This window comes from Streptomyces sp. NPDC028314 (assembly GCF_055565795.1).
Genome location: NZ_JBVHTP010000001.1, coordinates 334,290 through 447,034, shown reverse-complemented (window position 1 = coordinate 447,034; position 112,745 = coordinate 334,290). Strand labels below are relative to the sequence as shown.

The 112,745-nt window shown below is 72.0% G+C and carries 99 protein-coding genes and 1 pseudogene (2 of these 100 cut by a window edge); 44 read left to right on the top strand and 56 right to left on the bottom strand.

Features of this window, described 5'->3' with window-relative positions:
* The 3 genes from blsF to ACZ4TG_RS02050 form a co-directional block, all read right to left on the bottom strand.
* Positions 1-168: the beginning of a CGA synthase-related protein gene (gene blsF / locus ACZ4TG_RS02060; protein WP_468159378.1), read on the bottom strand. Its footprint begins 768 nt before the window's first position; the window shows 168 of its 936 coding nt (coding positions 1-168); its start codon is at positions 166-168; its stop codon lies beyond the left edge, outside the window.
* A complete protein-coding gene (blsE, locus tag ACZ4TG_RS02055; protein ID WP_468159377.1) occupies positions 156-1,145 on the bottom strand; it encodes a cytosylglucuronate decarboxylase in 990 nt (329 codons plus the stop codon). The genes blsF and blsE overlap by 13 nt, the downstream gene beginning before the upstream one ends.
* A 105-nt stretch (positions 1,146-1,250) precedes the next feature.
* Positions 1,251-2,507 carry a hydroxymethylcytosylglucuronate/cytosylglucuronate synthase gene (locus ACZ4TG_RS02050; protein ID WP_468159376.1) on the bottom strand — a complete coding sequence of 419 codons (1,257 nt, stop codon included), beginning with the start codon at positions 2,505-2,507 and terminating at the stop codon, positions 1,251-1,253.
* Between the two features lie 337 nt (positions 2,508-2,844).
* On the opposite strand from ACZ4TG_RS02050, the gene ACZ4TG_RS02045 reads away from it, so the two are divergent.
* Positions 2,845-4,485: an ABC-F family ATP-binding cassette domain-containing protein gene (locus tag ACZ4TG_RS02045; protein ID WP_468159375.1), complete on the top strand. Its 1,641-nt coding sequence runs from the start codon at positions 2,845-2,847 to the stop codon at positions 4,483-4,485.
* A gap of 86 nt (positions 4,486-4,571) precedes the next feature.
* On the opposite strand, the gene ACZ4TG_RS02040 is transcribed toward ACZ4TG_RS02045, so the two are convergent.
* Positions 4,572-4,985: a hypothetical protein gene (locus ACZ4TG_RS02040; RefSeq protein ID WP_468159374.1), complete on the bottom strand. Its 414-nt coding sequence runs from the start codon at positions 4,983-4,985 to the stop codon at positions 4,572-4,574.
* Positions 4,986-5,315: 330 nt separating this feature from the next.
* On the opposite strand from ACZ4TG_RS02040, the gene ACZ4TG_RS02035 reads away from it, so the two are divergent.
* The gene (locus tag ACZ4TG_RS02035; RefSeq protein WP_468159373.1) at positions 5,316-6,596 is read left to right on the top strand and encodes a preATP grasp domain-containing protein; all 1,281 of its coding nucleotides are present in this window, start codon (positions 5,316-5,318) and stop codon (positions 6,594-6,596) included.
* 98 nt (positions 6,597-6,694) lie between these two features.
* Here the strand turns inward: ACZ4TG_RS02035 and ACZ4TG_RS02030 are convergent, their stop codons facing one another.
* The 4 genes from ACZ4TG_RS02030 to ACZ4TG_RS02015 form a co-directional block, all read right to left on the bottom strand.
* Positions 6,695-7,063: a PRC-barrel domain-containing protein gene (locus tag ACZ4TG_RS02030; protein WP_037896291.1), complete on the bottom strand. Its 369-nt coding sequence runs from the start codon at positions 7,061-7,063 to the stop codon at positions 6,695-6,697.
* Positions 7,064-7,289: 226 nt separating this feature from the next.
* Complete coding sequence (locus ACZ4TG_RS02025; protein WP_468159771.1) at positions 7,290-7,475, bottom strand: hydrophobic protein; 186 nt, start codon at positions 7,473-7,475, stop codon at positions 7,290-7,292.
* Between the two features lie 124 nt (positions 7,476-7,599).
* Positions 7,600-7,806, bottom strand: a complete 207-nt coding sequence (locus tag ACZ4TG_RS02020; RefSeq protein ID WP_468159372.1) for a DUF6479 family protein — start codon at positions 7,804-7,806, stop codon at positions 7,600-7,602.
* Positions 7,807-7,902: 96 nt separating this feature from the next.
* Positions 7,903-10,137: a catalase gene (locus ACZ4TG_RS02015; RefSeq protein ID WP_468159371.1), complete on the bottom strand. Its 2,235-nt coding sequence runs from the start codon at positions 10,135-10,137 to the stop codon at positions 7,903-7,905.
* 536 nt (positions 10,138-10,673) lie between these two features.
* Here ACZ4TG_RS02015 and ACZ4TG_RS02010 point away from each other — a divergent pair.
* On the top strand, positions 10,674-11,063 hold the full coding sequence (locus ACZ4TG_RS02010; RefSeq protein ID WP_468159370.1) for a hypothetical protein: 390 nt from the start codon (positions 10,674-10,676) through the stop codon (positions 11,061-11,063).
* A 48-nt stretch (positions 11,064-11,111) separates the two neighbouring features.
* Here ACZ4TG_RS02010 and ACZ4TG_RS02005 read toward each other — a convergent pair whose 3' ends face one another.
* The gene (locus tag ACZ4TG_RS02005) at positions 11,112-12,947 is read right to left on the bottom strand and encodes a glycoside hydrolase family 15 protein (RefSeq protein ID WP_468159369.1); all 1,836 of its coding nucleotides are present in this window, start codon (positions 12,945-12,947) and stop codon (positions 11,112-11,114) included.
* Between the two features lie 322 nt (positions 12,948-13,269).
* On the opposite strand from ACZ4TG_RS02005, the gene ACZ4TG_RS02000 reads away from it, so the two are divergent.
* From ACZ4TG_RS02000 to ACZ4TG_RS01985, 4 genes are all read left to right on the top strand, one after another.
* Positions 13,270-13,695 carry a nuclear transport factor 2 family protein gene (locus ACZ4TG_RS02000; RefSeq protein WP_468159368.1) on the top strand — a complete coding sequence of 142 codons (426 nt, stop codon included), beginning with the start codon at positions 13,270-13,272 and terminating at the stop codon, positions 13,693-13,695.
* Entirely contained in the window at positions 13,692-14,540 is an 849-nt protein-coding gene (locus ACZ4TG_RS01995; protein ID WP_468159367.1) for an NmrA family NAD(P)-binding protein, read from the top strand. The genes ACZ4TG_RS02000 and ACZ4TG_RS01995 overlap by 4 nt, the downstream gene beginning before the upstream one ends.
* Positions 14,541-14,658: 118 nt before the next feature.
* Entirely contained in the window at positions 14,659-15,234 is a 576-nt protein-coding gene (locus tag ACZ4TG_RS01990; RefSeq protein ID WP_468159366.1) for a TetR/AcrR family transcriptional regulator, read from the top strand.
* Between the two features lie 137 nt (positions 15,235-15,371).
* Entirely contained in the window at positions 15,372-16,712 is a 1,341-nt protein-coding gene (locus tag ACZ4TG_RS01985; protein WP_468159365.1) for an alpha/beta fold hydrolase, read from the top strand.
* A gap of 85 nt (positions 16,713-16,797) precedes the next feature.
* Here ACZ4TG_RS01985 and ACZ4TG_RS01980 read toward each other — a convergent pair whose 3' ends face one another.
* The gene (locus ACZ4TG_RS01980) at positions 16,798-17,757 is read right to left on the bottom strand and encodes an alpha/beta hydrolase family protein (protein WP_468159364.1); all 960 of its coding nucleotides are present in this window, start codon (positions 17,755-17,757) and stop codon (positions 16,798-16,800) included.
* A 162-nt stretch (positions 17,758-17,919) separates the two neighbouring features.
* Between ACZ4TG_RS01980 and ACZ4TG_RS01975 the strand changes: the two genes are divergently transcribed.
* A complete protein-coding gene (locus tag ACZ4TG_RS01975; protein WP_468159363.1) occupies positions 17,920-18,507 on the top strand; it encodes a TetR/AcrR family transcriptional regulator in 588 nt (195 codons plus the stop codon).
* Positions 18,508-18,582: 75 nt separating this feature from the next.
* Here the strand turns inward: ACZ4TG_RS01975 and ACZ4TG_RS01970 are convergent, their stop codons facing one another.
* From ACZ4TG_RS01970 to ACZ4TG_RS01910, 13 genes and pseudogenes are all read right to left on the bottom strand, one after another.
* Positions 18,583-19,035: a hypothetical protein gene (locus tag ACZ4TG_RS01970; RefSeq protein WP_468159362.1), complete on the bottom strand. Its 453-nt coding sequence runs from the start codon at positions 19,033-19,035 to the stop codon at positions 18,583-18,585.
* A 71-nt stretch (positions 19,036-19,106) separates the two neighbouring features.
* A complete protein-coding gene (locus ACZ4TG_RS01965; RefSeq protein WP_468159361.1) occupies positions 19,107-23,093 on the bottom strand; it encodes an SGNH/GDSL hydrolase family protein in 3,987 nt (1,328 codons plus the stop codon).
* Between the two features lie 126 nt (positions 23,094-23,219).
* Positions 23,220-23,375, bottom strand: coding sequence for a hypothetical protein (locus ACZ4TG_RS01960; RefSeq protein ID WP_468159360.1), 156 nt, complete (start codon positions 23,373-23,375; stop codon positions 23,220-23,222).
* Between the two features lie 502 nt (positions 23,376-23,877).
* Positions 23,878-24,093, bottom strand: a pseudogene (locus ACZ4TG_RS01955) (LysE family transporter); the annotation flags it as partial.
* Between the two features lie 28 nt (positions 24,094-24,121).
* On the bottom strand, positions 24,122-25,333 hold the full coding sequence (locus ACZ4TG_RS01950) for a nitric oxide synthase oxygenase (protein ID WP_468159359.1): 1,212 nt from the start codon (positions 25,331-25,333) through the stop codon (positions 24,122-24,124).
* 46 nt (positions 25,334-25,379) lie between these two features.
* Positions 25,380-26,600, bottom strand: coding sequence for a 4-nitrotryptophan synthase (gene txtE / locus ACZ4TG_RS01945; RefSeq protein ID WP_468159358.1), 1,221 nt, complete (start codon positions 26,598-26,600; stop codon positions 25,380-25,382).
* Entirely contained in the window at positions 26,597-27,130 is a 534-nt protein-coding gene (locus tag ACZ4TG_RS01940) for a quercetin 2,3-dioxygenase (protein ID WP_468159357.1), read from the bottom strand. The genes txtE and ACZ4TG_RS01940 overlap by 4 nt, the downstream gene beginning before the upstream one ends.
* Before the next feature lie 11 nt (positions 27,131-27,141).
* Complete coding sequence (locus ACZ4TG_RS01935) at positions 27,142-28,668, bottom strand: cytochrome P450 (protein ID WP_468159356.1); 1,527 nt, start codon at positions 28,666-28,668, stop codon at positions 27,142-27,144.
* A gap of 309 nt (positions 28,669-28,977) precedes the next feature.
* Positions 28,978-29,694 (bottom strand): potassium-transporting ATPase subunit C, encoded by a 717-nt coding sequence (locus ACZ4TG_RS01930; RefSeq protein ID WP_468159355.1) that lies wholly within the window; start codon positions 29,692-29,694, stop codon positions 28,978-28,980.
* 6 nt (positions 29,695-29,700) lie between these two features.
* Positions 29,701-31,800, bottom strand: a complete 2,100-nt coding sequence (gene kdpB, locus ACZ4TG_RS01925; RefSeq protein WP_468159354.1) for a potassium-transporting ATPase subunit KdpB — start codon at positions 31,798-31,800, stop codon at positions 29,701-29,703.
* Positions 31,797-33,461 carry a potassium-transporting ATPase subunit KdpA gene (gene kdpA / locus ACZ4TG_RS01920; protein WP_468159353.1) on the bottom strand — a complete coding sequence of 555 codons (1,665 nt, stop codon included), beginning with the start codon at positions 33,459-33,461 and terminating at the stop codon, positions 31,797-31,799. The genes kdpB and kdpA overlap by 4 nt, the downstream gene beginning before the upstream one ends.
* Before the next feature lie 8 nt (positions 33,462-33,469).
* Entirely contained in the window at positions 33,470-33,559 is a 90-nt protein-coding gene (kdpF, locus tag ACZ4TG_RS01915; RefSeq protein ID WP_037860493.1) for a K(+)-transporting ATPase subunit F, read from the bottom strand.
* Positions 33,560-33,798: 239 nt separating this feature from the next.
* Positions 33,799-34,563 (bottom strand): DUF4118 domain-containing protein, encoded by a 765-nt coding sequence (locus tag ACZ4TG_RS01910; protein WP_468159352.1) that lies wholly within the window; start codon positions 34,561-34,563, stop codon positions 33,799-33,801.
* 291 nt (positions 34,564-34,854) lie between these two features.
* Between ACZ4TG_RS01910 and ACZ4TG_RS01905 the strand changes: the two genes are divergently transcribed.
* The 3 genes from ACZ4TG_RS01905 to ACZ4TG_RS01895 all read left to right on the top strand — a co-directional run bounded on the left by ACZ4TG_RS01905 (position 34,855) and on the right by ACZ4TG_RS01895 (position 39,422).
* Entirely contained in the window at positions 34,855-36,810 is a 1,956-nt protein-coding gene (locus ACZ4TG_RS01905; protein WP_468159351.1) for an APC family permease, read from the top strand.
* A gap of 109 nt (positions 36,811-36,919) precedes the next feature.
* Positions 36,920-37,273: a VOC family protein gene (locus ACZ4TG_RS01900; RefSeq protein ID WP_468159350.1), complete on the top strand. Its 354-nt coding sequence runs from the start codon at positions 36,920-36,922 to the stop codon at positions 37,271-37,273.
* A 211-nt stretch (positions 37,274-37,484) separates the two neighbouring features.
* Complete coding sequence (locus ACZ4TG_RS01895; RefSeq protein WP_468159349.1) at positions 37,485-39,422, top strand: APC family permease; 1,938 nt, start codon at positions 37,485-37,487, stop codon at positions 39,420-39,422.
* A gap of 25 nt (positions 39,423-39,447) precedes the next feature.
* On the opposite strand, the gene ACZ4TG_RS01890 is transcribed toward ACZ4TG_RS01895, so the two are convergent.
* Together ACZ4TG_RS01890 and ACZ4TG_RS01885 are read right to left on the bottom strand one after the other, a co-directional pair.
* Positions 39,448-40,320 (bottom strand): metallophosphoesterase, encoded by an 873-nt coding sequence (locus tag ACZ4TG_RS01890; protein WP_468159348.1) that lies wholly within the window; start codon positions 40,318-40,320, stop codon positions 39,448-39,450.
* Between the two features lie 254 nt (positions 40,321-40,574).
* Positions 40,575-41,201 carry an AAA family ATPase gene (locus ACZ4TG_RS01885; RefSeq protein WP_468159347.1) on the bottom strand — a complete coding sequence of 209 codons (627 nt, stop codon included), beginning with the start codon at positions 41,199-41,201 and terminating at the stop codon, positions 40,575-40,577.
* A 300-nt stretch (positions 41,202-41,501) separates the two neighbouring features.
* Here ACZ4TG_RS01885 and ACZ4TG_RS01880 point away from each other — a divergent pair, with 300 nt between their 5' ends.
* A complete protein-coding gene (locus ACZ4TG_RS01880; protein ID WP_468159346.1) occupies positions 41,502-42,350 on the top strand; it encodes a helix-turn-helix domain-containing protein in 849 nt (282 codons plus the stop codon).
* 113 nt (positions 42,351-42,463) lie between these two features.
* Positions 42,464-42,586 (top strand): hypothetical protein, encoded by a 123-nt coding sequence (locus ACZ4TG_RS01875; RefSeq protein ID WP_468159345.1) that lies wholly within the window; start codon positions 42,464-42,466, stop codon positions 42,584-42,586.
* Between the two features lie 50 nt (positions 42,587-42,636).
* On the opposite strand, the gene ACZ4TG_RS01870 is transcribed toward ACZ4TG_RS01875, so the two are convergent.
* Both ACZ4TG_RS01870 and ACZ4TG_RS01865 read right to left on the bottom strand, forming a co-directional pair.
* Entirely contained in the window at positions 42,637-45,000 is a 2,364-nt protein-coding gene (locus tag ACZ4TG_RS01870) for an Orn/Lys/Arg family decarboxylase (protein ID WP_468159344.1), read from the bottom strand.
* Positions 45,001-45,465: 465 nt separating this feature from the next.
* Positions 45,466-45,933, bottom strand: a complete 468-nt coding sequence (locus ACZ4TG_RS01865) for a DUF6194 family protein (protein WP_468159770.1) — start codon at positions 45,931-45,933, stop codon at positions 45,466-45,468.
* A gap of 75 nt (positions 45,934-46,008) precedes the next feature.
* Here ACZ4TG_RS01865 and ACZ4TG_RS01860 point away from each other — a divergent pair, with 75 nt between their 5' ends.
* Entirely contained in the window at positions 46,009-46,818 is an 810-nt protein-coding gene (locus ACZ4TG_RS01860; RefSeq protein ID WP_468159343.1) for a MerR family transcriptional regulator, read from the top strand.
* Positions 46,819-46,872: 54 nt separating this feature from the next.
* Here the strand turns inward: ACZ4TG_RS01860 and ACZ4TG_RS01855 are convergent, their stop codons facing one another.
* Together ACZ4TG_RS01855 and ACZ4TG_RS01850 are read right to left on the bottom strand one after the other, a co-directional pair.
* Positions 46,873-49,071, bottom strand: coding sequence for a hypothetical protein (locus ACZ4TG_RS01855; protein ID WP_468159342.1), 2,199 nt, complete (start codon positions 49,069-49,071; stop codon positions 46,873-46,875).
* A gap of 82 nt (positions 49,072-49,153) precedes the next feature.
* Positions 49,154-49,705 (bottom strand): hypothetical protein, encoded by a 552-nt coding sequence (locus ACZ4TG_RS01850; RefSeq protein ID WP_468159341.1) that lies wholly within the window; start codon positions 49,703-49,705, stop codon positions 49,154-49,156.
* Between the two features lie 298 nt (positions 49,706-50,003).
* Here ACZ4TG_RS01850 and ACZ4TG_RS01845 point away from each other — a divergent pair, with 298 nt between their 5' ends.
* Together ACZ4TG_RS01845 and ACZ4TG_RS01840 are read left to right on the top strand one after the other, a co-directional pair.
* Positions 50,004-52,118, top strand: a complete 2,115-nt coding sequence (locus ACZ4TG_RS01845) for a prolyl oligopeptidase family serine peptidase (protein ID WP_468159340.1) — start codon at positions 50,004-50,006, stop codon at positions 52,116-52,118.
* Between the two features lie 88 nt (positions 52,119-52,206).
* Positions 52,207-53,142: a TIGR04222 domain-containing membrane protein gene (locus tag ACZ4TG_RS01840; protein ID WP_468159339.1), complete on the top strand. Its 936-nt coding sequence runs from the start codon at positions 52,207-52,209 to the stop codon at positions 53,140-53,142.
* A gap of 23 nt (positions 53,143-53,165) precedes the next feature.
* On the opposite strand, the gene ACZ4TG_RS01835 is transcribed toward ACZ4TG_RS01840, so the two are convergent.
* The 5 genes from ACZ4TG_RS01835 to ACZ4TG_RS01815 all read right to left on the bottom strand — a co-directional run bounded on the left by ACZ4TG_RS01835 (position 53,166) and on the right by ACZ4TG_RS01815 (position 57,959).
* Positions 53,166-53,906: an alpha/beta fold hydrolase gene (locus ACZ4TG_RS01835; protein WP_468159338.1), complete on the bottom strand. Its 741-nt coding sequence runs from the start codon at positions 53,904-53,906 to the stop codon at positions 53,166-53,168.
* Positions 53,907-53,943: 37 nt separating this feature from the next.
* Entirely contained in the window at positions 53,944-54,795 is an 852-nt protein-coding gene (locus tag ACZ4TG_RS01830; protein WP_468159337.1) for a class I SAM-dependent methyltransferase, read from the bottom strand.
* A gap of 172 nt (positions 54,796-54,967) precedes the next feature.
* On the bottom strand, positions 54,968-56,314 hold the full coding sequence (locus ACZ4TG_RS01825; protein ID WP_468159769.1) for a cytochrome P450: 1,347 nt from the start codon (positions 56,312-56,314) through the stop codon (positions 54,968-54,970).
* A gap of 146 nt (positions 56,315-56,460) precedes the next feature.
* Positions 56,461-56,913, bottom strand: a complete 453-nt coding sequence (locus ACZ4TG_RS01820; protein ID WP_468159336.1) for a hypothetical protein — start codon at positions 56,911-56,913, stop codon at positions 56,461-56,463.
* Between the two features lie 98 nt (positions 56,914-57,011).
* Positions 57,012-57,959, bottom strand: coding sequence for an AraC family transcriptional regulator (locus ACZ4TG_RS01815; RefSeq protein WP_468159335.1), 948 nt, complete (start codon positions 57,957-57,959; stop codon positions 57,012-57,014).
* Positions 57,960-58,119: 160 nt separating this feature from the next.
* Between ACZ4TG_RS01815 and ACZ4TG_RS01810 the strand changes: the two genes are divergently transcribed.
* Positions 58,120-59,034: an MBL fold metallo-hydrolase gene (locus ACZ4TG_RS01810; RefSeq protein WP_468159768.1), complete on the top strand. Its 915-nt coding sequence runs from the start codon at positions 58,120-58,122 to the stop codon at positions 59,032-59,034.
* Between the two features lie 12 nt (positions 59,035-59,046).
* Here the strand turns inward: ACZ4TG_RS01810 and ACZ4TG_RS01805 are convergent, their stop codons facing one another.
* Positions 59,047-59,688 carry a MerR family transcriptional regulator gene (locus ACZ4TG_RS01805; protein WP_468159334.1) on the bottom strand — a complete coding sequence of 214 codons (642 nt, stop codon included), beginning with the start codon at positions 59,686-59,688 and terminating at the stop codon, positions 59,047-59,049.
* Positions 59,689-59,788: 100 nt separating this feature from the next.
* Here ACZ4TG_RS01805 and ACZ4TG_RS01800 point away from each other — a divergent pair, with 100 nt between their 5' ends.
* From ACZ4TG_RS01800 to ACZ4TG_RS01790, 3 genes are read left to right on the top strand one after another with little or no spacing between them, the layout of a single operon-like run.
* On the top strand, positions 59,789-60,325 hold the full coding sequence (locus ACZ4TG_RS01800) for a DUF4188 domain-containing protein (RefSeq protein ID WP_468159333.1): 537 nt from the start codon (positions 59,789-59,791) through the stop codon (positions 60,323-60,325).
* A 54-nt stretch (positions 60,326-60,379) separates the two neighbouring features.
* A complete protein-coding gene (locus ACZ4TG_RS01795) occupies positions 60,380-60,727 on the top strand; it encodes a GntR family transcriptional regulator (protein ID WP_468159332.1) in 348 nt (115 codons plus the stop codon).
* Entirely contained in the window at positions 60,724-61,695 is a 972-nt protein-coding gene (locus tag ACZ4TG_RS01790) for a DUF1648 domain-containing protein (protein ID WP_468159331.1), read from the top strand. Before ACZ4TG_RS01795 ends, ACZ4TG_RS01790 begins: the two co-directional genes overlap by 4 nt.
* A gap of 122 nt (positions 61,696-61,817) precedes the next feature.
* On the opposite strand, the gene ACZ4TG_RS01785 is transcribed toward ACZ4TG_RS01790, so the two are convergent.
* Complete coding sequence (locus ACZ4TG_RS01785) at positions 61,818-62,783, bottom strand: thiopeptide-type bacteriocin biosynthesis protein (protein WP_468159330.1); 966 nt, start codon at positions 62,781-62,783, stop codon at positions 61,818-61,820.
* A 452-nt stretch (positions 62,784-63,235) separates the two neighbouring features.
* On the opposite strand from ACZ4TG_RS01785, the gene ACZ4TG_RS01780 reads away from it, so the two are divergent.
* Positions 63,236-64,429: a cytochrome P450 family protein gene (locus ACZ4TG_RS01780; protein ID WP_468159329.1), complete on the top strand. Its 1,194-nt coding sequence runs from the start codon at positions 63,236-63,238 to the stop codon at positions 64,427-64,429.
* An 18-nt stretch (positions 64,430-64,447) separates the two neighbouring features.
* Here ACZ4TG_RS01780 and ACZ4TG_RS01775 read toward each other — a convergent pair whose 3' ends face one another.
* Positions 64,448-64,837, bottom strand: a complete 390-nt coding sequence (locus ACZ4TG_RS01775; protein ID WP_468159328.1) for a hypothetical protein — start codon at positions 64,835-64,837, stop codon at positions 64,448-64,450.
* A gap of 316 nt (positions 64,838-65,153) precedes the next feature.
* Positions 65,154-66,071, bottom strand: coding sequence for a MurR/RpiR family transcriptional regulator (locus tag ACZ4TG_RS01770; protein WP_468159327.1), 918 nt, complete (start codon positions 66,069-66,071; stop codon positions 65,154-65,156).
* 274 nt (positions 66,072-66,345) lie between these two features.
* Here ACZ4TG_RS01770 and ACZ4TG_RS01765 point away from each other — a divergent pair, with 274 nt between their 5' ends.
* Positions 66,346-67,983, top strand: a complete 1,638-nt coding sequence (locus ACZ4TG_RS01765; RefSeq protein WP_468159326.1) for an AMP-binding protein — start codon at positions 66,346-66,348, stop codon at positions 67,981-67,983.
* Here ACZ4TG_RS01765 and ACZ4TG_RS01760 read toward each other — a convergent pair.
* Both ACZ4TG_RS01760 and ACZ4TG_RS01755 read right to left on the bottom strand, forming a co-directional pair.
* Positions 67,980-68,795 carry an SGNH/GDSL hydrolase family protein gene (locus ACZ4TG_RS01760; protein WP_468159767.1) on the bottom strand — a complete coding sequence of 272 codons (816 nt, stop codon included), beginning with the start codon at positions 68,793-68,795 and terminating at the stop codon, positions 67,980-67,982. The genes ACZ4TG_RS01765 and ACZ4TG_RS01760 overlap by 4 nt on opposite strands.
* Entirely contained in the window at positions 68,782-69,351 is a 570-nt protein-coding gene (locus ACZ4TG_RS01755) for a PadR family transcriptional regulator (protein WP_468159325.1), read from the bottom strand. The genes ACZ4TG_RS01760 and ACZ4TG_RS01755 overlap by 14 nt, the downstream gene beginning before the upstream one ends.
* Positions 69,352-69,444: 93 nt before the next feature.
* Here ACZ4TG_RS01755 and ACZ4TG_RS01750 point away from each other — a divergent pair, with 93 nt between their 5' ends.
* Both ACZ4TG_RS01750 and ACZ4TG_RS01745 read left to right on the top strand, forming a co-directional pair.
* On the top strand, positions 69,445-69,876 hold the full coding sequence (locus tag ACZ4TG_RS01750; RefSeq protein WP_468159324.1) for a nuclear transport factor 2 family protein: 432 nt from the start codon (positions 69,445-69,447) through the stop codon (positions 69,874-69,876).
* Positions 69,877-69,956: 80 nt separating this feature from the next.
* Complete coding sequence (locus ACZ4TG_RS01745) at positions 69,957-71,762, top strand: hypothetical protein (protein ID WP_468159323.1); 1,806 nt, start codon at positions 69,957-69,959, stop codon at positions 71,760-71,762.
* Positions 71,763-71,785: 23 nt separating this feature from the next.
* Here ACZ4TG_RS01745 and ACZ4TG_RS01740 read toward each other — a convergent pair whose 3' ends face one another.
* The 4 genes from ACZ4TG_RS01740 to ACZ4TG_RS01725 all read right to left on the bottom strand — a co-directional run bounded on the left by ACZ4TG_RS01740 (position 71,786) and on the right by ACZ4TG_RS01725 (position 77,730).
* Positions 71,786-72,406 (bottom strand): L-threonylcarbamoyladenylate synthase, encoded by a 621-nt coding sequence (locus tag ACZ4TG_RS01740; RefSeq protein ID WP_468159322.1) that lies wholly within the window; start codon positions 72,404-72,406, stop codon positions 71,786-71,788.
* A 90-nt stretch (positions 72,407-72,496) separates the two neighbouring features.
* Positions 72,497-74,728: a bifunctional serine/threonine-protein kinase/ABC transporter substrate-binding protein gene (locus ACZ4TG_RS01735; protein WP_468159321.1), complete on the bottom strand. Its 2,232-nt coding sequence runs from the start codon at positions 74,726-74,728 to the stop codon at positions 72,497-72,499.
* A 6-nt stretch (positions 74,729-74,734) separates the two neighbouring features.
* Complete coding sequence (locus ACZ4TG_RS01730; protein WP_468159320.1) at positions 74,735-76,885, bottom strand: bifunctional serine/threonine-protein kinase/ABC transporter substrate-binding protein; 2,151 nt, start codon at positions 76,883-76,885, stop codon at positions 74,735-74,737.
* Entirely contained in the window at positions 76,885-77,730 is an 846-nt protein-coding gene (locus ACZ4TG_RS01725) for a hypothetical protein (protein WP_468159319.1), read from the bottom strand. Before ACZ4TG_RS01725 ends, ACZ4TG_RS01730 begins: the two co-directional genes overlap by 1 nt.
* Positions 77,731-77,957: 227 nt before the next feature.
* Between ACZ4TG_RS01725 and ACZ4TG_RS01720 the strand changes: the two genes are divergently transcribed.
* The 4 genes from ACZ4TG_RS01720 (at position 77,958) to ACZ4TG_RS01705 (ending at position 81,743) form a co-directional block, all read left to right on the top strand.
* The gene (locus ACZ4TG_RS01720; RefSeq protein ID WP_468159318.1) at positions 77,958-79,172 is read left to right on the top strand and encodes a sensor histidine kinase; all 1,215 of its coding nucleotides are present in this window, start codon (positions 77,958-77,960) and stop codon (positions 79,170-79,172) included.
* Complete coding sequence (locus ACZ4TG_RS01715) at positions 79,169-79,843, top strand: response regulator (protein ID WP_468159317.1); 675 nt, start codon at positions 79,169-79,171, stop codon at positions 79,841-79,843. Before ACZ4TG_RS01720 ends, ACZ4TG_RS01715 begins: the two co-directional genes overlap by 4 nt.
* 214 nt (positions 79,844-80,057) lie before the next feature.
* Positions 80,058-80,360 carry an SHOCT domain-containing protein gene (locus ACZ4TG_RS01710; RefSeq protein ID WP_468159316.1) on the top strand — a complete coding sequence of 101 codons (303 nt, stop codon included), beginning with the start codon at positions 80,058-80,060 and terminating at the stop codon, positions 80,358-80,360.
* A 222-nt stretch (positions 80,361-80,582) separates the two neighbouring features.
* The gene (locus ACZ4TG_RS01705; protein WP_468159315.1) at positions 80,583-81,743 is read left to right on the top strand and encodes an aminotransferase class V-fold PLP-dependent enzyme; all 1,161 of its coding nucleotides are present in this window, start codon (positions 80,583-80,585) and stop codon (positions 81,741-81,743) included.
* A gap of 29 nt (positions 81,744-81,772) precedes the next feature.
* On the opposite strand, the gene ACZ4TG_RS01700 is transcribed toward ACZ4TG_RS01705, so the two are convergent.
* Positions 81,773-82,339, bottom strand: a complete 567-nt coding sequence (locus tag ACZ4TG_RS01700) for a helix-turn-helix domain-containing protein (protein ID WP_468159314.1) — start codon at positions 82,337-82,339, stop codon at positions 81,773-81,775.
* 145 nt (positions 82,340-82,484) lie between these two features.
* On the opposite strand from ACZ4TG_RS01700, the gene ACZ4TG_RS01695 reads away from it, so the two are divergent.
* Positions 82,485-83,642: an aryl-sulfate sulfotransferase gene (locus tag ACZ4TG_RS01695; RefSeq protein WP_468159313.1), complete on the top strand. Its 1,158-nt coding sequence runs from the start codon at positions 82,485-82,487 to the stop codon at positions 83,640-83,642.
* Positions 83,639-85,015, top strand: a complete 1,377-nt coding sequence (locus tag ACZ4TG_RS01690; protein WP_468159312.1) for a uracil-xanthine permease family protein — start codon at positions 83,639-83,641, stop codon at positions 85,013-85,015. The genes ACZ4TG_RS01695 and ACZ4TG_RS01690 overlap by 4 nt, the downstream gene beginning before the upstream one ends.
* Positions 85,016-85,031: 16 nt before the next feature.
* Here the strand turns inward: ACZ4TG_RS01690 and ACZ4TG_RS01685 are convergent, their stop codons facing one another.
* Positions 85,032-85,682, bottom strand: coding sequence for a class I SAM-dependent methyltransferase (locus tag ACZ4TG_RS01685; protein ID WP_468159311.1), 651 nt, complete (start codon positions 85,680-85,682; stop codon positions 85,032-85,034).
* Positions 85,683-85,841: 159 nt separating this feature from the next.
* On the opposite strand from ACZ4TG_RS01685, the gene ACZ4TG_RS01680 reads away from it, so the two are divergent.
* The gene (locus ACZ4TG_RS01680; RefSeq protein ID WP_468159310.1) at positions 85,842-86,603 is read left to right on the top strand and encodes an SDR family NAD(P)-dependent oxidoreductase; all 762 of its coding nucleotides are present in this window, start codon (positions 85,842-85,844) and stop codon (positions 86,601-86,603) included.
* 17 nt (positions 86,604-86,620) lie between these two features.
* Here ACZ4TG_RS01680 and ACZ4TG_RS01675 read toward each other — a convergent pair whose 3' ends face one another.
* The gene (locus ACZ4TG_RS01675; protein ID WP_468159309.1) at positions 86,621-87,289 is read right to left on the bottom strand and encodes an alpha/beta fold hydrolase; all 669 of its coding nucleotides are present in this window, start codon (positions 87,287-87,289) and stop codon (positions 86,621-86,623) included.
* On the bottom strand, positions 87,286-88,269 hold the full coding sequence (locus ACZ4TG_RS01670) for an NADP-dependent oxidoreductase (RefSeq protein ID WP_468159766.1): 984 nt from the start codon (positions 88,267-88,269) through the stop codon (positions 87,286-87,288). The genes ACZ4TG_RS01675 and ACZ4TG_RS01670 overlap by 4 nt, the downstream gene beginning before the upstream one ends.
* 137 nt (positions 88,270-88,406) lie before the next feature.
* Here ACZ4TG_RS01670 and ACZ4TG_RS01665 point away from each other — a divergent pair, with 137 nt between their 5' ends.
* From ACZ4TG_RS01665 to ACZ4TG_RS01655, 3 genes are all read left to right on the top strand, one after another.
* Complete coding sequence (locus tag ACZ4TG_RS01665; protein ID WP_468159308.1) at positions 88,407-89,402, top strand: GlxA family transcriptional regulator; 996 nt, start codon at positions 88,407-88,409, stop codon at positions 89,400-89,402.
* 99 nt (positions 89,403-89,501) lie between these two features.
* Complete coding sequence (locus ACZ4TG_RS01660) at positions 89,502-90,215, top strand: ribonuclease H family protein (protein WP_468159307.1); 714 nt, start codon at positions 89,502-89,504, stop codon at positions 90,213-90,215.
* 67 nt (positions 90,216-90,282) lie between these two features.
* Complete coding sequence (locus ACZ4TG_RS01655) at positions 90,283-90,720, top strand: DUF6234 family protein (RefSeq protein ID WP_468159306.1); 438 nt, start codon at positions 90,283-90,285, stop codon at positions 90,718-90,720.
* A gap of 40 nt (positions 90,721-90,760) precedes the next feature.
* Here ACZ4TG_RS01655 and ACZ4TG_RS01650 read toward each other — a convergent pair whose 3' ends face one another.
* A complete protein-coding gene (locus ACZ4TG_RS01650; protein ID WP_468159305.1) occupies positions 90,761-92,107 on the bottom strand; it encodes a cytochrome P450 in 1,347 nt (448 codons plus the stop codon).
* Positions 92,108-92,428: 321 nt separating this feature from the next.
* Here ACZ4TG_RS01650 and ACZ4TG_RS01645 point away from each other — a divergent pair, with 321 nt between their 5' ends.
* Together ACZ4TG_RS01645 and ACZ4TG_RS01640 are read left to right on the top strand one after the other, a co-directional pair.
* Complete coding sequence (locus ACZ4TG_RS01645) at positions 92,429-94,483, top strand: SpoIIE family protein phosphatase (RefSeq protein ID WP_468159304.1); 2,055 nt, start codon at positions 92,429-92,431, stop codon at positions 94,481-94,483.
* A gap of 195 nt (positions 94,484-94,678) precedes the next feature.
* The gene (locus ACZ4TG_RS01640; RefSeq protein WP_468159303.1) at positions 94,679-95,401 is read left to right on the top strand and encodes a helix-turn-helix transcriptional regulator; all 723 of its coding nucleotides are present in this window, start codon (positions 94,679-94,681) and stop codon (positions 95,399-95,401) included.
* Between the two features lie 51 nt (positions 95,402-95,452).
* Here ACZ4TG_RS01640 and ACZ4TG_RS01635 read toward each other — a convergent pair whose 3' ends face one another.
* A complete protein-coding gene (locus ACZ4TG_RS01635; protein ID WP_468159302.1) occupies positions 95,453-96,871 on the bottom strand; it encodes a nucleobase:cation symporter-2 family protein in 1,419 nt (472 codons plus the stop codon).
* 601 nt (positions 96,872-97,472) lie between these two features.
* On the opposite strand from ACZ4TG_RS01635, the gene ACZ4TG_RS01630 reads away from it, so the two are divergent.
* Positions 97,473-98,123, top strand: a complete 651-nt coding sequence (locus ACZ4TG_RS01630; protein WP_468159301.1) for a DUF4360 domain-containing protein — start codon at positions 97,473-97,475, stop codon at positions 98,121-98,123.
* Positions 98,124-98,356: 233 nt separating this feature from the next.
* Positions 98,357-99,607 carry a glycosyltransferase family 39 protein gene (locus ACZ4TG_RS01625; RefSeq protein WP_468159300.1) on the top strand — a complete coding sequence of 417 codons (1,251 nt, stop codon included), beginning with the start codon at positions 98,357-98,359 and terminating at the stop codon, positions 99,605-99,607.
* 56 nt (positions 99,608-99,663) lie between these two features.
* Here ACZ4TG_RS01625 and ACZ4TG_RS01620 read toward each other — a convergent pair whose 3' ends face one another.
* Positions 99,664-100,899: a cytochrome P450 family protein gene (locus ACZ4TG_RS01620; RefSeq protein ID WP_468159299.1), complete on the bottom strand. Its 1,236-nt coding sequence runs from the start codon at positions 100,897-100,899 to the stop codon at positions 99,664-99,666.
* A gap of 72 nt (positions 100,900-100,971) precedes the next feature.
* Positions 100,972-104,157 (bottom strand): amidohydrolase family protein, encoded by a 3,186-nt coding sequence (locus tag ACZ4TG_RS01615; RefSeq protein ID WP_468159298.1) that lies wholly within the window; start codon positions 104,155-104,157, stop codon positions 100,972-100,974.
* 273 nt (positions 104,158-104,430) lie between these two features.
* On the opposite strand from ACZ4TG_RS01615, the gene ACZ4TG_RS01610 reads away from it, so the two are divergent.
* The 3 genes from ACZ4TG_RS01610 (at position 104,431) to ACZ4TG_RS01600 (ending at position 106,401) form a co-directional block, all read left to right on the top strand.
* Positions 104,431-104,880, top strand: a complete 450-nt coding sequence (locus ACZ4TG_RS01610) for an SRPBCC family protein (RefSeq protein WP_468159297.1) — start codon at positions 104,431-104,433, stop codon at positions 104,878-104,880.
* Between the two features lie 20 nt (positions 104,881-104,900).
* Entirely contained in the window at positions 104,901-105,710 is an 810-nt protein-coding gene (locus ACZ4TG_RS01605) for a DUF1206 domain-containing protein (RefSeq protein WP_468159296.1), read from the top strand.
* A gap of 163 nt (positions 105,711-105,873) precedes the next feature.
* The gene (locus ACZ4TG_RS01600; protein ID WP_468159295.1) at positions 105,874-106,401 is read left to right on the top strand and encodes a hypothetical protein; all 528 of its coding nucleotides are present in this window, start codon (positions 105,874-105,876) and stop codon (positions 106,399-106,401) included.
* A gap of 126 nt (positions 106,402-106,527) precedes the next feature.
* Here the strand turns inward: ACZ4TG_RS01600 and ACZ4TG_RS01595 are convergent, their stop codons facing one another.
* On the bottom strand, positions 106,528-107,346 hold the full coding sequence (locus tag ACZ4TG_RS01595) for an SCO4651 family lipoprotein (protein WP_468159294.1): 819 nt from the start codon (positions 107,344-107,346) through the stop codon (positions 106,528-106,530).
* Between the two features lie 205 nt (positions 107,347-107,551).
* Between ACZ4TG_RS01595 and ACZ4TG_RS01590 the strand changes: the two genes are divergently transcribed.
* Both ACZ4TG_RS01590 and ACZ4TG_RS01585 read left to right on the top strand, forming a co-directional pair.
* Positions 107,552-107,833, top strand: coding sequence for a trypsin-like serine protease (locus tag ACZ4TG_RS01590; protein WP_468159293.1), 282 nt, complete (start codon positions 107,552-107,554; stop codon positions 107,831-107,833).
* Positions 107,830-107,940 (top strand): hypothetical protein, encoded by a 111-nt coding sequence (locus ACZ4TG_RS01585; protein ID WP_468159292.1) that lies wholly within the window; start codon positions 107,830-107,832, stop codon positions 107,938-107,940. The genes ACZ4TG_RS01590 and ACZ4TG_RS01585 overlap by 4 nt, the downstream gene beginning before the upstream one ends.
* On the opposite strand, the gene ACZ4TG_RS01580 is transcribed toward ACZ4TG_RS01585, so the two are convergent.
* Entirely contained in the window at positions 107,900-110,503 is a 2,604-nt protein-coding gene (locus tag ACZ4TG_RS01580; RefSeq protein ID WP_468159291.1) for a YfhO family protein, read from the bottom strand. The genes ACZ4TG_RS01585 and ACZ4TG_RS01580 overlap by 41 nt on opposite strands.
* A gap of 247 nt (positions 110,504-110,750) precedes the next feature.
* On the opposite strand from ACZ4TG_RS01580, the gene ACZ4TG_RS01575 reads away from it, so the two are divergent.
* Positions 110,751-111,539: an SDR family NAD(P)-dependent oxidoreductase gene (locus ACZ4TG_RS01575; protein WP_468159765.1), complete on the top strand. Its 789-nt coding sequence runs from the start codon at positions 110,751-110,753 to the stop codon at positions 111,537-111,539.
* Between the two features lie 50 nt (positions 111,540-111,589).
* Here the strand turns inward: ACZ4TG_RS01575 and ACZ4TG_RS01570 are convergent, their stop codons facing one another.
* Both ACZ4TG_RS01570 and fusA read right to left on the bottom strand, forming a co-directional pair.
* Positions 111,590-112,399 (bottom strand): class I SAM-dependent methyltransferase, encoded by an 810-nt coding sequence (locus ACZ4TG_RS01570; protein WP_468159290.1) that lies wholly within the window; start codon positions 112,397-112,399, stop codon positions 111,590-111,592.
* A gap of 253 nt (positions 112,400-112,652) precedes the next feature.
* Positions 112,653-112,745 carry the final stretch of an elongation factor G gene (fusA, locus tag ACZ4TG_RS01565; RefSeq protein WP_468159289.1) on the bottom strand. 1,992 nt of this gene lie beyond the right edge of the window, so the window shows 93 of its 2,085 coding nt (coding positions 1,993-2,085); its start codon lies beyond the right edge, outside the window; its stop codon occupies positions 112,653-112,655.

The window sequence follows — 112,745 nt, the reverse complement described above, 5'->3', positions numbered from 1 at the left end:
CTCGGACCAGCCGGTCCGGCGGAGGTCGCCGAGGTGGGCGGCCACCCGGCCGAGGGCGAGGGTCGAGTCCAGCCGGTCCTCGCGGGCGCTCAGCAGCACCCGCGGGCCGGGCGCGGCACTGCGGTCCGGTGCGGCCCGAGCCGTCCCGGTCGGGTTCAGTAGTGCCATGGTCCCACCGCCCCGAGCCGGGCCACGTCGTCGCTGTATCCGGCGGCGGTGGTGGAGCACCCGCTGCACACCTCGGGGCCGCGTTCGCGGAAGTAGTCGGCGTGCGCCCGGAACACCGGGGTGTCCAGCCGGATCACCCCCCGCTCCCGCAGGGGTGCGCCACCGGGCCCGTCGTCGCCCTCCCGGTGGGGGATGCAGCTGCACGCGTACATCCGCCCGTACTTGCCGTCCACGTAGATGACGTCGTCGGCGACGTGGCAGAGCGGTTCGGCGGCGCGCGGCGTGACGGACCCGGTGAAGTACCGCTCCTGTTCCTGCGGCGTGTCCCCGTAGAACCGCTTGCCCATCGGGACCAGCAGGGCGGCCGGGTCGGCATCGTAGATCGGATCGCAGACGCTGCGGACGTGGTCGGTGTCGGGGTAGGTGATCGTGCGGTCGAGCTTGAGCGCCGACAGCTCCCACTGGCGCACCCCCGCCTCCGTCAGGACCTCCTGGAGCCGTGGCATCTCGGTGTAATTGTGCGGGCCCACCACGGTGTTGACCCTCGGGAGGACCCCGAGCGCGGCCGCGTCCCGCAGGCCCCGCAGCCCGCTGTCGAACATGCCGGGGGAACGCCGGTAGACGTCGTGGGTGGCGCCCGAGGCTCCGTCCAGGCTGACGATCACCTGGGCCAGGCCGGCCGCGGCCAGGGGGGCGGCCATCCGGGGCAGCAGAGAGCCGTTGGTGATGAGGGACATCTTCATCCCGCCGGCCGTGCCCGCACGCACCAGCTCCACCACTTCGGGGTGCATCAGCGGTTCGCCCCCGGTGAACCGGACGTAGCCCACGCCGGCGTCCCGGGCCTTGGGCAGCAGGTCGTCGAAGTCCTCCCGGGAGAAGCGGAACGTGTCGCGGGAGAGGGCGAACTCGCACATGAAGCAGTCGGCGTTGCAGGCTTCGAGGATCCTGATGAAGAGGTAGCGATCGCGTGTACGCACGGGGTGGAGACCTTCCAGGCGACTCACGGGACGGGTGGGACGGAACGGTGCGGGTGCAGCGGCGCCGGCGGTTACCGGGTCGACCGGAACGCGCGGCTGGGGCGGTCAGGAGAACGGACCGGCCGCGCCCAGGACTTCGAGCAGCGCGTCGGCCACCTGGGCCGCGCCATCGGTGCCCACCGCGGTGGTGAGCGCGTCCCACTCGTCGACCTCGGCCGAGCGGCGCAGCGCGTCCAGAACGCCGTCGCGCAGGGCGCGGCTGACGTCCTGCCGGTCATCGCCCCGGGCGGCCTCCCCGATCGCGCCGTAGATCCGCTCCAGAGCGTGGTCCTCGCCTTCCGAACGGAGCGCGAGCGCCTCGTCCTCGACGAGCACGTCCTTGGGCCAGAGCACCCGCAGCCGGCTCCCGAGCGCTTGGCTGTGGTAGCGGCCGTTGAAGATCTGGCTGAGGTTCTGCGGGGGCAGGCAGACGGTGGGGACGTTCAGCCCGCCCGCTTCGAGCAGCGTGGTCAGACCGGGCGAGGTGAGCAGGACGTCACAGGCGTCCAACCGTTCCAGGAAGGCGCTGTGCCCGAGCGGGCCGGCGGTCGTTCGCGGCGGGGCGACGGACGAGTCGACGAGGCGGCCCGCCAGGTCGCCGGGCAGGTTGCCGGCGATGTGGACCTCCTCGATCCCGTAGGCGGCGAGGGCCTCCAGGACGGCCGGCACGACCAGGCGCGGGTAGTGCTCCGGATCGACGAGACTCGGCGCCCGCAGACCGCCCAGGCTGACCAGCGCCTTGCGGTACGGGCGACGGCCCGCCCCCCGCCGGGCGCCCAGTTCCGGCTCCGAGGCGGGGGGTCGGGCGATGACGGCCTCGACCCAGCGCAGCCCCCGGGCGTCGGCCAGGACGGCCCGGCACTCGGGCGGCAGCTCGACGCTCTTCTGGGCGCAGTACACCGTCGCGTCCAGCGGCAGCGCGGCCCGGTCGCCCTCGGACCAGAGGAAGGGCAGGCTGTCGACGAAAACGGTGGGCACGCCGATGGCCAGCAGCGCCGTCGCGGCCGCGCCGTCCAGGACGACCACGGCGGCCCGCACTCCCTGTGACCGCACGAACTCCCGGACCGCGGGGGCCAGCCGGCCGGGATCGTCCGGCAGGTCGTACCAGCCGTCCACCGCGTGCTCGGCGAGCAGGGGCCGGCCCAGTCCCGACGCCAATCCGACGAACCGCAGGGGAGGTGTCGACCGGTCCCGCAGCGCGGAGAGCACCGCGCTCAGCTTTCCCGAGCTTCCCCATCCGAATTCCGCCCCCACGAGTGCGACGGTGACGGGCTCCCACCGCGCGGCAGGGGCCTCGGAGTGCGTGGCGGCAATGGACGGCATCGGCTGACTCTCGCATTTCCATGGAGGGGTGGCACGCCTGGAACGAAGGACGAATTACACCGCGCACGCATCCGCATACACGCAGGCGCAAGGTCGCCCCGGGTGAGAGCGCATGGTCCCTCCCCGAAGCTTCTTTCGAGCACAACCCTCCCGTACGGCCGGTGCATGATGCAAGGAATCGGCGCCGTATGGAAACCGGCGGGTGAATAGCCCGATCAGGCGAATAAGTATCAGTCGAAGAAAAAGAATTGAAGACTCGTCATAAGATCGGAAATCCATCGGGCGGGCCGCCGGAACTGAATCGCCTCCCGAGTGCTCGGCCGCTAGCATCTGCTCCATGGGCTACCTCGAAGCCGTCTCCCTCGGTCACGTTCTCCCCGATGGTCGCGAACTGTTCCGTGACGTCTCATTCCGGGTACCGGCAGGTCAAACGGTCGCGCTCATCGGCGACAACGGTGCGGGCAAGACCACTCTCCTGCGCACGCTCACGGGCGAAATCCCGGCGCAGCAGGGATCGTTCCGAAGCCAGGGCGCCGTCGCGGTCATGCCGCAGTTCATCGGCAGCCTGCGCGACGACCGCACCGTCCGGGACCTCCTGCTCACCGTCGCGCCGCCGCCCCTGCGGAGAGCGGCCGCCGCCCTCGACGCGGCCGAGCTGGCCATGATGGAGGCCGACGACGAGCGCACCCAGCTCCGCTACGCCCAGGCCCTGGTGGACTGGGGCGAGGCGGGAGGGTACGACCACGAGGTGCTCTGGGACACGGTGACGGTGGCCGCGCTCGGCGTCCCCTTCCAGGCCGCGCAGTTCCGGGAGGTGACGACGCTGTCCGGCGGCGAGCAGAAGCGGCTCGTCCTGGAGGCCCTGCTGCGGGGACCGGCCGAACTGCTCCTGCTGGACGAACCGGACAACTATCTGGATGTTCCGGGAAAGCGCTGGCTCGAGGAGCAGCTCACCCAGTCCCGGCAGGGCGTGCTGTTGATCACCCACGACCGTGAGGTGCTGAGCCGCACGGCAGGCCAGGTCGTGACGCTGGAGGGCGGAACGGCCTGGACCCACGGCGGCGGATTCGCCACTTGGGGTGAGGCCCGTGAGGCTCGCTGGCAGCGTGCGGCGGAGCTGCGGCAGCGCTGGAGCGAGAAGCACGAGCAGCTCAAGGAGCTGGTCCGGACCTTGCGCCAACAGTCTTCCATCAGTGACGAGATGGCTTCCCGCTACCACGCGGCCCAGACGAGACTGGCGAAGTTCGAGGCAGTCGGGCCGCCGCCCGCGCCGCCGCGCCGACAGCGGGTGGCACCGGACCTGCGCGGCGGTCGGACCGGCATCCGTGCGATCACCTGCCGAAACCTCGAACTCACCGGCCTGATGAGGCCGTTCGACCTGGAGGTGTTCTTCGGCGACCGGGTCTGCGTGCTCGGTTCGAACGGATCCGGCAAGAGCCACTTCCTGCGCCTGCTGGACGAGGTCTCCGTGGACGCGGACACGAGCGTGGCGCACACCGGGGAGTGCAGGCTGGGCGCTCGTGTCCGGCCCGGGCTGTTCGCCCAGACGCACCGGCATCCGGAATGGGCCGGCCGGACGCCGGCCGACATCCTCGGCGCCGGCGAGGGCGACCGCCCCGGACTGGACCTTCAGGGCGCCATGTCGGCCCTGAGCCGCTACGGCCTGGCGGGCGCCGGCCGTCAGAACTTCGAGACCCTGTCGGGTGGTCAGCAGGCACGTTTTCAAGTCCTGCTGCTGGAACTCGCGGGCGCGACACTGCTGTTGCTGGACGAACCGACCGACAACCTCGACCTGATCTCGGCCGAGGCCTTGGAACAGGCCCTGGCCGGCTTCACCGGAACGGTGGTGGCGGTGACCCATGACCGCTGGTTCGCCAGGGTGTTCAGCCGGTTCCTGGTCTTCCGGGAGGACGGCCGGGTGGTGGAGGCGGACGAACCGGTGTGGGACGAGGGCCGGGTCAACCGCGTCCGCAGCTGACCACGGACCCGCGCGCGTCCGGGCCCCGGCGGCGCCGCCTACCGCCCCTCCGGATCCGGCTGGAGGGGCTCGTGCGGGCCCCCGCCTCACAGGATGGTGACCACCCCGCTCGCCGGGGCGGGCCGGACCGCCGGTGTTCCGCCGGCGTCGTAGAGGACCTTGCCGGTGACGGTGTTCACCGTGGCCGCGAACAGCTGCTCGCGACCGCCGACCGCCGCTCTGACGAAGTACGCTCCGCCGGCGTCGCGCTCCAGCGCGATGAACTCGATGTCGGCGCCTGCGGACACCTCGATCACGTCGTCGGGGCCGAAAGCGCCTTCGGTGTCGGGGTCGGCGGAGCCGGATTCGGTGGGCGCGCCGACCTCGTACACGGCCACGATCCGCCCCGAGGGATCGACGACGTCGAGCCGGGCGGGAATCGAGGTCCCGCCCAATGCCACGAGCACGGGTCCCTCGTCGCGGTAGTACAGAGCCAGCGTCGCCACGCTTGTGTCGGACACAGCTACACCCCTCGGCGGTCGAGCGTTCACGGGACTTGGGCAAACCTGTCACGGAATCGGAATCGGCTGGGACTCGCACTGGGCGGTGCGGGGCGAAACCCCGCACCCCCTGTGCGGGTCGTCCGATCCGGGCCCGCCGCACGCTGCTGCCCACGACCTCGAAGTTCAACCCGCTTTCGAGGAATTGCACTGCATCGGAACGCGGTGAGAGTCGGAGCGGCTGACGAGGTGAGCTCCGGTGTACAACGGTCGACGGGACGACTGGCAGCCTGGTGCCCGGATGATGGGGCGGGGCCGTGGGCGGCCGCGAGGCGGAGCGGAGGAGCAGGGGTGACTGGAACGGGCCCGTTCGTTGTGTTCGCGAACTTTCTCTCGGACCTGGCGGTGGACCTCAACGAGGGGCAGATCCTGACCCGATGGGCCCAGCAGGCGCCGCGGAAGGCGTGGCTGCTGCGGCCCGGGGACGTACTGGTCACGCCCGTGCCCCTGAGCAGAGAGTTCTTGCGCTACGTGTACGACCTGACGGGGGTGCCCCCGGAAACGGTGGCGGTCGTCGAGGTGCCCCCCGCCGGAGCCGTCCCGTTGGCGCGGGCGGTGCGCGAGGCCGGACTCGTCGAGCGTGTCAGGGAACTCGCCGGAGACCGGGGTGCCGCGCTGCTGCCGACGGCGCTGGACGCGTCAGCGATCGCGTTCGCCCGGGACGTCGGCCTCGCGGTCCATCCCTACCCCACGGTCGAGGCTGCCGAGGCCGCCTTGAAGATGACCATGCTGCTCAACACGAAGACCGGCTTCCGCGAGACGGCCGGGCAACTGGGCATGCGGCTGCCGACGGGACGCGTGTGCAGGCGCCCGGAGGTCGAAGCCGTGGCCCGTGAGCTCCTGCGGGACCACGAGCGCGTCGTGGTGAAGCCCGACCGTTCGGCGGGAGGGCACGGGATGCGCTTCGTGTCCCGTGAGGACCTGGGGGGCGGGGCGACCCTGGCGCTCGACACCGTCGGGGGACCCGAGGGCATGTGGGTGGTGGAGGAGTGCCTTGACGTGGCCGAATCGGTCAGCATCCAGCTGGAGGTCACCACCTCGGGGACGAACGCGCTCTTCAGCGGTGCGATGCGTACGGCTCAGGGCTCCTTCACGGGATACGTCTCCCCGCTGCCGGCGTCCTGCGCGCGCGTGGCCGACGAGCTGGAGGAGTGGGGGACGGCCCTGGGCCGTCACCTGGCCGACCACGGCTACGTCGGCCCCTTCGGGCTCGACGCGCTGGTGGACGCGGACGGCGTCGCGTACGCGAGTGAGAGCAACATCCGCCGTACGGCCACCACCACCCCCCACGCCATGGTCACCCGGCTGACCGCGGAATCGGCCAACGCGCACCCGGCATGGTCGGTGTCGAAGGGCTGGACACGCAGCCCCATGGGCTTCGAAGGAGCCCTTGCCCGGCTGCGTACATCGCGCCTCGCGTTCGATCCGGAGCGCGGCGAGGGCGTGGTCCTCTACGCGGACACGCCGCCCGACGGCCGATCCTGGCGGTACGCGCTGATCGCCCGGAGTACCGGGGACGTGGAGGAGCAGGAAGCCGCGTTGGCCGAGGTCTTCGGATTCGAGGCCGGCTGACCCTGATCGGGCCGCGGGTTTCCCGCGCCGGCCACGACGAAGCCGGTCCCGGCACCCAGTGAGGGTGCCGGGACCGGCTTCGTCGTGCGGGAGCGCTATCAGGCGGGGCGGCCGCCGAAGGGGGCGCCGGTGCCGTAGTACGTGCCCAGCTCCTCCCGGTAGCCGGCGTCGCCGAGGTGCTTGTCCCGGTGGAACTCGGGGGCGTCCTTGATCTGTTCCTTGGTGCGGTCGACGAAGACCTTCTTGTCCTCCGGGTCGATCCTGACGACCGTGCTCGCCGGCAGCAGGACCTCCTTGCCGAAGATCCAGACACCGGTGTCCACGACCAGGTAGGCGTCACCGACCTCGTCGGAGTGCTTGTCGACCTTGCCGATGCTCCCGTCGGTCGCCTCGACCTTGTAGCCGGTCAGGTCCGTACCGGCCAGGTGGCCCGAGGTCGGCTGGTAACTCCACACATGTTCAGTCACGCGAAAAACAACTCCTCCGGTCAATGGGGGAGGCAGAGAAAGGAATTCTCCACCGATCCTCCGTGTTCCGTACGTCGTGCGCGGCGGGTCATGCGTTCCGCCTTGGCTTCGCATGCCCCGAATTCACCGCTTCATACGCCCGAACCTTCATACGCCCGAATCGAATCCGGGACCAGGACGGTCGGCGACGGCCGCGCAGCGCCTCAACTGCGCTCTTGCCGCACCGCTACCAGCGGTACCAGCGGCCGCTACCGCCCTTCGGGCGGGCGACGAAACCGATCAGCCACAGGATCAGGACTGCGATAGCCACCCACCAGAGAATCTTCACCGCGAAACCCGCGCCGAAGAGGATCAGGGCCAGCAGAAGAACGAGAAGCAGGGGAACCATAGTTATCAACCTCCGAGGCATCATCTGCCCTACCGCATCCGGGACATGCATTCGATTCTTATTCGTTTTTTAGCCGGACGGCTGGGCAGAAGAGTTCGCCGGTATCCCGCGGTTGGGGAGACTGCCTTACGCCGCCTGGCCCGACCGGTCACTCGGAGGAGCGGTCTTCCGGGGTCTGCCAGGAGTCCTCGCGGCGCTGTGCGGCAGGGTTCTGCTCGGCTGGGGGTGCCTCCCGGCGCCTGCGCCGGCTCCCGTACCAGAAGGCACCGATCAGAAGGACGACCAGGACCACTCCGGCCGAGATGAGGAAGAGCGAGGCCTGGCCTTCGGCCGCGAGTGTTTCGATAGCAGTCATGCGCGGCGCATACCCGCGATTCACGGACCTATCAGACGCCGAACGGGTTATATCGGTTGGTGTGCGTGCGCGGTTCGGCGCCCCCGGCGGTCGGCCTCAGAGGTCGGCGGGGAAGCGGTCCCATGCGCGGTGCTCGCCCAGCGCCTGCGTCAGCTCCCGGACGATCGCCGTGCTGCTGTCGCCCGTGGCGATGCCCGGCTCAGTCGCTCCGATGCCGCACGTTTCGAGGAGGTGCTCGGCGCCGTTCCAGCCGCCGATGGCCTTCCCGTGGCGGTACGCCTCGGTGAGGAGCAGCAGGACGCGCGGGTCGGGGGCTTGCGGGGGCTGAGCGGTTCCGGCCTTGGCGTCGCGGGCGCCGTAGGCGTCTGCGCCCGCTTGGGGCTCCCCTGCCAGGAGGAGAGCGTCGAACTCGACGGACCGGGCGGTGGCGTAGGTCCGCTGGATGGCGATCGGGTCGCCGTCGGGGTCGAGGGCGCCGCCGGTCGGGGCGATGACGAGGGGCACCATGCCGGCGTCGAGGACGGCCTGCCGGGCGGTCCGTACGCCGTCCAGGTCGCAGGCGGCGTCGGCGATGACGCCGATGACGCGGCCGTCGGTCGGCCAGGTACCGCCCATCTGGGAGAGGGCGGGGCTGGGGTCGGCCGCGACGAGCGGCACGGTGGCCGCGGGGACCGGCAGCCCGAGGCCTGCGGCGACCTGCTCGCAGAGCTGCGGATCGATGTTGGCCAGCACCTTGAGGGTGCGTTCCTTGATGGCCTGCTCGTAGCACTTGTTCAGTTCGAAGGTGTAGGCGGCGATGATGTGTTCGCGTTCGGGCGGGGTCATGCTGAGCCAGAAGAGGCGCGGCTGGGTGAAGTGGTCCGAGAACGAGGCGGGCACCTCACGTACCTTGCTCGCCTCGGGGACGGTGACGGGCGTCTCGATGAAGGCGGCCGTATCGGCTCCGGCGAGGAAGGGGCAGCCTCCGTCGAGGCTGTTGGGCCGATAGGGGGCGACGCCCGTGTGGACGGCGCTCTGGTGCATGCCGTCCCGGAGCATGTCATTGACGGGTGCGTGCGGCCGGTTGACCGGGATCTGCCCGAAGTTCGGGCCGCCGAGCCGGCTGATCTGTGTGTCGAGGTAGGAGAAGAGCCGCCCCGCGAGCAGCGGGTCGTCGGTGACGTCGATGCCGGGCACCAGGTGGCCGGGGTGGAAGGCGACCTGCTCCGTCTCGGCGAAGTAGTTCTTCGTGTTCGCGTTCAAGGTCATCAGCCCGATGGGCTGGACCGGCGCGAGCTCCTCCGGGACGATCTTCGTCGGGTCGAGGAGGTCGATGCCCTCGAAGGTCTGCTCCGGGACGTCGGGGAAGACCTGGATGCCCAGCTCCCACTGGGGGAAGGCGCCGGATTCGATGGCGTCGAAGAGGTCGCGGCGGTGGAAGTCGGGGTCCATTCCGTTGATCAGCTGCGCTTCCTCCCAGACCAGGGAGTGCACGCCGAGTCTCGGCTTCCAGTGGAACTTCACCAGCACGCTCTCGTCGGCCGTGTTCACCAGCCGGAAGGTGTGGACTCCGAAGCCCTCCATCATCCGGAACGACCGGGGGATACCGCGGTCGGACATGTTCCAGAGGGTGTGGTGGGTGGCCTCGGTGTGCAGGGACACGAAGTCCCAGAACGTGTCGTGCGCGCTCTGCGCCTGCGGGATCTCCCGGTCCGGATGCGGCTTCGCGGCATGGATCACGTCGGGGAATTTGATCGCGTCCTGGATGAAGAACACCGGGATGTTGTTGCCGACCAGGTCGAAGGTGCCCTCTTCGGTGTAGAACTTCGTCGCGAAACCGCGGGTGTCGCGCACGGTGTCGGCCGAACCGCGCGAGCCGAGGACGGTGGAGAACCTGACGAACACGGGCGTCTCCACGTCCTTGGCGAGGAACGCCGCCTTGGACACCTCGCCCGCCGTGCCGTACCCCTGGAAGACGCCGTGGGCTGCGGCGCCCCGTGCGTGAACCACTCGCTCCGGGATCCGCTCGTGGTCGAAGTGTGTGATCTTCTCGCGCAGGTGGTGGTCCTGGAGGAGTACCGGCCCGCGCGCTCCGGCCTTGAGCGAATGATCGGTGTCCGGCAGACGCGTGCCCTGGGCGGTGGTCAGGTACGCGCCGCTCTGCGCCACGCGGGCCTGGTCCGCCCCGGTGGGCTGCCCGGTGGGGCTCACCGTCTCGGGGCCGTCCTGGTCCGGTTTCGGGGGCAGCGGTTCCCCCGGCTGCGTGGGCTCTGCCACGGGCGGGGGTACCGGGCCCGGCCGGCCCGGCAGCTCGTTCCTGGCGGCGTCTTCTGCCGGCTGCTGCTTCGTCATGGTCGTTCTCCTTATGGGCGCCGACGCGGTGATGGAGGCAGGTGGTGGAGGCTATGGCGATGCCTCGATGAGGCCCGCGGGCGTGCTCTCCTGACCGCGGATGGGGCCCGCGGGGAAGCGGGGGTTCATGTGTCCAGCTACCCGCGCACTCGCCTTTGATGACGTAATAGGGCCCCATTCATCCCATTTGGCCCAGTCGGCCGGCGTGTGTGTGGAGCGCGCTGTCGTCTCTGCGCCGCTATGGCCGATCAGTCCGGGCAGGATCTGCCTGTCCTCCTCGATCAGCGAAACGAAGGCCACTGGCGCGCTGAGGCTCTCGATGCAAGCCGGGCGAACCGGTCCATCCTGGTATCGGAGGCGGCCGTAAGGCCGGGCCCGAGCAATGCCCGCTGCTGGGGGCTGATCGGGTCCGCTTCGGATTCCCGGCGCTGGAGCCGACGCGACCGCTTCGGCGGACGGTGGGACGATGAGAAGACCAACGGCAGACGCGCCGGTACTGGTGCGCGTCCCTCCCAAGACAGACAGCAGGCCAGGCCATGACGAAGCAGCCGAAGCCGTCCCAGCCGAAGCACGGCAAGGGTCCGAGTCCCCACGAGGGCACCAAGCAGCACGGCTGGTCGCCGGATGTGGACGAGACCCGTCAGCAGGACAACCCGAGCGCCCACCGTTCCTTCCACCCGGACGAGTACGCCCCGGCCAAGGGCCCCGGCCGGACGGTTTCCAAAGAAGAGGCCGGAAACCCCCACGGCAAGCCGGTCAAGAGCCACGGCAGACGAGGCGAGGACCAGAGCAAGGGCTCCGGGGAGAAGGGCATGCACGACCTGGGCCCCCGCGGCCGCTCCCAACGGCCCAGCGGAACGAAGGACGCCTCCGCCACGACGGGAGTGGACCCTCAGGACCCGCCCGGCAAGCGCAGCGCAGGGTAGCGGCGTTTTACCCACCCCCGGCGGTGATGCCCCCGCGGTGATGCCGCGTCAGCCCAGCGCGCGGTCGAGGTTGAAGGCGGCGCTGATCAGCGAGAGGTGGGTGAAGGCCTGGGGGAAGTTGCCCAGCTGTTCACCGGTCGGGCCGATCTCCTCCGCGAAGAGGCCGAGGTGGTTCGCGTAGGTGAGCATCTTCTCGAAAGCCAGCCTGGCCTCCTCCAGCCGGCCGGCGCGGGCCAGCGCCTCCACGTACCAGAACGAGCAGATCGAGAAGGTGCCCTCGGGACCGTGCAGGCCGTCCGGGCTGGCGATCGGGTCGTAGCGGTACACCAGCGAGTCGGAGACCAGGTCCGCGGTGAGGGCGTCCAGGGTGGAGAGCCACTTGGGGTCGGTGGGCGAGATGAACTTGGCCATCGGCATCATCAGCAGCGAGGCGTCCAGCACGTGGTCGTCCAGCCCCTGGACGAACGCCCCCCGCTCGGCCGACCAGCCGCGCCGCATGATCTGCCGGTAGATCGCGTCCCGGGACTCCCGCCAGCGGGGCAGGTCCGCCGGCAGGCCGCGGTGGTTCGCCAAGCGCATCGCGCGCTCCAGCGCCACCCAGCACATCAGCCGCGAGTACACGAAGTTCCGCCGGCCCGCCCTCGTCTCCCACACCCCCTCGTCGGGCTGGTCCCAGTGCTCGCACAGCCAGTCCACCACGGCACCGACCTCGTCCCAGCGGTCACTGCTGATCGGCTGCCCCCACTTGTCGTAGAGGTAGATCGAGTCGATCAGCGCGCCGTAGATGTCCAGCTGGAGCTGGCCGGTGGCGGCGTTGCCCACCCGGACCGGCGCGGAGCCGAGGTATCCCTCCAGGTGCGGAAGCTGATATTCGGGCAGCTCGGTACGCCCGTCGATGCCGTACATGATCTGCAACGGACCGGTCTCCCCCATGCCCCGCAGGATGCCCCGCTCGGAGATGAACCCCATGAACGCCTCGGCCTCCGAGGTGAACCCCAGGCGCAGCATCGCGTACACGCAGAAGGCGGCGTCGCGGACCCAGACATAGCGGTAGTCCCAGTTGCGTTCGCCGCCGATCTGCTCGGGCAGGCTGGTGGTGGGTGCGGCGACGATCGCACCGGTCGGCGCGTAGGTGAGCAGCTTCAGCACCAGCGCGGAGCGGTTCACCATCTCCCGCCACCGCCCGTGGTAGCGCGAGCCGGCCAGCCAGTGGCGCCAGAACCGGACGGTCGCGTCGGCCTGTTCCTGCGCCTCGGCACGCGGGCACGACCGGGGCGGCACGCCGTCGCCGATCTGGTCGAGGGCGAACACGTGGGACTCGCCCTCAAGGAGCTTGAAGTGCGACCACACGTCCGGGCCGTCGGCTTCCAGGGGCGCGGTGGCGGTCAGCGCGAGCGTCAGTGACGGGGAGCGGAACACCGCCGTGTGGCCTTCGAGGTGCGTGGTGTGCGCTTCGGCGCCGTAGCCGAAGCGGGGAGCGATCCGCGCCTTGAAGGGGAGGGTTCCGCGGACGCAGATCACCCGCCGGATCAGCCGGTGCCGCGACGCCTCGCGCGACTCGTCGACCACGGGCATGAAGTCCTGGATCTCCGCCACCCCGTCCGCGGCGAAGAACCGTGTGATCAGCACGTTCGTGTCGGGGAAGTAGAACTGCCTGGTGCGGGTCGGGACCTCGGCGGCCAACTCGAACGACCCGCCCCGGTCGGCGTCGAGGATGGACCCGAAGACGCTGGGCGCGTCGAAGCGCGGGCAGCAGTACCAGTCGATGGTGCCGTTCGTGCCGACCAGGGCGGTCGTACGAAGATCGCCGATCAGGCCGTGATCGGAGATCGGGATGTAGCGGCGGCCGTCCGCCTGCTCGAAACCAGTCGCGTCGAACGCCATACCGGCCTCCTGCCGCTGCGGCCCGGGCCTGGAGATGAAGCCTCGCTCTCATGCTAGACCGCTATGTGAGGCGAGGCTCTGACGGAGCCGCGCGGACAGGACTCGGCGGACTGAGGGCGAGCAGCACCCGGCGGATCCTGCCTCGCGGCGTCGGGCTTGCAAAGCGGACTGATGGTCCGTATGTTCAGGGATACGGACCGACGGTCCGTTTGTTGGGCGGGTGCCCGTCGCGAGGCGCCGCGCCGCCCACTTCGCGTGACGGCGTGCCGCAATCCGGCGGGCCGGAACCGCTGCACCTTCGAGCAGGACGGAAACCCTGACCATGACGATCCCCACTCCGGCCGCGGAGCTCTACCGCCACGGCCTGCGGCTGCTGCTGGAGAAGGACATACCCGCCTGGGTGGACCTGTGGGACGAGAGCGGCGTCCTGGAGTTCCCCTTCGCTCCTCCGGGGTGGCCCGAGCGGCTGGAGGGTCGCCAGGCCATCGCCGACTACATGTGCCACTACCCCGACCACATCGACCTCCACGACTTCCCCGACGTGAAGATCCATCAGACGGCCGCCCCGGAGACGATCGTGGTCGAGATGCGGGGGACCGGTCGCCTGGTGGAGACCGACGCCCCCTTCGACATGACGTACATCGCCGTGGTCACGGTCAAGGACGGGCACATCGCCTCCTACCGCGACTACTGGAACCCCCTCGCCGTTCAGCAGCCCGGCGCCGACTTCGCAGGAGCGGGCCGATGAGTGACCCGAGTGCACTCGACGCCACCCTGGTCATCGGGGCCACCGGCACCACCGGCCGCCGTGTCGCCGCCGGGCTGATCGCCGAGGGACACCACGTCAAGGCGGCCGGCCGGAGCGCCTCCCCGGTGGATGGTGCGCAGGCGGTCCGCTTCGACTGGCACGAGCCCGCGACCTGGGGCGGTGCCCTGGTCGGCGTCGAGAGCATCTACCTCGTCCCGCCCGTCGGCTCGTCGGACCCGGCCGCGGTCATGCTGCCCTTCCTCCGCGAGGCCCGTGCGGCGGGCGCGCGCCGGGCGGTGCTGCTCAGCTCATCGGCGATACCCGCGGGCGGTCCCGCGGTGGGACAGGTGCATCAAGCCCTGCCCGGTCTGTTCGAGCAGTGGGCGGTTCTGCGGCCCTCCTGGTTCATGCAGAACTTCACCGGAGCCGCCCCGCACGCGCGCACCATCCGTGAGGACGGCGCCATCCGGACGGCCGCGGGAGACGGCCGCGTCGGGTTCGTAGACGCCGAGGACATCGCCGCCGTCGCCGTACGCGCACTGATCGACGCGCAGGCCCCCGATACCGACCTGATCCTGACCGGGCCGCGGGCGCTGAGCTATGACGAGGTCGCCGCGATCATCACCGAGGGCACCGGCCGGTCCGTCGTGCACCGGCGTCTGACCTTCGAGCAGCTGCGCGACCGCTGGGCGGCCGAGATACCGCTGGAGTTCGCCACCATGCTGGCCGGTATGGACCGGGCCATCGCCGACGGCGCCGAGGACCGCACCTCGGACACCGTCGAGCGCCTCACCGGTCGCCCCGCGGGCACCTTCCGCGGCTTCGTCGAAAGGGAGATGGCGTAAGACGGCTGGCGTCCCGGCTCGCGGTAGCGCGTATCTTCGACTGACCGACGATGCGAAGTCTCCGGACACCACAAGCCGTTCCGGGGCCCCCGAACGGGCCGGAGACCAAGGAGGACCCGTGGCCCCGCGCACAGAGCGCGCAGATGCCCTGCGCAACCGAGAAGCCGTACTGGCTGCCGCCGACGCCCTCTTCGCCGCGAGCAGCAGCCCCCAGGGCGTGTCGATGGACGAGATCGCCGCGGCCGCGGGGGTGGGCAAGGGAACCCTCTTCCGGCGCTTCGGTGACCGAGCCGGCCTGATCGGCGCCGTGATCGCCTCCCGGCTGGAACCCCTGCAGCAAGCCGTGCGGGAGGCGCAGGAGGCACCCGGATCATCCCCCCGGCAGCGGGTGCTGGACCTCCTCGACGCGTCACTGCGCTTCAAGATCGACAACCGGAACCTGATGTCGGCGGCGGAGGACGCGGGGCTCAGCAGCCCCTACCAGGCCGAGCACTACGGCTGGTGGCACGACATCCTGCGCGCGGCACTGGAGCAGGTCCCCGGCGTCCTCGACGCGGCTTTCATCGCGCACGCCCTGCTGGCCGCCATCCGCGCCGACCTCGTGGCGCACCTGATCGACGATCAGAAGATGACGCCCGAGGGTCTGCGGTCCTCGCTCGCGGCCTACGTCGACCACGTCCTCGGCACCGCGTGATGGTCGCCCCGGGCACGATGAGCCTCATGCGGCAGATGTCGCCCACATGACGCACGGCACACCCGGACGGTCGAACTTCCGCTCCGTCCCCGCATCTTGTCGGTGTCAACGATCCACCTTCACGATCGGGAGCACTGATGGTGCCACCTTCTTACGCGGGGGACAGCGCGGTGTTCGACTCCGGCGAACCGCTGGTCGGGCGTACGGCGGACCTGGACCGGATCGACGTCTTCCAATCGGCGTTCGCCTCCCGCATCACCGGTCTGCCCGCCGCCACGCGGTACCTGCTGCTGCTCGCCGCGTTGGACGGCACCGGCGACCTCCAAGTGCTGCGGCGCGCCACCGCCGGGCGGTGCAGTCTCAAACACCTGGGGTCGGCCGAGCGTGCCCAGCTGGCCCGCGTCGACGAACCGAACGGGGTGCGGTCCCGGCATCCGCTGACGCGGGCCGCCGTGGTGGAGCTGTCGACCAGCGATCAGCGCCGCAGCGCCCACCGTGCGCTGGCCCGCGCCTGGCAGGAGATCCCGGAGCGCCAGGCGTGGCATGCGGCTCAGGCCGCGGAAGCCCCGGACGAACAGGTCGCCCGGCTGCTGGAACGGGCCGCCGCGGTGATCGGCCGCCGCGGCGACGGGCCGGCCGCGGTGGCCGCACTGCTGCGCGCCGCCGAACTGACCCCGCCGGGTCCGCAACGGGCCCGGAGGCTCGCCGAGGCGGCCTACACCGGCGCGAACATCACCGGTGACCTGCGGGACGTACCGCACCTGCTGGACGACGCGCGCCGCACGGCCCCCGGCGAGGGGTCACTGGCCATGGCGGTGGCCGGGGCTGCGTACCTGCTGAACGGCTCCGGCTGGCAGGGGGTCTACGACGCCCTCAAGGCCGACGGCTACGACGTGGCCATCGTGCAGAACCCCACGCTCTCGCTGGAAGGCGACGTGGCCGCCACTCAGCAGGTGATCGACGGGATGCCGGGACCGGTGACCCTGGTCGGCCACTCCTACGGCGGAGTCGTGATCACCGAGGCCGGCAACCACCCCAAGGTGACCTCGCTCGTGTACATCGCCGCGTTCGCCCCCGACAAGGGCGAGTCGGTGAGCACCCTGATCGCCGACCCCCCGCCGGGAGCCCCGGTACCGCCGATCCTGCCTCCGAACCAGGGGTTCCTGTTCCTGGACCGCGAGGAGTTCGCCGACGCCTTCGCCGGCGACCTGCCCCCCGCCCAGGCCCGGTTCATGGCGGACTCGCAGGTTCCCTGGGGCGTTGACGCCCTGGGCGGCGCGGTGTCCCAGCCCGCCTGGCGGACCAAGCGGGCCTGGTACCTGATCGCCACCGACGACCGCATGATCCCGCCCCCGGCCCAGCACGCGATGTCCGAGCGGATCGGAGCCCAGACCGTCGAAGTGGCGGGCAGCCACTCCGTGTACGTCTCCCAGCCCGACGCCGTCGCCGACCTGATCAGGCAGGCAGCCCGCGCCTGACCGCGGCGACACGCCCCTCGGCGTGCCCGCCGATCGACCCGCAACCCCCGGTCGGCGGCCGCCGAGTCCGGCCTTCCTCTTCGGCCTACTTGGATTCGACCCGGCCGAGCGGGTCGGGTCCGGCCGTCAGCGCGTCACTCACCGCCTGCCAGGCGCCGTCTCCGGGGTAGAGCTCGGTGCGGAGGTAGGCCCAGGTCAGCCGCTGGACCGCGGACACCCGCCCGGGGCTCTCGTCCGTGGTCTCGGCGACGTCATAACCGGAGATCCCGCCGAGTCCGTGCTCTGCGTCGAACAGGGTGAGCAGGGACTTGGGGCCCGGCGAGAGGACGTACGGATCGGTGTGCCAGTCCGGCCCCCGGACCGTCAGGTGGGCCGAGGCGTCCTTGTCGCCGGCGACCACGAGCGTGGGCGTCGTCATCCCGGAGAAGTCCGTGGCCGAGAAGAAGGGGTAGTTCTCCGCCACGAACTCGGTGAGCGCGTCGCCACCCCTGCCGGGCGCGGCAAGGAGTACACCCGCTTTGATCCGGGGTTCGGTCAGGTCCACTTCCGTTCCGTCGTACGGATCGGTGAGGCGTGCGCCGAGGAGCAGGCTGGCGGTGTGCCCGCCCATCGAGTGCCCGGCTACGGCGACCTTGCTCCGGTCCAGGCGTCCTGGAAGCTGTGGGACGCAGGCCTCGATCACGTCGAGCTGGTCGAGGATGCGCACCATGTCCTCCACCCGCGATCGCCAGTACAGAGGGGCTCCGGGGGTGTCGGGATCCAGGCGCAGTGTCGTCGAGCTCAGATGGGTGGGCTGGATCACGACGAACCCGTGCGCCGCCCAGAAGTTGGCGAGTGGTGCGTAGCCGTTCAGCGAGGAGAGGTGGTTCGAGTATCCCTGGCCGTGCGACAGGAGGATGACCGGCAGCTCGCTCCCGGTCACGGGCGCGGAGACGCGCACCTCAAGGTCCACGGCTCGGCCGGGAGCCGGAAGTACCACCGGGCTGACCGAGAGGACGGGGGTGGGCGAGCTGAGCGCTGCGGCTGTGCGAGTCGGTTCACTCATGATGCGTTTTCCCTTCCATGGCCTCTGCCACCGGTCTCGTTCGATGGGTGGGACGAGGCGGCAAGGCGCGTCGCGCTTCGGCTAGACTGAAAGCGGAGCGTTGTTCCGTTTAATATACGGAGCGCTGTTCCGTTTCGTCAACGGCGTCGGGAGGAGAGCGTGGTGCCCACTGCACATCAGGCCGGGGAGGAGCCGGCCCGGAGCAAACGGGCCGACGCGCGCCGCAACCAGCAGGTGCTGCTCGACGCCGCCGCCGCTGTGTTCGTCACGTCGGGCGTCGACGCGCCGATCCGTGAGATCGCGGCCAGGGCAGGCGTCGGGATGGGGACGATCTACCGGCACTTCCCGACGAGGGCGGATCTCGTCGTCGCCGTCTACCGCCACCAGGTCGAGGCGTGCGCCGAGGCCGGCCCGAGCCTGCTGGCCGGCGCCGACTCCCCGTTCGCAGCCCTCCGTCAGTGGGTCGACCTCTTCGTCGACTTCCTGGTCACGAAGCACGGACTCGCCAACGCGCTGCAATCGGACAGCAGCGGCTTCGACGCGCTGCACGCCTACTTCCTCGACCGCCTGGTGCCCGTCTGCGCGCAGTTGCTCGACGCCGCGGCCGGCGCCGGCGAAATCAGGCCCGGTACGCAGGCCTACGAGCTGATGCGCGGCATCGGCAACCTCTGCATCGGGCGTGACGGCGATCCCCGCTACGACCCGCGCCGCTTGGTCGAACTGCTGCTGCGGGGATTGGGGTCCCGGTAGTCAGGAACGGCGCGCGCTGGGTGACGGCAGCGCTGCCGAACTCCTCGTACCCGGCCACCACATCACCCGGATCGGTCAGCGGTACAGCACGACGAGGGAGGCGAGGAGGAGCGCAGCCGAGGCTGCGAGTCCCGGGATCCGGTAGCGGTCCCACGCGGCCAGCGCGAGGGAGCATGACCACGCTCCACCCGCGATGGTGGCGGCCCACCAGCCGGCGGTCGTCTGCGCGGCGACGAGGGGAAGCGGCGCCAGCACGATCGTCGGCAGGATGACCGCGATCCGGGGCTCGATGTCCAGGCGCTTGTAGACGGTCATCAGGATGATCAGGGCGGTCGTCAGGGCGAGGGGGATGGCCGCCCAGTCCCACCAGGTCCAGCAGAGTCCGTCCGTCTTCTCGCAGGCCTGGTCGCTGCGATGCTTGACCCAGGAGAAGAAGAGCACGGCGCCGAAGGCCAGAACCGCACCGGTGGCAGCCGCTCCGACCGCTCTCGGTACGACGGGCCGTGGCTCTGCGTGTGGGGTGTTCATGGCTGCAGTCTTCCCTCATGGATGGCCGGGGGCCTGAGTACATGTACTCAGGCCCCCGGGTCAGTTACCCGTCACTTTCCCTGAAGCGTCTGTTCCAGGGTGTCCGCGTAGATACGAGCCCCTGCGGGCTTGGGGTGGAAGGATTGCATGGACGGGTTCGGAAGGTCGGCGTCCGCCTGTTCCCGACCGGACACCACGATGCCGTGAATGGTCTCGGGGTTACCGCAGATGGCCTTGGTGTCGAAGTTCTTCCGCGGGTCGGAGAAGACCGCCCACGCTCCGGAGTCCTGAGCGGCCCCCTTCATCTCGGTCGCGAGACCGTCGGCCACCGTGCGGATCCATTCGGCCTCACCGTCCTCGTAGGCACCGGGAAGACAGCCGTGATCCTTCTCCACCAGCCGCGGGTAGCCCATGAGGACGACCTTCGCGTTCGGCGCCTTGGCGTGGATGGCGTTCAGTGTCTTGACGATCTGCGGCCGTACCGAGTCGTGCAGCCACTTCGGCGCCCAGTCCCTCAAGGCACCCGTCGAACCGCCTGTCTTGGCACCGGTGGCGGGATCGATGTTCTCCAGCTCCGCGGCCGGGCACGTGGACAGAGCCGGGATCGGGATGTCGATGCACTTCTTCATGATGTCGGTGAAGCGCGCGTCGTTGCCGCCGACGCTGAGTGTCACCAGGCTGGTGTTCTGGTCCAGGTAACCGGCGTTGATCTGTGCGACCTCGCTGGACTGGCCGTTGGAGAGGATGTTGTAGGTGCGCGCTCCGGAGCACGCCACGAAGTGGTAGTCCATCTGCGCGTCGAGGCTGTCGGCCATGGCTCCGATCGAGCTGGAGGCGCCCGGAAGCTTCGCCTGCCGCGACCACGCCAGCTTGGAACGGTGGCACTTGTCGGTGCCCTTGTCGTTCAGCTTGTCGAAGCGGTCGGTCTCCGGGAACAGGTCCGCGCCGCCCGGCGCTGTGGCTCCTTCACCCGAGGAGTAGGAGTCGCCCATCGCGGTGACGGAGTTGGCCGGCTTGCCCGCGAGGGGCTGGAAGGCGACCGCACCCCAGGCGATGTCCTCGTCGGCCCTGCCGTCCGACGTCGTGTTCGACAGCTGGACCTGCGGAGTGCCGGTGAAGTGGAACACGCCGAGGCTGACCCAGCCGCCGGCCCGCTGGAGCACGACCCGCTGCTTGCTGGTGCTGTCCGAGCCCTGGACGGTGTAGGTGGCCTGCCGGGTCTGGGCGCCGGTGTCGGGGAGATGGACCAGGACGCGGGCCCAGTTGAGGTTCTGGCCGAGGGTCCATGTGCCGTTGATGGTCATGTATCCGCCGGCGCCGCCGAAGTGTTCCTCGTCGCGGGTATGGGTGTACCAGTAGTGCCCGCCGTAGCCGCCGCCCACCTGGTGCAGGTCCGCCTTCGCCTGGTAGCGGCCCTCCGTGCCGGGGTTGAAGCCGAACTGGAAGCTGCCCGCCGAGGAGACCGGGCCGCAGTCACTCCATGTTTCGGTGCCGCTGGGGACGGAGGCGACGACCTTCGATCCGGACGGTGCCCCGCTGCAGACCGGTGTGCCGGTCTTCAGGCGCGTCCCGCGTCCCGGCTCCGAAACCAGCGTCTGGTACTTGATGGACTCGTGGCCGCAGGAGGTGGCGCAGTTCGCCTTCCACGTGGTGTTGGGCTGGTTCCACCAGTACTGCGCGTAGCACTCCGCATCCGGGCAGTTGGGCGGGGTGTTGGGGTTGCAGTTGTTCTTGCTGTTGCAGAAGGTGTCGAGAGGCGGGGAGACGGACGCGCGGTCGGCGATCGTGGTCCACCACGCGGGCCGGAATCCGGCCGAGGAGAACCCGGACTCGCCGGGCCAGTCCTGACGGCCCGAGGTGGCGTAGGAGAAGCCGGTGTCGACGGACCACGCGGCCCAGCCCATCACCTTCGCCTCGTACGGCCAGTCCTGCGGGTGCGCCGCGTCCTTGTTCGCCTCCGCACCGTCCACGTCCGTGTTCATGAACGGGTGGCCCCAGCTCTTCTTGTAGAGCGGGTTGGCCGGGTTGTTGTACCAGCCGAGGCCCCAGTGTCCGCCGTGCTTCGATGCCTCCGACGGCGGGTTGAAGCCGAGGTTGTAGTTCCACACGGCGGTGAACCAGTTCTCCACCAGGGAGGGGTCGTCGTTGTTGACGGTGACCTTCTGGCCCTCCTTGTGAACCTCGTTCCACTTGTCGGCGAGGATCTTCATGGAGGCGGCGATGTTCGACGCGTAGTCGACCGCGACGAGCTTCTGCAGGGCCGGGGACAGGCTGGTCTCGTTGTCCTTCTCGTGGCCGGCCATGCGCATGCCGTCCGTGACCTGGCCGACGCCGTAGCCGCAGTCGGACTTGTCCCAGTTGATCTGCCAGTAGGCGGCAGGGTTATTGGGGTCGGCCTTGTGGCCGTAGTAGCCGTCCACGGCGGCCAGCGGGCTGCCCATCTGGCCGGGGATCGCACCCGACTCGGCCTGCCACAGGTTCGACTCCTGGGCCATGATGCCCAGGAGCACGTTGGCGGGGATCTTGCCCCCGCCGTTCAGCGCCGGCGGGGGGAACAGGCCCTGCGGGTCGACGGTGACCAGGCCCGCCTGGTTGCGGTAGCCGCCCTGCCGGATGTAGTTGGAGCGCAGGTTGCCGCGTACGGCCATGTCGACGGCCCACTCGACCTGGTTCGAGGTCGGCTGCAGCGCCTGCACCTTGACGTCGTTGCGGGAGACGGCGCACCAACGGTCGCCGTCCGTCGGATCGTTCGACAACGCGGCCGGGGCCGCGGCGGCACTGCGCTTGGCCTGGGGCTGCGTCTCGGAGGCGGCACCGAGGGTCGGAGACGTCTTGCTCCCCGAGCCGTCGGCGGCTTCCTGCTGCACGCTCTGCTTGAGCTTCGTCCCGGTGGCCGTGGCGGTGCTCGTGACCGTCACCGGCTCGTTGCCGGCGGTGGCCGCGGCGGCCTGCGGAGCGGGCTCCTCGGTCTTGGTGAAGTCCTTGCCCGCGTTCTTGACGCGGTTCAGGCCGGCACGGACGCCGGGGGTCAGGACCGGCTCGACGGCCAGCCGGCCGTGGGAGGACACGTCGGTGTCGGCCGGGGCGTTGACGTGGGTGACACCGGTTCCCGCCGTGGCAGGGGTATTCGTGGGGTGGCCGGTGAGGAAGACCCTGCCCGCCTCGCCCTGCATGAGGTCGAGGTCGCCGAGCTTGCCCGAGGCGATGGGGGCCGGGTTGCCGTTCCCGGTGAACAGCTTGGCGTTCACCGTGGAGTCGCCCTTGCGGTCGACGAAGGCGATCTTCCCGTCGGCGGCGGGCCGGATGTCGAACGGGACGCTGTCCGCGTCGGCGAGGTTCTTCACCGTGCCGGAGCCGTCGAGGTGGACCAGGCGGCTGCCGAGTGCGGCGACCGTGCCGCCGTCCTGCACCGGGACCGCGCTGGTGATCTCACCCTTCGCCGCGGCCGTGCTCGTGGTCTTCCCCGCGGTGTCCACGGTGAGCACGCGCGTATGCGTCAACTCCGGGTCGTTCATGTCCCGGAAGGCGGTGAACGCGGCCGTGTGCGTCGTCGTGTTGCAGGACGGGTCGAAGTAGGCCAGCGACGCGGTGAACGGCAGCTTCGTCACCTGCCCCGTCGCCAGGTTGACGATGGCGGTGAACGCACCGCCCTGCATCAGGTCCGGCTTGTTCGTGAAGCTGCGGGGCGCGTAGACGACGGCGGCGTGCTCGCGGTCCATCACGCACTGGTTGCCGATCCACGAGTCCGCGGGCAGTGCCGGTTCGGACAGGGTGGCCACGGTCTTCCACGCGTACGCCTGGCTGCTGTCGGCGACGAGGATGCGCAGGCCGTCGGCGTCGGCGGCGGCGGTCACCGCGCGGTCGGGGCTGGTGTTCCAGTCGTTGCCGAGCTTCTTGCCCGGATCCTCGACCAGGGCAGGAGCCGCCGGTGGTGCGCTGGGTCCGGGGATCGGGGCCGGCGCGGCGATGGCGGGTGTGGCCTGGAGCAGTCCGCCGGTCAGGGCGGCGCAGACCACAACGGCGGCCAGGGGTATGCGTGTTCGTCTTCTGACTATCAAGAGAGAGTTTCCCCGATTTTCGTTGAGTCGTTTTCCCGTGCCCGGTTGGGGCACGGCTCGGCCCGCCCACCCCGGTCGGAAGAACCCGACGGCGGGCGGGAGTCGGTGGGAGTCAGCCGGTGGGAGTCAGCCGCTGGCGTCGAGAACCGCGCGGACCACGGCCCCGGTGGTCTCCGGTCCGTGCGCGTGCTCAGGGGCGGTGGCGGCGATGCCCGCGAAGGAACATGCGGTGGTACCGGACAGAGCCGGGGATCTGGTGCCTTCGCGGGCGCTGCGGAGCATCAGCTCACGCGACCGGGCCGCTGCGCTCCGAGGAAGGGAGCGCGATGGGCGAAGCGGAGTTCGTCCGCCTGTCAAGCTTCACTAAACTGCCCTTTCGGGCGCATTCGGTGGAAGCGGAAGTCGTGATGGACGAAGGGGAATTGACGCAACACCGAAACTGAAGCAGACATCAGACGCGTCCCGCCGACGCCGCCTGAACGGCATGGCGAAACACGTCACCCCCAAGTCATCGGACCGAGGTCCGAACTCCCCCTGAACGCGCAATCTCTGTTGCTGCCCCCCGTGCTGACGGTCAATCAGCAGAAGCGATTTCGCTTCATGGCAACAAGATCATTAAAGCACCCTTAATTTTTGACAAATGGGATATTTTCCCTGTTATCGGATGGTCAAGATTTGTTATAGAGGTGGCCCTGCCTTCGTGGGTCGCCAGGTTGGGTCTCTATGCGACGGTCACCCGTTGAGGGGATGTTCGAGGCTGCCTCACCCCGGCGGGTGATCGGATTCACCGGAGAAACGATTGCGCCCTGCCCAGGGCGCCGGATCGTACGGAACGCCAGGTGACGATCCCCAGCCAGACGAGGTGGACCGCGCCGAGGATCTTCACCACGGTCAAGGCCTCGGTCGAGGCCATGACCAGGGCCGAGAGGCCGACCGCCGCGAAGGCCGCGGGCACCGGCAGACCGCAGATGGTGCCGAAGGCGACCAGCACGCCGTCGCGCCGCGAACCGGTGAGCCGTGCAGCAGAGTCAGGTCAGGCCCGGGGGAGCGTGGGGGCATCCGCCCTGCCCGGGGCCGTCGTCGCCGTCGCGGTGGCCGCGGTCGTCCAGGTAGAAGTTGGGGCGCTGGTCGGTGTCTTCGTAGGAGCGGTGGAAGACGGGCGTGATGCCGCCGGACAGCGGGGGGACGATCCAGCTCCAGTCGGCGGGCACGGTGCGGCCCTGCTGTTGCTCCCTGGCCACGTGCGCGAGGAAGCGGCGGGATTCGGTGTGGTGGTCGCTGATCCGGACGCCCGCGGCGCGGAAGGAGTGCAGGACGGCGACGTTGAGCTCGACCAGTGCCCGGTCGCGCCACAGCGTGCCCTCCCTGCTGGTGTCCAGTCCCAGGCAGGCGGCGACGGCGGGCAGCAGGTTGTAGCGGCTTTCGTCGACGAGGTTGCGGGCGCCGATCTCGGTGCCCATGTACCAGCCGTTGAAGGGGGCGAGGGGATAGTCGATGCCGCCGATGCGCAGGCGCATGTTGGAGATGGCCGGTACGGCGTGCCAGCGCAGGCCCAGATCGGCGATCCCGGGACAGTTGGGATGGGTGATCGCGACCTCCAGGACCAGATCCTGCGGCAGGTCGAAGAGCTGGGGCTTGTCGTTGGCGGTTTCGACGACGAGGGGCAGGATGTCGAAGGGCCCCTCGGGGCCCTGCCAGCCGAGTCGGCGTACCTGTTCGGTGAAATCCGCGTAGGCCGGGTCGCCCAGTGTCGTGCCGTCGTCCCGGCGCAGTCCGGCGTAGCGGATCAGCTGGTCGTTCCAGACCCGGGGAGCCGGCCGGGCGGGTGCGTCGGGCGCGAAGACGGAGATCACGGGGCGGATGCGGCCGAGGTTGGTCGCCTGGCGCAGGTGCGTGCACAGGTGCTGGTGGATCTCCTCGGGGGTCGTGGTGTCGCGGCGGTCCAGGACGCGCAGGCTGCTCCAGTACAGGCGGCCGATGCAGCGTCCGGAGTTGCGCCATGCGACGCGGGCGCCGAAGACGAGTTCGCCGGGGGTGTGGCGGTAGGTGCCCGCGGCGTCGATGGCGGCGCGGACCTGGTGCAGACGCCGGCCGAGCGGGACGGGCTGGCCGGGATGTTCGGCATGGAACTGGCGCAGGAACTCCTCTGCCTCGTTCCGGTCGGCCACAGCACATGTCTGCGGTCCCCCGGAGGCGGCACGGCGGGCAGGGACCGGGGGCGGGAGGGCTTCGGAGTTCACGGTTTCCTCGCAGGAGGCGGGGGTGCCGGGTGGGCGGCTTCGGCGGTCAGCTGAGCCTGAGCGGCAGTGACCGCAGGGACCGGAATTCGAGGTTCGGGTTCCAGGCGGGCTCGCCGGCCGGCCGGATGCCCGGGAAGCGGGCGAACAGTGCCACGAAGAACCACTTGAGCTGCAGGTTGGCGATCTGCCTGCCGAGGCAGGAGTGGAGCCCGAGGCCGAACGACAGGTGCTTGCCGCTGTTGGGTCGGGTGAGATCGAAGTCGTCCGGCCGCTCGAACACGTCCGGGTCCCGGTTGGCCGCGCCCAGGAAGAGGGCGACGCTCTGCCCCGCCCCGATCCGCACCCCGCCCATGTCGATCTCCGTCGTCGCGACGCGCCAGGTGAACTGGTTGGAGGCGTTGTAGCGGACCACCTCGTTCGCCGTGTTGTCGACGCACGCCGGGTCCGCCAGCAGGCGCGCGATCTGAGCCGGGTTCCGTGCGAACGCGAGCATGCCACTGCTGAGGGAGCCCGGTGTGGTGGGGGCGAACAAGGCGATGAAGAGCAGGACGAGCTGGTGCACCGTCTGTTCCGGTGTCGTCTCCGTCAGGTCGTCCTGGGCGCTCGCGAGGCGGGCGATGACCGTGTCCGGGAGGACTTTCCCCCGCTTCCCCCGGACGAGCTCCAGTGCGTAGGTGTGCAGGTCGGTGAGGTGTTCGAGGAGACGGTCGAGCTCGACGGGCTGTGCCCGCGGACCGGACCAGTACGTCATCAGCGTCTCCACGCACGGTATGACGAAGGCCAGGTCGTCCTCGGGAACCCCGAAGGCGTGCACGGCCGAACGCACGGGGAGCTCGGCGGCCAGGGCGGCGACGGCGTCGATCTCCTTCGTCCCCTCGGGGACCGAGGCGACCAGGTCTGCCGCGACGCGCTCGATGACCTGGCTGTAGTGCTCGTGGGCGGCGCGGGTGAAGCCGGGCTGTGTGGACCTGCGCAGCGCGTCGTGGAGCGGCGGGTCGGTGTACATCATGACGTTTCTGGTGAACCGGTGGTAGATGTTGTCGGGCGCCAGCGGCCGGCCCGGGAACTTCACGTCCAGCACCTCTTCCATCCGCTCGGCCTTGAGCCGGGGGTCCTTCAGCGCGGCGGCGCAGTCGGCGTACTTCATGACCGCCCAGGCGTTCAGGCCCTGCGACCAGTGGACCGGTTCGCGCCGCGCGAGGTCGGCGTAGACGGGGTAGGGATCGGGAACGATGCCGGGGTCCGAGAGCGGGGACGGCGTGGTCACCAGGTCTCCTTGTCGTGTCCGAACGCGGGGGATCCGGTCGGGATGCCGGGGGGCCCGAGCACCTCGATTCCGTACTCGGCGGCGATCGCCGGCAGCCGTTCCAGGTCGAGCGGGGCGATCTCGTCCGACGGAATCTCCAGGGAGAGGGCGGGCCTGCCGAGAGAACGCGTGAAGCCGTCGAATCCTCCGGGCTCGGTGACATGGAGGAACCGGGCCTCGGGGGAGGTGACGAGGAAGGTGTGCGGCACATGGCGGGGGCCGTAGACGAAAGATCCGGCCGCTGCCGAAATGGTCTCGCCGGCCACCCAGAACGTCATCTCCCCGTCCAGGACGTACCACCATTCGTCGTCGTGGTGGTGAACGTGGAGCGGCGATCCGGAACCTCGTCGGCCGAGGTGTTCGATGACCGATGCCGCCCCGTTCATCTCCGCCGAGGAACCCTTGATCGTCGCCAGGAAATCAAGGAACCACAGTGCTTCGCCTTCGCCTTTGCGCAACACGATCGGCGCGGTCCTGCGGTCCTGCGGCATGTCTGCTCCTTTCATCGTGCGACGAGCCTGACGGGCACGGCCGACGGCACCACGGAGATCGTCGAGTGGAATTCCACGTTGATGTGCTCGACGGGAATGATCTGGAAGTTCTTGAGGATCTCGGTCAGCATGACGACGCACTGCTGCTCGGCGAGCCGGTTTCCGACGCAGTGGCGCGGGCCGGCGCCGAAGGGCAGGAAGCTGTTGACGGTGTCGTTCTCCCCGCCGTCCGTCGAGAACCGGTCGGGGTTGAAGCGGTCCGCCTCGCGGAAGACGTCCGGATTCTTCCCCACGGCGTTCTTCATCCACATGACGACCGTGCCCGGCGGGATCTTCTCGCCCCTTTCCTCCAGCACCCGGTCGTTCGTGAACTTCGCGCTGAAGGGGACCGGCGGGAACAGGCGCAGCGTCTCGTAGACGATGTTCCTGACGTAGGGGTCCTGGATCAGGCCGCCGTCGTCCGGCGCGGCCGCCTCGATCGACTTCCGCGCCCTTTCCTGCACGTGGACATCCAGGGACAGCATGACCAGGGCCTGCGACAGTACGTAGGACATCGGATCGGCGCCGCCGAGGATCAGGGACATCATCTCCTCGACACGGTCCTCGGAGGACCACGGCGCCCGCGTCACCCGGTCGAGCAGGTCGTCCGGCCGCTGGTGCGCCGGGCAGGAAGCGGGGATCCGCTGCTCGCGCCGGTCCAGCACCGCACCGAGGACGGCAGCGACCCGGCGGTACGCGGCGCGGACCCGCAACCGCCGCCGGGGGAAGATCCACCTGACGAAGAACGGGTGGAAGGCCCGGAAGCTGACCTCCTCCTCGATGGCGCCGAGAGCCCGGTGGTACCGGTGCAGATCCGCCCGCCGATCCCAGTCGTCACCGAAGAGGAACGCGCTGAGGCAGTTCACGCTCCAGTCGCGCAGGTCGGACTGCAGGCCGTCGTACGCCTCGTCGACATGCTTCCACCTGTCCACATACAGGGCGCAGACGTCCTTCAGCACGTCCGCCCGCTCCGCGACGCTGCGATGCGTCAAGGCCGGTGACATCACCTGCCGGTGGCTCCGGTGGAGCTCGCCGCCCTCCACGCCCATGAGGCTCCGGGCCAGAACGGTCCGGTCGGCCCGGCGGTGCGAGTCGAGCTCCTTCTTGTGGAGATTGGGGGACACGTACGACAGCGATACGAACGGCGAGCTCCCCCAGGCCGAATGGAGTCGCACGATCGGTCCGAACTCGTCATGCAGTGCCTGGAGCGTTTCGTGCCGCCCGCCGTGACCGTCGGCCAGCAGGTCGCCCATGTTCCCCAGAAAGAACGAGGGCTTCGGCCCCGGCAGGTGCCGCAGTGAGCGAAATCCGGTAAGACGCCTGCTCACGAGCAGAATCAGGAGCGCGGCGAGGACCACCGCGACGAGAATCGCGGTCCAGTTCGGCCGGCTGAGACCCAACCATAATCCGAGCGCCGCCGCCAGGAGAATGCCGGCGACTGCCGCCGTGTAGACGGCTCGATAGAGCGAGAGTAAAGGGCGTGCGCTGTCCGTGCTCATGGGAAATCCCCTCCACGACGTGCGCGAGCCTTCCCGCCAGCTCTTGCGACTGGTGCGGGGTGTGACCAAAAGGGACCCTGGATGTACCACCAATCTATGGAACCGCTTCCCGGCGCTGCAATAGGGCACCGACGGGATGGCCGGTTCCCCACTGGGGCATTCGATCCGCGGAACACTCACGGAAGTCCTGAGGCGTTCCCCTTTTTCCCGTGGGTACGGGTGGAGCCGGCGGGACGCAGGGGCGCCTCCCAGCGGTGGCTGGGGGAGCGCCTGCGACCCGCCGGCTCCAGACCCTTGTCAGGGCGAACATCAGCCCTTGGTCAGTGCCTTGAGCGCGGTGTTGAGCTCAAGGACGTTCACGCGGGGTTCGCCCATGAAACCGAGCGTGCGGCCGGTGGTGTGGTCGGCGACGAGCTTCTCGACCTGCTTGGCGTCGAGCCCGTTCCGTTCGGCGACCCGGTGGATCTGGAGCTTGGCGTAAGCGGGGGAGATGTCCGGATCGAGGCCGGAGCCGGAGGAGGTGACGGCGTCGGCCGGCACGTCCCCGGGCTCGACCTTGTAGGAGGCCGTGGAATTGTCCGCGATGACCGCGTCCTTGGCGGCGACGACCTGGGCGCAGAGGGTGCCTTCCTCCGCGCCCGCCGTGCAGAGACCGTTCACCGCGCCGTTGTCGGCGGACCGGTTGGTGGCGCCGGAGAGGATCAGCGAGTACCGGGTGTTGACGCTGTTGCTTCCCAGGCCGTTGGAGGGGCGCGGCTGGAACCACTTCAGGTCCGGCTCGGCGGCCTCCTCCGCGTCGTCAGGGTTCCGCTTGGGCAGGTGGTAGCTCTGCCCGATGAGGGAGGAGCCGACGACCTGGCCGCTCTCGTCCTTGATCTCGGAGCCGTTGGCCTTGCCGTTGAAGAGGGCCTGGGCGATCCCGGTGACAGCGAGCGGGTAGATGACGCCGCAGATGACCGTCAGGACCAGCAGGGCCCGCAGACCCGCCCCGATCAACCGCGCCGTGTTGCCTACAGAGTTGTTCATCGCAGATCAGCCGATTCCGGGGATGAGGGAGATGAGGAGGTCGATGGCCTTGATGCCGATGAACGGGGCGATCAGACCGCCCACGCCGTACAGGCCGAGGTTGCGGCGGAGCATCTTGTCGGCGCTGGTCGGCCGGTACTGCACGCCCTTCAGGGCGAGCGGTACCAGCGCGATGATGATCAGCGCGTTGAAGACGACGGCCGAGAGGATGGCCGACTCGGGCGACGACAGGCCCATGATGTTGAGCTTGTCGAGGCCCGGGTAGACCACCGCGAACATCGCGGGAATGATCGCGAAGTACTTCGCCACGTCGTTGGCGATCGAGAAGGTGGTCAGGGCTCCCCGGGTGATCAGGAGCTGCTTGCCGATCTCGACGATCTCGATGAGTTTGGTGGGGTTGGAGTCCAGGTCCACCATGTTCCCGGCCTCCTTGGCGGCCGAGGTGCCCGTGTTCATGGCCACGCCCACGTCCGCCTGCGCGAGGGCGGGCGCGTCGTTGGTGCCGTCGCCGGTCATCGCGACGAGCTTGCCGCCCGCCTGCTCGCGCTTGATGAGGGCCATCTTGTCCTCGGGCGTCGCTTCCGCGAGGAAGTCGTCGACACCCGCCTCTTCGGCGATGGCCTTCGCGGTGAGCGGGTTGTCACCGGTGATCATGACGGTCTTGATGCCCATGCGGCGCAGCTCGTCGAACCGCTCCCGCATGCCTTCCTTGACCACGTCCTTGAGGTGGATGACACCGAGAACACGGGCCCCGTGCTCGTCCTCGACGGCGACGAGGAGCGGCGTACCACCGGCCTCCGAGATGCGGTTGGCGAGGAGGTCGGCGTCTTCGGAGACCGGACCGCCCCGCTCCTTGACCCAGGTGATGACCGAACCGGCCGCCCCCTTACGGGTCTTCCTGCCGTCCACGTCCACACCGGACATCCGCGTCTGGGCGGTGAAGGCGATCCACTCGGCGCCGGCGAGCTCGCCCTGGTGGCGTTCGCGCAGTCCGTACCTCTCCTTCGCGAGCACCACGACGGAGCGGCCCTCGGGGGTCTCGTCGGCCAGCGAGGACAGCTGGGCGGCGTCCGCGAGCTCGGCCTCCGTCGTGCCCTCGACCGGCACGAACTCGGAGGCCTGGCGGTTGCCGAGGGTGATCGTGCCCGTCTTGTCGAGCAGCAGCGTCGAGACATCGCCCGCCGCCTCCACCGCACGGCCCGACATCGCCAGGACGTTGCGCTGGACGAGGCGGTCCATGCCCGCGATGCCGATCGCGGAGAGCAGGGCGCCGATGGTGGTGGGGATCAGGCAGACCAGCAGGGCGGTGAGCACGATCATCGACTGCTCGGCGCCGGCGTGGATCGCGAAGGGCTGGAGGGTGACGACGGCCAGCAGGAAGACGATGGTGAGGGACGCGAGGAGGATGTTCAGCGCGATCTCGTTGGGGGTCTTCTGCCGGGCAGCTCCTTCGACGAGAGCGATCATGCGGTCGATGAACGTCTCGCCGGGCTTCGTGGTGATCTTGACGACGATCCGGTCCGAGAGGACCTTCGTACCGCCGGTGACCGCGCTGCGGTCGCCGCCGGACTCCCGGATGACGGGGGCGGATTCACCCGTGATCGCGGATTCGTCGACGGAGGCGACGCCCTCGACGACGTCACCGTCGCCCGGGATGATGTCGCCGGCCTCGCAGACGACCAGGTCGCCGATACGCAGCTGAGTGCCGGGGACCTGCTCCTCCACCGAGCCGTTGAGCCGGCGGGCGACCGTGTCCGTCTTGGCCTTGCGGAGCGTGTCGGCCTGGGCCTTGCCGCGGCCCTCGGCCACCGCTTCCGCGAGGTTGGCGAAGACCGTGGTCAGCCACAGCCAGGCGGTGATGGCCCAACCGAACCAGTCCGTCGGGTCCTTCAGCGCCAGCACGGTCGTGACGACCGAGCCGATCAGGACCACGAACATGACGGGGGACTTGACCATGACGCGCGGGTCGAGCTTGCGCACCGCGTCCGGGAAGGACTTCAGCAGCGCCTTGGGATCGAAGAGCCCACCGCCGACGCGGCCGGCCGCCGGCTCGTGCCCGGTGGGAACGTCCTCGTGCGGAGCACGGGTAGGGGTGATGGTGCTCATGATGCGAGCCCTTCGGCGAGCGGACCCAGCGCGAGTGCGGGGAAGTAGGTCAGACCGGTGATGATGACGATCGTGCCGACGAGCAGGCCCGCGTAGAGCGGCTTGTCGGTACGCAGCGTGCCCGCCGTCTCGGGTACGGGCTTCTGCTCGGCCAGCGAGCCGGCCAGCGCGAGGACGAACACCATGGGCAGGAAGCGGCCCAGCAGCATGGCGATGCCGATGGTGCTGTTGAACCACTGGGTGTCGGCGTTCAGGCCGGCGAAGGCGGAGCCGTTGTTGTTGGCGCCGGAGGTGTAGGCGTAGAGGATCTCCGAGAAGCCGTGCGCCCCGCTGTTCGTCATCGAGTTCACCGGCGTGGGCAGGGCCATCGCGGCCGCCGTGAAGCACAGCACCAGGGCCGGGGTGATCAGGATGTAACAGGCCGCGAGCTTGATCTCGCGGATGCCGATCTTCTTGCCCAGGTATTCGGGGGTGCGGCCGACCATCAGGCCCGCGATGAACACGGCGATGATCGCCATGATCAGCATCCCGTAGAGGCCGGAGCCGACGCCGCCGGGCGCGATCTCGCCGAGCTGCATGCCCAGCATGGTGATGCCGCCGCCGAAGCCGGTGTAGGAGGAGTGGAAGGAGTTGACCGCGCCGGTGGAGGTGAGCGTGGTGGCCACGGCGAAGATCGACGAGCCGCCGATCCCGAAGCGGGTCTCCTTGCCCTCCATGGCGCCGCCGGCGACGTCGAGCGCCGGGCCGTGGTGGGCGAACTCGGTCCACATCATCAGCGCCGTGAAGCCGAGCCAGATGATGCCCATCGTCGCGAGGATCGCGTAGCCCTGGCGCAGGTTGCCGACCATGCGGCCGAAGGTGCGGGTGAGCGCGAACGGGATGACCAGGATCAGGAAGATCTCGAACAGGTTCGAGAGCGGGCTGGGGTTCTCGAAGGGGTGCGCGGAGTTGGCGTTGAAGTAGCCGCCGCCGTTGGTGCCGAGCTCCTTGATGGCCTCCTGCGAGGCGACCGCCCCGCCGTTCCACTGCTGGCTGCCGCCCATGAACTGGCCGACTTCGTGAATGCCGGCGAAGTTCTGGATGACACCGCACGCGACGAGAACGACCGCGCCGATCACCGAGATCGGGAGCAGGACGCGGACGGTGCCGCGGACCAGGTCGGACCAGAAGTTGCCGAGCTCGCCGGTGCGGGAGCGCGCGAAGCCCCGTACGAGCGCCACGGCGACGGCCATGCCGACGGCGGCGGAGACGAAGTTCTGCACGGCCAGGCCGCCGGTCTGCACGACGTGGCCCATGGCCTGCTCGCCGTAGTACGACTGCCAGTTGGTGTTGGCCACGAAGGACGCGGCGGTGTTGAAAGCCTGGTCGGGGTCGATCGACACGAAGCCGAGCGAGCCGGGCAGCGCCCCCTGGAGCCGCTGGAGGCCGTAGAGGAACAGGACGCTCACCGCGGAGAAGGCGAGGACGCCGCGCAGGTAGGCGGGCCAGCGCATCTCGGCCGACGGGTTGGCGCCGATGGCCTGGTAGATCCACTTCTCCGGCTTGTAGTGCTTCTCGGAGGAGTAGACGCGGGCCATGTAGTCGCCGAGGGGGCGGTAGGCCAGCGCGAGCGCGGCGATCAGCGCGAGCAGCTGGAGCACACCAGCGCTTACGGGGCTCATATCAGTGCTCAGAACCTCTCCGGATACACAAGGGCGAGGACGAGGTAACCGAGCAGGGAGACGGCGACGACGAGGCCGACAACGTTCTCGACAGTCACAGCTTGGTCACCCCCCGGGCGATGAGAGCCACCAGCGCGAAGACCGCGACCGTGGTGACGACGAAGGCCAGATCGGCCATCGTGAGCTCCTGAGTGAAGTGGGAAGAAATGAATCAGCCAGCTGGCCGATGACGAGACAACCGCGTCTTCACCTGGGTGTTAAGACGTTTTGACGGGGTCCATACGGCCGCCCGGGAAGCCTTAACGCCACCCTGACGGGAAGGCCGCCGGCGACCGGATCAGCCCTGGTGGGACAGGCCGGCCGTGTCCAGCGCGGCACCGGCCTGTGCGGCCAGCGCGACGGCCACCAGACGGGCCTCCTCGGAGGGCAGGGGGCGGCCCGGGGGCGGTTCGAGCAGGAAGCGGCCGTAGTAGTGCCCGCCGCCGACGACCCGCAGCTCGCTCTCGCCGTCCGGCCAGTCGGCGTACTGCGTGATCCGGCCGGGGCGGCGCAGCCACAGGCCGCCGCCGTGCTCCAGACGCGGCAGGTTCCCCATCAGCGACCCGTACTCGAAGCGGCAGCCGCGCAGTCCCAGCAGGCCGACGAGCTCCCGGCGCACGTACTCGACCACCGCCTGCGGCGAACCGCCGTCCTCGGCCAGCCGGGCGGTTCCCCGCAGGCTCGACAGGTGCGCGGCGTCGGTCACCACGACCGCCTGGAGCCGGCGTGCACGTACCGCCAGCTGGGACACGATCAGCCCCACGACGAGCAGCAGGACGGCCGTCTCGACGTCGTCGCGGTTCTCGATGGTGAACCGCTGGTAGGGCCTGGTGAGGAAGAAGTCGAACCATCCGGCCGCCGAGAGGGCGGCGAGCGCTCCGGCCGTCCGGCTGCCCAGGGCCGCGACCGCGACCACGACGACGACCAGGACCAGCGCCGCGTTGGTCGCCGAAAGGACCGTACGGAAGGGCACGAGCGCGAGCGCGAGCGCCACGAGGAAGGGGGCCATGAGCCCGGCGACCAGTGCGAGGGGGTCGCGGAGACGGAACCAGTACCCGGACATGTGAGGCCTCCCGTCCGGCCGAGCCGATCGTGATGCGGAGCGCCGCCCGGAACGTGTCGGGCTCCTCTTCCCGTGATCGGGCGCTCTCCCCAGATCAAGCCTGCCCCTGCGCGGCGCCGGGGCAGCGCGCGACGGCACCTCTTGACGGACCCCGTACGCCGACGCCGCCGACGCGTCAGGAACACGTGAAGAGCGGCCGGTCGGGCGTATGGAACGCGCCAAGAGTGCTGGTGGCGCCCTCGTACGGCTTCGACGCTGTCCTGACTTCGCTCATTCGGAGGGACCGGCGACATGGCCACACACATCGGAAGACCGACCACGGCCGCCCAGGGGCCCGGCCAGGAGGAGCCCCCTGATACCGGCACGACCGGGGCGGGCGGCGGGCCCGAGCTGGACCGGCACAAGCCGGACGGGCCCGAGCTGGACCGGCACAAGCTGACCGCCCTCCAAGGCCTCGCCGCGCTGTCGCTCGACGCGATGGCGTCCGTCGCGTACGGGCCGGAATCGATCGTCCTCGTCCTGGCCGCCGCCGGCGCCCACGGCATGGGCTTCACCCTCCCGGTCACGCTGGCCATCGCCGCCCTGCTGGCGGTCCTGGTGGCCTCGTACCGGCAGGTCATCGCCGCGTTCCCCGACGGTGGCGGCTCGTACGCCGTCGCCAAGCGGCATCTGGGCCGGCGCACGAGCCTGGTCGCCGCGGCCTCGCTCATCCTCGACTACGTCCTGAACGTGGCCGTCTCCGTCACCGCCGGCGTGGCCGCCCTGACATCGGCCTTCCCCGGCCTGCACGGCCAGCGGGTGTGGATCTGTCTCGCGGTCCTGCTCCTGGTCACGGCCGTGAACCTGCGCGGGGTCGTCGACTCCGCCAAGGCCTTCCTCGTACCGACCGCGCTCTTCGTCGGCTCGATCCTCGCGATGATCACCGTCGGACTCCTCCGCGACGGCCCGGTCAGCACCGCCTCCGCCGCCGGCCACGCCTCCGCGCTCGACGAGGGCGCCACCACCGTCGGCGCGCTCCTGCTGCTGAAGGCCTTCGCCGCGGGCTGCTCGGCGCTGACCGGCGTCGAGGCCGTGGCCAACGCCGTGCCCTCCTTCCGCGCCCCGGCCGCCCGCCGCGCCCAGCGCACCGAGGTCGCCCTCGGCGCCCTGCTCGGCGTCATGCTGATCGGCCTGTCGGTCCTGATCGGCCGCTTCCACCTCCAGCCGGTCGAAGGCGTCACCGTACTGGCCCAGCTCGCGGACGCCTCGTTCGGACACAACGCGGCCTTCTACGTCGTCCAGTTCGCCACGATGGTGCTGCTGGCGCTCGCCGCGAACACCTCCTTCGGCGGGCTTCCCGTGCTGATGAGCCTGTTGGCCCGGGACAACCACCTGCCGCACTTCTTCGCCCTCAAGGCCGACCGCCAGGTCCACCGCCACGGGGTGGTCTGGCTGGCGCTCGTCTCGGCCCTGCTGCTCGTCGTCTCCGGCGGAGACACCAACACCCTCGTCCCGCTCTTCGCCATCGGAGTCTTCGTCGGCTTCACCGTCTGCCAGATCGGGATGGTCCGGCACTGGTACGCCCGGCGGCCCAGGGGCTGGCGGCCCAAGGCCGCCCTCAACGGCTCCGGCGCGCTCCTGACCGGGGTCTGCGCGGTCGTCGTCACCGCCACCAAGTTCACCGAAGGTGCCTGGCTGATCGTGCTCGCGCTGCCGCTGATCGTCCTGGGCTTCGAGAAGATCCACCGCACCTATGCCGAGATCGGCGAGCGCCTCGAACTCGGCCGCGTCCCACGGCCGCCGCACCGGGCCCACTCGCTCGTCGTGGTCCCCGTATCCGGGCTGTCCCGCCTGACCTGCCAGGCCCTCACCGCCGCCCGCTCCCTCGGCGACGAAGTCCTCGCCGTCACCGTCACCCACCCCGGGGCCGAGGACCGGCAGGCCGCCGAAGCCCTGCGCCGGGACTGGGAGCTGTGGAATCCCGGCGTGGCACTCATCGAGCTCCCCTCGCGGACGCGCTCCCTCGGCCGCCCGCTCTCCGGCTACGTGCGGAAGCTGGCACAGACACATCCGGACGCACAGATCACCGTGCTCATCCCGGAGACCGAACCCGCCCACCTGTGGCAGCGGATGCTCCAGAACCAGCGCGGCGCCGTCGTCGCCCACGCCGTACGCCGCGACACCGACGCCGCCATCTGCCGCCTGCGCTTCCGGCTCGGCGCGCGGACCGAACCGAAGGACCCGGACGCGTCCTTCACGGAGTCCTGACGGGATGCGCGGTACCGCCGCGCCGGTCGGGACGGCGCGGACAGGGGTGTGAGGGCGGGCGATGGTGTGGTGCGACCGCGCCCGGTCGCCGTCCTGGCAAGATGGCGGCATGGAACGTGTGCTTGGCATCGGTGGATACTTCCTGCGGGCAGCCGACCCGGTAGCCCTGGGCGCGTGGTACCGCGATTTCCTGGGCCTGGACGCCGATGAGAACGGCCTGTGGCGTCAGGGAGCCGGCCCGACGGTGTTCGCGACGTTCGAGTCCGAGACCGACTACTTCGGCGCCCGCGCCCAGCAGACCATGCTGAACTTCCGGGTCCGCGACCTGGATGCCATGCTCGCGCAATTGCGCGCCAAGGGAGCGGACGTGGCCGAAGAGACGCAGGACATGGAGGGTGTCGGCCGGTTCGGCTGGGTCACCGATCCCGAAGGCAATCGGATCGAGCTCTGGCAGTCCGCCTGACCACGTCGCCCGGCGGCGCGCGCCGCATTCTCCGGGGTCTCACCCGAGGCGTCCTGCGACGGGGGTACCGCCACTACGCCACCAGGAGGGTGAGCGTTAAGGACGCGTCAGGATTGGCTCAACTGCGCGCATGAGTGATCAGGCTGCGTACGCTTGCTCAGCCGTCGACGCCGATGGCTGATTCTTTGCCGTACGACAGGAGCTCCCCACGATGGCCACCCCTGCCCGCACGCCGCGCCTGCGCGCGTGGCTGCTGGAAGGCTTGACCGCGCAGAACAGTTCGCCCGCCGCCAAGGAGGCGGCCGCCCAGCCCCACGGGCGCCCGTGGTGGCGGGTCATGTGCCTGACGGGTCTGGACTACTTCTCCACCCTCGGCTACCAGCCCGGCATCGCGGCGCTCGCGGCCGGGCTGCTGTCGCCGCTGGCGACCATCGTGCTGGTGCTGCTGACCCTCTTCGGAGCGCTGCCCGTCTACCGGCGGGTGGCCGAGGAGAGCCCCCACGGCGAGGGCTCCATCGCCATGCTGGAGCGGCTGCTGACGTTCTGGAAGGGAAAGCTGTTCGTCCTGACCCTGCTCGGGTTCGCGGCGACCGACTTCCTCATCACCATCACCCTCTCCGCCGCGGACGCCACCGCGCACCTGGTGGAGAACCCGCACCTCACCAGCACCCTGCACGGGCACGAAGTGCTGATCACCCTCATCATGATCGCGCTCCTCGGAGCCGTCTTCCTCAAGGGGTTCAGCGAGGCCATCGGCGTCGCCGTGGTGCTGGTGGCCACCTACCTCGGCCTGAACGTCGTCGTCGTGGCCGTCGGCCTGTGGAACGTGATCGCCGAACCGCACGTCATCACCGACTGGACGACCGCGCTGACCACCGAGCACGGCAACCCCTTCATGATGATCGCCATCGCCCTCATCGTGTTCCCGAAGCTCGCGCTCGGCCTCTCCGGCTTCGAGACCGGTGTCGCGGTCATGCCGCACGTCAAGGGCGACCCCGAGGACACCGAAGCCAGGCCCGCCGGCCGGATCCGCGGCGCGAAGAAGCTGCTGACGACCGCCGCCATCATCATGAGCGTCTTCCTGATCTGCTCCAGCTTCATCACCACCCTGCTGATCCCGGCCGACGAGTTCCAGCCGGGCGGCGAGGCCAACGGGCGCGCCCTCGCCTACCTGGCGCACGAGTACCTGGGCTCCGCCTTCGGCACGGTCTACGACGTCTCGACGATCCTGATCCTGTGGTTCGCCGGCTCCTCCGCGATGGCGGGCCTGCTCAACCTGATGCCGCGCTACCTGCCCCGCTACGGAATGGCCCCGCACTGGGCCCGAGCCCTGCGTCCCATGGTCATCGTCTTCACCCTGATCGCCTTCCTGGTGACCTGGATCTTCGACGCCGACGTCGACGCGCAGGGCGGCGCGTACGCCACCGGTGTCCTCGTCCTGATCACCTCGGCGGCCGTCGCCGTGACCATCGCCGCCCGCCGGGCGGGGGAGCGCGGCTGGACGATCGGCTTCGCCGTCATCTCGGCCGTCTTCATCTACACCACCGGCGTCAACGTCGTCGAACGCCCCGACGGCGTGAAGATCGGCGCCTGCTTCATCGCCGGCATCATGGCGCTCTCGCTGCTGTCCCGCCTCGCCCGGGTCTTCGAGCTGCGCGTCACCGACGTCGAGCTGGACGACATGGCGCAGCGGTTCATCCGCGACACCGCCAACCGCACGATCCGCTTCATCGCCAACGAGCCGGACAACCGGGACAAGGCCGAGTACAGCGAGAAGGTCGAGCAGATCCGCAGGGACAACGACATCCCGGCCGGCGACGACGTCATGTTCGTCGAGGTCACCGTCCTGGACCCGTCCGAGTTCGAATCCGGCCTGCGCGTACGCGGTGAGGTGCTCCACGACCGCTACCGCGTCCTGACCCTGGAGAGCTCCACGGTCCCCAACGCGCTGGCCGCGCTCCTGCTCCACGTACGGGACGAGACCGGCCAGCGGCCGCACATCTACTTCGAGTGGACCGAGGGCAACCCGATGGCCAACTTCCTCCGCTTCTTCCTCTTCGGCCAGGGCGAGGTCGCCCCCGTCACCCGCGAGGTCATCCGGGAGGCCGAACCGGACCGCGCCCGCCGCCCGCACGTGCACGCCGGCTGACGGCGAGCGGCCGGGTTCTCACGGATCAGCCGTACCGACGTGCGGCGCGCGGGAAGTCCACGTCCCGCAGGGTGAACTGGTTCTTGGCGTCGGTCAGGTTCCTGTTCAGGTACGGCGAATACGTCTGGACGCTCACGGTCTTGGCCGTCGGGTTGAACTCGAGGAGGCGCAAGTAGCTGTTCGGATCGAGCGAACCGACGTTCTGGTAGTCGGCCTGGATCTGGTGGACGGTGTTGCCGTTCACGCCCTTCTCCACGATCACGCCCTGGTTGACGTAGTGGCCGGAGAAGACCATCGACACGTTGCGGTGCCGGCTGACCAGCTTGCTCCAGAGTTTCTGTCCGACAGAGTCCTTCGCCGTACCGTTCTGGTACGCGTGGGTCACGATCATGACCTGACGGTCAGGGTGGTCCGCGATCACCTTGTTCCCCCAGGCGATCTCGTCGTCGGTCGGCGCGTACTTGAGCGCGAGGATCAGCCAGTTCGTGCCGCCGGCCGAGAACACGTGGAAGCTGTTGTCGTTCTGCCCGGCCGGGTAGGTGCCGCCGAAGGACGGCAGATGCGAGAAGCCGCTGCGCGGAAAGTTGCGGTTGAAGGCGGTGGCGTCGCGCACCACGGCGGGGTTCTGGCCCTTGGGCATGGCGTCCATGTCGTGGTTGCCGACGCCCAGGATGTACGGGGTCGCGCCGTTCAGCTGACCCAGCGCGCCGGTCGCGTTGCCCCACTGGTACGACTGGTCGGAGTCGTCGACTATGTCGCCTTCGTGGATGGCGTACTTGATGTTGCGGGTGACCGTGTTGTCCTTGATCCATTTTCCCTGGGCGTTGAACGCCTGCGGGAAGCGCTCCGCCGAGTACTGGGTGTCGGGGAAGACCACGATGGAGAAGTTCTCCAACACCCTTGCAGGTGGAGCGGAGTGGCCGGCGGCCGTTGCCGGAAGCGCGACGAGGCTGACCGATAAGGCAGCCGCCGCAACGCCGAGTATCCGGACCCTGAAACGCGTCATCACCATCTCCATCGACGTCGAACGGGCGGTCGCTTCACGGTGGCAAGCGTGTGCGGACGACCGGAGTCGACGGGGAAGTCGGAAATGAACGGTGCGCGACGAATCGGCGCGATGGAGGCCCAGCCCGCAACTCGCGGTTCCTCACGTCACATGGGGCCGAACCGCACCAAGGCAACACGGTCCCGCAGGCCGCGGTCGAGCAGGACCATGGAGCTGATGCCCGCGGCCGGGGGCAGCCCGTCGCGCTCGATGCGCGACAGCAGCCTCGAAAGCCCCCGCTGGTGGACTCCGAACACCCGCCGCGACGCAAGCCGCCGCCGGGCGTGCTGGCCCGACAGCGCTTCCTGGGCGCCGACATCGAGCACCACCATGTGCAGGGGGCGCTCGGCTCGGTGCGCCGTCGTGGCAAGCCACCGGCGCATCCACGTCCTGCTGCCGCAGTCGTGTATGAGCAGGGGATGACGCCGGCGCATCTCCGAACGTATCCCACGCATGTGGATCAGCCGTGCCCACGGCCGGTACACCCCGTAGGGAAGCCAGTCGGGCATCCGCGCCTCGTAGGCGGTGCGGGTGGCGCGGGGATCGACGACGGTGGCGGCAGTGGACCACGCGCGCAGCAGTGTGCTCTTCCCGCTGCCGGGAAGTCCGGCGACGATGACCGCCGCGTTGGGCGGGTAGGACAGCTCGATGTCGCCGCCGGCCCGGCCTCGCAGGTCGACGACCCCCCGGGGAGCCATGTGGCGGCCGGGGTACGGGTGGCCGGGCTGTTTCACGACTGCCCCGGGGTCCTGTGGCCGTTCCGTCGGGTACTCGGTGCTGGTGGGTGTGCTCACAGGTGGCAGGCCGTCCGGATGAGGGGTCGTGGAAAGACCCTGAGGCTACGTGACCCACCGGTCGGCGACCGAGTCCGGATCCCGGACCGGGAGAGGCGATCTCGGATCGCGCGGGGCAGCAGACCGGGGCCTTCGCCGCTGCCCGCGAGTAGCATGCCCGCACGGCCAAGAGCAGGGTTCACCGCCGGTCGAAGAAGATCCGGGAGGGAGAGGGACATGCCGGTGGTCGCAGGTCCAGCCATGGCCGGTAGCGGAGTCGAGGTGACCCGGGTGGGTGGCCGGTGGCGGGTGACCCGGCCGTGGCCCGCCCAGTTGCGCCCGATCGTGCACAGCTACGCCGGCTACTGGGAAGCCGCGGCCTCGCCCTACCGGGTGCGGCTGGTCCCCACGGGCCGGGCGGTCGTGGTCATCAGCCTGGGCGAGCCGTTCGCCCACATCCACCGACTGGGGGACGCGAGCCCGAACAGCCGGGTGACCGGCTCGCTGGCCGCGGGTCTGGAGGACGGGCCCCGGGTGTGCGACCACCCTGGCGGCCAGGAGGCGATTCGGCTCGAATTGACCCCGCTGGGCGCCTATCGGCTGTTCGCCGTACCGATGGGCGAGTTGACCAACCGGGTGGTCGAGCTGCGCGACGTCCTCGGCCCCGAGGCCGGAGTGCTGGTGGAGCAACTGGCGGCCACCAGCGACTGGGGCGCCCGGTTCGACCTGCTGGACCTCGCGCTGTCGGCCCGGCTGGAGCGTGGCCCGCGTCCCGCGCCCGAGGTGAGCCACGCCTGGCGACTGCTGTCCCGCGCCGGCGGGGCGATGCCGGTCGGCCGGATCGCTGCCGAAGTGGGCTGGAGCCAGGGCCACCTGGTCCGCCGGTTCACCGAACAGGTCGGCCTGACGCCCAAGATGTCCGCCCGGGTCCTGCGCTTCCACCGGGCCGTGAGGCTGCTCACCCGCGAGGGCGTGAATCTCACCGAGGCGACCGCTGCCTGCGGCTTCTACGACCAGGCCCACCTGAGCCGCGAGTTCCGTGCCCTGGCCGGGACGACTCCCGGCCAGATGGCAGCCGCCCGCGTGGCGGAGGGGGCACTCGCCCTGTGAAGGGCGAGGTCAAATTTGTCCAAGCCAGGCCGTCCGCACGTCGATAGTGTCCCCGTTCGTAGGCGATCAGGCACCCCAGCACATGGAACGCCTGGCTCAGAGGGGAGTACTCGATGGAAGACCTGCTGCGCATCCTCGTGGCCGGAGCGCTCACAGGCGGCTTGATCGGTCTGGCGGGGGCCCTCGGCCGACGCAACCGCAGGCGCCGGGAGGGCGGCGACGGGAGCGGCCGCTGACGTTCCAGGGTGTGGTCTCGGGGGACCGGTACGCGTCCGAGCGCACGAGGTCACCGAACGGCTGACCCCGGCGCCCCGAAGCGGTCGGTGCGGACGCATTCGATCAGGTAGTCGCCGTTCTCGGGATCCACGGTCACCCCGTGGGCCTCGCTGTGGAAGCCGGGGAAGGCGCGGTCGAAGGCCTCCAGGGCGCGCAGGTACCGCAGCAGCGGTCCGTCCGGAGCGCCGGTGGACTCCCCGGGCATCAGTACGGGGATCCCCGGCGGGGTCACGGTCACCATCGCCGCGGCGACCCGACCGGCCGCCTCGGCCAGCCGCACGCGCTCGGTACCGCCGCGGACCAGCAGCTGGTAGCAGTGGCGTGGCGGAGCCACCGGCTCCGGGAGTTCCTGGAAGGCCGCGTCGAGGGCGTCGATCAGCTCGGCCCGGGTGAGGTGCTCGTGCATCTGCCGGCACAGGCCGCCCAGGGTGGTACGGCCGTAGCGGCGCGGGAACCGCTCGACCAGGTCCGGCAGCACCCGGTCCAGCGGGGCGTCCGAGTCGTACAGGGCCTTGAAGTCCATGAGGGCGTCCATCAGGGTGCCCCACTTGCCCTTGGTGATGCCCATCGAGAACAGGATCAGCGTGGTGTAGCTGTCGGTCTTCTCCACGACGATCCCGCGCGCCGCCAGGTAGGCGGTGAGGATCCGCGCCGGGATGCCCCAGTCGCCGGTCTCACCCGTGGCCGTCACCCCGGGGCAGGTCAGGGTGACCTTGACCGGGTCCAGCAGGCAGTAGCCCTCGTCCAGCCCGGCGAAGCCGTGCCAGTCGGCGCCCGGTTCCAGGTGCCAGCAGGACGGCTCGCGGCTCAGCAGGGACGGCGGTGCGTCCGCGAACGCGAGGCGTGCGCCCGTCGCCGGATCGGTGACCGATTCGGGCTGCCACACCCCGAAGAACCAGTCGGGCCGGTCCCCGGCGGCGGCGATGCGCCGCCCGGTACGGACCACGGCCTGACGGAACCGGATCGCCTCGGTCACCGCCTCGTCGATCAGCCACTGGCCCTGCGGGCCGTCCATCATGGCGGTCGCCACGTCCAGCGAGGCGATCGCCGGATACAGCGGCGAGGTGGTGCCGTGCATCATGAACGCCTCGTTGAACCGCTCGTGTTCGACCGGGGCCCGCGGCGCCGACCGGACGTGGACCATCGCGCACTGGGAGAGGGCGGCCAGCAGCTTGTGCGTGGACTGGGTCGCGAAGACCGTGGGCCTGCCCGGTCCCCCGTCGTCGGGGAAGGTGTCCGGTCCGACGGCCATGCCGTAGCGGCCCTCGTACAGCGGATGGAAGCGGGCGTACGCGAACCAGGCCTCGTCGAAGTGCAGGCGCGGCGTGCTCGGCGCGAATGCGCGTGCCGCCGCGACGGTGTCGTAACACAGGCCGTCGTACGTGGAGTTGGTCACCACCGCGTACTGGGCCGCGGGGGAGATCGCCCCGGCCGTGAGCGGGTTCGCGGCGATCCTCCCGGCCACCGCCGCCGGGTCGGTCACGGCGGGCGGCAGGGGACCGGCGAGCCCGTAGCCGTTGCGGGTCGGCACCAGGTACACGGGGCGCGCCCCGGAGATCACGAGCCCGTGCAGCACCGACTTGTGGCAGTTGCGGTCCACGAGCGCGATCTCGTCGCTCGTCACGCTGTAGTGGCCGACCATCCGGTCCGCGGTGGAGTCGCCGTGCAGGACGAAATAGGTGCGGTCGGAGCCGAAGACCCGGGCGGCGTTGCGTTCGGCCTCGCCGATCGGACCACTGTGTTCGAACAGCGACCCGAGTTCCCCGACCGAGATCGACAGGTCGGTGCGGAACAGCCGCTCCCCGTAGTAGTCGAAGAACGCCCGCCCGGCGGGGGACTTGAGGAAGGCGACCCCACCGGAGTGGGCGGGCGTGTGCCAGGAGTACTCGTGGGAGTCCTCGAACCGGCGCAGGGCCTTGAAGAACGGCGGCAGGATGTCCCGGTGGTAGCCGCGGGACGCCGTCGCGACGCGGCCGGCGATGAAGGACGGCGTGTCCTCCAGCGGCCAGATGTAGCCGACCACCGTCTCCGACACCCACAGCGGCAGCCGCTCCAGGTCCTGGTCGGAGTCGTCCGCCATGACCAGGAAGACCGGCAGGTCCTTGAAGCGCTGCCCGATGTGCCGCAGGACCTCCCCGCCGCCGCCCTCCTCGACCGCGCCCCCCGCCGTACGCGGCAGGTCCCAGGCGACCACGGCCGCCGCGAGGCCGGCCTCGGTCTGCAGGGCGGCCCGCGCGTCGCGCGCACTCGGCGCCCAGCGCAGCTCCAGACCCCTGTTCTCCAGCTCCTTGCCGATGCGCCGCAGCTGCTCGGAGCTGACACCGCCGCCCATCGGGTTCTCCCGCAGTGCCAGCAGGACCGTGCCGCTCGCCATCACTTCCGCTCCCCGCGCTCAGGGGTACGGCCGCCCGTACCGGGCCACAGTCTCCCGGTCCTGCGGGCGTTCCCGCCGATCTTCGGCGGGGCTTCACCCGCAGGTGGGCGTGGCGGCGTGCTGTGGCGACGCGCCGCCCGCCGGACCACCGGACCATGCGAACTAGGCCAGGGGCAGGGACTTGACGCCCGACAGCAGGGGGATCAGCCTGTAGCCTTCGGCGCCCGGCTCACATGACGGCCCGGTGTCGACGGTGTCGGAAACCCCGGCCCACGGCGGAAGCCGGGCCTGCCGTGAGGGTGAGGGCGGCGAGCCACCTCCTGGCACGTCCGGTAGAGCGCACGGCTGTCCCCTTTCAGATGCTGCGACGCCGAGGGGCGCAGGGATAGCGGAGCATGCTCAACGACCGCAGGATGGACGTAATCCGCGTATTTCGCCCCAAGGTGTACAGCGCTCGCGCAAGGCCTACGTCGTGTCGTCGCAGCGGCGCCGGTCGAAGCGGGCGCGAGCCGCCTCGTGGGCGTCGCGCAGGAGCCGCAGCACCGTCCCGGTCGTCCGCTCCCCGGGGTTGACGACGCAGACCCAGCCGAGCGTCCCGTACACCGGGTGTGGGAGCAGCGTGTCCGCCGCCGCGTGGTCGCGGGCCCGCCCGAGGCCGCGCGGTTCCTCCCCGGTGAGTTCCCGGAAGGCCGAGCGGTCGACTTGGATGTTGACGCGCCAGCGCCCCGGAGGGCCGAGGCCGGAGGCGGTGTCGTCCGGGTAGTCCTTGGTGACGATGGTCGCGTAGGGCTGGACGTTCCGGGGCGGCCGGCAGTCCGGGGCGTAGAAGAAGAAGGCGTCCCCCCACACGAGCTCGGGGAGTTCTCCTTCCGGCCCGGGGACGACCACGTGCGCGCCTTCGAAGCCCCGCACGGTCTCGATGATCCGTTGCATACTCATGCCTTCAAGCATCACCTTCAAGTGCCTGTGTGGGGTTTGCTCGATGTGGGGTCCGCCGTGGAAGAGCCGTTGAGGAGCGAAGGGCGGGTACCGCTGCGGACCGTCGACATCGCCCGGGAGTCGGGGTACTCGGTACAGCAGGTACGGGACCTCGAACGCCTCGGCGTCCTCCCCCCGGCGCCCCGGTCGGGCAACGGCTACCGCTGCTACACGACGCTCCACGTACGCGCCCTCGGCGCCTACCGGGGGCTCGCCGCCGCCGCAGGGCCCGTCGAGGCCCGGGAACTCCTCGCCCGGCTGCGGACCGGCACGCTCACACAGGCGGCCGCAGCGGTCAACGCCGTCCACGCCCGGCTCGCGCGGGAACACGAGGAGGCGCTGAGTGCCCGGCGGGCCCTGGAGGCGGTCCGGGACGAAGCCCACATCGCGGGGGCCGGCCGGGCGGGCGACTCCATGACGATCACGGAGCTGGCCGAAGCGCTCGGCGTGCGCCCCTCGACCCTGCGGTTCTGGGAGCAGGAAGGCCTCGTGGCCCCGGAGCGCGTGACATCGCTGCGCGCACGCCGCTACGGGATCGAGGCCGTCCGGGCCGCCCGCATCGTCGCCGCCCTGCGCTCCGCCGGCTACGGCATCGCGGCGGTGCGTGAGGTGATGGGCTCCCTGCACCGGCTGGACGGCCCGGACGAGGGCCTGCGCATCCTGAGCCGGCGCCTCGACCGGATCGCCGCGCGGACGGTGGCACTCCTGTGTGCGGGCACGGACCTGGCGGCCGTGATCACGGCCGCCCACGAGGCGCCCCGACACCGGACCCCCGACCTTGCCGACGCAGGCCCTTCCGGTCCGCCCCGGCAGGACGGGGTGCGTGACGGGGGTGCGTGACGAGGGGGCTCGATGCCCGGGCTCCGCCCTCGCCGGCGGGGAGCTCCGTCCGCCTCAGGCCGTGGTCCCCGGGCGCCTGCGGCGGACCAGGGTCCATCCGGCCGCGGTGAGGGCGACCGCCGCTCCGGCGACGGTGGCCACCGCGGTGCCGGTGGAGGCGAGCGTGCCGCCGGTGGTGGTGGCGCCGGTACCGCCGACCGTGCCGGCCGAGCCCGCGACGCCGCCCGCGCCGGACGGGTCGGAGGTGCCGCCTGTGCTGGACGTGCTGCCCGTGCCGGACGTGCCGGACGTGCCCCCGCCCGGGGTGCCGCCGGTCGCGCCGTCGCCGCCGGAACCGCCGGTGCCACCCGTACCGCCGGTCGTGGCCCCGTCGGTGGAAACGCCGCCCGTGGTGGTCCCGGCTGCGGTCACCGTGAGCGTGACCGGGGTGGTGCGACTGGTGCCCGCGGCGTTGCGGAACTCCGCCCGGTAGCGGTGCCCGTTGTGGGGGGCCTGCGCCGTGAAGGAGTACGAGGTCCCGTCCGCCCCCGCCACAGACCTCCACGTCCGGCCCGCGTCGGTGCTGAACTGCCAGGCCACGGACGGTTTCGGGGTCCCTTCCGCGTGTGCGGTCAGTACGGCCATGGTGCCCGCCGTGACGGTCTGGTCCGTGGGGCCCTGCGTGACCTTCGGGGACACGGACCGCTCCAGCCGGGTGATGCGCCCCTCGGCCGGATGGGACACGAAGACCGCCCCGCCGCCGGGTTCGACCACGAGGGAGGCGGAGCCCAACTGGCCGTGGTTGCCGGGCAGTACGACCGGCTTCGCCGCTTCCTGGAGATCGGCGGTGCGGTACACGGTGAGCGCACCGTTGTTGTCGCTGCCGGGCTGCGAGGTGTCCCCGGCGTCCTGCCAGACGACGAACGCCTCGTGCGTGACGGCGTCGAACTGCACCGCCCGCGGCAGGTCGGTGCCCTTCAGGACACGCACCCGCTTTCCCGAGGCGTCGTGCACGACGACCGAGTCGTCGAGGCCCACCCACACCGCCCCGGTCTCGGGATCCACCTCGGTGAAGCCCGCGTAGCCCTCGCCCGCCGGGAGTTCGACGGTGGCGCCGACCTGGAAGGTGGTGGCGTCGATCCGGTACATCCGGCGGTTGCCGGCGTCGGTGAACCACACCGTCTTGCGGACCGGGTCGACCGCGAACCCGTCGCCCCCGTCCAGGGTGAGGGAGCGCTTCACCGCGGCGGTGGCGACCTCGACCTCGGACAGTACGGAGCCCTGGGCGACCAGCACCGTCCCGGGCGTGACCCCCGGCGCGGCATCCGTGACGGCGCCGCCCGGCACCCACGCGCCCGCGGCGGCCGCGTCCCCGTCCTTGGCCGTGCCGATGCCGCGCAGCGGGTAGGAGAAGACCACCCCGTCGCCCGGCAGTGGGGCGATGATCTGGCGGACGGCCCGCCGGCCCAACGCACCCGTGGACCCGGGCGCCTGCGTGATGCTGCTGCGCACCTTGCCGTCGGCCGGGTCGAGGACGTGCAGCCCGCTCTCGTTGACGTCGGCCGTGTCCGGCAGGTCGTCCGAACCGACGTACAGCTTCCGGGAGTCGGGGTGCAGCAGCAGGTCGCGCGGTTTGCCCGCGGTGGCGAACTCCGCCACCGCCCGGTAGGCGACGGTGCCCTGCGGTACGTCGACGCCCTCGCCCCCGGGGCCGACCGGATCCTGGCCCCGGAAGGCGACGGGTACCCCTACGTCCTGTGTGCGGTCACCGGCGCCCCGGTGGTCGACCCGGGTGACGACGGAGCAGGCCACCTGGGTGCAGTCCAGCCCGTCGGACTTCGCCGTCAGTTTCAACTCCACGTCGAAGCGCCCTGCTTCGCCGTACGGAGTTCCCAACTCCCCGGCGTGCGCGTCACCCTTGGGCACGATCCACTGCGAGACCTTGGAACCGCCGGTCATGTCGGCGCCACCCGCGCAGGGAGCGGGAACCCGGTTGTCGCCGTTGTCCTTGCAGAAGGCGACGTAGATCCCCTTCGCCTGGTCGTATCCCGCGCCCGTGACGCGTACGGTCTGGCCGAGCGGGTCCAGACCGGACGAGGCGGACACGGTCAACTGCTGTCCGCCCGGCCCCAGTACGGTGCGGGGCGGGCCGGACGCGTCGGCCGGTCCTGCGGCGTTCACCGGGGCGGCCGAGGCCACCGAGGCAAGTACGAGCGCGAGCGCCGCCGAGGCCGCGCCCGCACGGGCGGGAGTGATGGGGTGCTGGGGTGACATGACATCCTCGTGACGTGACCCGGGGGGTCGGGCAGGATCCTCAGGCCTGGGCGACGGCCTGGATGACGACCTGGTCGACGGCCTAGTTGAAGGTCACGGGGACGTGGACGTCGTACTTGCGGTTGCTTGAGTTGAAGTGGTCGGCGCGCGTGACGACGGCGCACTCGACCGTCTCGCCGCAGATCTGGCCGTTGCCGAGGTCGGCCTTGACGTGGATGGTGACGTTGAAGGTGCCGCCGGGGCCGAAGGCGGAGGTGTTGGGCAGGGTGCCGCCGAAGGTGTTGTTGACCCAGTGCGAGGCGCCCGTGGTGCCCGCCTGGTCCGAACCGCCCAGGCAGGGGGTGGGCTTGGACGCGCCGGGTGCTCCGCTGACCGCACACAGGCCCACGTATATGCCCTTGGCGGAGTTGAACCCGCTGCCGGTGACCGTGACGTTCTGGCCGGCCGCGGCGGCGGTTCCGGGCGCGGTGACGCTGAGGTTGTACGTGGCCGCGCCGTCGGTCACCGTACGGGTCGAGGTCGCGGCGGAGGCGGAACCCGCCACACCGAGGGCGAGGGCCACGGCGGCGGTGGCGGCGAAGGCAGCGCGGGCGGCGAGCCGCACGGTCTTACGGGGCAGGAGGGCAGCACGCATGACAGGACGCCTTTCCGAGAAGGAAGTCGAGATACTTAGGTGAGGCTAACCTAAGTATCTCGATCTTGGGCGTCCTGATGACCCTCCGGCCGAATTCCGTTCCTCTGGCCGGTTCTGGTCCTGGGTCGGCAAGGCCACCGCCACCCATCGCTTCAAGGTGCTGCCCGAGGCGGGCCTGATCCACTCGACGCCCTCACGGCGCAACGCCACGCGCTGCCTTGACGCGCACGGGTGCGCCGGACCCACCCCGGCGGGGGAGGGCGCCGGGATGGTCCCGGCCGCTCGTGGGACCGGGACAATGGTGCTCGTGACCGATGAGGATGCCTACGTCTGGCTGGAAGACGTCGAAGGTGCGGCCGCCCTGGAATGGGTGGCGGAGCGCAATGCCGAGACGAGTGCCGCGCTGACCGCGGGCCAGGGGTTCGCCGAGCTGAAGGAGCGCCTGCGCGAGGTCCTCGACGCGGCGGACCGCATTCCGTACACGACCCGGCGGGGGCAGCACCTCTACAGCTTCTGGCGGGACGCCGAGCACGTCCGGGGCATCTGGCGGCGTACGAGCCTGGAGGAGTACCGCAAGGAGTCCCCCGATTGGGAAGTCCTCCTCGACGTCGACGCACTGGCCGCGGGGGAGGGGCAGAAGTGGGTGTGGGCCGGCGCGACGGTGCGCTACCCCGGCCACGATCGGGCTCTGGTGCGGCTGTCCCGCGACGGCGGGGACGCGGTCGTGGTGCGCGAGTTCGACCTCGGTACCCGCGCGTTCGTCGAGGAAGGCTTCCAGGTGCCGGAGGCGAAGACCGACATCGATTGGATCGACGCCGACACCGTCTTCATCGGCACCGACACGGGGCCCGGCTCGCTCACGGACTCCGGCTACCCGCGCACGGTCCGCCGCTGGCGCCGCGGCACCGCACTCCAGGACGCCGACCTCGTGTTCGAGGGGGAGCCGGGCGACGTGTCCGCGGTGGGCTGGCACGACGCGACACCGGGCTTCGAGCGGAGCTTCGTGGCCCGGTCGCTGGACTTCTTCCGCACCGAACGCCACCTCCTCGTGGAGGGTGGCTCGGAGGGCGACCGGCTGGTGCGGATCGACGTACCGGAAGACTCCCGTGCCTACGTCCACCGCGACCACCTCGTGGTCACCCCCAAGTCCGACTGGCTCGGCCACCGGGCGGGCTCCCTGCTGGTGTTCCCCTTCGAGGCGTTCCTCGACGGCGACCGTACGGCCCAGGTGCTGTTCACACCGGACGAGCACACGGCGCTGGCCGGGCACTCCTGGACCCGCCACCACCTGCTGCTCCAGACGATGCACGACGTCTCCACCCGGATCGACGTCCTCACCCCCGGTACGGACGGTGGCGACTGGACCCGCACACCGCTCGCGGCCGTCCCCCGCCTTTCCTCCGCCACGATCGTGGACACCGACCCCGACGTGAGCGACGAGTACTTCCTGGACGTCTCCGGCTTCCTCCAGCCGTCCACCCTCCACCGCGGCGAGATCGGCGGTGACACCGAGGTCCTCAAGCAGGCACCGGCCCGCTTCGACACCGCCGCTCTCTCCGTCAGGCAGTACTTCGCGACCTCCGCCGACGGCACACGGGTGCCGTACTTCGTGACCGGCCCCGACCACACCCGTACGGGACCCACCCCCACCCTCCTGTACGGATACGGGGGCTTCGAGATCTCCCTGACCCCCGCCTACGGGGCCGTCACGGGCCGGGCCTGGCTGGAGCGGGGCGGCACCTACGTCATCGCCAACATCCGCGGCGGCGGCGAGTACGGGCCCGCCTGGCACCAGGCCGCATCCGGCGCCGACCGGCCCCGGGCGTACGAGGACTTCGCGGCCGTCGCCGCCGACCTCGTCGCCCGCGGCATCACCACCGCGCCCATGCTCGGCGCCTCGGGCGGCAGCAACGGCGGCCTGCTCATGGGCGCCATGCTGACCCGCTACCCCCACCTCTTCGCCGCGATCGCCGCCGAAGTCCCCCTCCTGGACATGCTCCGCTACCACCGCCTGCTCGCGGGCGCCTCGTGGGTCGCCGAGTACGGCAGCCCCGACAGCGAGGCCGACCGGCACCACCTGCACGCCATCTCGCCCTACCACCAGCTCACCGCTGCCGCGGACTACCCGCCACTGCTGCTGATCACCTCCACCCGCGACGACCGCGTCCACCCCGGCCACGCCCGCAAGATGGCCGCCCGCATGCGCGAACTCGGCCATCAGGTCCTGCTCCGGGAGAACACCGGCGGGGGCCACACCGGCGCCGGCGACAACGAACAGACCGCCGCCAACAAGGCGCTCCTGTACACCTTCCTCTGGCAGCACCTCACGCGGACGGTCCCCGCCGCCCGGTCGGGCGCCGCTCCGCTGCCACCGGAGCATGCCGTCCCGGCGGGGGCCGCGGGAGAGGGGTAGCCGCGCGGCCGCTCCCGCGGACGGCGGCTGAGCCGATGCCCCGGTGGGCACATACGGGTCAGGGACCTGTCTGCTGCCGGGGGGCGTCATGGGCGTTGTGGGGGCCGTGCGGGGAGAAGCGTGGGGCTGGGCCGCGGTCGCGGTGTCGCTGGTGTGCCTCGTCGCGGCCGGCTGGAGGACGTCCCGCGTACAGCGGGCCGTGGCCGCCGGGACCGGCCCGCCACGCCCGGCGGACGCGCGCCTGAGCCTGTACGAACTCGCCTACCTGCACGACGGAGCAGCCAGGTTGACGGGTGTGGTGCTGCTGCGCATGCAGGCCGGCGGGCGGCTGCGCGTGAAGTCGTCGACGGAGCACGGGGTGAGGGCCGAAATCCTGGACCCGGCGCCCCGCGACGACATGGAAGCAGCGCTCATCGACGCCGTCGGGAACGGGAGTCCGGGCGACTACGCCAGGGTGCCCGGGGGCCCACAGGTGACGACGCTGCGCGAAGGGCTGGTGAGGGACCGTCTGCTCAAGGAGTGGCAGGGACCGGAAGGCGTCCTCGTCGACAGCCCGCTCGCTGCGGAGTGGAACCGGGCCCGCTTCCTGCTCCAGCTGAACCTGGCCGGCATGGCCGTGCTCGCCGCCGGAGGCATCGCGTGGGCCGTCCTCCAGGACGCGTACCTTCCGCTGGCCGGCCACCTGGTGCTGCTGACGGTCGCCCTCACCCACCGGCGGAGGAACCTGAGGCTGAGCTCAGGCGCCTACGTGACCGCCCGCGCACGGGCCGCGATGGCCGCCGCGGACCTACCCGGCTGGCTCACGGTGGACGACACCCAGATCCTCCGCCAGGTGGCGGTGAAGGGGCTTCGGAGCCTGCCGAGGAAGCACCCCCTGTTCCCGAAGCGCCCGCGCCCGCCCAAGAGCCCGTCCCGGAGCAGCGGCCCGCCCGGTGCTTCCGAGCCGCGCGTCGTGATCAACGACCCTCCGGCCCTGGGCGGCCTGGGCGGCGGATGCGGGGCCGGCTGCGGGGGCGGGCTCTGAACGGATTCGGCCCGGCGGACCGTTCAGACGGCGCAGCCGCCCGGCGGCAGCTGCTGCGCGAAGCGGCGGACGGCGCCGGTGAAGGCCTGCGGGTCGTCGAAGTTCGCGAGGTGCCTCGCCCGCGGGATCAGCTCGATCCGCGCCTGGGGATGGGCGCGGGCGAACTCCCTTTCACCGGACCGGAAGACGGTGTCCTTCTCGCCGTTGAGGATGAGGACCGGAGCCGCCACGTGCCGCATGGCACCTGCGTCGAACCGGCCCAGCACCTCACCCCACGCGGCCGGCACGGTGTGGAAGGCGTATCCGGAGCGAATGGTCGCCTCGACCACCTCGGGCGGATAGAGGCGGCGCAGCAGACGGTCGTTCCAACGGGCCAGCCGGTCCGCCGGAATGCGTGGGGCGAGTCCGGCCGCCCACCGGTACGGCACGGCCCACCGGCCTCGGGTGGAGGCGCTGGCGCCCGCGAGGACCAGGCCGCGCAGCTTGTCCGGGCAGCGCCGCGCGAACTCCAGTGAGGCGTATCCGCCGAGCGAGTGCCCGACGACCAGGGCCGGCCCGCGGTCGAGCGAATCCACTGCCGCGGCGATGATCTCCGTGGCCGCGTCAAGGCTCCACGGCTGGGTGGAGCGGGCGCCGTGACCGGGGAGGTCGACGGCGGTGACGGGGAAGCTCTCGCGGAGGGCGGCGAGCTGCGGACTCCACTGCGCCGCGCTGAAGCGCGTCCCGTGCACGAAGACGATCGGCGGTACATCCGCTGCCCACATGAAATCCCCCCGGATCGGTTGTCTGCCCGGCTCGACCCTATCGGGTGTCAGGGGTGGGCGGAGCGGTGCGGTGCGCCGTCAGCAGGAGGTACTCCCACTCCATCACACCGTCCCGGGTGTTCTCCTCGGCCAGCGCGTCCAGTGCCCGGTCCAGTGCCGCGGCCCGGTCGGGGTCGTCCCCGATGGCGCGGTAGACCGCGACGGTCGGTCCGTAGCAGGTCTTGAAGAAGGTGCGGAACTCCCCGGGCCGGGGGAAGGTGTCCACCCGGACGGTCAGGCGCCGGGCGTCCACGTCCGTGACGCGGTCGCCGAGGAGCTCGTACACGTGCTCCTCCTCTCCCCACAGGGGCGGCGGCTGGGATCCGGGCGGGGGAGGCGGCGCGTACGGCTTCATCGTCGCGAACATCCGGCCGACGAAGCCCTGGGGGGTCCAGTTCGCCAGGCCCACCGTCCCGCCCGGGCGGCAGACGCGGACCAGCTCGTCGGCGGCGGCCTGGTGGTGCGGGGTGAACATCACGCCGAAGCAGGACATCACCACGTCGAACTCCCCGTCGGCGAAAGGAAGATGCTCCGCGTCGGCCTCGCGCCACTCCAGCCGCGCGCCCCGTACCCCGGCCATGTGCCGCCCGACCTCGAGGAGTTCGGGGGTCAGGTCGCTCGCCACGACGTCCGCCCCCGCCAGGGCGGCCGGGATGGCGGCGTTGCCCGCGCCCGCGGCCACGTCCAGTACGCGATCCCCCTGCCGCACGCCGCATTCCGCGACGAGTTCGGCTCCGGTCTCCGGGATGACGTGGGAGGCCACGGACGCGTAGTCGCCCATGGCCCACATGGCGCGGTGGCGGGCCTTCAGCGCGTGGTCGGCCGCGACCGGGTCGGTCGCCTCGGACATGACTGCCTCCAGGGCTCGGGCCGGCCCCTTCTACGAGCGTAGGCGCCTTCCCCCGGAGCCGCAGTCCGGCCCTCCCCGGCAGCGCTGCGGCCGAAGCGGCGCCGGGACCGGCCGGAACCGGGCTACGGCCGAACGCGGCTACGGCCGGAACGGGGGCACGGCCGGATCGGCGCTACCGCCGGATCGGCCGCAGGGTCGCCAGGACCGACTCCGCGGGCTGCAGGGTGAGCCCCGGGAAGACCTTCGCCCGCACGGCCCCGGTGTCCAGATGGAACCGCTGCCCCAGTACGGCCAGTACCAGCGCCGCCTCCACGAGGGCGAACCGCGCTCCCAGGCAGGCCCGCGGACCCCCGCCGAACGGGAACCACGCGTGCTCCGGCACCGGATGCGGGGCGTCCGCGTCCCACCGCTCCGGGCGGAACGCCTCCGGCTCCGGGAACCACCGCTCGTCCCGGTGCACCGACCACGGGCTGGTCCACACCGAGGTCCCGGCCGGGACCGCCCGGCCGCCGATCGACGCGCCCTCGCCGGCGACCGCCGAGATCAGCCAGATCGGCGGGTAGATGCGCAGGGCCTCCTTGACCACCTGCTGCGTCCACGGGAGCCGCGCGTAGTCCTCGTAGGAGGGGAGTCGCCCGCCCAGCACCCGGTCGAGCTCCTCCGTCAGCCGTTCCCGCGCCCGCGGCGCCCCCGACAGGAGCTGCCAGGCCCAGGTCAGGGTGGTCGAGGTGGTCTCGTGGCCGCCGATGTAGAGCGTGATCGACTCGTCCCGCAGCTCCGTACGGGACAGCGGCAGCCCCTGCTCGTCGCGGGCCGCGAGCAGCCGGCTGAGCAGGTCGTCCCGCTCCCCGCCCGCCGCCGAGGCCGCCTCGTGCTCACGTATGACGTGCTCGATCTCCCGGTCGAGGACCCCCACCGCCGCCCGCATCCGGCGCCTCCCCGGCGTCCGCACCCAGGGCGGCAGGAACAGCGTCACCCCGCGGAACTCCATGCCCAGCTCGTGCTGCGCCGTCGCCATCGCCGCGCTGATCGGGCCCTCCCGCCCGGCCGCGTCGCTCCCGAAGAGGGTGCGCACCGCGATCCGCTGGGTCAGCCCGGCCATCTCCCTGTGCACGTCGATCCGGGCGCCCTCCGCCCAGCTCCGCGCCAGCGCGTCCGCGCACTCCACCATCGTGGCGGCGTACGTACGCACCTGCCGCGGCCGTACGGCGGGCTGCACCAGCGCCCGCTTGCGCCGCCAGTCGTCCCCGGTGGCGACGACCACCCCGTTGCCCAGCAGCTTCCGGAAGGCCCAGCCCAGCTCGGTCGGCCGGAAGGTACCCTCGACGGCGCCGAGCAGCTCGCCGGCGTGCTCGGGCCGGGACACCAGTACGTTGCGCTGCGGCCCCAGCGCCCACGGCACCCAGTCGCCGTACTCGTCGCGCAGGGACTCGAAGAAGGCCAGCGGATCGCGGGCGAAGGCCGGAAGGTTCCCGAGCAGGGGCCACCGGCGCGGTCCGCGCTCGGCGCCCGCGGGCATCGGCAGGGTGGCGGTCACGCAGGCATGGTGACAGCGCGCCCGCCAGGCCGCCAGACCCGCCGCCGAACTCCGGCCCGGCCAGAGCCACTTCGCGGCCGCACGGCACGAGTCGGCCCCGCCCACGCGTCGGCTCGGGCGACAGGGGGTCAGCTGCGCGCGATGCGGGCGAGCCAGGGGGTGAGGCCGATGCCGACCGGCTCCCGGTACGTCTCGTCACCGGCCAGCGGGACGACGAGCCAGTGGCCCGGAGGGAAGAACCGCCCCTTCACCCAGGCCAGTCCGCCGTACACCGAGCGCAGGAACCCCGGGACGGAGTCCCGCGGGACGTCGAGGAACTCGATCCCGTCGACGGTGATGTGCGCGTCGTCCTCGGCGAAGAGGTGGACGCTCACCGACGGTACGCCGCCCAGCTCCACGTACGCCTCGTGCGGCAGCGACCCGTCGGGGTCCAGGACCGTGAACAGGGCGGCCGACGTGCGACGCGACGCCAGGTCCGCACCGATGTCCTCGGTGACCGTCATCGTCAGCCCGTACTCGGCCGCGATCTCGCGTACGGCGGTGACGGCGGCCTCGGTGGTGGGGAGGGGCGGACGGTTCATGATTCCTTGCCTGTGGGGCGGTGACAGCGGACTTCGGGACGCTGGTGATCAACTCTAGGCCCGTCTCCACGCCCCCGCCGGGCCGACGGCGCGTCGCTTCAGCGCGGCGCGGTACCGGGATCCTGCCCGGACCCGGCCGCGGCCCCCTCCCGGTACCTCCCGGGCGTCGTCCCGAACTCCCGGTTGAAGGCGTGGGAGAAGGCGTACGGGGTGCCGTACCCCACCCGGCGGGCGATGGCCGCCAGGGAGTCCGGGGTGTCGCGGAGCTGGGCCGCGGCGAAGCTCAGCCGCCACCACGTCAGGTACGCCATCGGCGGGCGCCCCACCAGGGCGGTGAACCGGCGGGCGAGCGTGGGGCGGGACACCCCCGCCTCGGCGGCGAGGCTCTCGTTGGTCCAGGGGGCGGCGGGGTTCGAATGGAGCGCCCGCAGGGCGGTGGCCGTCACCGGATCGCCCAGTACCGCCGGCCACGCCCCGGTCTTCCCCTCGGCCATCCAGGACCGGATCATGTAGACGAGCAGCAGGTCGAGCAGGCTGGGCATCGCGATGCAGGAGCCCGGCTGCTGTTCGCCCAGCTCCCGGCCCAACAGGTCGAGCGCGGCGCGCAGTTCGGGATGGCTGCCCACCCGGTTGGGCAGGTGGACCACCTTCGGCAGCTCCAGCAGGAGCGGGTGTACCCGGCTGCGGTCCAGTCGGTACTTGCCGCACAGCATCTCCACCTCGGTGCCGTCGGCCACGGGGTCGCGCGGCCACTTCCCGTCGCGCCAGTCCTCGAAGGGCGCGGCCCGCTCCAGCACCGCCGCATCGGCGCGGGCGTCGGCGATGAGGTGCCCGGTGCCGTGCGGCAGCAGCACGGTGTCGCCCGTCCCGAGCAGCACCGGCTCTCCCTCGTCGGGTATCAGCCGGCAACTGCCCTCTAGCACGACATGGAAGCCGGCGCCCGCGTACGGCGCCAGGCGTGTCGCCCAACTCCCGCCGACCCGGACCCGGTTGGAGGAGGGCAGCCCGATGCGGACGGTAGAGATCGCGTCGCTCACCACATCCATGGAGTCAGAGTAGCCCCCGCGCCAACGGTGAGCTTTCCGCGTATCCGGATGAGTGGGAAGAGCATTGAGAGGCTCAATGGATCTTCCTAGGATCGAGGGCATGAAGACCGAGGACGTGAAGGGCGAGGGCGTGAAGAGCGAGGACGTGAAGAGCGGGGACATGAAGAGCGACGGCAGGCAGAGCATCGTCCTGGGCGACGTAGAGGTCATCCGGGTGGTCGAGTGGCAGGGGCCCTTCGTCCCCGCCCTCGACTTCGTCCCGGACTCCGGCCTCGAGGTGTGGAAGGAGAACGAGGACTGGCTGGCGCCGGACCACTGGGACCCGCGGGCCGACCGGACGTCGGTCACGGTGCAGACCTGGGTCCTGCGCAGCGCGGGACGGACCGTCCTGGTCGACACCGGGGTGGGCTACATGCGCGAGCGGCCCGAATCGCAGCTGTTCCACCACTGGCAGGGCGACCTCCTCGGCGGCCTCGCCCGCGCCGGAATCCGGCCGCAGGACGTGGACGTCGTCGTCAACACCCACGTCCACGCCGACCACGTCGGCGGGAACACCGTCGACGCCGCGGGGGAGTGGGCGCCCGCCTTCCCCAACGCCCAGTACCTCATACCGGCCGCGGACGACTTCTACTTCGGGCCCGGCAACGCGCACGCACCGGGCAGGAGGAACGACGACCGGCTGCTCTACGAGGACAGCATCGCGCCCCTCCACCGGGCGGGGCAGGCCGTCCTGTGGGACGGCGCCCACCGCATCGACGAGAACCTCGTCCTGGAGTCCGCGCCCGGACACACCCCCGGCTCCTCCGTCCTGCGGCTCGACTCCGGCCGGGACCGGGCGGTGTTCGTGGGCGACCTCCTGCACAGCCCGGTGCAGATCCTGCGGCCCTCCTGCAACAGCTGCTTCTGCCTGGACGCGGAACAGGCGGCGGCCACCCGCCTGCGCGTCCTCGAACGGGCCGCAGCGGAACGAGAGCTGGTGGTGCCCGCGCACTTCGCGGGCGGCGGAGCCGTGGAAGTCCGCCGGCAGGACGGCCGGTTCACCCTCGGGGCGTGGGCGGAGTTCGCGGCCGAGTAGCCCCGGGGGTCTCTACAGCCCGTACCGCCGCGCGGATTCCTCCTCCTGGGCCAGCCGGTGCAAGGCCTTCAGTACCGGCTGGAACAGGATGGCCGCGGCGACCGCCGTCTCGGCCTTCTCCGCCTCGGAGGGGTGTTGCTCCACGAAGTCCAGGTCGCGCATGGCCGCCTGGTGCATCAGCCGGGCGTACGGTGCCATCAGGTCCGCGTCCCACGGATAGCCGAGCCGGATGAGCGTGGACACGGCCACCACCAGCGACCGGTGGACCGGGGAGAGCGCGCCCAGTTCGCGGGAGGTGGACCAGCCCAGCATCTCCAGGAGCCGGTCCACCTCCTGACGGGCCGTCATCACCGCGGGGTCCGCCTCGTCCGGTTCGGGCCCGTGCGGCAGCGACCACAGCGCCGCGCCCAGCCGGATGGTCCGGTCCAGGGAATCGTCGTCGACGTGCCCGAGCACCTCCTTGGCCGTGGCCACCGGGAGCCGCCCCACCTCGATCATCGCGCGCACCAGCCGCAGCCGGCGCAGGTGCTCCTCGCCGTAGTCGGACGTGGTCGCGCCGACCCTCCGTCCCGGCGCCAACAGCCCTTCGCGCAGGTAGTACTTGATCGTTGCCGTGGAGACGCCGCTGCGCTCACTCAACTCCGCCAGTCGCATCTCTTGTGCCCTTTCTTGGAGAGTGTCACTATCCAACATTGCGGGCGTGCGACAGCCCGCGCGGACAGCGCCGTCATCCAACCAGCGATCTGGAGGCAGAGTGTCTGCCACACCGATACCGGGCCGCACCACCGCATCCGCCGAAGGGGACGTAGTGGTCCTCCTGATCGGGATGCGCATCAACCACTTCTGGGCGGTGCACCAATGGCTGCCGGTCGCCCTGGCCATGCCGCGCATGCTGCGCGAGCTGGCCCGGGACAAGAGCCGCGGCCTGCTCGGCCACGTGCTGCTCACCGCCTCGCCCCGTACGTACTACGTGGTCCAGTACTGGGAGTCGAAGGAGAAGCTGTACGCCTACGCCGCGGCCCCCGACATGTTCCACCACGCGGCATGGGCGCGGATCAACCGCAAGGAACGCGCGGGCAAGACGCGCGGGCACGTGGGGCTGTGGCACGAGGCGTACGTCACGCCCGAGGGCTCGTACGAGTCGATCTACTTCGACATGCCGCCCTTCGGGCTGGCCGCCGCCACCGGCGTGCTCCCCGTCGAGCGCCGCGGCCGCCGCGCGGCCGACCGGTTCGCGCACCGTTCCCCGTCGCCGATGCCGACGGAAACGGCGCCGGCGCCGCGCGACTGAGCGCGGCGCGACCCCTCAACATATGAACAACATGGTGCTAGTGTCATTAGCACCATGTTGCTGAGGCTGAACATCTCCGACAGCCGTCCCCTGCACGAGCAGGTGGCCGGTGCGATCCGGCGGGCCGTCGCCGAGGGCGAGTGCGCCCCCGGCGACCGGCTTCCGTCGGCGCGTGACCTCTCGCAGGCCCTGGGCGTCAATGCCAACACCGTCCTGCGCGGTCTGCGCGCCCTGCGCGACGAAGGGGTGCTGGAGTTCCGGCGCGGCCGCGGAGTGACCGTGAGCGCAGGGGCGGACCAGCGTTCCGCGCTGCTGGAGCGGGTGCGCGAACTCGTCGCCGACGGGGCCCGCCTCGGGTACGGCAAGGCCGATCTCATAGAGATGATCAAGGAGGTTCCGTGACCGACGGTACCGGTGGCAAGAACGCCACCCCGTGGGGTGTAGTCGCCTGGGCGGCGGGGGTGACGGCCGTGCTCGTGGCCCTGCCGCTGGTCGCGAGCGGGCGGCTGCCGGACCGGCTCGCCACGCACTGGGGCAGCACCTCGGGAGCCCCCGACGGCTCCATGCCACTGTGGGCGGCGGCCACCCTGCCGGCGCTGATCTGGGCCTTGATGGCCGCGGGCGGCACGTTCGCGTATCGCCGGGGAGGGGCGCCGCGCGGCTGGGCGGACGCGGGCCTGCTCTCGGGAGGCGTGGCCCTGACCGGAGCTCAGGCGGCGATCGTACGGGCGAACCTGGACCGCGACGACTGGCGCCAGGCGGATTCCCCGACGGCCTGGCTCGGCATCGTGATGGCGGCGGCGCTCCTGGCCGGCGCGGCCGCGGTCCTGGCGGGCCGCCGCCGTCGGCAGAGCGCCGCGCCCGAACCCGAGGCCCCTGGCGGACCCGGCCTGGACATCCCGGACGGCGAGCGCTTCGTGTGGCTCTCCCGGGTCTCGAGCCCCTGGCTCCAACTGCTCGCCGCCGTCGTCGGTCTCGTGGCGGCCGCCGCCGTGCTCGCCGCGCTGGGCGGCCTGATGGACCTCCCGTGGGCCCTGGCCGTACCGTTCGCGCTCACCTCGGTCCTCGCGGTCGCCTGCTCGTCGGTACGGGCCCGGGTCAGCGAGCGGGGCATGGAGGTCGCCTTCGGCCCGCTGGGGTGGCCGACGCGGCGCTGGGCACCCGCCGACATCGAGTCCGTCCGCGTCGAGCGGCGCACACCCGCCCAGGTCGGCGGCTGGGGGTACCGGCTCAGCGGACTCGGCACGACCGTGATGCTGCGCAGCGGTGACTGCCTCGTCATCCGGTCCCGGGGGAAGGACTTCGCGGTCAGCGTGGACGACGCCGAACGCGGCGCCGCCCTCCTGGACACGCTGAACGCACGCCGTTGAACGCAGGCCCGTTGAGCGCACGCCGTTGAACACAGCCCCGTTGAGCGCACGCCATTGAGCGCAGCCCGTTGAACGTACGCCGTTGAGCGCACGTCAAGCCGGCCCGAACCACGCCCCAGCGGCTACCGGTCGGGGGCGAGACGGCCGTCGGGGACGTACGACGCCGACTCCCCGGAGTCGAGCAGCGCCCGGGCGGCGAGCCGGCACACGGCCCGCTCCTCGTCCGGCGCCACCCCGAGCCGGTTGAACAGCATGTGCAGGTGGGACGCCCACACGGAGGTGCGTACGGAGGCCCGCACCGAAGCCCGGCCGGCGGCCCGGACGGCCGACCGGCCCTCACCGTCGGCCCCGGCCCCGGCGTCGGCCGGGCCGGCGGCGTCCCCGAGCCGGGCGTCCGCCTCCCGCACCCCCGCCGCCCAGCGTGCCACCGGCCCGCCCCCGAGGCCGTCCGCCACATCCCGCCGGACGGCCTCGGCACGCCGGGCCAGCTCCTCGCGCGCGGGGGCGGAGTCGACCTGCGCGTGCACCGCCGGGGCGGGAACCAGCAGGATGTCCTCGGCCCAGCGCCACCCGGCGGCCTGCCACCGCAGCCACCGCCCCGCCTCGTACGGGTCCATCCCGAGGGCCGCCGCCGTCGCCTGGGCCAGATCGCCCGCCAGCGCCAGGCGTTCGCCGCCGCGCGCGGTCCGTGCGATCCCGTCCAGGGCGACCCGGCTGGACAACGCGAAGACGTCCTCCGCCACCGGCAGGGCCGCGGGCCCCCCGTACCTCTCGGTCTCGGGCACGTACGGCACCTCGCGGAGCTCCGCGCACGCACCGGCCCGCTCCCTCGCGAGCCGGGCCGCCGCGATGCGCAGCCCGACGGCCGCGGCGGGGTCGAGGCCGCGCAGCCGGATCCGGAGGTGGGGTCCGCCCTCGTCGACGTGGCGGAGGAAGAACCAGGCGGCCGCCCTGCGTTCGGACACCAGTCCGTCCAGCAGCGGAGCGAGTTCCTCCACCAGGAAGGAGTCGGTGTCCTCACCCGTGGCTCGCAGGAAGAGGTGCAGGCCGAACCAGCTCCTGCCGCTCGCGTCGATGGCCTCGGTCACTTCGGCTCCTCAGAGGAAGGGGTGGGGGTGGAGCGGGAGTTCGTCACGGCGCGGCGGGCGTCCGGCGCGGTCGGCGTCGGCGTCATGCGGCCCGGGTCCCGCTCGGCCTGGTGCGGGACCAGGGACGGTTCGGCCCGGCGCCCGATGTGGGGGATCGGGGCGGTGGAGCGGGGCGGGAATCGTCGGATCGCGTCCGGCCGGGCCGGCGGCTGCCGGCTGCCGCCGCCGGTGACGGAGCAGCCCGAGGCGGACGTCGGCGCCGCGAAAGCGGATTCGCCGAGCCAACCGTAGCTTCGGGAAGGGCCCGGGCCGAGGGGCTGCCGTCCGGAAGCGGGTCAGACTCCAGCCGGAGTCGAGGAGTTGCCGAGGCTTGCGCCGCCCGGGGGATACCGGCCACGTCGGCGGCCGGAAATCGCCAGTCCCCGGGTGTATGTACCACGTACTGTGGGGCGATGCCAGTAGTGGACATCAACGCCAGCGCCGAGGACTTCAATGCCGACCCCTACCCGCTCTACGCGAAACTGCGCGCGGCCGGGCCGGTGCACCAAGTCGCCATCTCCGACGACGGATACGAGCCGGGCTGGTGGATCGTCGGACACGACGAGGCCCGCCAGGCGCTGACCCACCCGTTGCTGCGGAAGGACTGGCGCACCTCCGGCAGGTTCGCCGACGTCCAGGCCAGTGCGACGAACGCGAACATGCTGGAGTCCGACCCGCCGCACCACACCCGGCTGCGCCGCCTGGTCGCCCGCGAGTTCACCGCACGCCGCGTGCAGACGATGCGCCCCCGCGTCCGGCAGATCACCGACGAACTGCTCGACGCGATGGCCGCCCGCCCCGAGCGCGGCGCCGATCTGATCGAGGCGATCGCGTTCCCGCTGCCGATGACGGTCATCTGTGAGCTGCTCGGCGTCCCCGACCTCGACCGGGACCGGTTCCGCCACTGGTCCAACGAGATCGTGGCCCCCACCACCGGAACGGGGAACGCCGACGCGAACGAGAAGCTCGGGGCCTATCTCGCGGATCTCGTGGAGGCGAAGGCCAAGGCCCCCGGAGAAGACCTGCTCAGTGCGCTGATCCGCACGCGCGACGAGGACGGCGACTCGCTCTCGCCCGACGAGCTGATCGGGATGGCCTTCCTCCTGCTGATCGCCGGCCACGAGACCACCGTCAACCTCATCTCCAACGGCATCCGCGCCCTGCTCGCCCACCCCGCCCAACTGGCAGCCCTGCGGGCCGACTTGGACGGGCTGCTCGACGGGGCGGTGGAGGAGATGCTGCGCTACGACGGCCCGGTGCAGAACGCCACCTACCGTTACGCGGCCGAGGACGTGGAGATCGGTGGCATGGTCATCCCGGCCGGGGCCATCGTCCTCGTCGCCCTCGCCTCGGCGGACCGGGACCCCGCCCGCTTCGCGGAGCCGGACACCTTCGACATCCGCCGCGCCCCGCAGGGGCACCTCGCCTTCGGGCACGGGCTGCACTTCTGCATCGGCGCCCCGCTGGCCCGGATGGAGGGCCGCATCGCGATCAGGGGCCTGCTGGAGCGCTTCCCGGACCTGGCCGAGGACCCTGCCGCCGGCCCGCCGAACTGGCTCTCGGGCAGCCTCATGCGGGGGGTCAGCCGGCTGCCGGTCCGCTGGTAGCCGCTGGAGACCCCCTGGCTAGCGCCTGCGCGGTCCCGCGCCGCCGCTCATGACCAGGGCGTCGCTGATGAGCCGTACGCCTCGGGCGAGGCGGCCCAGCTGTTCCAGTTCGACGGCGTACATCCGTATCGTGTTCTCGATGACGGACTCCGCCACACCCATCGCGGGAAGCTCGGCCCGGCTCGTCTCGAGGGCCACCCGTACGGCGCGCATCTCGTGCTGGAGCTGGAGCTGCGCGTGCCGGGTCAACAGCACCGGATGCCGGGTGAGGGTCGAGTAGCCGGCGTACCGGGCCGGCAGCAGGTCGCGCAGCCAGCGCGTGGCGGTGCGCTCCCAGTCGTGGCTACCGGGGGCCTTGACCTGACAGGGCCAGTCCGGGCTGAGGGCGGTGGAGGCCAGTTGAGGCATTCTCGTCGCTTCCGAGTGGTGTCGAACTCTGATCGAGAGGGTGCTGGGCGGCCTCGACCCAGGGGTTGATCGAGGCCGCCACGGCGGTCTGCGGGATCCGAAAGCCCGGATTGAGCACTCCGAAGCGGACTGAGGAGGCAGCGCGCGCGGCTGAGTGCTCGTTCTGGGATGGCGTGGGGACGCCCTCCTTGGCATCTGATGGATCCCGGCCGCGCCTCAGTAAACATATATACCGTTGAGTAAGCAAGTGTATGAAAAATTTCATGCATGGCCTGGGTGTGAATGGACCCCGAATGAAATCGGCGGGAAGTCGGCCCTACAGGAAGAAGCCGTGCAGGTCGGCGACCTGCTCGTAGCCCTCCAGCCGGGCCTGCGTCCGCTCGGGATCCGCGTCGGCCATCGCCTGGAGGAGGGCGGCGGACAGCACTCCCGGCGCCGCGTACGAGTCGAACACGAGGCGCGACCCGGTACCGGCGGTCAGCGCCACATCGGCCTCGTCCACCAGCGGCCCCAGCGTGGGATCGGTGATCAGCGCGATACGAAGCCCCGCGCTCCTGGCCGCCCGCAGCGCCGCCAGGGTCTCCTTGGCGTGCCGGGGCATGGCGAAGGCCAGCACCCAGGTCCCCCCGGCGGCCCGGGACTGCAGCAGCGCGTCGTAGGCGACGCTGCCGCCGCCCGTCACGAGGCGTACGTCGGGGTGGATGCGCCGGGCCGCGTAGGCGAAGTACTCCGCCAGGGACACCGAGATCCGCAGGCCGAGCACGGTCAGCGGGACCGACAGGGCCAGGTCCCGGCCGATGGTCAGCACCTGATCGGTGTCGGCGAGGAGGCGCCGTACGTTCTCCAGGTTCTCGATCTCGGCGTCGACGGCCGCCTGCAGCTCGTTGTGCCGCATCTGCTCGCGGCTCTCCGGATATCCCGCGACAGCGCTCAGGGCGATCGGCTGCAGTACGTCCCGGAGCGCCGGATAGCCGCTGTACCCGAGGGAGGTGGCGAACCGGGTCACGGACGGCTGGCTGACACCGACCCGCTCCGCCAGCTCGGTGATCGACAGGAACGCGGCCTCGGTGAGGTGGTCGATCAGGTACTGCGCGATCCGCCGCTGGCCCGGGGAGAGCCGGCGCCCGTCGAAGAGCGCGCGGATCCGCTCCGCCGGAGCGCGCTCGTGGTCCGACGGCTGCCCGCTCGGCGTGATCGCGGCCGCCTGTGCGCGTGCCTGCTGCCCCGATGACACCGGCGAGCCTCCTTCTCCTGTCACTCTTGATCAAACATAGCTCACGCATGGTGGCCGACCGGCGGCGAGTCCCGCCGCCCGGCGCCCGCGCTGTGGACCGTACCCGGCGGGGCACGTCATACGGGCACTATGCGCGGACCGCGGCCCCCACGGCGACCGGAACGCCTCGTTTCCGGGCGTGCCGGGGGGTGGCCCCCGGCCGGGGCGGCGGGGATCATGAGATGGCGCCGGCCCGCCGGGTCCCCGCGCCCGCCACCGAGTCCAGGGGGTACGTGTGTCTGCCGCGTCGAGCTATGCGTCCGGGGTCAGCGAAGTGCCGCTGCTCGGTGACACCATCGGGGAGAACCTGGACCGCACCGTGCGGAGGTACCCCGGGCGGGACGCCCTGGTCGACATGGCCGCCGGGCGCCGCTGGACGTACGCGGAACTGGCCGCCGACGTGGACGCCCTCGCGCTCGGGCTGCTCGCTCTCGGCATCGCCAAGGGCGACCGGGTCGGGATCTGGGCCGCGAACCGGGCCGAGTGGACCCTGGTGCAGTACGCCACCGCGAAGATCGGGGCGATCCTCGTCACCGTCAACCCGGCGTACCGCTCGCACGAGCTGGAGTACGTGCTCCAGCAGTCCGGGATCAGGCTGCTGGTCGCGGCGGACCGCTTCAAGACCTCCGACTACGCGGGCATGATCGACCAAGTGCGGCCGCAGTGCCCGGAGCTGGAGTTCGTGGTCCTGCTCGACGGTCCGCTGTGGACCTCCCTGCTGGAGGACGGCCGGCGCGGCGACCCGGCCGAACTCGCCCGGGCGCAGGCCGCGCTGAGCCCGGACGACCCGGTCAACATCCAGTACACCTCGGGGACCACCGGCTTCCCCAAGGGCGCGACGCTGTCGCACCACAACATCCTCAACAACGGTTTCTTCGTCGGCGAGTTGTGTCACTACACCGAGCAGGACCGGGTCTGCATCCCGGTGCCGTTCTACCACTGCTTCGGCATGGTCATGGGCAACCTGGCCTGCACCAGCCACGGCGCCGCGATGATCATCCCGGCCCCGTCCTTCGAACCGGAAGCCACCCTGGCCGCCGTCGAGGCGGAGTCGTGCACCTCCCTCTACGGCGTCCCCACCATGTTCATCGCGGAACTGGCCCACCCCGCCTTCGACACGTACGACCTCTCCAGCCTGCGGACCGGGATCATGGCGGGCTCCCCCTGCCCGGTCGAGGTGATGAAGGAGGTCATCGACCGGATGGGCATGACCGAGGTGTCCATCTGCTACGGGATGACGGAGACCTCGCCGGTCTCCACGCAGACGCGGGCGGACGACTCCGTCGAACGCCGGGTGTCCACCGTGGGCCGGGTCGGACCGCACCTGGAGGTGAAGGTCGTCGACCCGGGCACCGGCCGGACCGTGCCGCGCGGCGAACCGGGCGAACTCTGCACCCGCGGCTACTCGGTGATGCTCGGCTACTGGGCCCAGCCGGACCGGACCGCCGAGGTCGTCGACGCGGCCCGCTGGATGCACACCGGCGACCTTGCGGTCATGGACGAGGACGGCTACCTGAGCATCACCGGCCGCATCAAGGACATGGTGATCCGCGGCGGGGAGAACCTCTACCCGCGCGAGATCGAGGAGTTCCTGCACGCCCACCCGGACGTCCTCGACGTCCAGGTCATCGGCGTACCCGACCCCAAGTACGGCGAGGAGCTGATGGCCTGGGTGCGGATGCGCGAGGGCGCCGAGCCGCTGACCGCGGAGGCCGTCCGCGCCTACTGCGAGGGCAGGCTGGCCCGCTTCAAGATCCCGCGCTACGTCCACGTCGTGGAGGAGTTCCCCATGACGGTCACCGGGAAGATCCGGAAGATCGAGATGCGGGAGATGGCGGTCCGGCTGCTGGCGCCGCAGCCGGACGCCGACTAGAGGTTCTCGGTGGAGGTGGCCGTCGGGGCGGCGGCGGTCACGGGCAGGAGGTGCGGGCGTTTCGCCGTGCGGCCGTCGCCGGAGGACCGGCCGCGCAGGCGCCGGCCCAGCCAGGGACCGAGGAAGGCGGCGGCCCAGCGGAGCTCGATCGCGGTGGCGCGCAGGCCGACTGGGGCGACCGGCCGGGGGCCGGGCAGTGGGTGGGTCCAGGAGTCGTCGCTGCCCGGAAGGGCGAGGGCATGGGCGACGGCCGCCGCGATCCGGTCGTGGCCCCGCGGCCCTGCGTGCAGCCGGTCCGGGCTCCACAGCCGCAGGTCGCTGACCACCGGGTGGGCGGCCGTCTCCGCGACGGTGACCCCGTGCCGCTGCGCCGCCGACCGGATGCGGTCGTTGAGGGCCGTGACGCGGGAGCTGACCGGGCGGGCGACCGGGATCATCCGGGCCACGTCCGGGAAGGTGACGGTCGCGACGTGCGCCCCCTGGGCGGTGAGCGCCGCGAACATCGCCTCCAGATGACCGGCCACCTCGTCGGCGTCGAACTTGGGCCTCAGCAGGTCGTTGACCCCCGCGACGACGGTCGCCAGGTCGGGCCGCAGAGCGAGCGCGGCCGGCAGCTGCCCCTCGCGGACCTGCCCGGCGACACGGCCCCGGACGGCCAGATTGGCATACTGGAGCGCCGGGTTGTGTACAGCCATCCGCTCGGCGAGCCGGTCGGCCCACCCCCGCAGGCCGGTGGTGTCGTCACCGTCCCCGACCCCTTCGGTCTGGCTGTCGCCCAGGGCGACGTAGCGCAGGTACTCACTGTTCGGCATCATCGGCCTGCCTCTCCCGGAGGATCTCGATCGCACGCTCGTACCAGTTCCGGTTGGCCCGCTCGAACTCCAGCCCGCGCAGGCAGGTCAGGTACGGACCGATCCGCTCGCCGTGGCGCAGGAACTCCGCCTCGCCGCGGTCGCCCCGCATCTTCTTCAGCAGCGCGTCGAACAGCTCGATCCGGGACTCCGCGAAGGCGGTCCGTTCGGCGAGCTGCCCGATCAGCACCCCGGCGTCGAGATGGTCGGCGGCCTGCACCTTGACGAGCAGGTCGTCGCGGATGAAGCAGGGTTTGGTGGCGGCGGCCGCGAACTGCTCCAGCTCACCGAGCCCCGCGTCGGTGACCCGGAACAGCCGCTTGTTGGGCCGGGTGTCCTGGATGACCTCCCGGCCCGAGACCAGCCCGTCCTTCTCCAGCTTGGTCAGCTCGGCGTACAGCTGCTGGGGCAGCGCGTGCCAGAAGTTCGCCACGCCCATGCCGAACGCCTTCGCCAGCTGGTACCCGCTCAACTCATCGTCGACCAGGGCCGCGAGCACGGCATGACGCAGAGCCATCGGACCACCCCCTCCTCGCCTCTGTTCAGGAACCTCGCATCCATGATAGTCAAGAAAATGACTAATCGCATTGATGACTAGCAAGGGGGAGACATGAGCACCGCAGACCGTTTCCGTGCCGCCGTCGACAGCCGCGACCTCGGCGCTCTGGACGACCTGTTCACCGAGGACGTCCGGCTCTACAGCCCGGTGAAGTTCACCCCGTTCGAGGGCAAGGCCATGGTGCTGGGGCTCTTCGGGGTCCTCCTGCGCACCTTCGAGGACATCCGCTACGTCGGCCGGCTCGACGGGGCCGTCGAAACCAGCGCGGACGACGCCGAGGCCCCGGCGGTGGTCCTGCCCTTCCGGGCCATCGTGAACGGCAGGCAGATCCACGGCATCGACATGCTCCACCTGGACCAGGACGAGCGCATCAAGGAGTTCACCGTGATGGTCCGCCCCCAGTCCGCGGTCCACGCCCTGGGCGAGGCGGTCCTGGCAGGCCTGATCGCCGACGGCCTCGTCCCGGCCCCGGCCGACCGCTGAACCGGAGTCCCCCAGGCGGCGGCGGCCCGTGGGGCAGGCCGCGCGGCCCGTTGTCAGTGCCGTCCGCCATGATCGGACGCATGAACGAGATCGACACGGCAGCAACCCGTAGCCCCCGCAGGTGGGGCGGATTGGCCGCATCCGCCGCCCTGCAGGGGCTCGTCGGTGCCTCGGGCTGCTGGAACGAGGAGTCGTTCGCCGACATCAGGCGCATCGGCAGCTACATCGACGGCAGCTGGGCGCCCGAGCCGGGCGACCGGGAGGTCCGTCCGCCCGCGGCGGGCAGCTGGACGGCACTCATAGGGCGCCCGGGCGCCCTCGCGCTGCGCGCGGCCGCCGCCGCGACCAGGCCGCAGCGGCGCGAGGTACTGCTCGACTTCCTGGAGATGTGGGCGCGGACGCCGTTCGCGGACCCGGCCTACCGCTTCCGCCTGGGCCGGCTCGCCGGCACGACCTCGTTCACCGTACGCGACGACCGCGGAGCCTCCTTCGGCCTGCACCTGCCGGCCGCGCGCGAGACCCTCTACTTCGAGGCCGTGCTTCCCGGCGGCGAGAGTGCCCCGCGCCCCGAGAAGCCCGAGGAACCGCTCTACGCCGCGGACTGCCACCGCGGTTGGGGCACCCCCGAGCAGCTGCTGCGCCTCGTGGAGCTCGTCCGGGAGCGCGGCCCCCTCGCAGGGGACGCGGCCGCGGCCCTCGCCCTGAGCGAGGCGACCGGCCTGAGCCGCCCCGCCGCGGCCCTCGTCCTGTCCGGCAACCCCGGTGCGGGCAGCTACTACACGCCCTACCTCGACGAGCACGAGCGCGCCGCGTTCGGCTTCAAAGGCGGCGAACTCGAATCGGCGCGCGAAGAGTTGTCGATGCTGGGCAACGACGAGCGGCTCGCCCTGCTCGCCGACGTGCTGCCCGCTGACCCCGTGGACCTGTGGGAGCCGGGCGGCCTCGGCCGCGTCGCGGAGCGCACCGCCGCGGCCTGGGCCGAGCAGCACGGCGCCCGTCCGCCCGCGCCGTGGAGCTCCTGGCAGGCCGCGGTCGCCCTGGAGCCCGGGATACCGGCGGCCCACCTGTGCCACCTTTTCCTCGACCCGCCGAACGCCACCCTTCCGCCGGGCTTCTACCTGCGCTTCTGGCCCTGCCCGTCCGAGCACCGCCAGCTGCGCACGGCGTGGGACGTCATGAGCGAGCACGACGCGAGGAGCGTCCTCGACGCCGTCTTCGCCGGCCTGCCGTGGGCGTACGCGGACCTCCCCGCGGGGGACCCCGTACGCGCCGGGGCGCCGGAGGCCGTCCGCCACCTGCGCGAGGTGCTGGCCGGCAGCGACTCGCCGGCCCGGATCCTCCAGGCGGGCGTGATCGGCGGCAACCGGGGGAGCGGGCGCCGGGACTGGCTGACGGACGGCACCTGCGACCGTGTCATGGTCCGCATCACCGCCGACGACCTGCCCCCCGGCCGCTACGAGTCCGACCCGCGCGCCTGCGCCCCCGACCTGGTCGCCGACGTCGCCACCACCCTCGACCTGCCCGAGGACGCCGCCGCGCTCTACCTCCAGCTGCTGCTGCTCCCCGTGCCGTCGGACCGCAACGTGCGGCGCTGGAACGCCTGGACACCGGCCCGCCACAAGGCGGCCGCCGCGGAGCTCGTGGCCCGCGGCCTGGCGGTGGAGGACCGCCGGGCCCGCGCGGGACGCACGCACTTCCTGCCCGGCCCGTGGGCGCACGCCAAGAAGCCGCTGCCGCCGATGGAGTGCTGGAAAGCGCCCCTGATCGGCGCGCGGCTGAGCGAGGACGGCAGCGAGGTGACGGCCGTGGAGCTGCTCCCGGGCACGCTCCCCGAGCTGTTCACCGAGGCCTGGCGGCTGGTCCGCAGGGGGGAGGGCCCGGCCTAGGAAGAGACGGCCCGGGCCCGGACCTACTCGAAGCGTGCCGGGTCGCCCGCGCCCCGGCGGACGATCTCGGCCTCGCCGCCGGAGAAGTCGATCACGGTGGTCGGCCTGGTCCCGCAGTCGCCCGAGTCGACCACGATGTCCACCACGTGGTCGAGGCGTTCCTTGATCTCCCAGCCCTGCGTCAGCGGCTCGGGCTCGTCCGGCAGCAGCAGGGTGCTGGACAGCAGCGGCTCGCCGAGCTCGGCCAGCAGCGCCTGGGTGACGGAGTGGTCGGGGATGCGGACACCGACCGTCTTCTTCTTCGGGTGGAGCAGCTGCCGGGGCACCTCCTTGGTGGCCGGCAGGATGAAGGTGTAGCTGCCCGGGGTGGACGCCTTGATCGCGCGGAACACGTCGTTGTCGATCTGTACGAACTGGCCCAGCTGCGCGAAGTTCTGGCAGATCAGCGTGAAGTGGTGGCGGTCGTCCAGATGCCGGATCGACCGGATCCGGTCGAGGCCGTCACGGTTGCCCAGCTGGCATCCCAGCGCGTAGCAGGAGTCAGTCGGATACGCGACGAGCGCGCCGGAGCGGATCATGTCGGCGATATTGCCGATGGACCGCTGCTGAGGATTCTCGGGGTGCACGTCGAAGTACTTCGCCATCCGCCGAGACTACGCGATCCGGACGCTCCGGTTCGGCCCGGGACCCGCCGTCCGCACCCGGCGTCCCGACCCGTCGTTACCAGGACACCCCTAAGGGGTGCTGACGTCGGAGTAGATCCCCCGGTAGTGGAAGACTCCCGACGTCACCTGGTACAGATGGGCGATACGGCTCCCCGTCAGCGCGTGGGTGCCGGAATCGAAGCCGAGGGGTTTGGCCAGCCCCTGATGGGCCGTCCGGAAGATCCGGCGGGTCAGCCCCGAGCGGTCGCGGCCCTCCCCCTCCAGGCCGGTGAGGGCCGTGGCGACCAGCCCCACCGCGTCGTATGCCTCGGTGGCCCAGCGGGCGGGCGGCTCCCCGTACGCGGCCCGGTGCGCGGTGGCGAACCCGGCCGCGGCGGGCACCGCCAGCGGGTCCGTGAAGAAGGCGCCGAACAGCCAGCCCTCCGCCGCGGGGCCGGCGGCCGTGATGAAACCGGGCTCCATGGCCTGCCCGATCCCCATCCGTGGCCCCTGGAACCCGGCTTCGGCCAGCGCCCGGGCCAGCAGCCCGGCGCGCTCCGGCGAGGTGCCCGCGAACACGACGGCCTCGGCCCGGGCCCCGGTCAGGTCGCGCACGGCCGCGGCGAAATCGGAGCTGCCCGCCGGGATGCGGTGGACGCTCACGGTCCCCTTCGCCGGAGGGTTCGCCTGGAGGGCGCGGGTGAGCTGCCAGCCGGGCTGGCCGGCCACGGCGTCCTCCACCACGGCCGTACGGTGCACCGGCCGCGCCCGGGACAGGTAGTGGATCACCGGGAGGCCGAGGCTTTCCGCCGTCGCGCGGGTGTCGCACAGGGTCCGCCACTGCGCCTGGGTGCTCTGCGCACTGTTCACCGACACCAGCAGCATCGTGAGGTCGGCCGCGAGGCAGGCGGCCGCCAGCGCGGGAACCGGCGCGTCCCAGGTGGGGCCGATGAGCGCGACCACCGCCGGGTCCGCGATCAGCTCCTCGGCGGCCCGCGCCGCGCGCGCGGCGTCACCCCCGTCGTCGGCGACCGGGCGCAGGGCCAGCCGGAAGACGGCGTCGGCCCGCGTGTTGTGCCGCTCCACCGCGAGCCGCACACCGCGCTCGTGCGCCAGGCCGGTGGCCTTGCCCGGCCCGGTCAGATCCGCCAGCAGGGCCAGGGTGAGCGTGGGCAGGCCGTGGTCGCCGGGCGGCGGGGACCCGCGGCCACCCCACTGCCTGGTGCCGAGCCAGGCGAGGGGGCCGCCCGCGAGGAGCAGGGCCCCGCCGGCCGTGAGCAGCCGCCGCCGGGTGACGAGCTGCCGGGCCGGCTCGGGGCCGGGGGTCCGGGGGTCCGCGGGCGGAGCGTCGAGCCGGGTGGGCTCGGGGGCGGGCAGGTCCAGGGCCCCGGTCGCCCGCTCCGCGATGAGCCGGGACAGCGGCGCGGGCAGCCACTCCCCGCGGCCCGGCCACTCCCCGCGGCCCGGCCGGTCCCCGGCGCCCAGCCCGGCCGGGGCTCCGCCTCCTGTGCCCGTCACCTCGTCGCCGAGGAGCGCGGGGAGCCGTGCGGGTGTCGGCCGCTCGGCCGGGTCCTTGGCCAGGCAGGCCGCGACCGCCTCCAGCAGTTGCCCCGGGACCCCTTCGAGCGCGGGTTCGTCGTGCACCGTACGGAAGACCACCCCGGCCGCGTGCCCGCCGCCGAACGGGCCGTGCCCGGTCGCCGCGTACGCCAGCACGCACCCGAGGGAGAACACGTCGCTCGCCGGGCCCGGCACGGCGCCGCCCGCCCGGGCCTGCTCCGGCGCCAGGTACCCCGGGGTCCCGATGATCGCGTCCACCGCCGTCAGGGTCACCGCCCCCGCCGCCCGCGCGATCCCGAAGTCGATCAGCCGGGGCCCGTCCGGCGCGAGCAGGATGTTGGCAGGCTTCACGTCCCGGTGCACCAGCCCGGCGGCGTGCACCTCCGCGAGCGCCTCTGCCAGCCGCACCCCCAGGATCCGGACGCTGTCCACGGGCAGCGGACCGTACCCGCCCACCGCCTCGGCCAGCGAGGGCCCGGGCACGAACGGGGTGGCCAGCCAGGGCTCGCGCGCCTCGGGGTCGGCGGCCACCACCGGGACCACCCAGCGCCCCGACAGCCGCCCGGCCGCCTCGGCCTCCCGGCGGAACCGGGCCCGGAAGGCCGGGTCCGCGGCGTGGTCGGCGCGGATCACCTTGACCGCCAGCAGGGCTCCCGCCGGGGAGCGGCTCAGGTACACGCTGCCCATGCCGCCCGAGCCCAGGCGCCCCAGCAGCCGGTGGCCGCCGACCGAGGCCGGGTCGGAAGGGGTGAGGGGCTTCATGCGGCGCTACCCCGCGGGGAGTTCGAGGGCCGGGCCCACGTACTGGATCCGGCCGCCGTCCACCCGGTGGTGGAAGTAGACGTTGCCCTTCACCTGCTGGTACGCGTCGAAGGTGAACTCCTTCGTCAGACCCCGGTACGAACCCTGGCGGAGGGCGGCCAGCAGTTCGGCGCGTGACGGGCGGCCGCCACCGCGCGCGGCCGTCACCAGCCGGTCGATGACCAGGCCGGTGGCGTCGTAGGCCTCCGCCGTCCAGATGCCGGGCGCCGAGCCGTACGCCGCCCGGTGCGCGCGGGCCACGTCCGCGACGGCGGGGGACTCCGGGCCCGTGTACGGGGCGAGGAGCTGCCAGCCTTCGGCGGCCGGGCCCGCGGCGGCGATGAACTCGGCGCCGACGACGGTGTAGTCGGCGGCCCGGGGGCCCTTGAACCCGGCGCCGGCCAGCGCCTTCGCCACCTTCGCGGCGCCGGCGGGGGTGCCCGCGTAGAAGAAGCCGCCGACACCCTGGGCGAGTATGTCGGCGACGAACGGCGACAGGTCCCCGACCCCGCGCGGCACGACCCGCGCGTACAGCGTGGCCTCGGGTGCGAAGAGGGTGAGGGTGCGGCTCAGGTGCTGGACGGCCTGCCACCCGTCCGAGTCCCCGTCGCGGTCGCAGAGGACCCCCAGCCGCCGCACGCCCTGGTACTGGGCCAGCTGGGCGTTGACGGCCGAGCCCTGGCCCAGGGTGATCGGGCACATCTGGAAGAAGCTGCGCCGGTCGGTGACGCTGTAGGTGGTCGCCAGGGCCGACACCGTCAGCAGGGGCAACGCGGCCTCGCCGTAGAGCTCCAGACAGGGGATCACCGAGTCGTTGCCGGTCGGGCCGATCACCGCGAGCACGTCCCGGTTGCCGATCAGGCCCTCGGCGGCGGCGGAGGAGCGGTCGGCCCTGCCCGCGTCGTCGGCGGTCGCGACGGTCAGCGTGAACGGCTTGTCCGTACGGGAGTTGAAGGCGGCGACGGCCAGCCGGACCCCGCGCTCCTGAGCCTGCCCGGCCGACTGCTGCCGACCGGAGAGATCGCCGTGCACACCGATCACCCACTGGCGGGGCGCCGGACCGGCCGACGGCGCGGGGCTGCCGTCCCCGCGCAGGGCCAGCCATCCGGCCAGGCCCCCGCCGCCCACGAGCAGCGCCCCGCCCGACGCCAGGGCGAGGAACCGCCTGCGCGACGGCGCGGGTCCGGCGCGCTCCCCGGCCGGATCGGCGACGGTCTCCTCGACGCCGGGCAGGGCGAGCAGCTCGGCGGCGCGCTCGGCGACGGTGGCGACGACCGGGTCCGGCAGCCAGTCCGTGCCCTCGCCGGGGTCGTCCCCGGCCAGCGCCGCGCCCAGCTCCGCCATGGTGGGGCGGGCGCCGGGGTCCTTGGCGAGGCAGGCCCGCAGCAGGGCGGTGAGCTCGGGGTCGGCGAGCAGCCGCGGGCCCAGCTCCGGCTCGTCGTGGACGGTGCGGTAGAGCACCGCGTCCACGGGGCCGGTCCCGAAGGGCAGCCGGCCGGTGGCCGCGTACGCGAGCAGGCAGCCGAGGGAGAACACATCGCCGGCCGGCTCGGCGGGGAGCCCGCGGGCCTGCTCGGGAGAGAGGAACCCGGGCGTGCCGAGGATGACGCCGGCGGAGGTCAGGGCGGTGTGCTCGGCGCCCCGCGCGATCCCGAAGTCGATGAGCCGGGGCCGGTCCACGCCGAGCAGCACGTTCCCGGGTTTGACGTCCCGGTGCACCAGGCCCTGTCCGTGCATCACGCCGAGGGCTCCGGACAGGGCCTTGCCGAGGACGCGTACGGCACGCGGCGGGAGCGGCCCGTGCGCGGCGACGGCCTCGGCCAGCGACGGGCCCGGCACGAACGCGGTCGCCAGCCAGGGTTCGGCCGCGTCCGGGTCCGCTCCGGTGACCCGTACCGCCCAGGGGCTGTCCACCCGGGCGGCGATGGCGGCCTCGCGGCGGAACCGGGCCCGGAAGTCGGCCTCGTCCGCGTACTCCGCCCGGATCACCTTGACGGCGGCGAGCGCACCGTCGTCCGTACGGCCGAGGTAGACCACGCCCATGCCGCCCGCGCCGAGCCGCCCGAGCAGGCGGTAGCCGGCGATCCGGGACGGGTCCGAGGGCTGGAGCCGCTCCATCAGCCGACCGCCTTTCCCAGCTCCTGCTTGACCTGGAGCAGCATCCGGCTGGTGCCCTGCACGATGAACGCTCTGAGGGCCTCGTCGGTGAACCCGGCCGCGCCCTTGCCCGCCACGGCCACCGTGACCGGGCCGAACTGGGCCTGCGACCAGACGTAGAGGTGCGGCTGGCCGCCCGCCTCCGCGCTGACGTACTGGCCGGACTCGGTGAAGGCGTCCTCGGTCCAGCCGTTCATCTGCTCGCCGAGGTAGAGGGAGCCGCCCAGCAGGTTCTTCAGCTCCTCGCCCTCGCGCAGCAGCTGTGCGGGGCAGCGCAGCACCTCCTCCATGGCGCGCGCCGTCTCCCAGCCCGACTCCTCGCGGCTGCGGTGGACGGTGACCGTGGCGTTGAGCTTCAGCCGGCCGTGGCCGTCGGCCGCGGGGACGTGGAAGGAGCGGGTGCTGGTCGCCAGGACGTCTTCGGGGAGTGCGGAGGACTGCCACACGCAGCCCTGGTCGAGCACCGGCCAGCGGCCGGGAGCACTCTCGAAGGGGGCGCTGCGTACGACCTCGGGCCCGAAGGTGTCCTGGTCGATGACGATCCGCCCGAGCAGCGTGCGGGCCTCGGCGGCGTTCTTCGGCTGCCGGCCCGGATCCAGCTCGGGCACGAGCGGTACGCCGGCGCTGCCCGGCGCGGCGGACGGGGCGCCGGTACCGGCGGGCGTGGCGGGCGGAGTGCTGCCCGCGGACTTCGGTCCGGCGCCCGCCCCGTCCGCCGCACAGCCGGCGAGCACGAGCGCCCCCGCCGCCACGCAGCCGCATGCGCGCAGCGCGAAACTCCGTCGGTACGAACCGGGACCCCCCACGGCGCAGATCGTACCCCGGGCCGTGATCCGGCAAATAGCTTATGGACAAGGGAGGTTGGGGCATTCGGGTCCCGGTCCCCGCAGCGCCCGCGGCGCGGGCGCCGCCCTCCGCCGCGCGGACGATCGCCGGGGCAGGGCCCTCGTCCCGCGCGTACTCCCGGGGGAGTACGCGCGATCGCCCCGCCCGGCGGACGACGGTGACGGCCGCGCGCGTCTAGCGTGGCCGCATGGCGGAGCGGCGGCGGCACTGGACTGAGCGGCGGCACTGGGCGGAGCGGAACGAGCGGACGGCGCAGGACCGGCTGCCGTGGCGGTCCTCGCTGCTGGTGGCGGTGTTCGCGCAGGTCGGCACCGGGTGGGCGGAGCAGGCGCAGCCCGGCCGGGAGCCGCTCGGCGTGCTCGGCAGGGTCCTGCTGCTGCTCGGGCCCGCGCTGCTCGTCCTGCGTCACCGGTTCCCGGTGCCCGTCGTGTTCGGGGTCTGCGCCGTCGCGCTGGCCTACCTGGCCGGCGGGTACCCCTACGGCCCGGTCTTCCTCAGTGTGGCCCTGGCCTGCGTGGTCGCCGTCGTGGCGGGCCACCGGTACGCCGCGTGGACGGCCGCCGGCCTGCTGTGGGCCGGGCACCTGCTGATCGGGCACTGGCTCTACCGGTGGCTGCCGCCGCCGGGCGACGGGCCCGCGCAGTGGGGGACCGAGGGGGCAGTCACCGCCTGGGTGATCGCCGTGCTCGCCGCCGCCGAGGCGGTCCGGGTGCGGCGTGAGCAATGGGCCCGCGACCGCGCCGAGCGGGCGGCGGCCGAGCGGCGCCGGGTGGACGAGGAGCGGCTGCGGATCGCCCGCGAGCTGCACGACGTACTGGCCCACAGCATCTCCGTCATCCACGTCCAGGCGGGCGTGGGCCTGGCCCTGCTCGACACGGATCCCGAGCAGGCCCGTAGCGCGCTCACCACGATCAAATCGGCCAGCAAGGAGGCCTTGGGCGAGGTCCGGCAGGTACTGGACACCCTGCGCGCGCCGGGAGAGGCTCCCCGAGCCCCCGCACCGGGGCTCGACCGGCTGCCCGAACTCGTCGACCAGGCGGCCTCGGCCGGGCTCACCGTCTCCCTGGACGGGGAGTCCGGAGCGCGCGGGCTGGCGCCCGGGGTGGACCTCGCCGCGTTCCGGATCGTGCAGGAGGCGCTCACCAACGTGGTCCGCCACTCCGGTTCGCGCGCCGCGGCGATCCGCATCACCCGGCTGCCCGGCCTGCTGGAGCTGAGCGTGGACGACGACGGCCCGGCCACCGGCCATGACGCCGGAGGCGGCGGCCGCGGGCTCATCGGGATGCGCGAGCGGGCCTCGGCCCTCGGTGGCACGATCGAGGCGGGCCCCCGCCCCGACGGCGGCTTCCGGGTCGTGGCCCGGCTACCGCTCGGGGACGCCGCACGGAGGGACGACCGGTGATCCGCGTACTGCTCGCCGACGACCAGCAATTGGTACGGGCGGGCTTCCGGGCGCTGCTCGACGCGCAGCCGGACATCGAGGTGGCGGGCGAGGCGGCGGACGGGGCCGAGGCGGTGCGCCTGGTGCGCGCGCTGCGCCCCGACATCGCCCTGATGGACATCCGGATGCCGGGGCTCGACGGGCTGGCGGCGACGCGCACCATCACCGAGGACCCCTCGCTGGCCTCGGTCAAGGTGGTCATGCTCACCACGTTCGACCTCGACGAGTACGTCTTCGAGGCGATCCGCTCCGGGGCGTCCGGTTTCCTCGTCAAGGACACCGAACCGGAGGAACTCCTTCGTGCGGTGCGGGCCGTGGTGGCGGGTGACGCGCTGCTGTCGCCCGGGGTGACGCGCCGTCTGATCGCGGAGTTCGCGGCGCGCTCGCGGGCCCCCGAGGCGGCCGCCGCGGCCGGGGAGCTGGAGCGGCTCACGGGACGGGAGCGCGAGGTGCTGACCCTCGTGGGCATGGGCCTGTCGAACGAGGAGATCGCCCGCCGCCTCGTGGTCAGCCCGCTGACGGCGAAGACGCACGTCAGCCGGACCATGGTCAAGCTCGGCGCCCGCGACCGGGCGCAACTGGTCGTACTGGCCTACGAGTCGGGGCTGGTCCGGCCCGGCTGGCTCGGCTGAAGGCCCGGGGCGCCGATCCGGGACGGTGGCCGCTGCCGCTGCCGCTGCCGCTGCCGCTGCCGCTGCCGCTGCCGCTGCCGCTGCCGCTGCCGCGCGCGGCGTCGCGTACTCCCCCCGGGGTATCCGAACTGCCCTCGGACGTACGACGACCGGGGCGCCCGCGGGGGCGAGTCTCGGAAGTGACGGATCAACCGCTTCCGAGGAGCTGAACGAGATGAACACCCTGGCGTACGACGGGCCCGGCCCGTGGATCCTCTTCCTCCCGCTGATCTGGGCCGCCGTCGTGATCGGCGTCGTGACGGTCCTGCGCCGCACGGTGTGGCGCGGCGGACGCGGCCCGCGCGGTCCGTGGGCCGCGACCCGGGGGGCGTACGGCCAGCACTCGCCCATCGCGATCCTGGGTCGGCGCTTCGCCTCCGGAGAGATCGACGAGGACGAGTACTGGCGGCGGCTGTCGGTGCTGGACGAGCAGTTCGGCCGTACCGCCTTCCCGGAGGGCAAGGGCGGCGTCGGCTGACCGGCTCCGCTGGCTCGCACCACCGCGCGTACCGGTCCGCTCCCGGTCGGACCGTTCGAGGAGCCCCGCCCGCGGGCGCTCGGAGCAAGGGACGGAGAGATACGGACCCGCCCGCGGCCGCCCGTGTCCCGGGCGGCCCGGGCGGTGTTGGCGTACCTTCGGAGCGGTCCGTGTGCCCCGGGGGTCCGCCCCGGCGCCCTGCTGCGCTCCGAAAGGCACGTCATGATCCCGTCCGACGACCGTGCACCACTCGCCGGAGCCCGCGAACTGTTCGACATCCCCGACGACATCGCCTACTTCAACACCGCCAGCCTCGCGCCCACCCTGCGCGCCGGGATCGTGGCCGGCGGTCTGGCCCTGCACAAGCGGGCCCAGCCGTGGCGGATCGGCGCCGACGACTGGTTCGACGTGGCCGAGCGGCGCCGAGCGCTCTTCGGCGGCCTGATCGGGGCGACCGCCGACGACATCGCCCTGGTACCGGCGACCAGTTACGGCCTCGCGGTCGCGGCGGCGAACCTCACCGCGGCGGCCGGCAGCCGCGTCCTGGTCCTCGCCGACGAGTACCCGTCCGGGATCTACACCTGGTGGCGCTTCACGGAACGCACGGGCGCCGAGATGCTCACCGTCCGGCGCGAGCCCGGCGAGACCTGGACCGAGGCGGTGCTGGAGCGGCTCGACGACAGCGTGGCCGTGGTCTCCGTGCCCCAGGTGCACTGGACCGACGGCGCGGCCCTGGACCTGGAGCGGATCGCCGCGGCCGCCCGGGAGGCCGGCGCCGCGCTGGTCGTCGACGCCAGCCAGTCGGCGGGCGCGATGCCGCTCGACGTGCGCGTCGTGCGGCCGGACTTCCTCGTCAGCGTCGGCTACAAATGGCTGCTCGGCCCCTTCGGCCACGGCTACCTCTACGTCGATCCCGCCCACCACGAGGGCCGGCCGCTGGAGGAGAACTGGATCGTGCGCGAGGACGCCCAGGAGTTCTCCCGGCTCGTCGACTACCGCGCCACCTACCAGCCCGGCGCGCGGCGCTTCGACGTCGGCGGGCGTACCGCCTTCGAGGTCGCCCCGATGGCCGTGGCCGCCCTGGAACAGCTGACCGCCTGGACCGTTCCCGGCATCGCCCGGGCCCTGGAGGCGGTCACCGGCCGCATCGCCGCCGAGGCCCGCAAGCGGGACCTGCCCCTGCCCGCGGCCCGCGGCCCGCACATGCTCGGCGTGGTCGTCCCCGAGAAGAGCCGCGACCACGTGGTGAGCGCCCTGGGGGAGGCCGGCGTATACGTCGGAGCGCGTGGTTCCGCGATCCGGATCAGCCCTCACCTCCACACCACCGACCAGGACGTCGACCGGCTGTTCGGCGCGCTCGACACGGTTCTCGGCACGGCCTGACCGCGCCCGGGCGGTTCAGGACCGCCGGTTCACGCCCGGGGGTCCACGGTCGTCTCGATGTGGTCGGCGACCGCCACGAGCAGCACCCGGGTGCCCTCCTCCAGCGCACGCCAGCGGTGCTGCACCCCGCCGGTGAGGTAGAGGGTGTCGCCCCGGCCGAGGCGGTGGGCCCGGCCGTCGGCCTCGACCTCCACGCTGCCGTCGGCCACGTACATCAGCTCGTCGTTGCGGTGCCGGAACGCGCGGTCCGCGTCATGGTCCCCGGTGAACTCCAGTGCGTGCATCTGCTGCTGCCCGCGTACGAGGGGACGTACGCGGGCCGTCGGATCGAGCCCGGGATCGGCGTCGGCGCGCACGATGTCCACCCGCCGCGGGGGCTCGGCGGCGGTCAGCAGCTGGACGGCCGTGGTCGCCAGCGCGTCGGCGATGAGCTGGAGCGAACGCATGCTGGGGCGGGCCCGGTCGTTCTCGATCTGGCTGAGGAACGGCGACGACAGCCCGGTCCGGCCGGCCACCTCGGCGAGGGTGAGGTCCAGGGCCCTGCGCCGCCTGCGGATGCCCGCCCCGATCAGGGGGGCGGGCGGTTCGTCTGTCACGTGCTCCCTCGTTTCCGGTCCGCTGCGTGGATCATCCTCTCGCAGTCAGCCGAGGGTTTCGCACTGCCTTCACAGTGCTGCAACACTCCGGCGCTAGCTTCTAAGTCGATTGATCCCATCAAAGAAAGTTTCACAGGAGGACCGCATGTCCCCAGTCGACCACAGCACCGCCGGCCCGTCCCGGGTCGACCAGAACGCGCGCCGCCGTCGCGGTACCGGCCTGATCGCCCTCGACCCCGAGGCCTCCGAAGGCGGCTACACCCTCTTCGCCCCGCTCACCGGCACGGGCGAGGTGTACCTGATCGACGCCCACGGCCGGGTCGCCCACGAGTGGAAGCTGCCCTACCGGCCCGGACGGCACGCCCGCATCCTCGCGAACGGCAACCTCGCGTACAGCGGCGTACTCCCCGACCAGCCCGCACTGTTCCCCATGTGGCACAAGTACCGCGGCGGCGTCATGCTCGAAGCCGCCCCCGACGGCACCGTCCTGCGCGAGCACCGCGACCCGCTCCAGCACCACGACGCCCACCACCTCGGCGAGGGCCGCGTCCTGTACACCGCCCTCGAACCGCTGCGGGGCGCGGACGCCGACAGCGTGCGGGGCGGCGTCCCCGGCTCGGAGCCCGAGGGCACGGTGTGGGCCGACACCATCAGGGAGGTCGACGCGGACGGGCACGTACGCTGGTCCTGGAGCGCGGCCGAACACCTCGACCGCGAGGAGTACGCGCTGCACCCCGACTACTCCCGCGAGCACTGGCCCCTGATCAACAGCGTCATCCCGCTCGCCGACGGCAACGTCCTCGCCAGCCTGCGCAGCGTCTCGGCCGTCGTCGTCATCAGCCGCGAGACCGGCGAGATCCTGTGGCGGACCGAACCAGGCGTGGTCTCCCAGCAGCACGCGCCCACCGAGCTCGACAACGGCAACGTGCTGGTCTTCGACAACGGCGTCTTCCGCCCCGGTTCCGACGTCCCGTACTCCCGCGTCATCGAGATCGAGCGCTCCTCCGGCAAGATCGTCTGGGAGTACCACGACCCCGCCCGCGAGTCCTTCTTCGCCCCCTTCATGGGCAGCGCCCAGCGCCTCGCCGGAGGCAACACCCTCGTCACGGACTCCCCTTCGGGCCGGCTCTTCGAGGTGACACCCGAGGGCTACCTGTGCTGGGAGTACATCAGCCCGTACTTCGGCGGCTACCAGGAGTCCGAGGTGCGCGGCCTGTTCCCGGCCGAGCACAACGCCGTCTTCCGCGCGTACCGCTACACCGCGCCGGAACTGCCGTGGCTGAACAGAGGGGCCGCATCGTGACCACCGCCGGAATCCGGCCCGCGAAGGCGCATCCCGTCGACGAACGGCTGCCGCTCGCCCGGCTCGCCCCGCTCTCCGCGCAGCACGTCCTGGCCATGGTCGCCGCACCCGTCTCCACGACGTTCCTGACCGGCCAGGCCCTCGGACTCGACGCCGCGAGCACCGCGTCCCTGCTCAGCGCCACCCTCGTACTGTGCGGAGCGGGAGCGCTCCTGCAATCCCTCGGGCCCTGGCGGATCGGCGCCCGGCTGCCGTTCGTCATGCTGCCGGGCGGGGCGGCCACCGCCCTCTTCCTCCAGATCGCCAAGGACCACGGCCCCGCAACCGCCACCGGATCCGTCATCCTCGCGGCCGCGCTGCTCTTCGCCGTCCTGCCGTTCTACGCGAGGATCGTGCGCTTCTTCCCACCGCTGGTCATGGGCACCACCGTGCTCCTCATCGGCATCGCGATGATCCGGGTCGCCGCCCAGCTGATCACCGGCCCGCGCGGGACCCCCGGGTACGCCGCACCCTCGGCCGTGATCCTCGCCGCGGCGACCATCGGCTGCACGGTACTGCTCCTGTTCCTGCTGCGCGGGGTCTGGCGGCAGACCGCCGTGCTGCTGGGCATGGGCGCGGGCACCCTGATCGCCGTCACGACGGGGCTGGGCGGCTTCGAGCCCGCCGCCGGCAGCGGACTGGCGCTGCCGCGCATCCTCCCGTACGGTGCGCCGCACTTCGACCTGCTGGCCGCGCTGCCGCTGCTGGTCTTCAGCCTCACCACCCTCGCGGAGATCACCGGCCAGACCGTCCTCAACAGCGAGACCGTGGGACGCGCGTCCGACCCCGGAACCGACGTGCCCCGGGTGGCCAGGGCCGACGCGCTGGTCTCGGTCTTCGGGGCGCTCTTCGGCACCTCGCTGCTGGTGACCAGTGCCGAGAACATCGGCATCGGCCGGCTGACCGGAGTGCGCAGCCGCTTCGTCACGGCGGGAGCGGGCGTCCTGCTCGTCGCCGTGGGGCTGCTCGCTCCCCTCACACGGCTGCTGGCCGGCATACCGGCCCCGGTGGTCGGGGGCTCCGCACTCGTGATCTACGGGATCATCGCGGTCATGGGCGTCGACATGCTGACGCGCGCGGCCCCCGGCGAGAAGACCAACTCCACGGTGATCGCCCTGGCCCTCACCGCCGGACTGCTGCCCGTCGTCGCACCCGACGTCTACCAGGGCTTTCCCGGCTGGACCCGGACGATCCTGGGCAGCGCCGTGGTCGCGGGCACCCTCACCGCCGTACTGCTCCACGCGCTGTTCCGGCGAAGCGCCCCCGGCACGGACGCGACGCCGGATCGGCATCAACACCCCGACCGGGAAGGGAAGGAACAGGCCCGGTCCTGAGGGCCGGACAGCCCCCTCAGCGGAGCGGGCCGGGGCGGCGGGCTCGGCAGAAGAAGTGCTCCTCGGGCTCGGCGGTTTCCCCCGCGGACCCCTCGCCCGGCACGAACACCGCCGTGTGGTGCTCCAGCACCTCCAGCCCGGCCGACTCCAGCCTGCGCAGGTACTCCGCGGCGGCCAGGCTGCTGACGGTGACCTCGTGCCCCATCCACACGATGTCGAGGTCGCTGATGTCCCCCGGCACCGTGGCCATCACGAAGTACCCGCCGGGCGCCACCCACGACACCATCCGCTCCAGCGCCGCCGCCACCTCCCGCTGGGACATCACGAGCAGCGGGAAGAAGGCGCACACCGCGTCGAAGCCGCCATCCGGGGCCTCGTACGTCCGTACGTCCGCCTGCTCGAACCGGGCCCGCGGTACGCGCTCCCGGGCGAGGCCGACCATCTCCGCCGACACGTCGATGCCGGTCACGGCGCAGCCGGCCCGCACCAGCACCTCGGCGGTCGGCCGACCGGTGCCGCTGCCCACGTCCAGCACCCTGGCGCCGGGGGCGAGCCGGGCGGCGAGCCAGTCCAGCGCGGCGAGCTGCCCGGGCACCCGCCCGAACACCTCCTCGTACCGCCCGCCGACCTCGTCGAACACCTCGGCCGCGGTCTTCCGGTCACTCATCGGCGCCCCTCACTCCTCGGTCCCTGCCGCGCGAGCGCCCCGGACGAGCCCGTGACGCCGTGGGGTTCGTGCCCGGGGGAGGGCACGGGAAACCGGATGTTGACACGGGTGTGACGCTGGAACAGAGTTCGAGATCACACAAGGGCGGAAGGACGTCGGATGAGCACAGCGAGCCGGGGCGTACTGGTCACCGGGGCGTCCCGGGGAATCGGGCGCGCGATCGCGACCGCCTTCGCCGAGCGGGGGGACCGCGTCGCCGTGCACTGTTCCACCCGGGTGTCCGAGGCGCGGGAGACCCTCGCGCAACTGCCCGGGGACGGCCATGTGCTGCTGAGCGGCGACCTCGCCGACCCCGCCCGTGTCGAGGAGCTCGTCGCCGAAGCCGCCGAGGCTCTCGGCGGTGTGGACGTCCTGGTCAACAACGCCGCCGTGATGATCAGCCACCCGCTGCCCACCACCTCGTACGCCCAGTGGCAGGAAGCCTGGCAGCGCACCGCCTCCGTCAACCTGTTCGGCGCCGTCAACATCAGCTACTGCGCCGCCCGCCGGATGATCGACGAAGGCCGGGCGGGCCGCATCGTGAACGTCGGCTCGCGCGGAGCCTTCCGGGGTGAGCCCGACCACCCGGCGTACGGAGCCACCAAGGCAGCCCTGCACGCCTTCGGCCAGTCCCTCGCCGTCTCCCTGGCACCGCACGGCATCGCGGTCGCCTCCGTGGCGCCCGGCTTCGTGGCCACGGAACGGGTCGCGGGCCGTCTCACCTCGCCCGAAGGCGAACAGATCAGCGCCCAGAGCCCGTTCGGCAGGGTGGCCGAACCGCAGGAGATCGCCTCGGCCGTCCTCTACCTCGCCTCCCCCGAGGCCACCTGGTCCTCCGGCACCATCCTGGACGTCAACGGAGCCTCGTACCTGCGCACCTGACCGGAGCGCCCCGCCGCTCAGCCGTGGCTCAGGAGCACCTCCAGCAGCTCCTGCGGCGCCTCCCGCATCACGTTGTGGCCGCTCTCGACGGCGTGCGTGCGCCACTGCGGCGAGCCGCTCAGCCGCTCGTACAGGGCCGCGAACGGCGAGGGCGTCGGCCACTTGGTGGCGTAGACGTACGACTTCTCGGCGAAGCGGTCCAGGTCGCCCTCCAGGCGGACCGCCTGGAGCAGCGAGGCCAGCGGATGCGGGGTGGCGCGCGGGTCGAAGAAGGGGAGCGGGGCGCTGGTGTAGCCGTTCTCGCCGGTGCCGTCGAGGTACCACGCGCGCTCGTTCTCCGTCACCAGGGACCAGGTGGACTGACCGTCCTGCGGGACCATCGCGTCCACGTACACCAGACCCTTCACCCGTTCCGGGACCCGGTCGGCGGCGCCGGTGATGACCATGCCCCCGTAGCTGTGGCCGACCAGCACGGCGTCGGTGACCGCCTCGTCCTCCAGCAGGTTCACCACGTCCGCGATGTGGGTGTCCAGGTTCACCGAGGGGGTCAGCAGGTGCTTGCGGCTGCCCAGTCCGGTGAGGCTCAGCGGATAGGCGTGGTGCCCGAGGCGCCGCAGTTCACGGGCGAGCGGCTCGAAGGTCCAGGCGCCGTGCCAGGCGCCGGGGACCAGGACGTACGTGGTCATGCCCGGACTCCCCGCATCGCGTCGGCGCCGGCGGCCCCGGCTGCCCCGGTGATCAGTACGATCTTGCCGGTGGTGCGCCCGGACTGCGAGAGCTCGTGCGCCTTGCCCGCCTCCGCCAGCGGCAGTACCTCGGCGATGTGCGGGCGCAGTTCACCCCGCTCGGCGAGCGCGGCCACCTCCCGCATGCCCGCGTGGTCGGCCTCCACGGCCATGAACACCGCCCGGACCCCGAGCGCCGCCGCCTCCTCGGCCAGGGCTCCCTCGCCCGGTGAGGCGAGGGAGACCACGATGCCGCCCGGGCGCAGGGTGCGCAGCGAGCGCGGGCCGTACGCGCCGCCGATGGTGTCCACGACGACGTCCACGCCGGACACCGACGCGGCGAAGTCGGCGGTGCGGTAGTCGACCATCTCGTCGGCGCCGAGGGAGCGGACGAAGGCGTGCTTGGCGGCGCTCGCGGTTCCGATGACGTACGCGCCACGGGCCTTGGCGATCTGGACGGCCAGGTGGCCGACGCCCCCGGCCGCCGCGTGCACCAGCACCCGCTGCCCCGGCCGCACGTCGGCCGTGTCCACCAGGGCCTGCCAGGCGGTGAGGGCGGCCAGCGGGAGGGCGGCGGCCTGGACGTGGTCGAGTCCGGCGGGCTTGTGGGCGAGGTGCCGGGCGGGGGAGGTGGCGTACTCGGCGTAGGTGCCGGCCGGGATGGGGTGGCGGGGCATGCCGAACACCTCGTCGCCCGGCCGGAAGAGGGTGACGCCGATGCCGACGGCCTCGACGGTGCCGGAGAGGTCCCAGCCGAGCGGGACGGGCGGCACGTCGGCGCCGGCCAGGCCGCCGGTGGCGCGGTGCCAGACGTCGGTGGGGTTGACGGCCGCGGCGTGGATCCGTACGAGCACCTCGGCGGGGCCGGGCTCGGGACGCGCGGTCTCGGTGAGGCGGAGCACCTCGGGTCCGCCGAAACCGGTCTGGGTGATGGCCCGCATGGTCCGCCCGGCCTGCCCGGCCTGCCCGGCCTGCTCGACCTGCTCGTTCTGTGTCTTCGTCGTCATGTGATCAAGGATGCCGATCGGGTCCGGGGCGGACGAGTGGCCGGAGTGACACGATGTGAAAAGATCTGGCCATGCCTCCTGAGCGGACCCACCGGGTCGTCGTCCTGGCCCTCGACGGGGTCTACCCCTTCGAGATGACCATCCCGGTGCGGATCTTCGGTACGGCCGAAGGCCCGGACGGCGCGCCCCTGTACGAGGTCCTCACCTGCAGCCTCGACGGCCGCCCGGTCCGCACCAGCGCCGACTTCGGCATCACGGTGGAACACGGCGGCGAGGCCGTCGCCACCGCCGACACCCTCGTGATCCCTCCCTTCATATGCGGCCCCGGCGCGGACGGCGCGGACGCGGGCGCCGTGGACTGGCTGCCCGCCGAACTGGCCCGGACCCTGTCCCGGCTCCCGGCGGGCGCGCGGATCGTCTCGATGTGCACGGCCTCCTACGTCCTGGCCACCGCGGGCCTCCTCGACGGCCGCCGGGCGACCACCCACTGGAACGAGGCGGAACACTTCCAACGGGCCTTCCCCCGGGTCAGGGTCGACGCGGACGTCCTGTTCGTGGACGGCGGCCAGGTGCTCACGGCCGCCGGGGTCGCCGCCGGAGTGGACCTCTGCCTGCACCTGCTGCGCCGCGACCACGGCAGTGCGGTGGCCAACCGGGTCGCCCGGCTGTGCGTCGTACCGCCGTGGCGGGAGGGCGGGCAGGCGCAGTTCATCGAACGGCCGGTGCCCGAGGTCTCGCAGGCGAGCACCGCGGCCACCCGCGAGTGGGCGCTGAGCCGGCTCGGCCGCCCGATCGCACTGGCCGAGCTGGCGCGGCACGCGGGGATGAGCGTACGGACCTTCTCGCGCCGGTTCCGCGACGAGGTCGGGATGACGCCCGGGCAGTGGCTGACCCGGCAGCGCATCGAGCACGCCCGGCGGCTGCTGGAGGTCACGGACCTGCCGGTGGACCGGATCGCGCGGGAGGCGGGCCTGGGTACGGGCGCCTCACTGCGCCGGCACATGGCGCACGCGATCGGGGTGGCGCCGATGGTGTACCGCCAGACGTTCCGCGCGCGGGCGAACTAGGCCGTCCCGGCCGTCCCGGCCGCCTGGGCTGCGGCCCGGGCTGCCGACCCCGCGCCCGCGGTGGATCGGGCAGGGCCTTCGGTGGGGCATGATCGGGGGATGTCTGATCGCATCATTGCCGCCTGCGACGGGGCGGCCAAGGGGAATCCCGGGCCCGCCGGGTGGGCTTGGGTCATCGCCGACGCCGAGGGGCGCCCCGAGCGCTGGGAGGCCGGCCCGCTCGGCCGGGCCACGAACAACGTGGGCGAACTCACCGCCCTGCAAAGGCTGCTGGAGGCGCTCGCCCCGGGAACGGCGGTCCAGGTGCGCATGGACTCCCAGTACGCGATGAAGGCCGTCACGCAGTGGCTCCCGGCGTGGAAGCGCAACGGCTGGAAGACCGCGGCGGGCAAGCCGGTCGCCAACCGGGAGCTCGTCGAGAGCATCGACGCGCTGCTGGCCGACCGGGAGGTGGAGTTCCGCTACGTTCCCGCCCACCGTGAGGACGGCGACCACCTGAACGCGATCGCCGACCAGGCCGCCAGCGACGCGGCGCTCACCCAGCAGGCGGCGGGCACCGCCCTGGGCCACGCGTCCATGCCGGTACCGGCCCCGGCCCGGAGCACCCCCGCCCGTACCGCACCCGCCCGCGCGGGCGCCGCCGCCCGCAAGGCGGCGCCCGCACGCGGATCCCGGTCCATCAAGGCGAAGTTCCCCGGCAACTGCCCGTGCGGCAAGCCGTACGCGGCCGGCGAGCTGATCGCCAAGCTCGGGACGCGCTGGGGACACCCGGACTGCGGCGGTACCGTGACCGAGGCCGCCGCCACGACCTGACCGCGGCCGCGGGTGCATGAGTACGCGTACTCATGCACCCGCGGCCGGGTGTGGGGACAGTGGGCGCATGACGAGATCAGCCACGCAGCCCGCCGTAGACCTCCCGAACAGCGAGACCGCCGGACGCGGGTGCGCCGCCTCCTTCGGTCTGCTCCTGCTGGAGGGGCTGGCCGTACTGGGCGTGGTGGTCGGCCTGTTCGGGGCGACGTTCACCCTCGATTCGAGCCGCCCGCGCCCCGAAGTGCGCCTGGACGGGTACCTGGGCGCGCTCGGCGTCGTGTTCGTGTTCGCCGTGGTCGTCGCCGTCGTCGCGGGACGGCGCGGGGCGCGGGCGGTCGTGTGGAGCCAGGTCGTCGTGATGGGCCTGCTGCTGGCGGCGATCGTCGCCGGAGGCGCCGTACAGCAGCACGAGGACGAGCTGAACAAGCCCGCCCCGGGATTCACCGGCATGGTCGGCTGCCGCAGCGGCGGAGACAACAGCGAGTGCGCGAACACCGGCAGCTGACCTGTCCGCCGTACGCGACGCGGGGAAGCCCCGCTCGCCCTCAAGCCGGCCCGGCTCCCGCGTCGGCGGCGAGGACGGCGGGCGTGGGGCCGTCCGGGCGGACCGTGATGCTGTACGCGGCCTTCGTGGGCACGGAGCGGAAGGCCACCGTGTGGGCGGGCAGCAGGTGTTCGAGGAGTACGGCCGACTCGCGGAGGGCGAACTGGAGGCCCAGGCAGGCTCGCGGGCCGATGCCGAACGGCAGGTAGGCGCCCGGGTGGGTGGGGCGGCGGCCCGGGTCCGTGAACCGCCGGGGGTCGAACCGCTCGGGGTCCGGCCACAGTCCGGGGTCGCGGTGGGTGAGGTACGGGCAGACCAGCACGTCGCTGCCCGCTTCGACCGCGTACCCGGCCAGGGTGTCGTCCTCCAGGGCGTGCCGGGGCAGGATCCAGGCCGAGGGGTAGAGCCGGAGCGTCTCGTTGACCAGGGCCCTGACGGCTTCCCGCCGCTCCGGCGAACCCGCGCCGCCCGCGGCCAGGGCCTCCTCGCGGGCGGCGGGATGACGGTCGAGGAGAAGGTAGAGCCAGGTCAGGGTGGTGGCGGTGGTTTCGTGGCCGGCGACCAGCAGGGTCACCAGTTCGTCCCGGACGAGCCGGTCGGTGTACTCGGGCCGTTCGGCGGAGGCGTCGAGCAGTACGTGCAGCAGCCCCGGGCCGTCCGGGCCCGCGGCGCTGTCCCGGGCGGCCTCGATGGCGCGCCGGGCCACGGAGTCGATCCGGGCGAGGTCGTCGGCGACGGCCTCCCGGGCATCGACGGCGCCGGCGGGCAGGGTCGGCAGCGCGGCCACGACGGTTGCCACGGAGGCCAGTTCGCGGTCCGTGCCGTCGTCGAGGGGGTGCCCCGTGAGGGCGCGCCAGATGGTGTCAAGGGCGAAGCGGCGCATCTCCCCGCCGAGGTCGAGCGTCTGCCCGGCCCGCTCGTACCCGGCCCAGCGCTCGGCGGTGGTCCGGGCGGCCGCGGAGATCCGCTGCTCGTAGCGGCGCATCCCGGTGCCGGTGAACTGGGACTGGAGCACGCGCCGTTGCCGCTTCCAGGCCTCGCCGGTCGCCGAGAGCACACCGTCGCCGACCAGCAGGCGGGCGCGGTGCGAGCGCTTGACGTACCGGTCCGGGTGCAGGGCGAGCACGTGCTGGACGGCCTGGGGATCCGTGACCAGGACGGTGGGGAGCGGCCCGAGGCGGAACGCCGCGACGGGGCCCAGCTGTTCGCGGGCCAGGGTCAGCAGGTCGACCAGTTCGCCGCCTGTGGAGCGCCACCGCTCCACGAGGGCGGGGTCCAGCTCCGGGACCGGACGGCCTGCCCGGGATGTGGTCGACGGGACGGTGGTGGGGTCGGTTCCGGTGGCCACGGGTCTGCTCCTGTTCGACCGCTGGACATGGTCCCATGGGTGAGGTCCCCGATGGAGTTCGGGCATCACGGACTGTACGGGAGTGGATGTGCTGGGTGACAACCCCTTCGGCCGCATGTGCTCCCGTTCCGGCCACCGGTACGCAACGCCAGGCCGAGACTTTTCCGTGACCGATCGATCACCCTCTGTGGCGTAAGGCGCCGTCGGTGCGCGCCGGCGCGCGGACGACATGTCCCCGTTCCGGATCGCGCGCAGAATTGGGAGGAGCAGCCCGCGACCGTCGCGCGGCCGCCGGGCAGTCACCCGTGAGGGGATCCTTCGATGGCACCGGACCGGCTGGGGGGCGAGCAGGATCCCGGCCCCCTTTGGTCCGAGCCGGGATCGCTGCTGGAGCACGTGGCGGTGGCCGTGTTCGGCATCGACGACGACGGGCGGGTCTGCTACTGGGGCCCCGGCGCGCAGGGCCTCTTCGGCCACGAGGCGCGCGCGGTGCTGTCCGGGCCCGCGGCGGCCCTCTTCCCGGCGTCGGCGCCCGGCGCGGCCGGACTGCTCGTGGAGCGGGCCCGGACCCTGGGCTACTGGCGGGTACGCCTGCCCGTCCTGCACCGGGACGGCACGGTCTTCGACTGCGGCTTCCGCGCCTTCCCCATGGCCGGCGCCGCGGGCGGCTCCGTGACCATCGGGCTGGCGAGCCGGGCGGACGAACTCGACCGGGTGAAGACGAACCTCTCCTTCCTCGACGCGCTCTTCGAGACCTGCCCCATCGGCCTGGTCATGCTCGACGAGGACCTGCGCTACGTCCACCTCAACCAGGCGCTGGCCGACATGGACGGCATCCCGGTCCAGGAACACCTCGGGCGCCGTATGGCGGACATCATGATCACCTCCGACGACGGCGAGTACCAGCGCATGCTGCGCGGCGTCGCCGACGGAGGCCGGACGGTGGTCGGCACCCTCGTGGGCCTGCGTACGACAGGGCATCCGGACCGGGACCAGGTGCGCTCGGTCAGCTTCTTCCCGCTGAGCGGGGCGGGGGACACCCGGCGGGGCGTGGGCGGGCTCCTGGTGGACGTCACCGACCGCGAACGGGCGATCCTGGAAGCGACCACCGCCCGGCAGCGGCTGGCACTGCTCGACCGTGCCGCGGCGCGCATCGGCACCACCCTGGACGTGGAGGTCACCGCGCAGGAGCTGGTCGAGGCCGTGGTGCCGGAGTTCTGCGACGCCTCCGTGGTGGAACTCGTGGAGTGGATGGACGAGAGCGCGGACTTCGACCCGCGGCTCCCGCTGTTCACCCGCAGGATCGCGTTCGGGACCACGCTCGGCGCGCCGGCCGTCGAACTCCTCAGCGGCCTGCAGGAGGTGACGTACCCGCCGGGCTCCAGCATCCACCAGATGCTGAGCTCCGGCCGCCCGGTCTGCGTTCCGGTGAACGAGGACTTCGTGACGCGGACCGTCATCCATCAGGAGCGCGCGCAACTCCTCATGGACAGCGGGCTGGTCTGCATCCTCATCGCTCCGCTCATCGCACGCGGCACGGTGCAGGGCATCGCCATGTTCGGCCGCTCGGAGGGCCGGCCGGAGTTCGCCGAACAGGACCTCCGGCTCGCGGGGGAGCTGGCGTCCCGCGCGGCCCTCTGCCTGGACAACGCCCGTCTGTACAGCAGGGTCCAGGACATCGCGCTCACCCTCCAGCGCGCCCTCCTGCCCAGCGCCCCGGCGGCCGGCCCGTACGTGGACATCGCCCACCGGTACCTGCCCGGCGGCCGCATCACCGAGGTCGGCGGCGACTGGTACGACGCGATCAGCCTGTCCGGGGACCGCGTGGCCCTCGTCGTCGGCGACGTGATGGGCCACGGAGTGCCCGCCGCGGCGGCCATGGGCCGGCTGCGGATCACCGCGAAGGCGCTCGCCCGGCACACCCGGGAGCCCGAGGCGCTGCTGGAGGAACTCGAAGCCTGCGCCCAGGAGGCCGGCATCGGCTGGGCGACCTGCCTGTACCTGCTCTACGACCCGCACACCGGCCGCGCCCGGTTCGCCAACGCCGGCCACCCGCCGCCCCTGGTGCGCCACCGGGACGGCACGGTCGACACCCTCGGAGAGGTGCTGGGGGTTCCCCTCGGCGTGGGCGGCGTGCCCTTCCGGTCGATGGAGGCCGAGATCCCCGAGGGCGCCACGGTGGCCCTGTACACCGACGGGCTCATCGAGGCGCGCGGCCAGGACATCGACACCGGTATGGACGCGCTGCGCGCTGAGCTGCGCCGCCCCATGGGCTCGTTGGAGGAGGCGGCCGACCGGATCCTGTCGAACCTGCTGCCCGACACCGCGACCGACGACACGGTCCTCGTCCTGGCCCGGGTGCGCCGCGCCCGGTGACCGCACGCCGGCGGGCCGCGCCGGCTGCGACTTTTGGATCTTTCCCTGTATGGCCATTACGCCTTCGGATCGTAGGGGTTGGGGCGTTTACACCGAAAGAACGTCTGTTACTGTGCCCGCTCCTGGATGTTCATCCACCAATCCATCTCCCTGGAGCGCCCCGCGCGTTCGAGGTCGTTGCGAGGTGTCTTGTACGTGTACAGCACTCCGTTCTCCCCCGACGAGGCCAGAGCCGCCCGCGCCCGCATGGGCCTGACGACGGCCCAGGTGGCCGAGTCGATGGCGTCCTGCGGCGCCCCCGTCCACCCCCAACTGGTCATGGCCTGGGAGCAGGGCTCCCACGCGCCGTCGGACCAGCAGCTCTTCGCCCTGGCCGCCGTCCTGTGGTGCGATACGACGACCCTGATGGGGGTCGAGCCGCGCACGCTGGCGGAGTACCGGCTGGCCCACCGGCTCACGGTGGAACGCCTGGCCTACCGCATAGGCATGGACCCGGCCGAGTACCGCGCGGCGGAGGCGGCGCGGGAGTGGCACGGGGACACCTGGCAGACCAGGGCACTGGTGGAAGCGCTGGGCCTCTCCTTGCGCAAGCTCATCGGGATCATGGGCAGGGTGGACGAACTGGCCGACCACCTGCGGTCGGCCATCGACGGACGCTGGAAGGCGCACGTCGAGCCGGTGGCGGAGATCGTCGTCGTCGACGCGACGAGCGTGGGCGACGCGCTGCGCACCATGCACGCCGAGTTCGCGGAGTTCTCGGAGCGGTACATGGGGCACCTCGTCGCCCTGAACGACGACTTCCGGCTCAAGGAGATCAAAGCCGAGCGGGCCGCATACCTGCGCCGACTCGTCGACCACTTCTGGGAGTTGATCGGCGAGGCGGGTGAGGCGTCCCCGTTCCCGGCCGGAAGTCCGTGACGCGGTAGGGCGGCCGGGGCCGGGAGGCGCGCCTCCCGGCCCCGCCCCGGTTCAGCGCGCGGCCGCCCCGAGACCCTCCTCCTCGGCGTCGTCCCAGTCGATCTCCATCGTCGTACGGCTGGTGAAGACGTTGAAGAGCAGGTTCAGCGTGATGGCGCTCAGTGCGCCCAGCGTGATGCCGCTGTCGAGCACCGCCCGCAGACCGTCCGGCATCCGGTCGAAGAACGGCCCGACCGTGGCCGGCAGCAGCGCCGCGCCGAGACTCACCGCGAGGATCAGGGAGTTGCGCTCCTCGCGCAGATCGACCTTCCCCAGGATCTGGATGCCGACCGCGGCGACCATCCCGAACATCGACAGTGCGGCCCCGCCGAGCACGGGGTGGGGGATCGAGGCGACGAGGCTGCCCGCCTTGGGGAAGAGGCCCAGGGCGATCATGAACACCCCGGCCGCGACGACCACGTACCGGCTCATCACCTTCGACATCCGCACCAGGCCGATGTTCTCGGCGAACGCCACGTACGGGAACGAGTTGAGGACACCGCCGAGGGCGGTCGCGACGCCGTCGGCGCGCAGAGCCCGGGCCACGGTGTCGGTGTCGACGCGCTTGCGGGTGATCTCCCCGATGGCGTAGACGTCTCCGGTGGTCTCCACCATCGTGATCAGCATGACGACGAGCATGGCGGCCACCGGGAGCAGCTCGAACCTCGGCATGCCGAAGTGGAAGGGCGTGGTGACCCCGAACCAGTCGGTGTCACGGACCGCGGAGAAGTCCGCGTCGCCGAGGGCCCAGGCGACCGTCGTGCCGCCGACGAGTCCGAGCAGGACGGCGAGGCTGCTGAGGAAGGGCCTGCCGATCCTGGCGATCGCCAGGACGAACAGCAGGGTGCCCAGGGCGTACGCGAGACTGCGCGCGGAGCCGTAGGCGGCAGTGCCGATCAGCTGGGCGCCGCCGGCCGCGTCCTGAAGGGCCACCGGGATGAGGGTGATGCCGATGATCGTCAGGATCGTGCCGATGACGATCGGCGGGAAGTACTTCACCAGCTTGCTGAAGACGGGGGCGAACAGGAACGTGGCTATGCCCGCCGTGATCACCGCTCCGTAGACGACGAGCAGCCCGGCGGTACCGCCGCCCGCCCCCGTCCCGATGGCGATCATGGGGGATACGGCGGTGAACGTGACGCCCTGGACGAGCGGCAGCCGGGCGCCGATCTTCCACACGCCCAGGGCCTGGATGATCGAGGCGATGCCGCAGGTCAGGAGATCGGCGTTGATGAGGTGGACGAGCTCCTGGCGGGACAGCCCGAGGGCGTTCCCGAGGAGGACCGGAACGATGACCGCCGCCGCGTAGAACGCGAGGACGTGCTGGAAGCCGTACAGGGCGAGCCGCGGAACGGGGAGCAGCTCGTCGACGGGATGGGACTGCCGCTGGCGGGAGGCCTGCCGGGCGGACTGTCTGGGAACGCGTGCCATCTCTGCCTTGCCTTCGCGAGGTAGGTGAATGAGAAGCCGCCGCCCCTCCGGCCCCGGGTGACGGGACGGGGGCAGGCCGGATCATGCCGAGCCGACATCGGGCGGTGTTGCCGACACCACGTCGCTCCGCACTGCATTCGGGTCCTGGAGTGGCAGGAAACCCTTCGATCGATGCGCTGGGGGTGCGCTTCTGCTTGGGATCCCAAGGGGATCTCGACCGAGGGCGCTCACCATAGCCACATGTGGTGTTTCCTCGCGAGTAACCGGTGGCCGGGACCGGTCGGCCGAGGGGAGTCCGAGGGGAGTCCGGGGGGAGCCCGGCAGCGGTCCGGCGGGGGTCCGGCGGAATCAATCAGTCCGCCTCGCGGGGATCCGGCGCGTGTTCGGCCGGTATCTGCCTTATTACCTGCGGAACGCGGTCTCTAGCATCCAGAGCGATCCGGTACTCGTTCCGCGACGCGGCCGGACAGCCGGGCATCTTCACGAGTTCAGGCCCCGACCCGACGGTTCTTGCCGTCCGGGCCGAGGCGTATGCGTGAGCGGCCGGCTGGACCCCCCCACACATCAGGCAAGGCCCCCCGATACGACCGATCGGAGCATCATGCCCGGTGCCTTACTCGCCGGCGGCGCGACTGCCGTGTTCCTCGCCGGCACGTTCCTCGCCCCGCAGGCCCCCGCCGCCATCACAGTGCCGCCCGACAAGATCGTCATCGAGCTCGCGACCGTCAACGGCTCCGGCTGTCCGCTGGGTACCGCGGCCGTCGCCGTGGCAGCGGACAACACGGCCTTCACCGTCACCTACAGCCAGTACCTGGCCCAGGTCGGCGTCGGCGCCCAGCCCACGGACTTCCGCAAGAACTGCCAGCTCAACCTGATCGTGCACGTCCCGCAGGGCTTCACCTACGCCGTCGCGCGCGCCGACTACCGCGGCTACGCCCACCTGGAGAGAGGCGCCAACGCGACCCAGAAGGCCTCGTACTACTTCCAGGGCTCGTCCGACACGGCGAGCCGCAGCCATCGCTTCGACGGCCCGTTCGACAACAACTGGCAGGCCACCGACTCGACCGACTGGGGGCAACTGGTCTGGGCGCCCTGCGGCGCCCAGCGCAACTTCAACATCAACACCGAGCTGCGCGTCAACGCGGGCACCTCGGACCCGAAGAAGACCAACAGCTTCATCGCGATGGACTCCACCGACGGCGACATCCAGACGATCTACCACCTTGCCTGGAAGACCTGCCCCGAGCGCTGATCCGCACTGATCCGCGCCGACCCTCATCGGGCGCGGGCCCGGCGGCAGGTCCGCCGGGCCCGCACCACCCCGTACGCGTGGCCGGAAATCGACCAGTTCAACCAGTAATGTCCGCCCGCTTTATTACCCACTGTCAATACTGGGCGCCCAATAGGTTCATATGACACCTGTGTACGGTTGTACGGTGCCGCGCAGGTGGCGGCCTACAGCATCGGGCGACTCCAGGACTGAACGTGACCCATACCGAAATACGCGCCGGCGCCCCAGGACCCGCTCTGGGCGCCGACCCCACCGTCCCCATGGAGGACTCCGGCCTTCGGGGTGTCGGCCGGCGCGTACGGGCGAACCTGCTGCGTGCACGGAAGGCGCTGCTGATCCACATCGCGCTGCGTGCCACCGGACTGGCCGTCATGGCGGTGTGGGCGCAGCGCAAGGGCGTGCAGCCGCTGGAGATCCTGGGCGGGCGCTGGGACGCGGTGTACTACCTGCACATCGCGGAGAGCGGGCTGACCACGCCGCTTGCCTCGCCGTCGCCGTGCGGGTTCGCCGGGCCGGGATGCCAGATGGCGTTCTTCCCGGTGTACCCGATGATGATCCGCTACACCTCCTACCTCACCGGTCTGCCGATGAACTGGGTGGCGATGGGGCTGGCGCTGTTCGCGTCGGTCATCGCGGCCTGGGGCATCTTCGCGGTCACCGACAAGATCTACGGCCGCCGGGTCGCGCTGTTCACCTGCGCACTGTTCGCGATCGTGCCGGCCGCGCTGGTGCAGTCGATGGCGTACACCGAGCCGCTGTTCCTGGCGCTGTCGGTGTGGGCGATGTACGCGGTGATGTCGAAGGCCTGGCTGACGGCCGGCACGCTCGCGCTGGTCGCCGGTGCCACCCGGCCCTCGGGATCGGCCATCGTGGCCGCGGTGGTGCTGGCCGCGGTCTGGGAGTTCGTGCAGTGGCGCCGCAAGAAGCGGACCAAGCGGCCCCCGGTCGGCCGGATGGTCACCGCTTCGCTGATCGCGCCCCTGGGCTGGTTCGGCTACGTCGGATACGTCGGCTACCACTTCGGGCGCTGGGACGGCTACTTCGAACTCCAGCGCCGCTGGGGCTCGGTCTACGACGGCGGTTTCGACACGCTGACGGAGCTGAAGAAGACCTTCACCGAGGTCCACACCACCCTCAACCACGTGGTGGTCTCCCTCACCGTGGTGACCGCGGTCATCCTCTTCGTCATCATGACCCGCCGGCGCCGCCCCCCGGCCGTCGTCTGGATGTTCACGGTCGTCATCATGCTGATGGCGCTCGGCGGTGCGGGCTTCTACTTCTCCAAGATGCGTTTTCTCCTCCCCGCCTTCCCGCTGCTGTTCCCCTTCGCCCTGGCCCTCGCCAGAGCCAAGCGCAGCACCGTCCTGTGGATCGTCGGCGGCGCCACTGTCACCTCCGCCGTCTTCGGCGGCAACCTCAACTTCGTCTGGTGGGGCAACCCCTGACCGGATCCGGATCCGGTCGGACCTCCAGGTGCTCAGGAGCTCAGGAGCTCAGGAGCTCAGGAGCTCACGGGGCGGAGCCGGACCGGCAGGACCCGGTGGCCGTTGCTGATGAGGGAGGCGACCGGCCGCAACTCGGCGGCGGGAACCGCGAGCTCGATGCCGGGGAAGCGGTCGAACAGCTGCCGTAGGACGGCCGCCACCTCCAGGCGGGCCAGGGGCGCGCCCAGGCAGAAGTGGACCCCGTGTCCGAAGGCCAGGTGCTCCTTGGTGACCCGCGTGACGTCGAAGGCGTCGGCGTCCGCGCCGTGCCAGCCGGGGTGGCGGTTCGCGGCCGCGTAGGCGGCGAGGATGGCCTCGCCCTTGGTGATGACCTGTCCGTCGGGCAGGGGGATGTCGGCCACCGCGAAGCGCATCGGCAGATGCTTGACGGCCGGCTCGTGGCGCAGCGTCTCCTCCACCACGTCGCCCCAGCCGGCCCGGCCGGCCCGTACGTGGTCCAGCTGTTCGGGGTGGGTGAGCAGGGCGGTGATGGCCTGGTCGATGACGTTGACCGTCGTCTCGTATCCGGCGCTGATCATCAGGAGCAGGGTGTCGCGCAGCTCGGTGCCGGACAGCCTGGAGCCGTCCCCTTCCTCGTCGCGGGCCGAGATGAGGAGGGAGGTCATGTCCTCGCCGGGCGCGGCGCGTTTGGCGGCGATGAGCCGGTCGAGGACGTCGTACGTCCGGACGGTGTTCGTCGCCGCCTGCTCGGGGGTGAGCGTGGTGTCGAAGACCGCGTCGACCACCGCGCGGAACCCCTCGCGCTGCTCGGCGGGAACGCCCATGAGGTGGCCGACCACCGCGATGGGCAACGGGTACGCCAGCCGTTCCCGCAGGTCCGTCACCTCGCCCGGCGGGACGGCATCCAGCTCGTCGAGCAGACCGGCGACGAGGTCCTCGACGGTGTCCCGGAGCGCGGCGACGCGGCGGGCGCTGAAGGCGGGAGCCACGATCCGGCGCAGCCGCCGGTGGTCGGCGCCGTAGGCGGTGAACATGTTGCTCACCGCGACCCAGAGCGCGAGGGGCCACGTCTGCACGGCCCGGTCGAACTCCGGCCAGTGCGCCCTGGCGTCCTTGGACACCGCCGGACTCGTCAGCAGCTGCTTCAGGAGACCGGGATCGGTGACGGCCCACGCGGCCACTCCGAGGACGTCGACCCGGGCGGCGGGCCCCTGGGCACGTAACAGCCGGTGTTCGGTGTGCCGGTCGGACCCCGAGGGGTCGAGGACGAGCGTGGCGGGGGGCAGGTTCACGACGGATCCTTCGCGAGACGGGAGAACGGTCCTGGCACCACTGCCTTCCCGGAGACCGGTACGGGCAACCGCTCAGACCGCGCTGCAACAGCCGTCCCGCAGCATCAGGTGCCGCTCCTGCTGCCAGTCGACGACGTCGGCCGCAGCCTGCGGCGCCCGGCCGTAGGCGGCGACGAGGTCCTGCGCCGAGTGGTGCGTCCCGCCGCGGAGGACGGCGGACGTACGGACGAGGCTGTCGAAGTCGCTGAACGGGTCGCCGTCCACGACCGTGAGGTCGGCGAGCTTGCCCGCCTCGACGGTGCCCAGCTCCCGGTCCAGGCCGAACAGCCGGGCCGGCAGGACGGTCACGGTCCGCAGCGCCTGGGCGGCGGACAGCCCGCCGCGGTGCAGGCCGCGCAGCCCCATGTGCAGGGACAGGCCGATCGGTACCAGCGGCGCGTCGGTGCCGAGCGCGACCAGCCCGCCCGCGGCCAGCACCCGCCGGTAGATGTCGGTCTCCCGGCGCAGCGTCGCCAGCTGCTCGGGCGTCGGCGCCGTGCGAGCGGCCTGACGTACCAGATCGGCGTCCCAGGGAGCCATGACCGCCGTGACGCGCGGGTCATCGGCCAGCCGCGGATCGGCTCCCAGCAGCGGGACCGAGGTGAAGGGCGTGGCGACGAGGGCGAGACGCCCGGCTCCCGCACCGTAGATCTCGGTCACGTCCTGGTAGGCGTGCCCCGAAGCCGTCACGACGTGCCCGGACTCGGCGCGCTCCGTCGCCTGGAGGTGGGTGGTGAGGTCCTGCCCCAGCTGGACGGCCAGCGACGCGAGATGGCTCCCGCACCGCACGCCGAGCCGTTCGTGGGCGAACCGGGCGGACCGCTCCATGACCCAGGACGGCGCCCGGACGTACGTCTTGACGAAGTCCCAGTCGAGCGCCGCGCCCCGTTCCAGGGACCTGCGCAAGCCCTCCTCGGTCCGGTGGGCGCGGCCCATGCTGTAGGCGACGCGCGCCCCGTCGAGGAGTTCGCCGCAGGTCAGCAGCCGGGGCCCGGCGAGTTGCCCGCACGCCACCGCCTCGCGGATACGGGCCTGCTCGTACGCGAACCCGCCCAGCGAGACGGCGGTGGTGATCCCGTACGTCAGCTGGCCCACGCTCTGGCGTCCGCCGTACGTGCTCTGCCAGGGGTGGGTGTGGGTGTCCCACAGGCCGGGTACGACCGTCCGCGCCGAGGCGTCGATGCGGCCCCGCGCGCCCGGGCGGGACGCGCGGTGCGGTTCGACGGCGGCGATGCGCCCCGCGCGGACCACGACGTCGACGTCCTCCCGTACGGCCTCGCCCGTGCCGTCCCACAACCGTCCCGCGTGCACGACCGTGTCGACCGGCGTGGACCCGGGCCGGTCGAGCGGCAGCCGGACGGTGCGCGGGGGCCCTCCCGCCACGTCGACGAGCCGCAGCCGGCCGGACGACAGGTAGAGCAGGGTCTTCGAGTCCCCCGACCACGAGGGGTGGTCGGCCGGTTCGGTCGTCAGCCGGCGCAGGTCCCCGCGCGGGGTGCCGTCCGGCGCGACGGGCAGCAGGCACAGGGCGGATTCGACGACCACGGCCATGTGGCGGCCGTCGGGCGACCAGACGGGCCCGCTGTCGTACCGGTCCGACACGGAGGTGTGGGGGGCCACGGCATGGAGGCGGGCCGCCCCCGTGCCCGTGTCGACCACCCGGATCAGGTTGTACCCCTCCCGGAAGCGCATGTTGAGCCGGTTGCGGTCGCACAGCGCGAGGTGGATCCCGTCGGGCGACCAGCTGGGCCGGCCGGGCAGCCCGCCGCCGCCGAGCGGGGCCGCGACGACCTGCTCCGTACCGCTCGCCAGATCGCGGACGACGAGCCGGCCGACCAGGTCGAGGCACGCCAGGCGTCTTCCGTCCGGCGACAGGGCCGGGAAGACCCGGCCGCCCGTGGCCAGCGTGCTCTCCTGCCCCGTGGCGAGGTCGCGCCGGTGCACGCCCATCAGGCCGTCGCGGTCGTCGCAGTACAGGAGCGAGCGCCCGTCGGGTGCCCAGGTGGGGCCCAGCAGATAGCGGGTCGGCGCCGCCCGCCTCAGCCGCCGGGGCGGCCGGCCGCCCGAGGCGCCGCCGAGCCACAGCGAGTTCAGCGCGGCGAAGGCGATCTGCCGCCCGTCGGGCGACAACGCCGGCAGGTGGATGCCCCGGACCGGCCGGACGCGCCCGTCCCCGAGGTCGTACCGCTTGACCCGGTAGCCGGGCCGGTCCACCGTGAGCCCGGCGCGGAAGGGGACCGGCCGCGGCCGGTCCGGCGACTGCGGGCGCACGAGGGTGAACTGCCCGTCGACGGTCAGCAGCAGCTCCCCGTCGGCCGTCCAGCGCGGCGGCAGGGCGCAGATGTCACCGCCGACAGGCAGCGGGCGGCCGTCCAGGAGGAGCTCGCAGGACGCCTTCGGCGATGCCGTGGTCCGCAGCACGGCCACCCGGCGCCCGTCGGGGGCGACGGCCGGGGCCATGAGCTGCGCGCCCGCCCCGGTCTCGGTGAACTCGACGGCGACCGGGCCCGCACCGTCGGCGCGGACGGAGACGACGGTGCGGGCATCGGTCCGGGGCCCGGTCGCCGCGGGCACCACCGCCGCGCGGACGAACAGGATCCGCTGCCCGTCCGGCGACCAGGTGGGGTCGAAGTCCTCCCACGGCCCCTCCTGCAGCGGACCGTCCTGCCCGGCGAGTCCGGTCAACCGCGTCAACAGGCCGGTGCGCAGGTCCAGTACGTGGATCCGGTACGGCGCGCCGCTCACCGGGTCACCGGCCCGCTCGGAGGCGAAGGCGATGCGGGTCGCGTCGGGGGACCAGGCCGGGCCGCGGTCGTCGAAGTCTCCCTCGGTGCGCTGCCGCAGCCCCGACCCGTCGGGCCGCACGGTCCAGAGGTGGTAGTTCCCGCCGCCGTAGGCGCAGAAGGCGACGAGCGAGCCGTCGGGGGAGTACACGGGCCGGCTCGCCTCCAGCCCGACGTCGGTGACCGGCACGGCCTCGCCCCCCGAAGCCGGCAGCGACCAGAGGACGTTGTGGATCTCGGCGATCAGCCGGTCCCCGGCCGGCGAGAGGGTGGCCGCCCCGTTGGTGGCCGCGGTGAAGGAGAACGAGGCCGTGGTACGGGTCCGTGCCGCGGCCGCCCCTGTCCGGCCCAGCCCGGCGACCCCGACGGCCCCGGCGGCCGCGAACAGCCGCCGCCGGGACAGGACCGGGGGCCGGCTACTGGCGTCGGCGTTCATCGGGCACCACGTCTCCGCATCCGGTCGTCGCCGGGGCCCGGCGGCCCCGGGCCCCACTGACCGCCCGGCTCAACGACCGGCCGCGCCCACGGTCACCCGTACCGAGCCGCCCGTCAAGGCCGCCTCGGGCCGTACGCGGCGAGGGGCCATCGGACGGCCCGGCGCATGGAGGAACAGGGCCCGGGTAGCCGCGTGCTCGGAGCATCCGGCCGGGCGCACCGGCGCCCGGCGGTCCGGAACGCTCCCGCGACGAACAGCATGGAAGGGGTTCCCGTGTCACACGTAGAGGAGTACGTAGAGGTCAACGTCCCCGTTCGGACGGCCTACAACCAGTGGACGCAGTTCGAGGAGTTCCCCGCCTTCATGGAGGGCGTGGAGCGAGTGGAGCAGCACGGCGACACCCTGACCCACTGGGTGACGAACGTGAACGGCGTGGAGCGCGAGTTCGACGCCCGCATCACGGAGCAGCTCCCGGACCGGCGCGTCGCGTGGATGACCGTGGACGGGGAGGCGCGCCAGGCGGGGATGGTCACCTTCGACCCGATCGACGCGACCACCACCAAGATCGTCCTGCATATGACCTGGGCTCCCGAAGGCCTCGCCGAGAACGCCGCCGACAAGCTCGGCTTCGTCAAGCGTCAGATCAGCGGCGACCTGAAACGGTTCAAGCTGTTCATCGAGGCACGCGGTGTCGAGACCGGTTCCTGGCGCGGTGAGGTGTGAGCGCGGCTAGAGTCGCAAGGGTGGACGAGGGTATCCGTACGGCCTCCCGAGGCGGCACGCTCCGCGGCGTGACCGCGCGCTGCGGGCTGGCGACCCGCGGGGTGCTCTACGTGCTCATCGGGATCCTGGCCGTCCGGGTCGCCCTCGGCGGCGGCGGCGAGGAGGCCGACCGGCAGGGGGCACTCCAGGAGCTCGCCGGGAAGCCGTTCGGCGGTGTCCTCGTCTGGGCCGTCGGCATCGGCCTGGTGGCCATGGTGCTGTGGCGCCTGTCGGAAGCGGCGTTCGGCGCGGCCGGCCCGAAGGGCGACAAGGCCACCAAACGGCTGGCTTCGGCAGGCCGCGCCGCCTTCTACATCGTCGCCGCCTTCTCCGTCCTGTCCTTCGCCACGGGCTCCGGCGGCAGCCGGTCCGGCGACGAGCAGTCGCGCGACCTGACGGCGAAGGCCCTGGAACTCCCGGCCGGCCAGTGGCTGGTGGCCGCGGCCGGGATCGCCATCGCGGTCGGCGGCGCGGTCATCGCCGTACGGGCGGCCCAGCGCAAGTTCCGCAAGCACCTGGACATGAGCGGGGTGTCCCCGGAGGCCCAGAAGGCCGTCGAGGCCCTCGGCGTCACCGGCGGCCTGGCCCGCGGCACCGTCTTCGCGGCCGTCGGCGGCTTCATCGTCTACGCCGCGGTGCGCTACGACCCGAGCCGGGCGAAGGGGCTCGACGACACCCTGCGCACCTTCACCCAGACCCCGGCCGGCCCCTGGCTGCTGGTGGCCGTCGCCGTCGGGCTGGTGCTGTTCGGAGTCTTCTCCTGGGCGATGGCCCGGTGGCGCAAGGTCTGATCCTGGCCCGCGACGGTAGACGGACCCCGCCGGGGACGGCGTCCGACCCGATCACGTAGAAAGGGCACGGCGAAAGATCACAGCGAAAGAGCCGGGCCGGCGGCATGGGGCCGCACCCTGTCCGGGACCGGCCTCACGCATCCCGACCCCCGAAAGGCCTCGTGTGTACAAGGAACGACTCCCCAGGACCTGGACGGCCATCTGCGTGGGCCTCTACCTGGCGATGGTCATCAAGCTGGGAGTCGATGCCGTTCCGGAAGACACCGGGGTGTGGCTGATCGTCTCCGCCGCCTATCTCCTGATCCTGGTTCCCTGCATCGCGGTGCCGCTCTCGAAGGCCGTCTACAACCGCATCGTCGTCGACGGGGACCGGGGCATCCTGCGCGTCGGCCGTGAACGGCTGGCACTGGCCGACATCGACCCGGCGTCCGTCCATGCGGAACTCCAGCACGCGGTCCCCGGACCGGTCGCCCGGTACGCGGCCTCCGCCGGTGCGATCGACGCACCCGTGCCCGGGCTCCGGGCGGCGGACCGCGGAGCGCCCCGCCTGGTGGGCGGCGGCTGGGGCGTCCCCATGGGCATGGACAGCGTCGTGCTCACGACACGCGGAGGCGAGGCGCTGTCCGTCGCCACGCACGACAGGACCGCCCTGCTGACCGCTCTCGCCGCCGCGCTGTCGAAGCGGTCCTGAGCGGTCCCCGCCCCGCCGCACTGTCGAAGTGGTCCTTGAGCGGTCCCCGCCCCCGTGCCCTGCCCGCCCCGTCCGGGAGCGGGCCGCGGAGGCGGGACCCGCCTCGCCGGGCCGCCGCCGGAACCGTCAGGCCGGGCCGCCCTGGCCGCCCTGTCCGTTCTTGATCATCTCGGTCATGTCGGCCGTGTCGGCGGCCGGCGGGACGGCGACGGACTGGGCGACGCCGAAGGACAGGAAGTCGATGTTGACCGACGTCGTGCCGATGACCTGGTTCATCCGGGCGGGCATGCCCTTGTCGTCGACCCACACGTCCGTGACGAGGTCGCCGTTCGCGCCCAGCGCGCCGAACGCGGAGGCGGCGTCGCCCAGTTTGTCCGCCGGGATCGTGGCGTGGTAGTGGACGGCGCTCTTGCCGTTGACGTCCTCCTTGCCGACCTTGGTGACACCCCTGGCGTACTTGAGCGTCTTCAGGCCCGCGGTCGGGTCGTTGTCGGCCTTCATGCTGTCCGCGCCCTTGTCGCCGAGGAGGGCGGAGGCTTCGACCTTCAGCCAGCTCTTGCCCTTGAACGGGCCGTCCTGCGCCGGGTCGACACCGTAGTAGTACGACCCCTCCACGAGCCGCATCGTGATCGTGCCGTCCGCGACCATGTCCTCCATGCCGAGGTCCTTGGCCGGCATCTCGGTCTCCATCGCGAGACCGTTGCCCCAGGAGTAGACGCCCTTCATCTTCACCGGCTTGTTGTCGGTGTCCGGAGACGTCAGGACCATGCTGATGTCGGCCGAACCCGCCTTCGACGCCTCGTCGGACGCCTGGGCCAGCGCCGAGACCAGGGTCTCCGCGGAGTCGGCCGCCTTCTTGGTCACGGTCGCCGCCGAACAGCCGACCGATCCCGCCGCTATGAACAGCGCCGCGGTGACAGCCGCGGCAGCCTTGCCTGCCTTCATTTCCCCACCCCTACTTCTTCACGTACTTCTTCACGTACGTCTTCAAGCCGCTCACATTCTTATGAGGAGCCTACATTCGGGATCGCGGCCGCGATCAGCCGGGCGGTGCGGCCCGGTCATGGAACCGCGCCGCCGATCCGTACGTCGTGCTCCACGACGAGCACGCGCGCCCACCGGCGGCGCGCGCCGGGTTCCGGGGGATCACATGGTCGCGCCCACCAAGGTGCTCACCGCCGCGCAGGACTCGGGCCTCTACGCCTTCGGGAAGACCGCGAAGACCGTCGGCTGGGGCAGGACCGGCACCGACACCCGGGGCACCCGGCTGAAGTCGGCCGTGCTCACCCTGGCACCGCTCAAGGCGTGTGAGCCCTTCACCGATCCCGGCGAGTCCGACGCGCTGAAGGTGTGCGGGACCACTCCCGCCGACGCCCACGACAGCATCTGCCGCGGTGACTCGGGGGCCCGCTGGTCGCCGGCGGGAAGGTGATCGGCGTCGTCTCCACCGGCAACAAGTACTGCGACGACCAGTACCCGGTCTCGGTGTTCACCCGGGTCAGCGTGGTCGCCGCGGGCCTGGGCCTGCCCGTCGGATAGCGCGCAGCCGGGGAAGGACCAGTACGCCCGCGATCGCCAGCACCCCGGCACCCGTCCCGGCGAGCCCTGCCGTCAGGCCCGGCGGGAGGTACGTACACGCGATCCGGTCCGCGCCGGCGCCGAGCGGGACGCCCAGCAGGCCCTGGCGGGAGACCGGAGGGCGGGCCGGTCCGCCGTCCACGGCGCAGGTCCAGCCCGGGGGCACGGTGGTGGCGACGACCGCGGTGCCGGTGGAGCCCGCCGGGAGTTCGGCGCTGACCGAGTGCCCGCCCGCCCGGACCTTCGTCGCGCCGGTGGCCCGAAGCCGCTGCACGGCCGCGTCGAAGGCCGGGACGTTCAGGCAGCCGAGCGCGTCCGAGGGCAGCACCTGGCCGTCCTCGGCGGGGCGGACGGTGAAGACGAACCGCCCGTCGCCCGGCACCGTTCCCAGTTCCTTCAGCGGGGCGAGGCGCACGGGCGGGGAGCCGTAGAAGCCCTCGGACGAGCCGCCCGCCGTCGCCACGTCGGCCCGTAGCGCGGGGGCGTGGAGGAACACGCGCTCACCGGGGGCGCAGCGGGCGGTGAAGGTGTTCCCCCGGCCCGGACTCGCGCCCTCCGCGCGCCGCAGCGGCCAGCCCGCGGCGGTGCGGACGACGGCCGGGTCCTCGGGCGAGAGGTCCGGCACGGTGTACACCCCGGCGCCGAGGGCGGCCTGTCGTCTTGCCCACACCGAGCCCGCGGGGGCGCCGTACGCCTGGTCGCTGCCCGGCGGCCGTACGGTGACCAGCGGCGGGGCGGCCGTCGTGCGCAGCCGGACGTCGTCGCGGCCGACGGGGTCGAGAGTGGCGCCGACACCCAGCAGGGCCTGGAGGACCGGGTCGCGGGCGGTCCACAGGTGCCGGCCGCCTATCGCCTCCCCGAGACCGAGGCCGCCGAGCCCGCTCGCGGTCTCCTTCGTCACGTAGCTGCTGTAGTACGAGCCGCCCTGCGCACCCAGCAGCATCGCGTCGTTGTTGGTGACGAAGACTTCGGGGCCGGCCTCGGAGCGGGTGTCCGGCCAGGTCCGCCGAGCGGCGAGGGCCGCGTGCGAGCCGAGGCCCTGTTCGGTCAGGGTCTGGGGCCGGGCGGGCCCGCGCAGGGTCGGGTCCTGTACCGCCGTCACGGCGAAGACGGAGTACGCGGTGGTGGCGAACACCCCGACGGCGAGCAGGCCGACGACGACCGCCCGGGACCTGCGCCGCAGCCCGCGCGCGTACAGCAGGAGCAGGCCGGTGAAGAGGACGCCGCCGAGCAGGGTGCCCCTCAGGGCGGCTCCGCTGACGGGCTGGGCGTCGTACGTCAGGGCGGTCAGTACCGCGAGCAGCGCCGCGCCGCCGAGCAGGGCGCGGGGCCGGGGCATCCGGGCGAGGCACACCCACGCGGCCATCACCAGGAACGCGCTGAGCACGAACGACTCCCGGAACGGCGCGCCGTGCGGCAGCGTGAAGCCCTGCCACAGCTCGGCGGTGGGGGTGATCACGAACGAGAGGGCCGTGGCCACGATCAGGACCGGCCACGCGACGCGCTCACGGGCCCGCACCTTGGACTGGAACGGCAGGGCGAGCGCGAGCAGCAGGACCAGGGTTCCGACGAAGACGTTCGGCGCGGTGGGGCTCGCGAGGCTCCCCGGCAGGAACATCGCCAGGTAGGTCAGGGGCGGGGTGGCGACGCTGACGATGTACTGATCGGTGGGCTGGGCCTGCGCGTTGGCGAGAGCGCACACCAGGATGGCGGGGGCGGCCAGCAGCAGACCGGTGACGGTCATGGTGGCGGCCCGCCACAGCACCCGGCCGCGGGTGCGCCAGTCCACGTCGGCGGTGAGCAGGCGCAGGAGGAGCACGAGTGCGGCCGCCATGGTGGCCATGGCGGCCGTGTAGAAGTTGGCGAACCAGCAGAGCGCGACGAGCAGGCTGCCGAGCACCCAACGGCGGCCGGTCAGACACCAGTCGGCGGCTATCGCGAGCATCGGCAGGGCGGCCAGACCCCACATCCACATCGGGACGATGGCGCCCTCGGCGACGTTCCAGCCGCACACGGCGTAGCCGACGGACAGCTGGGCACGCAGCCAGGGGGACCCGGGGCGGAGCCGGCCGAGGAAGACGGTCATCAGCGCGGCGGCGAGACCCATGCTGAGGAGACTGACCAGGAAGACGGCGAACTCGACGTCCGCGCGCGGCAGGAGGCCGGTCAGCCAGGAGAACGGATTGGCCAGGTAGGTGAAGAAGTCACCGAAGAACCCGACGCCGTAGCCGCTCTGCCAGTTGAAGAAGAGGTCGCCCTGCGCGGTCCCGTGCTGGAGGTCCCACAGGTGGGCGTGGAAGGGAACGTACTGATGGCGCAGGTCGTTGTCGGCGCGCGGGGCCGGCCCGAAGGGGAAGGTGCCGTGGGCGGCGAGCCCCGCACAGTAGGCGGCCATGGATATGAGGGCGGCGGCCAGGGCGGCGACGGCCCCGCGTCTGCGGCCGCCCGGCGCCGTGGTCTCGGGCGCGCCGCGGCGGCCGGGGGCGATGCGCGTGACGGCAGGCGTGATCGAGGCGGAACTCATACGTAAGCGGACCCTCGTGTGGCGTGTGGCGTGTGGTGGGGCGCCCGGCCATGACGGAGGGCCGCAGGTGACTCGACCTTATGTGAACCGATGGGGAATTCGCCAGGAAATTCGAATGCCGAACGGCTCTCCCGTGACGCGCAGACACAGGTGAAAAGACGGGCACGAGGGGGAAGCCGGAAGGAGGATGACGGACCGGAAGACGGACCAACAGAGCCGCATGGCGGCAGGCAAGGCAGGTAACAGCGTGCGCATCGACCTCTCCGGCAAGACCGCCCTGGTCACCGGATCGACGCAGGGAATCGGCGCGGCCATCGCGTCGGGGCTGGCGGACGCGGGCGCCCGGGTGGCCGTCAACGGCCGGAGCGAGAAGTCCGTGGCCGATGCCGTACAACGGCTGGGCGCCCGGGGAGGGGAGTTCATCGCGGCGCCCGGCGACATCGCGACGGACGAGGGCGCCCGGGCCGTCTTCGACGCGGTCCCGCACGCCGACATCCTCGTCAACAACCTCGGGATCTTCGGCTCACGGCCCGCGCTGGAGATCGACGACGACGAATGGCGGCGCTACTTCGAGACGAACGTACTCACCGCCGTCCGCCTGACCAGGCACTACCTGCCGGGCATGATGCAGCGCTCATGGGGCCGGGTCCAGAACATCGCCAGTGACTCGGCCGTGGTCATCCCGGCCGAGATGATCCACTACGGGATGTCCAAGACCGCCCTGCTCGCGGTCTCCCGGGGCTTCGCCAAGGAAGCCGCCGGCACGGGCGTGACGGTGAACTCCGTCATCGCCGGACCGACACACACCGGCGGCGTCGAGGAGTTCGTCTACGAGCTGGTCTCCAAGGACCTGCCGTGGGAGGAGGCGCAGCGCGAGTTCATGCGCGCGCACCGGCCCCAGTCGCTGATCCAGCGGCTGATCGAGCCGGAGGAGATCGCCCACATGGTCGTCTACCTCGCCTCGCCGTACGCATCCGCCACCACGGGCGGAGCCCTGCGGGTCGACGGGGGGTACGTGGACTCCATCCTCCCCTAGACCGTCTCGTCGAAGTTCCGTTTCGGCGGCGCAGGCCCCCGCGGACCCGGTCAGTGCGCCAGGGCCGTGGTGACCACCAGCGGCGGCCTCGCCCGCTCCGCCGACCAGGTACGGCCGGCGGCGAAGTCCGGGTCGGCGAGTTCGAGCGCCTCGTCCACCGTCGGGCGGTGCTGTACGACGTCGCGGAAACCGGCCCGCTCCAGCAGATCCGGATGGATGCCTACGGGCCAGGCGTGGTTGCGCATCTCCTGCCAGGTCCCGTCCGTGCGCCGGAGCCGTACGGTCAGCTCCTCGCCCGGCCCGTACGCCTCGCCGGGCTCACCGATGCGCAGCGAGGCGTACTCGGTGCCGCTGCACGCGGGATCCGTGGTCAGCAGCACGAACGGCGCGCCCGGGCGCAGGAGCCGGCGGACCTCCCGGAACACGGTGAGCACCGCTTCCTCGGTCGGGAGGGACGCCAGCACGTGATTGCACATCACCGCGTCGGCGATGCCGTCTGCCAGGCAGGCGGCCCTGCCGTCCTGGATCAGGTGGTACTCCGAAACGGCCGTCCCCGAGCTGCGCGCCAGCGCCAGCATCTCGGGGGAGGTGTCCACGCCCAGCACCCTCGCGCCGAGCAGCCGGGCGCCGTGGTCGGCCACCTTCCCCGGCCCGCATCCGTAGTCCACCAGGACGTGCCCGCCGTCGATCCAGCGGGCCAGGGCCCGGAAGACGAAGGGGTACCCGAGCAGCCAGTCGGTGGCCGCCTCCACGGAGGCGAAGGCCTGCGCCCCCTCGCGCCCGGACCACGCGGCGCCTTCCCGGCCGCCGCCTTCGCCGCTTGCCCCGGCTTTCCCGGGTCCCTCCGGCCAGTCGTTCACAGCGTCCACTATCGGGCCACGGCAGCCGGGACCGCGCGGTACGACACGCCCGGCGGCCACTCGGCCCGGAGCGTCCTGCTCCGGTACGGGATCACGGGGATCCAGACGGCCACCACGGGCACCCCGTCCGGGCGGCCGGCCAGCAGCGCCACCCAACCGTGTGCGGCGGGCCGGTCCCGCACGGCCCGCCGCACACGGTCCGGATGCCCGGCGGCCCCGGTTCAGGCGCCGCGCATCCCGTACGCCCCGGGGCCTACGCGGACAGCACCGCCGCACTCACCGCCGCCGGCACGGCCGCGTAGCCCGTGGGCCGGGAGGTGAAGGTGCCCCGGCCCTGGGTCCGGCT

What these genes read in the sequence shown, in the direction of transcription:
- ACZ4TG_RS01815 (WP_468159335.1), bottom strand. Translation starts at nt 57,959, where the DNA reads ATGGATGTGGTGAGCGACGCGATCTCTACCGTCCGCATCGGGCTGCCC.
- ACZ4TG_RS01875 (WP_468159345.1), top strand. Translation starts at nt 42,464, where the DNA reads ATGGAAGACCTGCTGCGCATCCTCGTGGCCGGAGCGCTCACAGGCGGC.
- ACZ4TG_RS02005 (WP_468159369.1), bottom strand. Translation starts at nt 12,947, where the DNA reads ATGGCGTTCGACGCGACTGGTTTCGAGCAGGCGGACGGCCGCCGCTAC.
- ACZ4TG_RS01930 (WP_468159355.1), bottom strand. Translation starts at nt 29,694, where the DNA reads ATGAACAACTCTGTAGGCAACACGGCGCGGTTGATCGGGGCGGGTCTG.
- ACZ4TG_RS01720 (WP_468159318.1), top strand. Translation starts at nt 77,958, where the DNA reads ATGGCGGAGCGGCGGCGGCACTGGACTGAGCGGCGGCACTGGGCGGAG.
- ACZ4TG_RS02020 (WP_468159372.1), bottom strand. Translation starts at nt 7,806, where the DNA reads ATGACTGCTATCGAAACACTCGCGGCCGAAGGCCAGGCCTCGCTCTTC.
- ACZ4TG_RS01825 (WP_468159769.1), bottom strand. Translation starts at nt 56,314, where the DNA reads ATGCCCGCGGGCGCCGAGCGCGGACCGCGCCGGTGGCCCCTGCTCGGG.
- ACZ4TG_RS01980 (WP_468159364.1), bottom strand. Translation starts at nt 17,757, where the DNA reads ATGAGTGAACCGACTCGCACAGCCGCAGCGCTCAGCTCGCCCACCCCC.
- ACZ4TG_RS01760 (WP_468159767.1), bottom strand. Translation starts at nt 68,795, where the DNA reads ATGCCGAACAGTGAGTACCTGCGCTACGTCGCCCTGGGCGACAGCCAG.
- ACZ4TG_RS01745 (WP_468159323.1), top strand. Translation starts at nt 69,957, where the DNA reads ATGAACGAGATCGACACGGCAGCAACCCGTAGCCCCCGCAGGTGGGGC.
- ACZ4TG_RS01935 (WP_468159356.1), bottom strand. Translation starts at nt 28,668, where the DNA reads ATGAGCACGGACAGCGCACGCCCTTTACTCTCGCTCTATCGAGCCGTC.
- ACZ4TG_RS01835 (WP_468159338.1), bottom strand. Translation starts at nt 53,906, where the DNA reads ATGTGGGCAGCGGATGTACCGCCGATCGTCTTCGTGCACGGGACGCGC.
- ACZ4TG_RS01805 (WP_468159334.1), bottom strand. Translation starts at nt 59,688, where the DNA reads ATGCGACTGGCGGAGTTGAGTGAGCGCAGCGGCGTCTCCACGGCAACG.
- ACZ4TG_RS01995 (WP_468159367.1), top strand. Translation starts at nt 13,692, where the DNA reads ATGAGTGACCCGAGTGCACTCGACGCCACCCTGGTCATCGGGGCCACC.
- ACZ4TG_RS01880 (WP_468159346.1), top strand. Translation starts at nt 41,502, where the DNA reads ATGGCCGGTAGCGGAGTCGAGGTGACCCGGGTGGGTGGCCGGTGGCGG.
- ACZ4TG_RS02045 (WP_468159375.1), top strand. Translation starts at nt 2,845, where the DNA reads ATGGGCTACCTCGAAGCCGTCTCCCTCGGTCACGTTCTCCCCGATGGT.
- ACZ4TG_RS01655 (WP_468159306.1), top strand. Translation starts at nt 90,283, where the DNA reads ATGACGAGATCAGCCACGCAGCCCGCCGTAGACCTCCCGAACAGCGAG.
- ACZ4TG_RS01740 (WP_468159322.1), bottom strand. Translation starts at nt 72,406, where the DNA reads ATGGCGAAGTACTTCGACGTGCACCCCGAGAATCCTCAGCAGCGGTCC.
- ACZ4TG_RS01675 (WP_468159309.1), bottom strand. Translation starts at nt 87,289, where the DNA reads ATGACCACGTACGTCCTGGTCCCCGGCGCCTGGCACGGCGCCTGGACC.
- kdpA (WP_468159353.1), bottom strand. Translation starts at nt 33,461, where the DNA reads ATGAGCCCCGTAAGCGCTGGTGTGCTCCAGCTGCTCGCGCTGATCGCC.
- ACZ4TG_RS01850 (WP_468159341.1), bottom strand. Translation starts at nt 49,705, where the DNA reads ATGCGTGCTGCCCTCCTGCCCCGTAAGACCGTGCGGCTCGCCGCCCGC.
- ACZ4TG_RS01595 (WP_468159294.1), bottom strand. Translation starts at nt 107,346, where the DNA reads ATGAAGGCAGGCAAGGCTGCCGCGGCTGTCACCGCGGCGCTGTTCATA.
- ACZ4TG_RS01940 (WP_468159357.1), bottom strand. Translation starts at nt 27,130, where the DNA reads ATGCCGCAGGACCGCAGGACCGCGCCGATCGTGTTGCGCAAAGGCGAA.
- ACZ4TG_RS01775 (WP_468159328.1), bottom strand. Translation starts at nt 64,837, where the DNA reads ATGCCTCAACTGGCCTCCACCGCCCTCAGCCCGGACTGGCCCTGTCAG.
- ACZ4TG_RS01900 (WP_468159350.1), top strand. Translation starts at nt 36,920, where the DNA reads ATGGAACGTGTGCTTGGCATCGGTGGATACTTCCTGCGGGCAGCCGAC.
- ACZ4TG_RS01660 (WP_468159307.1), top strand. Translation starts at nt 89,502, where the DNA reads ATGTCTGATCGCATCATTGCCGCCTGCGACGGGGCGGCCAAGGGGAAT.
- ACZ4TG_RS02000 (WP_468159368.1), top strand. Translation starts at nt 13,270, where the DNA reads ATGACGATCCCCACTCCGGCCGCGGAGCTCTACCGCCACGGCCTGCGG.
- ACZ4TG_RS01985 (WP_468159365.1), top strand. Translation starts at nt 15,372, where the DNA reads ATGGTGCCACCTTCTTACGCGGGGGACAGCGCGGTGTTCGACTCCGGC.
- ACZ4TG_RS01680 (WP_468159310.1), top strand. Translation starts at nt 85,842, where the DNA reads ATGAGCACAGCGAGCCGGGGCGTACTGGTCACCGGGGCGTCCCGGGGA.
- ACZ4TG_RS01665 (WP_468159308.1), top strand. Translation starts at nt 88,407, where the DNA reads ATGCCTCCTGAGCGGACCCACCGGGTCGTCGTCCTGGCCCTCGACGGG.
- ACZ4TG_RS01695 (WP_468159313.1), top strand. Translation starts at nt 82,485, where the DNA reads ATGTCCCCAGTCGACCACAGCACCGCCGGCCCGTCCCGGGTCGACCAG.
- ACZ4TG_RS01735 (WP_468159321.1), bottom strand. Translation starts at nt 74,728, where the DNA reads ATGAAGCCCCTCACCCCTTCCGACCCGGCCTCGGTCGGCGGCCACCGG.
- ACZ4TG_RS02015 (WP_468159371.1), bottom strand. Translation starts at nt 10,137, where the DNA reads ATGACGAAGCAGCAGCCGGCAGAAGACGCCGCCAGGAACGAGCTGCCG.
- ACZ4TG_RS01780 (WP_468159329.1), top strand. Translation starts at nt 63,236, where the DNA reads ATGCCAGTAGTGGACATCAACGCCAGCGCCGAGGACTTCAATGCCGAC.
- ACZ4TG_RS01755 (WP_468159325.1), bottom strand. Translation starts at nt 69,351, where the DNA reads ATGGCTCTGCGTCATGCCGTGCTCGCGGCCCTGGTCGACGATGAGTTG.
- ACZ4TG_RS01905 (WP_468159351.1), top strand. Translation starts at nt 34,855, where the DNA reads ATGGCCACACACATCGGAAGACCGACCACGGCCGCCCAGGGGCCCGGC.
- ACZ4TG_RS01590 (WP_468159293.1), top strand. Translation starts at nt 107,552, where the DNA reads ATGGTCGCGCCCACCAAGGTGCTCACCGCCGCGCAGGACTCGGGCCTC.
- ACZ4TG_RS01845 (WP_468159340.1), top strand. Translation starts at nt 50,004, where the DNA reads ATGGTGCTCGTGACCGATGAGGATGCCTACGTCTGGCTGGAAGACGTC.
- ACZ4TG_RS01820 (WP_468159336.1), bottom strand. Translation starts at nt 56,913, where the DNA reads ATGAACCGTCCGCCCCTCCCCACCACCGAGGCCGCCGTCACCGCCGTA.
- ACZ4TG_RS01870 (WP_468159344.1), bottom strand. Translation starts at nt 45,000, where the DNA reads ATGGCGAGCGGCACGGTCCTGCTGGCACTGCGGGAGAACCCGATGGGC.
- ACZ4TG_RS02010 (WP_468159370.1), top strand. Translation starts at nt 10,674, where the DNA reads ATGACGAAGCAGCCGAAGCCGTCCCAGCCGAAGCACGGCAAGGGTCCG.
- kdpB (WP_468159354.1), bottom strand. Translation starts at nt 31,800, where the DNA reads ATGAGCACCATCACCCCTACCCGTGCTCCGCACGAGGACGTTCCCACC.
- ACZ4TG_RS01630 (WP_468159301.1), top strand. Translation starts at nt 97,473, where the DNA reads ATGCCCGGTGCCTTACTCGCCGGCGGCGCGACTGCCGTGTTCCTCGCC.
- ACZ4TG_RS01895 (WP_468159349.1), top strand. Translation starts at nt 37,485, where the DNA reads ATGGCCACCCCTGCCCGCACGCCGCGCCTGCGCGCGTGGCTGCTGGAA.
- ACZ4TG_RS01795 (WP_468159332.1), top strand. Translation starts at nt 60,380, where the DNA reads ATGTTGCTGAGGCTGAACATCTCCGACAGCCGTCCCCTGCACGAGCAG.
- ACZ4TG_RS01580 (WP_468159291.1), bottom strand. Translation starts at nt 110,503, where the DNA reads ATGAGTTCCGCCTCGATCACGCCTGCCGTCACGCGCATCGCCCCCGGC.
- ACZ4TG_RS01615 (WP_468159298.1), bottom strand. Translation starts at nt 104,157, where the DNA reads ATGAACGCCGACGCCAGTAGCCGGCCCCCGGTCCTGTCCCGGCGGCGG.
- ACZ4TG_RS01635 (WP_468159302.1), bottom strand. Translation starts at nt 96,871, where the DNA reads ATGGCACGCGTTCCCAGACAGTCCGCCCGGCAGGCCTCCCGCCAGCGG.
- ACZ4TG_RS02025 (WP_468159771.1), bottom strand. Translation starts at nt 7,475, where the DNA reads ATGATGCCTCGGAGGTTGATAACTATGGTTCCCCTGCTTCTCGTTCTT.
- ACZ4TG_RS01810 (WP_468159768.1), top strand. Translation starts at nt 58,120, where the DNA reads ATGAAGAGCGACGGCAGGCAGAGCATCGTCCTGGGCGACGTAGAGGTC.
- ACZ4TG_RS02050 (WP_468159376.1), bottom strand. Translation starts at nt 2,507, where the DNA reads ATGCCGTCCATTGCCGCCACGCACTCCGAGGCCCCTGCCGCGCGGTGG.
- ACZ4TG_RS01670 (WP_468159766.1), bottom strand. Translation starts at nt 88,269, where the DNA reads ATGCGGGCCATCACCCAGACCGGTTTCGGCGGACCCGAGGTGCTCCGC.
- ACZ4TG_RS01840 (WP_468159339.1), top strand. Translation starts at nt 52,207, where the DNA reads ATGGGCGTTGTGGGGGCCGTGCGGGGAGAAGCGTGGGGCTGGGCCGCG.
- ACZ4TG_RS01705 (WP_468159315.1), top strand. Translation starts at nt 80,583, where the DNA reads ATGATCCCGTCCGACGACCGTGCACCACTCGCCGGAGCCCGCGAACTG.
- ACZ4TG_RS01910 (WP_468159352.1), bottom strand. Translation starts at nt 34,563, where the DNA reads ATGTCCGGGTACTGGTTCCGTCTCCGCGACCCCCTCGCACTGGTCGCC.
- ACZ4TG_RS01830 (WP_468159337.1), bottom strand. Translation starts at nt 54,795, where the DNA reads ATGTCCGAGGCGACCGACCCGGTCGCGGCCGACCACGCGCTGAAGGCC.
- ACZ4TG_RS01855 (WP_468159342.1), bottom strand. Translation starts at nt 49,071, where the DNA reads ATGTCACCCCAGCACCCCATCACTCCCGCCCGTGCGGGCGCGGCCTCG.
- ACZ4TG_RS01710 (WP_468159316.1), top strand. Translation starts at nt 80,058, where the DNA reads ATGAACACCCTGGCGTACGACGGGCCCGGCCCGTGGATCCTCTTCCTC.
- ACZ4TG_RS01865 (WP_468159770.1), bottom strand. Translation starts at nt 45,933, where the DNA reads ATGCAACGGATCATCGAGACCGTGCGGGGCTTCGAAGGCGCGCACGTG.
- ACZ4TG_RS01645 (WP_468159304.1), top strand. Translation starts at nt 92,429, where the DNA reads ATGGCACCGGACCGGCTGGGGGGCGAGCAGGATCCCGGCCCCCTTTGG.
- ACZ4TG_RS01750 (WP_468159324.1), top strand. Translation starts at nt 69,445, where the DNA reads ATGAGCACCGCAGACCGTTTCCGTGCCGCCGTCGACAGCCGCGACCTC.
- ACZ4TG_RS01960 (WP_468159360.1), bottom strand. Translation starts at nt 23,375, where the DNA reads ATGCTCCGCAGCGCCCGCGAAGGCACCAGATCCCCGGCTCTGTCCGGT.
- ACZ4TG_RS01970 (WP_468159362.1), bottom strand. Translation starts at nt 19,035, where the DNA reads ATGAACACCCCACACGCAGAGCCACGGCCCGTCGTACCGAGAGCGGTC.
- ACZ4TG_RS01685 (WP_468159311.1), bottom strand. Translation starts at nt 85,682, where the DNA reads ATGAGTGACCGGAAGACCGCGGCCGAGGTGTTCGACGAGGTCGGCGGG.
- ACZ4TG_RS01730 (WP_468159320.1), bottom strand. Translation starts at nt 76,885, where the DNA reads ATGGAGCGGCTCCAGCCCTCGGACCCGTCCCGGATCGCCGGCTACCGC.